Source organism: Paenarthrobacter sp. RAF54_2 (assembly GCF_052113945.1).
Lineage (GTDB): Bacteria > Actinomycetota > Actinomycetes > Actinomycetales > Micrococcaceae > Arthrobacter.
On the sequence record NZ_JBFRDV010000001.1, the window covers coordinates 115344 to 230686 of the forward strand.

At 61.5% G+C, this 115343-nt stretch carries 106 protein-coding genes and 1 riboswitch (2 of these 107 cut by a window edge); of the genes, 53 read left to right on the top strand and 53 right to left on the bottom strand.

Translation table 11 applies throughout. The annotated features are described in order from the left end of the window. From AB4Y87_RS00500 to AB4Y87_RS00510, 3 genes are all read right to left on the bottom strand, one after another. Window positions 1–855: the 5' portion of a DNA cytosine methyltransferase gene (locus AB4Y87_RS00500; RefSeq protein WP_442002538.1), read on the bottom strand. It extends 255 nt beyond the left edge of the window; only the first 855 of its 1110 coding nucleotides appear in the window; it begins with the start codon at window positions 853–855; the stop codon falls past the left edge of the window. Window positions 856–1286: 431 nt separating this feature from the next. Next, a complete protein-coding gene (locus AB4Y87_RS00505) occupies window positions 1287–2555 on the bottom strand; it encodes a hypothetical protein (RefSeq protein ID WP_442002539.1) in 1269 nt (422 codons plus the stop codon). Between the two features lie 356 nt (window positions 2556–2911). Continuing rightward, window positions 2912–3706 (bottom strand): hypothetical protein, encoded by a 795-nt coding sequence (locus AB4Y87_RS00510; protein ID WP_442002540.1) that lies wholly within the window; start codon window positions 3704–3706, stop codon window positions 2912–2914. A gap of 819 nt (window positions 3707–4525) precedes the next feature. On the opposite strand from AB4Y87_RS00510, the gene AB4Y87_RS00515 reads away from it, so the two are divergent. Continuing rightward, window positions 4526–5137, top strand: coding sequence for a dihydrofolate reductase family protein (locus AB4Y87_RS00515; protein ID WP_442002541.1), 612 nt, complete (start codon window positions 4526–4528; stop codon window positions 5135–5137). Between the two features lie 14 nt (window positions 5138–5151). On the opposite strand, the gene AB4Y87_RS00520 is transcribed toward AB4Y87_RS00515, so the two are convergent. Continuing rightward, window positions 5152–5925, bottom strand: a complete 774-nt coding sequence (locus tag AB4Y87_RS00520; RefSeq protein WP_442002542.1) for an alpha/beta fold hydrolase — start codon at window positions 5923–5925, stop codon at window positions 5152–5154. A 539-nt stretch (window positions 5926–6464) separates the two neighbouring features. Here AB4Y87_RS00520 and AB4Y87_RS00525 point away from each other — a divergent pair. The 3 genes from AB4Y87_RS00525 to AB4Y87_RS00535 all read left to right on the top strand — a co-directional run bounded on the left by AB4Y87_RS00525 (window position 6465) and on the right by AB4Y87_RS00535 (window position 8840). After that, entirely contained in the window at window positions 6465–7061 is a 597-nt protein-coding gene (locus AB4Y87_RS00525) for a hypothetical protein (RefSeq protein WP_442002543.1), read from the top strand. A gap of 97 nt (window positions 7062–7158) precedes the next feature. Further along, entirely contained in the window at window positions 7159–7956 is a 798-nt protein-coding gene (locus AB4Y87_RS00530; protein ID WP_442002544.1) for a hypothetical protein, read from the top strand. A 359-nt stretch (window positions 7957–8315) separates the two neighbouring features. After that, entirely contained in the window at window positions 8316–8840 is a 525-nt protein-coding gene (locus AB4Y87_RS00535) for a DUF4352 domain-containing protein (protein WP_442002545.1), read from the top strand. Window positions 8841–8923: 83 nt separating this feature from the next. Here AB4Y87_RS00535 and AB4Y87_RS00540 read toward each other — a convergent pair whose 3' ends face one another. After that, on the bottom strand, window positions 8924–10165 hold the full coding sequence (locus AB4Y87_RS00540) for a flavin-containing monooxygenase (protein WP_442002546.1): 1242 nt from the start codon (window positions 10163–10165) through the stop codon (window positions 8924–8926). A 182-nt stretch (window positions 10166–10347) separates the two neighbouring features. After that, window positions 10348–10947 carry a TetR/AcrR family transcriptional regulator gene (locus AB4Y87_RS00545; RefSeq protein WP_442002547.1) on the bottom strand — a complete coding sequence of 200 codons (600 nt, stop codon included), beginning with the start codon at window positions 10945–10947 and terminating at the stop codon, window positions 10348–10350. 174 nt (window positions 10948–11121) lie between these two features. Between AB4Y87_RS00545 and AB4Y87_RS00550 the strand changes: the two genes are divergently transcribed. Beyond that, entirely contained in the window at window positions 11122–11484 is a 363-nt protein-coding gene (locus AB4Y87_RS00550; protein ID WP_442002548.1) for a nuclear transport factor 2 family protein, read from the top strand. 117 nt (window positions 11485–11601) lie between these two features. Here the strand turns inward: AB4Y87_RS00550 and AB4Y87_RS00555 are convergent, their stop codons facing one another. The 6 genes from AB4Y87_RS00555 to AB4Y87_RS00580 are packed head-to-tail and all read right to left on the bottom strand — an operon-like array spanning window position 11602 to window position 19652. After that, window positions 11602–12474 (bottom strand): SDR family NAD(P)-dependent oxidoreductase, encoded by an 873-nt coding sequence (locus AB4Y87_RS00555; RefSeq protein ID WP_442002549.1) that lies wholly within the window; start codon window positions 12472–12474, stop codon window positions 11602–11604. Window positions 12475–12520: 46 nt separating this feature from the next. Beyond that, a complete protein-coding gene (locus AB4Y87_RS00560) occupies window positions 12521–12886 on the bottom strand; it encodes a TfoX/Sxy family protein (protein WP_442002550.1) in 366 nt (121 codons plus the stop codon). Window positions 12887–12942: 56 nt separating this feature from the next. Further along, a complete protein-coding gene (locus AB4Y87_RS00565) occupies window positions 12943–14217 on the bottom strand; it encodes a Wadjet anti-phage system protein JetD domain-containing protein (protein ID WP_442002551.1) in 1275 nt (424 codons plus the stop codon). Further along, a complete protein-coding gene (locus tag AB4Y87_RS00570) occupies window positions 14207–17623 on the bottom strand; it encodes an ATP-binding protein (RefSeq protein WP_442002552.1) in 3417 nt (1138 codons plus the stop codon). Before AB4Y87_RS00570 ends, AB4Y87_RS00565 begins: the two co-directional genes overlap by 11 nt. A gap of 2 nt (window positions 17624–17625) precedes the next feature. After that, window positions 17626–18213, bottom strand: a complete 588-nt coding sequence (locus tag AB4Y87_RS00575) for a DUF4194 domain-containing protein (protein ID WP_442002553.1) — start codon at window positions 18211–18213, stop codon at window positions 17626–17628. Beyond that, a complete protein-coding gene (locus AB4Y87_RS00580) occupies window positions 18210–19652 on the bottom strand; it encodes a DUF3375 domain-containing protein (protein ID WP_442002554.1) in 1443 nt (480 codons plus the stop codon). The genes AB4Y87_RS00575 and AB4Y87_RS00580 overlap by 4 nt, the downstream gene beginning before the upstream one ends. 301 nt (window positions 19653–19953) lie before the next feature. On the opposite strand from AB4Y87_RS00580, the gene cspE reads away from it, so the two are divergent. The 4 genes from cspE to AB4Y87_RS00600 all read left to right on the top strand — a co-directional run bounded on the left by cspE (window position 19954) and on the right by AB4Y87_RS00600 (window position 26414). After that, entirely contained in the window at window positions 19954–20157 is a 204-nt protein-coding gene (gene cspE, locus AB4Y87_RS00585; RefSeq protein WP_011773907.1) for a transcription antiterminator/RNA stability regulator CspE, read from the top strand. 774 nt (window positions 20158–20931) lie between these two features. Next, a complete protein-coding gene (locus AB4Y87_RS00590; protein ID WP_442002555.1) occupies window positions 20932–23490 on the top strand; it encodes a LuxR C-terminal-related transcriptional regulator in 2559 nt (852 codons plus the stop codon). Window positions 23491–23573: 83 nt separating this feature from the next. Continuing rightward, window positions 23574–24839 carry an APC family permease gene (locus AB4Y87_RS00595; protein ID WP_442002556.1) on the top strand — a complete coding sequence of 422 codons (1266 nt, stop codon included), beginning with the start codon at window positions 23574–23576 and terminating at the stop codon, window positions 24837–24839. A gap of 312 nt (window positions 24840–25151) precedes the next feature. Continuing rightward, window positions 25152–26414 carry a plasmid pRiA4b ORF-3 family protein gene (locus AB4Y87_RS00600; RefSeq protein ID WP_442002557.1) on the top strand — a complete coding sequence of 421 codons (1263 nt, stop codon included), beginning with the start codon at window positions 25152–25154 and terminating at the stop codon, window positions 26412–26414. A gap of 14 nt (window positions 26415–26428) precedes the next feature. On the opposite strand, the gene AB4Y87_RS00605 is transcribed toward AB4Y87_RS00600, so the two are convergent. The 3 genes from AB4Y87_RS00605 to AB4Y87_RS00615 form a co-directional block, all read right to left on the bottom strand. Next, window positions 26429–26857 carry a MarR family winged helix-turn-helix transcriptional regulator gene (locus tag AB4Y87_RS00605; protein ID WP_442002558.1) on the bottom strand — a complete coding sequence of 143 codons (429 nt, stop codon included), beginning with the start codon at window positions 26855–26857 and terminating at the stop codon, window positions 26429–26431. Further along, window positions 26857–27273 carry a polyketide cyclase gene (locus AB4Y87_RS00610; RefSeq protein ID WP_442002559.1) on the bottom strand — a complete coding sequence of 139 codons (417 nt, stop codon included), beginning with the start codon at window positions 27271–27273 and terminating at the stop codon, window positions 26857–26859. The genes AB4Y87_RS00605 and AB4Y87_RS00610 overlap by 1 nt, the downstream gene beginning before the upstream one ends. 80 nt (window positions 27274–27353) lie before the next feature. Next, window positions 27354–27983, bottom strand: coding sequence for a hypothetical protein (locus AB4Y87_RS00615; protein ID WP_442002560.1), 630 nt, complete (start codon window positions 27981–27983; stop codon window positions 27354–27356). 341 nt (window positions 27984–28324) lie between these two features. On the opposite strand from AB4Y87_RS00615, the gene AB4Y87_RS00620 reads away from it, so the two are divergent. After that, window positions 28325–29521 (top strand): low temperature requirement protein A, encoded by a 1197-nt coding sequence (locus AB4Y87_RS00620; protein WP_442002561.1) that lies wholly within the window; start codon window positions 28325–28327, stop codon window positions 29519–29521. Here AB4Y87_RS00620 and AB4Y87_RS00625 read toward each other — a convergent pair. From AB4Y87_RS00625 to AB4Y87_RS00645, 5 genes are all read right to left on the bottom strand, one after another. Continuing rightward, window positions 29513–29734 carry a hypothetical protein gene (locus AB4Y87_RS00625; protein ID WP_442002562.1) on the bottom strand — a complete coding sequence of 74 codons (222 nt, stop codon included), beginning with the start codon at window positions 29732–29734 and terminating at the stop codon, window positions 29513–29515. The two genes, AB4Y87_RS00620 and AB4Y87_RS00625, sit on opposite strands and share 9 nt — an antisense overlap. Window positions 29735–29799: 65 nt before the next feature. Continuing rightward, window positions 29800–30261 carry an Hsp20/alpha crystallin family protein gene (locus tag AB4Y87_RS00630; protein WP_442002563.1) on the bottom strand — a complete coding sequence of 154 codons (462 nt, stop codon included), beginning with the start codon at window positions 30259–30261 and terminating at the stop codon, window positions 29800–29802. 160 nt (window positions 30262–30421) lie between these two features. Then, on the bottom strand, window positions 30422–31309 hold the full coding sequence (locus tag AB4Y87_RS00635) for an SGNH/GDSL hydrolase family protein (RefSeq protein WP_442002564.1): 888 nt from the start codon (window positions 31307–31309) through the stop codon (window positions 30422–30424). 86 nt (window positions 31310–31395) lie between these two features. After that, complete coding sequence (locus AB4Y87_RS00640) at window positions 31396–32745, bottom strand: UDP-glucose dehydrogenase family protein (protein WP_442002565.1); 1350 nt, start codon at window positions 32743–32745, stop codon at window positions 31396–31398. Then, a complete protein-coding gene (locus AB4Y87_RS00645; protein ID WP_442002566.1) occupies window positions 32742–33908 on the bottom strand; it encodes a glycosyltransferase family 4 protein in 1167 nt (388 codons plus the stop codon). The genes AB4Y87_RS00640 and AB4Y87_RS00645 overlap by 4 nt, the downstream gene beginning before the upstream one ends. 237 nt (window positions 33909–34145) lie before the next feature. Here AB4Y87_RS00645 and AB4Y87_RS00650 point away from each other — a divergent pair, with 237 nt between their 5' ends. Next, window positions 34146–35960: an FG-GAP-like repeat-containing protein gene (locus tag AB4Y87_RS00650; protein ID WP_442002567.1), complete on the top strand. Its 1815-nt coding sequence runs from the start codon at window positions 34146–34148 to the stop codon at window positions 35958–35960. Between the two features lie 142 nt (window positions 35961–36102). On the opposite strand, the gene AB4Y87_RS00655 is transcribed toward AB4Y87_RS00650, so the two are convergent. The 4 genes from AB4Y87_RS00655 to AB4Y87_RS00670 all read right to left on the bottom strand — a co-directional run bounded on the left by AB4Y87_RS00655 (window position 36103) and on the right by AB4Y87_RS00670 (window position 39219). Beyond that, window positions 36103–36723, bottom strand: coding sequence for an HNH endonuclease (locus tag AB4Y87_RS00655; RefSeq protein WP_442002568.1), 621 nt, complete (start codon window positions 36721–36723; stop codon window positions 36103–36105). Beyond that, window positions 36720–38174 (bottom strand): AAA family ATPase, encoded by a 1455-nt coding sequence (locus AB4Y87_RS00660; protein ID WP_442002569.1) that lies wholly within the window; start codon window positions 38172–38174, stop codon window positions 36720–36722. The genes AB4Y87_RS00655 and AB4Y87_RS00660 overlap by 4 nt, the downstream gene beginning before the upstream one ends. A 79-nt stretch (window positions 38175–38253) precedes the next feature. After that, window positions 38254–38475, bottom strand: coding sequence for a hypothetical protein (locus AB4Y87_RS00665; protein WP_442002570.1), 222 nt, complete (start codon window positions 38473–38475; stop codon window positions 38254–38256). A 300-nt stretch (window positions 38476–38775) separates the two neighbouring features. After that, window positions 38776–39219: a MerR family transcriptional regulator gene (locus AB4Y87_RS00670; protein WP_442002571.1), complete on the bottom strand. Its 444-nt coding sequence runs from the start codon at window positions 39217–39219 to the stop codon at window positions 38776–38778. A gap of 142 nt (window positions 39220–39361) precedes the next feature. Between AB4Y87_RS00670 and AB4Y87_RS00675 the strand changes: the two genes are divergently transcribed. The 3 genes from AB4Y87_RS00675 to AB4Y87_RS00685 all read left to right on the top strand — a co-directional run bounded on the left by AB4Y87_RS00675 (window position 39362) and on the right by AB4Y87_RS00685 (window position 40846). Continuing rightward, window positions 39362–39784: an Hsp20/alpha crystallin family protein gene (locus tag AB4Y87_RS00675; RefSeq protein WP_442002572.1), complete on the top strand. Its 423-nt coding sequence runs from the start codon at window positions 39362–39364 to the stop codon at window positions 39782–39784. A 226-nt stretch (window positions 39785–40010) separates the two neighbouring features. Continuing rightward, a complete protein-coding gene (locus tag AB4Y87_RS00680; protein ID WP_442002573.1) occupies window positions 40011–40472 on the top strand; it encodes a DnaJ domain-containing protein in 462 nt (153 codons plus the stop codon). Continuing rightward, window positions 40469–40846, top strand: coding sequence for a hypothetical protein (locus AB4Y87_RS00685; protein ID WP_442002574.1), 378 nt, complete (start codon window positions 40469–40471; stop codon window positions 40844–40846). The genes AB4Y87_RS00680 and AB4Y87_RS00685 overlap by 4 nt, the downstream gene beginning before the upstream one ends. 30 nt (window positions 40847–40876) lie before the next feature. Here AB4Y87_RS00685 and AB4Y87_RS00690 read toward each other — a convergent pair whose 3' ends face one another. The 3 genes from AB4Y87_RS00690 to AB4Y87_RS00700 all read right to left on the bottom strand — a co-directional run bounded on the left by AB4Y87_RS00690 (window position 40877) and on the right by AB4Y87_RS00700 (window position 43379). Next, window positions 40877–41116 carry a hypothetical protein gene (locus AB4Y87_RS00690; protein ID WP_442002704.1) on the bottom strand — a complete coding sequence of 80 codons (240 nt, stop codon included), beginning with the start codon at window positions 41114–41116 and terminating at the stop codon, window positions 40877–40879. Then, window positions 41109–42593: a flotillin family protein gene (locus tag AB4Y87_RS00695; RefSeq protein WP_442002575.1), complete on the bottom strand. Its 1485-nt coding sequence runs from the start codon at window positions 42591–42593 to the stop codon at window positions 41109–41111. Before AB4Y87_RS00695 ends, AB4Y87_RS00690 begins: the two co-directional genes overlap by 8 nt. A 315-nt stretch (window positions 42594–42908) precedes the next feature. After that, on the bottom strand, window positions 42909–43379 hold the full coding sequence (locus AB4Y87_RS00700; RefSeq protein WP_442002576.1) for a DUF4383 domain-containing protein: 471 nt from the start codon (window positions 43377–43379) through the stop codon (window positions 42909–42911). A gap of 130 nt (window positions 43380–43509) precedes the next feature. Here AB4Y87_RS00700 and AB4Y87_RS00705 point away from each other — a divergent pair, with 130 nt between their 5' ends. Then, entirely contained in the window at window positions 43510–44841 is a 1332-nt protein-coding gene (locus tag AB4Y87_RS00705; protein ID WP_442002577.1) for a cell division protein PerM, read from the top strand. Between the two features lie 10 nt (window positions 44842–44851). Here AB4Y87_RS00705 and AB4Y87_RS00710 read toward each other — a convergent pair whose 3' ends face one another. Continuing rightward, window positions 44852–45301, bottom strand: coding sequence for a hypothetical protein (locus tag AB4Y87_RS00710; RefSeq protein ID WP_442002578.1), 450 nt, complete (start codon window positions 45299–45301; stop codon window positions 44852–44854). An 11-nt stretch (window positions 45302–45312) separates the two neighbouring features. Between AB4Y87_RS00710 and purN the strand changes: the two genes are divergently transcribed. Next, the gene (gene purN, locus AB4Y87_RS00715) at window positions 45313–45897 is read left to right on the top strand and encodes a phosphoribosylglycinamide formyltransferase (protein WP_442002579.1); all 585 of its coding nucleotides are present in this window, start codon (window positions 45313–45315) and stop codon (window positions 45895–45897) included. Between the two features lie 72 nt (window positions 45898–45969). On the opposite strand, the gene AB4Y87_RS00720 is transcribed toward purN, so the two are convergent. The 3 genes from AB4Y87_RS00720 to AB4Y87_RS00730 are packed head-to-tail and all read right to left on the bottom strand — an operon-like array spanning window position 45970 to window position 49255. Then, window positions 45970–47322 carry an MFS transporter gene (locus AB4Y87_RS00720; RefSeq protein WP_442002580.1) on the bottom strand — a complete coding sequence of 451 codons (1353 nt, stop codon included), beginning with the start codon at window positions 47320–47322 and terminating at the stop codon, window positions 45970–45972. A 51-nt stretch (window positions 47323–47373) separates the two neighbouring features. Further along, window positions 47374–48333: an N-acetylmuramic acid 6-phosphate etherase gene (gene murQ / locus AB4Y87_RS00725; protein WP_442002581.1), complete on the bottom strand. Its 960-nt coding sequence runs from the start codon at window positions 48331–48333 to the stop codon at window positions 47374–47376. Then, a complete protein-coding gene (locus AB4Y87_RS00730; protein ID WP_442002582.1) occupies window positions 48308–49255 on the bottom strand; it encodes an N-acetylglucosamine kinase in 948 nt (315 codons plus the stop codon). Before AB4Y87_RS00730 ends, murQ begins: the two co-directional genes overlap by 26 nt. 121 nt (window positions 49256–49376) lie before the next feature. Between AB4Y87_RS00730 and purH the strand changes: the two genes are divergently transcribed. Next, a complete protein-coding gene (purH, locus tag AB4Y87_RS00735; protein WP_442002583.1) occupies window positions 49377–51047 on the top strand; it encodes a bifunctional phosphoribosylaminoimidazolecarboxamide formyltransferase/IMP cyclohydrolase in 1671 nt (556 codons plus the stop codon). 161 nt (window positions 51048–51208) lie between these two features. Here the strand turns inward: purH and AB4Y87_RS00740 are convergent, their stop codons facing one another. Next, window positions 51209–52210, bottom strand: coding sequence for a trypsin-like serine peptidase (locus AB4Y87_RS00740; protein ID WP_442002584.1), 1002 nt, complete (start codon window positions 52208–52210; stop codon window positions 51209–51211). A 322-nt stretch (window positions 52211–52532) separates the two neighbouring features. Between AB4Y87_RS00740 and AB4Y87_RS00745 the strand changes: the two genes are divergently transcribed. Further along, window positions 52533–54752 carry an NADP-dependent isocitrate dehydrogenase gene (locus tag AB4Y87_RS00745; RefSeq protein ID WP_442002585.1) on the top strand — a complete coding sequence of 740 codons (2220 nt, stop codon included), beginning with the start codon at window positions 52533–52535 and terminating at the stop codon, window positions 54750–54752. 70 nt (window positions 54753–54822) lie between these two features. On the opposite strand, the gene AB4Y87_RS00750 is transcribed toward AB4Y87_RS00745, so the two are convergent. Beyond that, window positions 54823–55923: an FAD-dependent oxidoreductase gene (locus tag AB4Y87_RS00750; RefSeq protein WP_442002586.1), complete on the bottom strand. Its 1101-nt coding sequence runs from the start codon at window positions 55921–55923 to the stop codon at window positions 54823–54825. 92 nt (window positions 55924–56015) lie between these two features. Here AB4Y87_RS00750 and AB4Y87_RS00755 point away from each other — a divergent pair, with 92 nt between their 5' ends. Then, window positions 56016–56456, top strand: a complete 441-nt coding sequence (locus tag AB4Y87_RS00755) for a DoxX family protein (RefSeq protein WP_442002587.1) — start codon at window positions 56016–56018, stop codon at window positions 56454–56456. Window positions 56457–56571: 115 nt separating this feature from the next. Here the strand turns inward: AB4Y87_RS00755 and AB4Y87_RS00760 are convergent, their stop codons facing one another. Further along, window positions 56572–57642, bottom strand: a complete 1071-nt coding sequence (locus AB4Y87_RS00760) for a Gfo/Idh/MocA family protein (protein ID WP_442002588.1) — start codon at window positions 57640–57642, stop codon at window positions 56572–56574. 28 nt (window positions 57643–57670) lie between these two features. Next, on the bottom strand, window positions 57671–58600 hold the full coding sequence (locus AB4Y87_RS00765) for a hypothetical protein (RefSeq protein ID WP_442002589.1): 930 nt from the start codon (window positions 58598–58600) through the stop codon (window positions 57671–57673). Window positions 58601–58784: 184 nt separating this feature from the next. Here AB4Y87_RS00765 and AB4Y87_RS00770 point away from each other — a divergent pair, with 184 nt between their 5' ends. The 3 genes from AB4Y87_RS00770 to AB4Y87_RS00780 are packed head-to-tail and all read left to right on the top strand — an operon-like array spanning window position 58785 to window position 61812. Then, on the top strand, window positions 58785–59882 hold the full coding sequence (locus AB4Y87_RS00770) for a hypothetical protein (RefSeq protein ID WP_442002590.1): 1098 nt from the start codon (window positions 58785–58787) through the stop codon (window positions 59880–59882). A 5-nt stretch (window positions 59883–59887) separates the two neighbouring features. Beyond that, window positions 59888–60634, top strand: a complete 747-nt coding sequence (locus AB4Y87_RS00775; RefSeq protein ID WP_442002591.1) for an ABC transporter ATP-binding protein — start codon at window positions 59888–59890, stop codon at window positions 60632–60634. After that, a complete protein-coding gene (locus AB4Y87_RS00780) occupies window positions 60631–61812 on the top strand; it encodes an ABC transporter permease (RefSeq protein WP_442002592.1) in 1182 nt (393 codons plus the stop codon). The genes AB4Y87_RS00775 and AB4Y87_RS00780 overlap by 4 nt, the downstream gene beginning before the upstream one ends. Here the strand turns inward: AB4Y87_RS00780 and AB4Y87_RS00785 are convergent. From AB4Y87_RS00785 to AB4Y87_RS00815, 7 genes are all read right to left on the bottom strand, one after another. After that, window positions 61790–62482 (bottom strand): ABC transporter ATP-binding protein, encoded by a 693-nt coding sequence (locus AB4Y87_RS00785; RefSeq protein WP_442002593.1) that lies wholly within the window; start codon window positions 62480–62482, stop codon window positions 61790–61792. The genes AB4Y87_RS00780 and AB4Y87_RS00785 overlap by 23 nt on opposite strands. A gap of 2 nt (window positions 62483–62484) precedes the next feature. Next, the gene (locus AB4Y87_RS00790; protein ID WP_442002594.1) at window positions 62485–63909 is read right to left on the bottom strand and encodes an ABC transporter permease; all 1425 of its coding nucleotides are present in this window, start codon (window positions 63907–63909) and stop codon (window positions 62485–62487) included. A 200-nt stretch (window positions 63910–64109) separates the two neighbouring features. Beyond that, window positions 64110–65519, bottom strand: a complete 1410-nt coding sequence (locus AB4Y87_RS00795) for an MFS transporter (protein WP_442002595.1) — start codon at window positions 65517–65519, stop codon at window positions 64110–64112. Window positions 65520–65919: 400 nt separating this feature from the next. After that, the gene (locus AB4Y87_RS00800; RefSeq protein ID WP_442002705.1) at window positions 65920–67017 is read right to left on the bottom strand and encodes a substrate-binding domain-containing protein; all 1098 of its coding nucleotides are present in this window, start codon (window positions 67015–67017) and stop codon (window positions 65920–65922) included. A 52-nt stretch (window positions 67018–67069) separates the two neighbouring features. After that, window positions 67070–68338: a multiple monosaccharide ABC transporter permease gene (gene mmsB / locus AB4Y87_RS00805; RefSeq protein ID WP_442002596.1), complete on the bottom strand. Its 1269-nt coding sequence runs from the start codon at window positions 68336–68338 to the stop codon at window positions 67070–67072. A 45-nt stretch (window positions 68339–68383) separates the two neighbouring features. After that, window positions 68384–69943 carry a multiple monosaccharide ABC transporter ATP-binding protein gene (gene mmsA, locus AB4Y87_RS00810; RefSeq protein WP_442002597.1) on the bottom strand — a complete coding sequence of 520 codons (1560 nt, stop codon included), beginning with the start codon at window positions 69941–69943 and terminating at the stop codon, window positions 68384–68386. A 129-nt stretch (window positions 69944–70072) separates the two neighbouring features. Next, window positions 70073–71263, bottom strand: a complete 1191-nt coding sequence (locus tag AB4Y87_RS00815; RefSeq protein ID WP_442002598.1) for an ROK family transcriptional regulator — start codon at window positions 71261–71263, stop codon at window positions 70073–70075. Window positions 71264–71515: 252 nt separating this feature from the next. Here AB4Y87_RS00815 and AB4Y87_RS00820 point away from each other — a divergent pair, with 252 nt between their 5' ends. Then, complete coding sequence (locus tag AB4Y87_RS00820; protein WP_442002599.1) at window positions 71516–72322, top strand: carbon-nitrogen hydrolase family protein; 807 nt, start codon at window positions 71516–71518, stop codon at window positions 72320–72322. Here AB4Y87_RS00820 and AB4Y87_RS00825 read toward each other — a convergent pair. Then, the gene (locus AB4Y87_RS00825) at window positions 72319–73938 is read right to left on the bottom strand and encodes a PucR family transcriptional regulator (protein WP_442002600.1); all 1620 of its coding nucleotides are present in this window, start codon (window positions 73936–73938) and stop codon (window positions 72319–72321) included. The two genes, AB4Y87_RS00820 and AB4Y87_RS00825, sit on opposite strands and share 4 nt — an antisense overlap. Then, on the bottom strand, window positions 73928–75175 hold the full coding sequence (gene alr / locus AB4Y87_RS00830; RefSeq protein ID WP_442002601.1) for an alanine racemase: 1248 nt from the start codon (window positions 75173–75175) through the stop codon (window positions 73928–73930). The genes AB4Y87_RS00825 and alr overlap by 11 nt, the downstream gene beginning before the upstream one ends. Window positions 75176–75315: 140 nt before the next feature. Between alr and AB4Y87_RS00835 the strand changes: the two genes are divergently transcribed. Together AB4Y87_RS00835 and AB4Y87_RS00840 are read left to right on the top strand one after the other, a co-directional pair. Continuing rightward, window positions 75316–76797, top strand: a complete 1482-nt coding sequence (locus AB4Y87_RS00835) for an amino acid permease (protein WP_442002706.1) — start codon at window positions 75316–75318, stop codon at window positions 76795–76797. Further along, window positions 76797–78503 (top strand): flavin monoamine oxidase family protein, encoded by a 1707-nt coding sequence (locus tag AB4Y87_RS00840; protein ID WP_442002602.1) that lies wholly within the window; start codon window positions 76797–76799, stop codon window positions 78501–78503. Before AB4Y87_RS00835 ends, AB4Y87_RS00840 begins: the two co-directional genes overlap by 1 nt. Window positions 78504–78639: 136 nt before the next feature. Here AB4Y87_RS00840 and AB4Y87_RS00845 read toward each other — a convergent pair whose 3' ends face one another. From AB4Y87_RS00845 to purU, 3 genes are read right to left on the bottom strand one after another with little or no spacing between them, the layout of a single operon-like run. Continuing rightward, complete coding sequence (locus tag AB4Y87_RS00845; RefSeq protein WP_442002603.1) at window positions 78640–79161, bottom strand: gamma carbonic anhydrase family protein; 522 nt, start codon at window positions 79159–79161, stop codon at window positions 78640–78642. 9 nt (window positions 79162–79170) lie between these two features. Beyond that, window positions 79171–79836, bottom strand: a complete 666-nt coding sequence (locus AB4Y87_RS00850) for a class I SAM-dependent methyltransferase (RefSeq protein WP_442002604.1) — start codon at window positions 79834–79836, stop codon at window positions 79171–79173. A gap of 21 nt (window positions 79837–79857) precedes the next feature. Beyond that, a complete protein-coding gene (gene purU / locus AB4Y87_RS00855; RefSeq protein WP_442002605.1) occupies window positions 79858–80709 on the bottom strand; it encodes a formyltetrahydrofolate deformylase in 852 nt (283 codons plus the stop codon). A 35-nt stretch (window positions 80710–80744) separates the two neighbouring features. Then, window positions 80745–80830, top strand: a riboswitch (ZMP/ZTP riboswitch). Window positions 80831–80945: 115 nt separating this feature from the next. Here purU and glyA point away from each other — a divergent pair. The 13 genes from glyA to AB4Y87_RS00920 all read left to right on the top strand — a co-directional run bounded on the left by glyA (window position 80946) and on the right by AB4Y87_RS00920 (window position 92892). Beyond that, window positions 80946–82241: a serine hydroxymethyltransferase gene (gene glyA / locus AB4Y87_RS00860; RefSeq protein ID WP_442002606.1), complete on the top strand. Its 1296-nt coding sequence runs from the start codon at window positions 80946–80948 to the stop codon at window positions 82239–82241. 122 nt (window positions 82242–82363) lie between these two features. Further along, complete coding sequence (locus AB4Y87_RS00865) at window positions 82364–83257, top strand: bifunctional methylenetetrahydrofolate dehydrogenase/methenyltetrahydrofolate cyclohydrolase (RefSeq protein WP_442002607.1); 894 nt, start codon at window positions 82364–82366, stop codon at window positions 83255–83257. Between the two features lie 170 nt (window positions 83258–83427). Continuing rightward, on the top strand, window positions 83428–84681 hold the full coding sequence (locus AB4Y87_RS00870) for a sensor histidine kinase (RefSeq protein WP_442002608.1): 1254 nt from the start codon (window positions 83428–83430) through the stop codon (window positions 84679–84681). After that, window positions 84678–85343 (top strand): response regulator, encoded by a 666-nt coding sequence (locus tag AB4Y87_RS00875; RefSeq protein ID WP_442002609.1) that lies wholly within the window; start codon window positions 84678–84680, stop codon window positions 85341–85343. Before AB4Y87_RS00870 ends, AB4Y87_RS00875 begins: the two co-directional genes overlap by 4 nt. Window positions 85344–85493: 150 nt before the next feature. After that, a complete protein-coding gene (locus tag AB4Y87_RS00880; protein WP_223948337.1) occupies window positions 85494–85814 on the top strand; it encodes an SHOCT domain-containing protein in 321 nt (106 codons plus the stop codon). Window positions 85815–85963: 149 nt separating this feature from the next. Then, complete coding sequence (locus AB4Y87_RS00885; RefSeq protein ID WP_224093888.1) at window positions 85964–86893, top strand: ABC transporter ATP-binding protein; 930 nt, start codon at window positions 85964–85966, stop codon at window positions 86891–86893. Beyond that, entirely contained in the window at window positions 86853–87749 is an 897-nt protein-coding gene (locus tag AB4Y87_RS00890; RefSeq protein ID WP_442002610.1) for an ABC transporter permease, read from the top strand. Before AB4Y87_RS00885 ends, AB4Y87_RS00890 begins: the two co-directional genes overlap by 41 nt. Further along, entirely contained in the window at window positions 87746–88579 is an 834-nt protein-coding gene (locus tag AB4Y87_RS00895) for an ABC transporter permease (protein WP_442002611.1), read from the top strand. The genes AB4Y87_RS00890 and AB4Y87_RS00895 overlap by 4 nt, the downstream gene beginning before the upstream one ends. 62 nt (window positions 88580–88641) lie before the next feature. Continuing rightward, window positions 88642–89208 carry a hypothetical protein gene (locus AB4Y87_RS00900; protein ID WP_442002612.1) on the top strand — a complete coding sequence of 189 codons (567 nt, stop codon included), beginning with the start codon at window positions 88642–88644 and terminating at the stop codon, window positions 89206–89208. Between the two features lie 10 nt (window positions 89209–89218). Beyond that, window positions 89219–90052 (top strand): exodeoxyribonuclease III, encoded by an 834-nt coding sequence (locus AB4Y87_RS00905; protein ID WP_442002613.1) that lies wholly within the window; start codon window positions 89219–89221, stop codon window positions 90050–90052. 21 nt (window positions 90053–90073) lie between these two features. Continuing rightward, entirely contained in the window at window positions 90074–91198 is a 1125-nt protein-coding gene (gene trpS, locus AB4Y87_RS00910) for a tryptophan--tRNA ligase (RefSeq protein ID WP_442002614.1), read from the top strand. Between the two features lie 4 nt (window positions 91199–91202). Continuing rightward, window positions 91203–91880 carry a 2'-5' RNA ligase family protein gene (locus AB4Y87_RS00915; protein ID WP_442002615.1) on the top strand — a complete coding sequence of 226 codons (678 nt, stop codon included), beginning with the start codon at window positions 91203–91205 and terminating at the stop codon, window positions 91878–91880. After that, window positions 91807–92892, top strand: a complete 1086-nt coding sequence (locus AB4Y87_RS00920) for a YihY/virulence factor BrkB family protein (RefSeq protein WP_442002616.1) — start codon at window positions 91807–91809, stop codon at window positions 92890–92892. Before AB4Y87_RS00915 ends, AB4Y87_RS00920 begins: the two co-directional genes overlap by 74 nt. Window positions 92893–92986: 94 nt before the next feature. Here the strand turns inward: AB4Y87_RS00920 and AB4Y87_RS00925 are convergent, their stop codons facing one another. Continuing rightward, entirely contained in the window at window positions 92987–95209 is a 2223-nt protein-coding gene (locus AB4Y87_RS00925) for a hypothetical protein (RefSeq protein WP_442002617.1), read from the bottom strand. Between the two features lie 110 nt (window positions 95210–95319). Here AB4Y87_RS00925 and AB4Y87_RS00930 point away from each other — a divergent pair, with 110 nt between their 5' ends. Then, a complete protein-coding gene (locus AB4Y87_RS00930; RefSeq protein ID WP_442002618.1) occupies window positions 95320–96621 on the top strand; it encodes an ABC transporter substrate-binding protein in 1302 nt (433 codons plus the stop codon). Between the two features lie 68 nt (window positions 96622–96689). Here the strand turns inward: AB4Y87_RS00930 and AB4Y87_RS00935 are convergent, their stop codons facing one another. From AB4Y87_RS00935 to sdhC, 5 genes are all read right to left on the bottom strand, one after another. Then, on the bottom strand, window positions 96690–97463 hold the full coding sequence (locus AB4Y87_RS00935; protein WP_442002619.1) for an alpha/beta hydrolase: 774 nt from the start codon (window positions 97461–97463) through the stop codon (window positions 96690–96692). 128 nt (window positions 97464–97591) lie between these two features. Further along, window positions 97592–98374, bottom strand: a complete 783-nt coding sequence (locus AB4Y87_RS00940) for a succinate dehydrogenase iron-sulfur subunit (protein ID WP_011773975.1) — start codon at window positions 98372–98374, stop codon at window positions 97592–97594. Continuing rightward, the gene (sdhA, locus tag AB4Y87_RS00945; protein ID WP_442002620.1) at window positions 98374–100173 is read right to left on the bottom strand and encodes a succinate dehydrogenase flavoprotein subunit; all 1800 of its coding nucleotides are present in this window, start codon (window positions 100171–100173) and stop codon (window positions 98374–98376) included. Before sdhA ends, AB4Y87_RS00940 begins: the two co-directional genes overlap by 1 nt. A 98-nt stretch (window positions 100174–100271) precedes the next feature. Beyond that, a complete protein-coding gene (locus tag AB4Y87_RS00950; protein ID WP_442002621.1) occupies window positions 100272–100748 on the bottom strand; it encodes a succinate dehydrogenase hydrophobic membrane anchor subunit in 477 nt (158 codons plus the stop codon). A gap of 3 nt (window positions 100749–100751) precedes the next feature. Beyond that, entirely contained in the window at window positions 100752–101132 is a 381-nt protein-coding gene (sdhC, locus tag AB4Y87_RS00955; RefSeq protein WP_442002622.1) for a succinate dehydrogenase, cytochrome b556 subunit, read from the bottom strand. 264 nt (window positions 101133–101396) lie between these two features. Here sdhC and AB4Y87_RS00960 point away from each other — a divergent pair, with 264 nt between their 5' ends. The 14 genes from AB4Y87_RS00960 to AB4Y87_RS01025 all read left to right on the top strand — a co-directional run. Then, entirely contained in the window at window positions 101397–102530 is a 1134-nt protein-coding gene (locus AB4Y87_RS00960) for a mannose-1-phosphate guanylyltransferase (RefSeq protein WP_442002623.1), read from the top strand. 108 nt (window positions 102531–102638) lie between these two features. After that, window positions 102639–103844: an amidohydrolase gene (locus tag AB4Y87_RS00965; protein ID WP_442002624.1), complete on the top strand. Its 1206-nt coding sequence runs from the start codon at window positions 102639–102641 to the stop codon at window positions 103842–103844. Between the two features lie 121 nt (window positions 103845–103965). Beyond that, a complete protein-coding gene (locus AB4Y87_RS00970; protein WP_442002625.1) occupies window positions 103966–104400 on the top strand; it encodes a MarR family winged helix-turn-helix transcriptional regulator in 435 nt (144 codons plus the stop codon). Window positions 104401–104453: 53 nt separating this feature from the next. Further along, window positions 104454–104885 carry an organic hydroperoxide resistance protein gene (locus AB4Y87_RS00975; RefSeq protein ID WP_442002626.1) on the top strand — a complete coding sequence of 144 codons (432 nt, stop codon included), beginning with the start codon at window positions 104454–104456 and terminating at the stop codon, window positions 104883–104885. Beyond that, window positions 104882–105904, top strand: a complete 1023-nt coding sequence (locus AB4Y87_RS00980; protein WP_442002627.1) for an NADP-dependent oxidoreductase — start codon at window positions 104882–104884, stop codon at window positions 105902–105904. The genes AB4Y87_RS00975 and AB4Y87_RS00980 overlap by 4 nt, the downstream gene beginning before the upstream one ends. A gap of 249 nt (window positions 105905–106153) precedes the next feature. Then, the gene (locus AB4Y87_RS00985) at window positions 106154–107275 is read left to right on the top strand and encodes a BMP family lipoprotein (RefSeq protein ID WP_442002628.1); all 1122 of its coding nucleotides are present in this window, start codon (window positions 106154–106156) and stop codon (window positions 107273–107275) included. A gap of 183 nt (window positions 107276–107458) precedes the next feature. Continuing rightward, a complete protein-coding gene (locus tag AB4Y87_RS00990; RefSeq protein WP_442002629.1) occupies window positions 107459–108979 on the top strand; it encodes an ABC transporter ATP-binding protein in 1521 nt (506 codons plus the stop codon). Beyond that, the gene (locus AB4Y87_RS00995; RefSeq protein ID WP_442002630.1) at window positions 108969–110321 is read left to right on the top strand and encodes an ABC transporter permease; all 1353 of its coding nucleotides are present in this window, start codon (window positions 108969–108971) and stop codon (window positions 110319–110321) included. Before AB4Y87_RS00990 ends, AB4Y87_RS00995 begins: the two co-directional genes overlap by 11 nt. Continuing rightward, window positions 110318–111607 (top strand): ABC transporter permease, encoded by a 1290-nt coding sequence (locus AB4Y87_RS01000; RefSeq protein ID WP_442002631.1) that lies wholly within the window; start codon window positions 110318–110320, stop codon window positions 111605–111607. Before AB4Y87_RS00995 ends, AB4Y87_RS01000 begins: the two co-directional genes overlap by 4 nt. 3 nt (window positions 111608–111610) lie before the next feature. Then, complete coding sequence (locus AB4Y87_RS01005; RefSeq protein ID WP_442002632.1) at window positions 111611–112015, top strand: cytidine deaminase; 405 nt, start codon at window positions 111611–111613, stop codon at window positions 112013–112015. Next, window positions 112012–113322, top strand: coding sequence for a thymidine phosphorylase (locus tag AB4Y87_RS01010; RefSeq protein WP_442002633.1), 1311 nt, complete (start codon window positions 112012–112014; stop codon window positions 113320–113322). The genes AB4Y87_RS01005 and AB4Y87_RS01010 overlap by 4 nt, the downstream gene beginning before the upstream one ends. Window positions 113323–113333: 11 nt before the next feature. Further along, window positions 113334–114002, top strand: coding sequence for a DedA family protein (locus AB4Y87_RS01015; protein ID WP_442002634.1), 669 nt, complete (start codon window positions 113334–113336; stop codon window positions 114000–114002). A gap of 193 nt (window positions 114003–114195) precedes the next feature. After that, on the top strand, window positions 114196–114933 hold the full coding sequence (locus tag AB4Y87_RS01020; protein WP_442002707.1) for a DedA family protein: 738 nt from the start codon (window positions 114196–114198) through the stop codon (window positions 114931–114933). Between the two features lie 76 nt (window positions 114934–115009). Then, on the top strand, window positions 115010–115343 hold the start of the coding sequence (locus AB4Y87_RS01025) for an adenosine deaminase (RefSeq protein WP_442002635.1). Its footprint extends 809 nt past the window's final position; 334 of the gene's 1143 nt are visible here — the first part of the coding sequence; the start codon lies at window positions 115010–115012; the stop codon falls past the right edge of the window.

A 115343-nucleotide genomic window follows, 5' to 3' on the forward strand; every position in this document is an offset into this window, starting at 1 on the left:
AGCAGATCCGTTCTTATGCTTCACCCAGCACGGGGCCAGCAGCGCCTCAGGGAGATCAAATCTGTTCCCGCCAGCAGGAATATTTACGAAGCGATTCAAAGAAAGCTCCGCGTAGTCGCGCGCCAGGTGGAGCTCCGAAGTCTGGAAGGCGCCAGCGAACGCCCGACCCGCGAAAGTAGTCATCCGATCCGGAAGGAGAGTGTCGGTTACCTGCAGCTCAATCCCGTTCAACGCTTGGCGCACGCTTTGATGGCGGCCAATATGCGTCGGCATCGGAAAACCTGGAAAAGCAAGGTCCCGGTGGTGGCCTATTAGTATTGCTCTCTTACGAGCTTGAGGAGCACCGTAGTCGGCGGCGTTCAAAACATGCCATTGAAAGGTGTACTCCTGGATGATCCCGCCTCTAGCCGTTGCATCCTGAAAATCCTGAAGCTGCTGTGATTTGGCGAAGGCCGGAACATTCTCAACGATGAAGTACTTCGGCTTCGACCGTGCGAGTGCTTCAGCGTAGGGCTGCCACATTTGATTCCGTACGTCCTCAGGATCTTGCTTGCCTAGCTGGGAGAAGCCTTGGCACGGAGGGCCCCCAATGACGACGTCGACAGAAGGAACAGTTTCCTCTCGAAGCCAGTCTTGGATGGGTCCTGGGTAGACCTTATTTCCAAATGTGGCAGCAAAAGATGCCGCGGCAGCTGGCTCGAACTCGACTGCCCTCTCTGTTTTGAACCGTGGAGAGGCTGCGTAGAAACCTTGAGTTAGTCCGCCTGCACCCGCGAAGAGGTCAAGAATCTTGATCGGCTTGCGTGGTCTGGACCTCACGTAGGGGCTGTGGGTGACAGTGGTTTCTGCGTTCATGGTCAGCCCAGAATATCGGTCCACCAGCCGCGACCACGCCGGCTCGCGGGACAAGTTGACTATTCTTACGTGGCAGCCCGGCGTGGACCTGTCTCCACGCTCCGAGTCCCGACGTCAGTGTGTCACGAGGGGTAGCCACTCCAAAGCTCAACACTGCTGACCGCTTCCGCGGTGGGCTGTGTCGTGGTTTTTCGTTGCACGATGTGTAGGGTTGGTACCCGAAACGGCATAGTGTCACGCCTCGCATTTTCCAATCGCTCTCGCTCCAACCGTCCCCAGAATGTTCCAGCTACACCTTTTGAGTCCGGAAGCGGTGTGGTGCATTCGTCGATCGTCCTTTTTACGTCGCCCTTTACATACGGGGCAGATAACGTCGGTCCCTCGAGGCGGGATGCTGTTAAAGAGCAGATCGCAGGTCCTCGAAATACGCGCTATTCGGCTGTCCATCCAAGTAGATGTGCTTCATGAGTAGCGACGTGCCATCTTTCCGTGACGGGTGAACGTCGGAATTCACCGAGGAGACCGACTCCTGGCGAGACGACTTTTACCTTCAAGTCTTCGTCCGGTCGCTCTCGCTGCAGCCTATCTCCCTCGATTTGTAATATCGACCACCAGCCACTGTACTTGCCAAGAAGGATTACGGCGTGCCTCTCGTTCTTGAGAACAGTATAATTTTGATCTACATTGCCGTCCCCCAACAGTTGCCACTGAATGTGTGTCTGCATATGAAGTTGTCCAGCGAATTCCAATTGTCTGCGGCCATACTCGGAAGAAGACAAATATGCTCGGCCAGCTTTTACGGTTTCCTCCAGGTTTGTTTGGTTTTTCGTTAAACCGAGAGAGATCTCCCGACCTGCACCGTAAGTCCAGAACGAGCACGTGTCGTGTCCGATTGCCGGGGCGAGGGCCCACTTCCCCCAGTGTCGCTTTATGAGCCTGAGGGCGGGGTCTTCAGTTGGCATACCCGAGTTGATCCATCTAGCGATTCCCAATGCAGGATTCATCCAAGAGAGGCACCCGAACATCAGCAGGGCCAAAGGGGCGAAATAGGCGCACCTTGGCCCAACATCTGCAGTAAGGGGTGGCCGCGGTGGAAGGGTCCATGCTGCATCCCACCCGGCCAAGCAGCCGTGCAATTGTGCCAGGCCTGCCACCCAAGGCGCGTGGTCTTGAATACCCGCTTGCGGTGCGGGATGCCAGTTCAAACCGCCACTTAAACGGAGAGAGTAAGGAGAGATATCGTCACATTCGCGATCGAGCGCCGCTGCAGCGGCGACCGTTCGCTTGATGAGGAGTCCTGCCAACCCGGAATTAACGGTAAGAGTTGCGACCTCGACCGGAAGTGCTGCCGGGGTGGCCAGCAGCTCAAGGTATTCAACTACCTCGCAAATTGGAAGTGCCGACGTCTCGCGTAACATTTCGCCGTACGCTAATGAAGCGAGGCGAGTCAGAACGGGAACGTACTTCTCGGCATGCGCGGACCAGCCAGTTATTTGTAATTCTAGGGCGAGTCTTGGGTCCCAAAGGGATCCGATTTTGTTGGCAACGTTTCGCAAAATCGACTCTAAGTGGTCCTCCGGGGCCGCCCACTTAAAGTCAAAGCGAATCAGGTCGCCGTAAGTAGTGAGAGCTTTTCTGCGTTTGGCATCGAGACGGACTAATTTGGCCGCGATTTCAATCTCGCGTTCCTGCGAGCGCATGGGATAGAAACGCCTTCCATTTTTATTTTCCCAATCAAACTAACGTACACCGTTGCCAAGATCTCGGGACATCTTCGACGGCTTCGCATTGTTTTGGGCGAGTGTGGAATTCTTGCCCTACTGACCGACGGATCCCGAAGCCTGCGCCGCAGTTGGAGCTTGAGGAGTCTAAGGTTTGGTTCCCGACTCGGCCCTGCTCCAATGTTCACGAAGCAGGCCCCCGAGGCCATCGGGCTCGATCCAGTGCAGGGAGTTTCTGGGTAGTGGAACGCACGAGCGAGTCAGTGGTGTCGAACTAGCATTTTTCAATTAGGGCTCCCCAGGCGGTTGCGGTCAGCATTCAGCCACTGTGTCATTCAGTTGATAACCTCGGCGTCAATAATCTCGGTGCTTTCGGCCCTGTGTCCGGGCTTGGTCAATTCCAGGCTGGCGAGGTGCTTTTGCAGACGCTTGGACATCGGGAGGAATGTGCCCAGAGTGAGACCTCCAGAGAAGAGTGCGCCGACGACTGGGATGGCCTTCGCGACTCCGCTGGCGAAGAGCTTCTTCGTCATGGCCACACCCAGATAGCCGGCGACCTTTTTCACGATTGGGTAGATGACCCCTTGGGTGAGTGCCCGTTGGGGTAGTTTCCTAGCCACATTGGCGGCGATCATGTTTGCAACTTTTGCCACTCCACCCTGAGCGATCTGTACGCCGAACATCACACCCACGAAGAGCACCAGCATGCTCTCGGTTGCCTCATCGATTTCTTCGGCACCATCATCGAATAGATCCGGCCAACTGTAGATGTAGGCAAGCTTCTGGGCAATCCGAAGCAGGTGTCCCATGTACTGTGCGAGGTCGACTGGCACAGTACCGACCACTGCCAAACCGCCGGGGATACCAGCGAGGGCCGAGAGTCCGGTGACCTTGCTGGTCTCATAAGTGATGGAGGTGTTTGCGATCTCAGTAATAGCCTTGAGGGGGATACCGGCTGCCGCTGGACTATCGGCGATTGCCTTCTCGATCTGCTCTTCTGTGCAGTAACGTTTGAGCGCTGCCCGGAGGTAGGCGGTTCTGTCGATCCGCACACCCGGCAGCTTCGCAGCGGCATCCAGCACCTGGGAGAAATTCGATCCAGGGTTCGCAATCTCTTGTTCTTCGGTCATGGGTAGATCGTATCGACGGGCTCCGACCTGCACCCCCATCTGCGAATAATGTCCGAACGCGTGGCGGCTGGTATTTTCGAGAGCCTCGTTCCAAGGTAATGGGATGTCGTCGTAATTCCGGGCTGCACCGTCTCACCTGCTGGAGTGTACATCCTTGCTGGCATCGGGCCGCTAGGACTCGATTCCCCGACTCTGTCATGGAAGTTAAATCGGAACCAAGCCATGCGAAGACGCAGGTAGCAAGACCGCTGCAACTGCTGTTGCCTCTATCCAGGCGGACCAAGGACTGCCATGGCGTAGGAGGCATCAACTCAGATGTCCGACGCGAGTGATTCATGATTGCCGACCCGGCATCAGCCAGTAGATAAGGTATTGGCGTGGCGTCCCGGGGTTGCGGCTCTGACAGACATCCGGGCGGCTTGGTTGTGCCTGCCAAGAGCCATGCGACCTCCCGTGAATGTCGGCTCTAGCCGAGAACGACAGTCTCATGGGGCAGTAAATCGGGCACAGGTTTCGCCCTGTCGGCTTGGGGATGGAGGAGCCTGAGCGGGTTGTCGTTCACGTTCGGGCTCGCTTGGGCGGGTGGGGTTGGTCTATCTTGCCTTCTTGACCCGAGGGTTCCGGAAGCCGGCACCCCAGTTGGAGCTCAAGAAAGTTTAGGGGCCGGTGCGTCCTCTGAACGTTTGGCGGGTGACAGCGGCAGGTGGAGTCGCCGTCGTCGATGTTCTCCATTAGCCGTTGCTTCGCAAAGCATCCTGTGGAAGCCTCGGAGTGATCCCGTCGCCGGGGTGACGACGGGCAGACGAGAAGGAGCCCGGCATGGGACTCATCCACATTGACCTGTTCACCACGCTCGACGGCGTCGCGCAAGCGCCGGGCGGACCTGAAGAAGATCCGGAGGGTAGTTTCGCGTTTGGGGGCTGGCAGGCGCCGCTGTTCGACGACGTGGTGGGCGAACAGGTCGAATCCGGGATGGAGGGGATGGACGCACTGCTTCTTGGGCGCCGCACCTACGACGTCTTTGCCGGGTACTGGCCACACCAGGACGGAAGCATAGCGCAGCTGTTCAACCGCATCCCGAAGTACGTGGCCTCGCGCCAGGCGTTGAACCTTGAGTGGGATGGCTCGTCTCAGCTCGGTCCTGATGTGGTGGCTGCCTTGCGCGAACTGCGCGAAAAGCATGAGCACATCCACGTCATCGGCAGTCTCGACTTCGTGCAGACCCTGTTAGCCGAGCGGCTCTTCGATCGGCTCACGCTTTGGGTGTATCCGATCCTCCTCGGTGGAGGGAAGAAGGTCTTCGCCGATGGGGTGGTTCCGACGAACCTACGACTCATCGAGCCGGTGGTCGCCTCGCCGAAGGGGGCCGTGATGCAGCGCTACGCGTTGGTTGAGGGGACGCCTGGGGTGGGGGATATGTCGGCGCAATAAGATCTGCTCCCGGCTCAGTCGGTGTGTTTGCTCTCCTCGGCGCGCTTCCAATGCTCCGTCAGAACAGCCGCGAGCCGTTCGGGTTCGATCCGGTGCGGGGGATCGAAGTGGTGACGATCCTCAAACACCTCCACGCGATAGTCCGGAAAAACCTGGGACAGTCGATCTGCGATATCCCCGTACTGGTCAGGGTTGCTGAGTCCTCCGAGCACGAACAAGACTGGTTTTGCAAACGTGCTGAGTTGCTCGCGGTCCAGGCGGTACTTCTCGAAATCACGCAGGAACGCTCGAATTCCGGCAGGTCGCTTGGCCATCCATGGCGGCGGGTCGCCCGCAGGCGGAGGCGGAAGGACGACGTCGGGCCTTACCGCCAGCCTCGCGAAAGCCTCCATGAACTGCTTTGGCGGCAGCGATTCGAGGTCTTCAATCCGCTTCCAGAATCGGGAGTGTGCCTTGCTCCAATCCCAGTCTCCCGCCCAGGCAGGCTCCAAGAGGGTCAGGCTGAGCAGGCGCTCGGGGTGCTTGGCGGCGAAGGCGAGGGCTGCCGCTCCGCCACCCGAGTAGCCGACAAGGTGGAACGTGTCCCATTGTTTGGCGTCTGCTTCGCGTAGGACGCCATCGACCTCGGTATCAAGGGACCAATCGGGCGGCGGCTCGTCGGCCTCGTAGAGGTCCAGGTCCTTTGCAAACGCGTCCACGTCAGGGCCCAGCGCTTGTATGAGGTCGGTGTAGGCGGGCGCAGCAGGAAGGACGCTGCCTGGAAGGAAGAACGCGCGGATTGCTCCCATGGGTGAACCATACGCTTGGGGAGGGACGAGGGAGAGGGAGTTCGTCAGCTGCAGAATCGGATTGCGCCCACGCTAGTGAGTCGCGCCGTGCATTCTGAGTGTGTTGCAGCTGCCTTCATCGTCGAGCTTGCTGCTGCAGCCTGCGGTGGCGAAGCACGTCGAACCTAGACATTCGTCACAAATATGCGATTAGTGGCGCGCTCTTTCGTAAAACTAGCATTTCAGTTGCAGGCATATACACTCATTTCCATCGGTCCAGCAGAGTGGTCGTTCACTTCGATCGCGGATGCGACCGGTATCGGTTCTGATCTGGGGGATGATTTACATGCCTAATAATCGAAGGCCTCTTTGGCTTGCTGCATCGCCGGCATGGCATCCCTTTGCGTGCCGGAACGGGCCCAACTTCCCAAAAGCCTGACCTTCCCCTTACACGCCTGTCAAAGGCTCGTTCCCCATGCGGCCTATGCCTTACGTTCTTGAATTTCTCATCTTGCTTTGCCCTGCCCATAATCCTCCACATCGCATCCCTCTGGAGAACAATGACCATCCCAGAAGTACCTCAGCACGAGCCCGGAAGCGGAGTACCCCGCGATAGCAGTCCTGCCGACGGTGCCGCAATTCAGCAACGACAAAGCAGCGTTCTAATTCCCGCAGCAACCGATGGAGAGGCGCCATCGCCRCCACCAAAGCGCTATTCTAAGCCATACATCTTTGGAGCCATTGGCTTAGTCATTGGTCTCCTTTTGGGAGTCCTCGGGACTGTGACTGTTGGCGGAATGGTCGAAGCGGGCAAGGCCTCAGCGGCAGCTGAGGCGGAAGCGAAGAAGCCAAAGCCCCTGGCCGATGCCGTGAACAAGTGCCAGTTGTCTGGGAAGGCGATTTCAGCAAAATTGGGCGACGAAGGACGCAGCCTCTCACTTGATGGGAAAGGTGAAGATGACCTCAACGGCTTGGCCTGGAGCGACATCCAGTGCGCCCTCAAAGCTGTCAATGTTCCCGACTACGTTCAGGAACAGATGAAATCGACTCGTGCTCTGGACGGAACGCAACGTGAATCTTGGGACAACTTCTCTGTGTCTTGGAGCTACCACCCAAATACGGGCATGAACGTCGTGTTGCGCTTCACAGACGTGTAGGCGCGTAGATCCGAAGATTCTCCGACGCTATGAGCGTCACTTCGCCTAGCCCGCTCCTGCAGGCGAGCATTCATTTACCCCACCACGACGGAGATTCATGACCATCAACGAAACCGGGCAGAGCGTCCCCGAAATGCCTGCCCAACCTCCAAAACACGAGGAAGAGAAAGTCACCCCCAGCCCTGAACCGAACGAGAGTGCTTCGGATGAAATGGAGACGGCCTCCTTGTCAGTCAAAAAGTTGGGCTGGCGCAGACGGCAGAATCGGACGACGGAGTCAATGCCCTCATTGGAACAATCAAGAAATGTGATGGAGTCCGATGATGTGACTCCGTCGACACCGCGCCGCAATCGGCGATGGATTTGGGTGGCCGCTTTGTCAGCCGCTCTGCTAGGCGCGGCAGTGTTCTTGGGGTCGATTCTGCCGGACCCCAAAAGCAGCGGGGAATACAAGAGTCTGCAGGCCGACAATGTCCGCCTGACCACCGAACTTAACAAAGCCAAGACAGAGTACAAGACCCTTGAAGATGGCATGAAAGCACGCGAGGTCAGAGTGACGGCGTCCGGTCAGGAGCTCACAAAGCGCGAGGAAGCGGTCAAGGTCGCGGAAGCTGCAGTAAAGAAGCGCGAAGAGGCTGTGACGGCGGCTGAAAAGCAAAAGGCCGCGAACACCGTTCGGGAGGGAACTTGGACGGTGGGTGTGGATATTGAGCCAGGTACCTACCGAACGGACACCGAGGTCTCGTCCAGCTGCTATTGGGGTATTTATCGCACGGGGTCGAACGGATCGGACATCATCGACAACGACATCGTGAGCGGTGGGCGCCCTACTGTTACGCTCGTCGCCGGGCAGGACTTCAAGACTACGCGATGCGGTGCATGGACGAAGCAATAGAAACAGGGCTGATGCCTAGTATCTCCCGACCGAATTAGAGCCCAGCGTTTTAGCGATAGGAAGCAGCCATTTTTTCTCACAATCCCTAGAACAATCGGACACCATTCTATATTCGACTATCGGTAATTCATTACTAGCGAGTCAGGTGCGATCTGCTCATTGGTGTTTTGGCTGCTTGGGCTCTGGCTTCGTCGTTGACGCCAAGAAGGGTTAGCGGCATTCGCCTGACATAACAGCACTGTGTTTCTGAAATATCGCATGTCTTAATCAACAAACATGGCAGTCTGTATATATGCTTCCCCTATTGGGGACTCTTTTGATGATCTCAATACCATTCGCATAGCTAAAGGAAGGTTTCAATGAAGAAATTATTCGCACTTATGGCGCTCATAGCTATCCCGGTGCTCGCAGGATGTGGTGCCAGCGGATCGACAACAGGAAACGCTGGAGGTGGTTCATCCGCTGCGTCACAGCCTGCGGAAAGCAAGGCCGCCGAGCCCAAGGTTGGTGAGCCTTTTACTGCTGACATGGGCGGCGGCAACGTCGCTAAGATCACCATTGTGACGGCGCAGTTTGTAGATTCGGTGAGCACTAATCAGTTTGCTCCGAAGCCGAAGGCCGGAAAGTTCCTCCAGATGGATGTTCTATGGGAGACCGAAAAGGGGACAACTAAGGCCAACTCCTTGTACTTCACCGTGAAGGATGCCGATGGGCGCAAGGGTGACATGGAGCTTTTTGGTGACGGAACCCTCGGGTCTGGTGACGTCCCTGCTGGCGACAAGATGCGGGGCTTTGTGAATTTCGATGTGGCGCCGGGGCCCGTGACGGTGACAATAACGAACCCTATACTCCAGCCAGCGGCAACAATCAAGATCGCACCCTAACTTGAATTGGTGGCCTCGGACGTTCGCCGTCCGAGGCCACCGAGCCACAGCACTATGCCTGCAGCGAGGGGGGAGAGGCCTGCTCAGGCCCCAGCAATCCTGCCAGCCACGTACTCCGCATCCAGGCCTACCCCGCCGACGATCGAAGAGTAGTGCCGCGTGAGCCACGGCAGGCCCACCGTGTACAGGCCAGGGAGTTCCATGACACCGCGCGAGTGCCGCGGGTAGCCCCATTCATCCAGCACGGGCATGTCGATGAAGCTCAGGTCGAGCTTGTAGCCGGTCGCCCACAGGACGGATGTGATGTTCGCGGCGGCAAGGTTCAGCGTGGCTGGTTCGGCGGGCAGCCAATCGTCCTCGGGCTCCGGTGGTTGCTCGGGGGCTTCGATGCCTGCGGCCGCGATGTACGCCTCGATGGCGCGTCCAGAGCGCTGGGCGAAGGTTGACTCGACTGTTGCGAGGCGTTCGGGGAGGTCGTCGCTGAAGGTGATGACGCCGTCGTCGATGTTTTCCAGGTGGCCGTGGAGGTGCATGCCGCGGCGGCCGAGCTCACGGAGATGGATGTTGTGGCCGCCGTCTGTGCCGGAAAGCAAAGGGTTGCAGGCGAAACGGGCCGCGGGAGAGGGAAGTCCCTCGCGGGTGAGGGCGTTGATGCCGTAGTCCGGCCCGTGTTTGCCGACTTCCAGCAGCCAGTAGATGAGGTCGTGGCCGCGGTAACGGCGCGGCGCTTCAGGACACGTGGAGACGGCGAGATGTACTTCGCAACCGGCCGCGTGCAGCTCCTCAGCGATTTGCCCGCCCGACTGCCCGGTCCCGACAATCAGCACAGCGCCATCGGGCAGCTGCTGGGGGTTGCGGTACTCGTGCGTGTGGAGCTGGAAGACGTTCGGCGGGAGGTTGCCCGCAACGGCGGGAAACTTGGGTACCTGATAGGCGCCCGTCGCCAGGACGACGTTGCGTGCCTGCATGTGGCCGAGCGACGTCTCGATAGTGAACCCATCCGCCGCGGCTGCCAGCCGCGTAACCTCGACGCCGGTGCGAACCGGAGCATCAATCACTTCCGCGTACTTTCTGAAGAGATTCACAGCAGCGATCCGCGGTATGAACGCGTCCGGTTCCTCACCGGAATACGGCATCCCCGGCAGGCCCAGCGCCAGGTTCGGCGTGTTCATGTAGAACCCGTCCCACCGGTCCTGGAAAGCACCACCCAGCGAGTCTCGCCGCTCCAGGATTTGATGCTCGACGCCGGCCTGAGTCAGCCAGTAGCTCGTCGCGAGTCCTGCTTGGCCTGCGCCGATGATGACCGTTTCCGGGGTGCGTCCCATGGGGTGGATCTTACGCTTGGAGATGCGGGTGCGGGAGGTCAGTTGACGTGGGGTTTTGGCTGCAGCTCACAGGATTTTCGACAGTCGCGTGCACTCTTCCCACAGCCGCTTCCGGTCTCTACCCAGGGAAACCCAGGTTCGCTGTATCTGATTGAAGTCGCTGCTGGTTCTGGTATGGATTCTCATCGACTCTGCGACGGCGTCACGGCCTGCAAGGCAAGCCCGACCAGGCGTGGCATCTTCGTTGCTCCATCCACAGTTCTCGGCTCGCGGAGATGCCCAGCAAGGGTCAGATCAACTAAGCCATGTACCGTCGCCCACACGAGCGCTGTGATCTCGCGGACATCGCCCGAAACTACGTAACCGTCCAGCTGTCCCTTCGAGACCAGCGTGTACAAGTAATCCGTGCAAGTGGTCGCGGCGTTTTCAAGATCGCGACTCGGATTGCCAATTTGGAAGTCGCCGAATACAAGGCGGTAATGGGCAGGGCGCGCCATTGCGCCTTCGGTATAACCGAGAAGGGCGCCCAAAAGCGGCGTGCGATCACCCACACCAGACGCAGCTCCTAAACGCATCTGCTCGCCTAGATAATCAAGATTCTCTGCTGCAACGGCGCTTAGGAGATCGTCTTTATCTTTGAAATGTCGATATGCGGCCGTGCGGGACAAGCCCGCTTGTGAGCCCACGGCCCGCAAGGTCACCGCATCGGGGCCACCCTTGGTCAGCAGATCGCTCGCTGCCGCCAATAGTTTCGATCGAGTCTCGCTGGGCAAAGAGTCCATGGTCAACCATCCTACCTACGGCAATGCAGCTTGATTGTTGATGAGTTGACACTGTCAACAGCAATTGTTTACTCTGTTGACATTGTCAACAGAGAGTTGGCTCTCGTGGCTGATTCGCACTCAAGGACACATGTCCGTCCGCAAATGAGCCCGGGGAAGAAAGAAGGAACAAACATGAAATCCGAAGATCTAGCCGCAGCGTACTTCGAAGCCTGGATGACTACCGATGATGATCGTCGCCACGAGTTGGCCAGACAGGTCTTTACGGAGAGTGCCGTCCACTATGCGGTCCCCGCGAATGTGCAATTCCGTGGAGTCGAAGCGATTGAGAGCAACATCAAGCGCGTAAATACGGAGAACATCCAAGGGAACGGACTTTCTTTCACATCCGGTGACGTGACCGCTAACCACAACACATTGYAGCTCGAATGGTCAGTCGAAACCCCCTCTGGGCAGACGGTCGCCACTGGTCGTGACTTCCTTCTTATTAGCGACGACGGACGCGTCCAGGCTCTCTACATGTTCAACGGCGTCTGATTCGGCCGGACCAAGGAGCGATCTAATCCAGGCCTTCCGAAGCGGGCAGACCGTTTCGGAAGGTGTGGATCGGGCCCGAAGCCGGGAGATCAGTCGGGCTGGGTTTTGGCCGTCAGGTCACAGTATTTTGGACAGTCGTGTGCACTCTTCCCACAGCCGCATCCGGGCGTCGGGATCAGAGCCCATGCCCGGCGTCGGCAGTTCCTTGCGTTTGGCCCAGAGCTTGCCGGACACCGCCGCAGCCTCTGGCGACGTGGCCAGCCAAACAGCCGTATCGGCCGCCTTCTCTGCGGGCTTGCCGAAGGTATTTGTCATCCAGCGGAAAAGTCCGCCAACGTCCTGCAGGAGACCGGTGTGCTTGACGAGGCCGGGATGCACTGCGTTCACCACAACGTTGGATCCGCGAAGGCGTTCCGCGAACTCCTGCGTCAACAGAACACGGCCGAGCATTGTTGGTGGGGTAGAGCGGAGGTAGCTGTAGTTGCCTTTCTCGGTTTGAAGGTCGTCGAAATCGATCTTTGTCACCGAGGGGCCGCCCGAATATTTGGAAGCGATGTTGACGATCCGCGACGGCTGCCCCTCATCTCTGCTCGCGCCGCGCTTGAGCGCATCCAGGAGCAGATTCGTCAGAAGGAAGTAGCCCATCACGTTGGTGGCGAACGTGAGCTCGAGGCCATCCGCGGTCACGTGGCGTTCTTTGCGGAAAACGCCGGCCGCATTGACGAGCACGTGAAGCTCGTCGTGCCGGGAAAGGAACTCCTCAGCGGCCGAGCGAATTGACGCTTGGTTTGAGAGATCGCAGGCAAGAGGCTCCAAGGTTGCGCCCGGGACCGCCGCCTGGATCTCGCGCAAAGCTTCTTCGGCCCGAGCTTCTGTCCGTCCAACTACGACGACGGTCGCACCTTCTCGTGCTAGCGCAGTGGCGATGGCCTTAGCAAGACCACCCGTAGCGCCGGTTACCAGCGCTGTTCGTCCATTCATCGAGGGCATGGCTTGATCTCAGCACGAAAGGGACTGTTTGGCGAGGGTGCGGTGTCTAGTTCTTGGAAGGCCGTGCTTTGGGTTTCTTAGCCGGGAGCCCGGCCACGTAGTCAAAGGCTTTGGCCACCCACGGTTCCGCCTTCTCGGCGTCATTATTCCAAGCTTCTGGAAGACCGGTGTATCCGCCCATGGGACGTTCGTCAGGGCCGAAGGGCTGAGTTTCATGATCAGCCTCAAGCTCGGCCTTGTCGGCGTCGGAAAGACGGACGCCGATGGTGGGGCCGAACAGTCCCGCAAACATGTTGCCATTCACAAAGGCGCCAAGATTGCCGAACATCGGCTTGACGATGACATCCGGATGATCGGGCAGCACAGAACGAAAGCGTTCCTTGTCGGCGTCCGAGGGCTTGGGCATCTGCATTTGCTTGTTCTCCTAGGTTTGTACCTCCATGCCCAACTGTACGCAGAGCACGACGATCAGGCCGCAAGCCTCCGCAGCGCCCATTCCCAGCCAATCAGCTCCTGCTCCAGCCGAACTCTGTCCCCATAGCTGCCTCCCTGCAATCCCTCGTAGACGTGCGCTTCCTCAGCAGTAAGCCGGGTCAATAGAGCCCGTGAAGGAGTTGCCTCCACGCTCCACGCCTCCCGATGCGCCAGCAGAATTTCCTCGTCCATCAGTACGCTCGACACATGCGGGTGAACTGAGCGCAGTTGATCCAGGATGCGGAAACCGTGGGTGTCCAAGTCACCCCAGTACAGGACCTCACAGTCGTGCAGCCATGCCGCATCCCGGAGAGATGAGAAGCCGTAGCCGGCCCCGAAGATGGCCAGAGTGTCAGGCCGGTCAGGGAGGGCCAGGAAGTTCACGAGGTTCTCCGTGATGAACACTGTGCTCACCGGAAGTTTGAGGGACTCGAACGCTGTGGCCGTCACCGTGATGTCCCGGGCATCACCCAGCAAGGGGATCGCCGAATCCAGCACACGGAAGCGGACTTGCTCCGGCTGATGGAGGAAGCCGTGGCGCTCCGCGAACCGAGCAGCCGGAGTTCGGGCAGCCGATCGTCCCAGCAAGGGATCATCGGGAGCCGAAGACTCAGCCACGTCAAGCAGTGCGTCGTCAGGCGCTTCGACGGTGGGTGCACCCGAACCCTCCGCGGGCACCAGCGTCCCCACCATCTCATCAATTGTCCGACGGTGCGTCTCGATGAACTTCGTGTGAACACCAGGCAGGCTCAACTGCCGCACATAGACACCAGGGGAGGGGTGGTCGCGGAGCCACAGCGCCACTCGGGCAGCAGTCAATGCCGCGTCGCCCAGCTCCAACAGAGCAAGTGGTCGCTTCAAAGCCCATGCCTTAAGAGCAGGATCCAGAGCTACAAGCGAAGAAGCAAGAGAACGAAACCGTCCCAACTCCCGCGACTTACCAACAAACGCAACTTCGTCCTCCACCGAATCAAACACGGCCACAGCGGGAAGTTGGTTTGACCCGATAGTGGTGCGGCCGACGTCGACCGTCTCCAGACTGTAGGGCCCTGCGGAGGCGAACAGCTCAGCAGCCCATTCGCGGGCGGCAGCGTAATCGTCCCGCAGCTCTGTGGCGGTTGGGCGCTTCAACGCTCGACGCCGTGGGTACAGGTCAGTCGGCTCCAGAGCCTCCCGCAGGAGCTGGCCCCGGTCCCAAGCGGCAACAGACAGCGATCGCAGCCCCGCCAACGTCGTCCAACGACGAGCAAGAGCAGATTTAGCCGGCACGCTTCTCCCGTTCTTCGCGGTACTCGGTGATAGTCATGTTGCGAAGCTGAGAGTCGTTGCCGTTGGTGTTGGCGACGAAGCCCACGTGTGCCACAAACGGCTCGATGACGTTGATCTTCTGAAGTGGTGTGACGATCAGCAGCTGCAGTTTCATTCGCTGGAACAACTCCATCCCGTACCGTGCCGACTCGTCAGAGCCACGACCAAACGCCTCGTCGATCACCACAAACCGGAAGCTCCTCCCCTTGGCAGGGCCGCCTGCGCTGGAGCGTGAGGCGCCTTTAACAGAAGCCAACCCAAATTGGAACGCCAACGCCGCGGCCAGAATCGTGTACGCAAGTTTCTCTTTCTGTCCGCCGGACTTGCCGCCCGAATCCGTGAAGTGCTCAAACTCTTCGCCCGTCTCGGTCCACTTCTCCGATGCCGAGAACGTAAACCAGTTCCGCACGTCCGTCACCTTGGACGTCCAACGCTCGTCCAAGGTGGTGAACCCCTCACGGCCACGGAAACGCTCGATCAGCCGTTCCACCTGCAGATACTTCTGCTCCGAGTACTGATCATCATCGCCAATGGTGCCCTCGGAACAAGCCCTCAGGTCGATCCCGAACTGCCGCACATCCAGGTCCGTGGAGTTCTGATGCTCCAGTTGGATGTGCCTGCCCGGGTTGTACTCGATCTCCGCCAAGGACAGGTTGATCTCGCTGATCCGGTTCACGATGTCCTGCCGCCGGCTGTCCAGGAAGGCGTTGAATGCCACCACTTCATGGATGGTGTTCTGCGTCAGGGAATCCTTGAAACGCGCCTCGAACCTGGGAAGGTCATCGCGCTCCAGCTGTTCGAGCAGCCTGTTGAACTCCTCCGCAGCCTCCAGCGTCGCGTCAATATCCGTGGTCTCGTTCGGATACTTGTTGCGGAAGTCCGCCATGAGCCTGACCGTAGAAGCCGCAGCCGTGGCAATCTTTTTGGTCAACGCATCGATCGTTCCGGTCAGCCCCGAACGAACCGAGCTTTCCGTAGAAACGGTATTCCGGTACGTGAGCGACTTTTGACCGAGTGTCTCGGCGGTGAGCCGCGCCACGGCAGCCAGTACGTCGCCGTCGTCCGTTAGCGGTTGTTCCTTCAAGGTCAGGCGACATTCCTCGATCACCGTTGCGATGTCCCGGGCGTCCTTGTCGTTGGCCCCAATCCGCTCGCGAACCTTGTCAGAGCGCTCTTGAAGCTTCTCGATCCTGGCAGCGACCTCAGACTCCTTGATCGCCAGCTGCTGCAGCACGCTGCTCGCCTGCTGGAGTTGCAGCTTCTCATCCTTGAGCTCCTGGACCCGGCGAGCGGTCACCTGCCAGCTGATCTCCGAAAACTCGGTCACAGACCCTACATTGCCCAGCAAGCGGTTCAGTCGGGCGGCGTCACCCAGCGACGCGTCGACCTTCGCCAGCTGGGTCCCGACACTGCGGTGTTTGCCGTCAACGTCGTCCCGCTCAGCCCGAATCCGCACGATCTTCTCGTGGTTGTCCCAGCCCAGGACAAACGTCCGCCGGTCCGTCAGGCCAGTGCGGTCGTCCTTCTCATGCCTTCCCCGCGAGCCCTTCAACTGACCATTAACAGTCAGCGCCTTGGGATGCCTGCGGAAGTCCTCCATGGTGTCGCAGCAGACATAATCGAACCTGGTGCTGAGCTCATCCAGCAGGAAATCGCGGAACGGCGTGCCCTGCTTGATTGCAATCTTCGCGCCCAGCGTCCCGGGTGCGGGAGGCCGTTGCGGGTACGAGTCACCAATCCGCCGGTACACCAGCTTGCCCTTGAGATCATTCGCGTCCACCCATGAGCTCACCGCCGCATAGTGCTCAGCGGAGACCAGCAGCTGAAGCGCAAAGCTCCTCAGCGTACGTTCAGCCGCGCCTTCCCACTCGGACTCGCCGTCGCGGACGCGCAACAGTTCGGCAGCGTAGGGGAGTGCCGACTCGGCAATGCCGGTGCCGTCACAAATACGACGCCGCAGCTCCAATTGCGGACGAGCCAGCAGAGTCTGCCGGGAGCCAAGGCTGGCCAGTTCGGCGTCGAGGTCCTCCCTGCGCGCGGCCAGCTCCCTGAGCTCCGAATGCAAAGCCGTTCGCCGGTCCTGCAACTCCACGGCCTGGGCGGCAAGGTCCTGCTCAACCTGGCTTAAGCGTTGCCGGTTAGCGTCGAAGAGCACCCGGTCTTCGGGAGTGTTCAATCCAAGTTCGACGGCGGCACTTGTGTACTGCTCGAAGCGCTTGCGTTGCGTTTGAGACGCCTCTTCAAGCTGCGCCACTTCCGAGTCGATGGCTGCAAGCCTCCCGCCACCACTGGTCCGAATGTCCTCTTGCACGATCGCGAGTTCGTGTCGCAACCGGGCAATGTCCGAGCTCAGCTGGGTGCTGTCTTCGCGGAGCTTCTGTCCCGTCCGCTCCAGCTCGTCCTGATGTTCCAGACTCAGAGTCAACTGCTGATCCGTGAACCAAGGATGCAGCTGATCCCTTTGCTTGCGTGCCTGGTTTTCCTCCGCGCTAAGCTTCTGGTGCGTGGCGGCGCCCTCCCGGATCGGCTTCAGCAGCTCGATCTGGTCCTTGGCCCGGACTACGGCTTCGTGTGCTTTCTTGAGATCGTCAAAGTGGCCGATCAGCTTGCTGATCCTCGCTTCGACGTCATCGTCTTCCAGCATGTTGGTCCGGACGAAGTGGGTGATGTTCTCCACTTGCTTCATGGAAACTGTGCGGTGGAACAGCTCCATCGCCTGATTGCCGCTGATGCCAAAGTGGCGCTTGAATGCGGCCGCATACGGATCGAAGGTGTCGTGAACGGTGACGCCCTCAGCACGTAGCTTCTTCTTCAGCTTCGCCGGATCCTGGCCGAAGTTGGAGAAATCGTTGGCGATCGACTGCTCTTTCTCAGCCAAAGAGTAGAACCGTGTTGGCTGCCCGGCTTCCTGCATCGTCCAGAGGGTGATGGCCAGCGTCACGGTCTTGTTGAGCACAGCGTTGTGGAAGACGCCGAGGACCACTGACAACGTGCCGGGCGGCCGCAGCGCCACGGGCTTGGAGTACTCGCCGCCAGTGCTCCGGGTGCTCTTATGGAAGCCCCTCACATAGGACATCAGCGTTCGTTCCCGCTTTTGCGCGCCTGCGGCCTTGTTGTACTCGATGCGGTTGGCCGGCAGAAGGAGCGTCGTGATCGCGTCCACAACGGTCGACTTTCCGGAGCCGATATCGCCGGTCAACAGGCTGTTGGCGCCGTCCAAACGGAACGTCCGCACGCCGCCGTGGAACGTGCCCCAGTTGAGCAGTTCCAAACGCTGAAGTCGGAACCCGGGCGGCAGGCCGCCGTCGTGCGCTGTTTCTGCTGTTTCATCGATGCTGAACAGCGTGTCCTGAACGTCAGTGGTCATGGTCACTTGCTTCCGGTGAGAGAGTCACGGTAGTCAGCCAACCGCGCGTCGAACTCTTCCAGCCACTGCGCGTCAACGTAAGCCTTCAAAATGCGCATCACCTCATACGTTTCCGTTTCGCCCTTCAGTCTCCGCAGGAAACCGAGCTCCACGACCTTCTTGATGTTGGTCCCCAACCGGTCCAGGATCCGGGCCTCATTGCTGGACTCGGGGAGGAAAACTGAGACCATGTCCTTGATTTCGGCCTCGGACATGATCAGCCGGAGCTCGCTGCTGTTGGTATCAAACTCCAGCATCCGCTTCCGGAGGAGGGCGAGCAGCAGACTGACATCGAACGTGAGTTGCCTTCGGGGGATGAGCCGGGGGAGCGTGCCTTCAGGATCCTCGCGCGACTTCAGAAAGGCGTAGCCCTCCGACTCGTCCAGGATCAGGTTGAGGCCCAGCACGGCAACGTAGTCCCTGACCTGGGACGTAAGCGTGATCAGCGACTGCCAGATTTTCTGATCAGCCTCCGCATAGACCACGCCTTTGAAGAGCCTGGTCACGACGGCGGGCAGTTCCTCGGGGGTGCTTGCTGTTTCGGTTGTCATGCCGGCCTCACGAAGATGATCTGGTCTATGGTTGCCTCTTTTAGCGTGCCATCCGGGAGCTGCCACTGGAGGTTCTGGGTTGTTTCCGCATCGATAGTGGCCCAGTCCGATTCGACCGCCAGCTGGTAATACAGCACCAGCTCAGCGAGCCCCTGGGTCAAAGGGTGTGCTTCGGTGATGTCCGCGAGCGTTGCCTGGTCCGCGTGTTCAAGAACATCGTCGATGTTCGACTTCAGACGCTCCCTGTCCACGTGGAACTGGCTGAACAGCGCGCTCGCATCCAGGTCCTGATCATCCGCGGTGACCACCTCGTCCATCACCATCACGCGGCTGCCAGGCTCGTAGAGCGGCCGCTCGAACGGCAACGCGACGTCCACGGACGGTGCGTCGATCTCCATAAAAACGTTCGACGGCGGGCGGTCCCGTGTATCTAGCGCGCTCGCCTCAACGCTTCGGATTAGTTGCATAATTCGCTTGTTCTCCAGGAAGACTTTGTCGTCCAAGAGCCTGCGCATCTGCTGGGAGAGCTGCCTCACCGTGCTCTGTGTCTGTTCAACCGCCGGCAACCAATCCTGGTGGAGGTTGGTGATGGTGTGGAGGTTGTCTGCCTGTGCCAACGCCTCGATCTGGGTGGCTCGCTGGAGGAGATCGTTCAGCTCGTTCCGGAGTTGGGGTGACATGAGGTAGTCCCAGAAGCCTTGGAACGTGCGGCCTTGCAGGGAGCTGCCGATGTCCTGCTGGTTGGCGAAGATCGTGTCCAGCAGTTCGCCCTGGCTGCCGTCCCACGTAGCGATCTGTTCACGAACCTGGCGGTCCAGTTTCCGGAAGTTCTGCTCGACCTCCCTGAAATCGGAGAGCAAGTCCTTGGCCAACGCAGTGAGCTGCTGGAAGTGGTCCAGGGCCTCCGGCCCGCTCATCACCTTGACGTCGCCCGCCCGGATCCGCTGCATCTCCTTGTCTATCTGGTCCCTCTGCTGCTGCAGTTCGGCAAGCCGCACTTCCGGGTCGGTCTCCGATTGTTGGACCAAGGTTTTCAGGACCGCGAAGATGCTGGTGAGCCTGGATTGCGTGGCCACGAATTCGCGGCCTCTGAGGCTCTCCACCCATCTGACTACGTCCTCGGCTGCGGGCGTGAGGTCGTAGTGTGGCTCGTCTTCCCCTTGAACGTAGTATTTCCGTAGCCATGCCCGCTCCGGAGCTGCCCAGTCGTCAAGGTACTCTGCTGCGCTACGCGGGAATTTGTCCTCACCGAACGATTCCCGGACGCCGAACAAGACGTCGTCCAAAGTATCGATCAGTTGCTGGCGGCCAACGTTGCGCTGGTTAGGGTCTGTGAAAGCGGCCATGAAGAAGTGCAGGGCCAGCGGGGCGTTCTGGGCGCGGAGGAGGGCCCAGCCCGCGTGGTTTTCACGCAGAGAATTTATGGCGTAGAAGTCCACGTGCTCCCTTAAGTCTTCGGGTTTGTACTGGCTGCTGGCCCGGCTCTTGACTCACAGGCTAAGCCAAGACCACGACAATTTTCTTGGTCAGTCCGGCCATCGGATTGATTAATCTGACGTCGCACTGGCTATCTGCTCAGATCTATGTAAACTTGACGGTGTTGTTGTGTTTGGCATTTGGTAGTTCAGGCAGTCCCCGTGATCCATCTGGATCGCGACCTTCTGAAGTAACGGTGGAGAACACCCCACACCGGAGACCCGAAAGTCGGGAGAATCTCCACCTTCAGTAAGGACTGAAAAAATGGCTACAGGTACCGTGAAATGGTTCAACTCCGAAAAGGGCTTCGGCTTCATCTCTCCTGAAGATGGCAGCCAGGACGTTTTCGCTCACTACTCTGCGATCAACTCCTCGGGCTACCGCTCCCTCGAAGAGAACCAGAAGGTTTCCTTCGACGTCGAGCAGGGCCCCAAGGGTCCCCAGGCAGTAAACATCCAGGCTATCTAGTCTTCGGATAAACAAAAAGCAGGGCCGGTTCACAATGTGAACCGGCCCTGCTTTTTTTGTTTGTCAAAGGCGGGATTCTTGTCGATCTACCCGTAGACGTCAGAAACCTACTCTGGACTGTGAGGCTTTCCTCCTTAGGTGCTACCTTGTGAATGCGAGCGTCGGGCTTGGACCGGCGCGTAATATATCGGTGATCCCTGGTGCTTAGCGCCGGGGATCACTTGTTTTTGAGCAAGCGGCCCGCCATCAGTGTTGGGCCTAGTGGTTTGACCTCGAACTCATAAAGAGGCCTCCATTCAGGGCTAAGCCCTTCCCCAGCGAAGCGCACGAGGCACTTCTCCTTCAGCGAATCAGACTATTCATCATGCTGACGCGCCGTCGGATGGCAACCTCAGTAGTCTCGGATGCCGAGGGCAACCTCGCTTCTCGAATATATGTTCGAGTCAGTAAAGAGGTCTTAGAACACATATCCACATAGCGAATTACACCCCTGTAACTCGCCTTCGAACGTCCGTAGCGTGGTCGGTATCAACTACGAAACCGAGGGCCTCCCATGGACGAACAGACTGCAGACGACTCCTTCCCGCCAGCTCATTCGAAGCAGGCTCACCACCTAGGCGAGTCCCGCGAGCACTCATTTTTGCCGGAATTGCCACCTAGACGGGCGTTAAGCGGTCTGTGCAAGGCCGTTTTGCCACCTAGTCCCGTTYCCGAAATCTAACCTGCGAAGTGAGCCGCATGTCGGTCATCCACAGAAACAGAAGGTTGGATCGAGTGTTCGATTCTGAGGTTCAGCGCATCCTCGATTTCGTCGGCCGCGGCATAAGCGTGCGGATTATTGGAGCCTCCGGAAGCGGCAGGACCACGGTGTTGCAAAACGTGGTGGCCAACCTGGAAAAAACCGGCATCGCTATCCACGTCATCAGCGGCCTTAGAACACATCGCTCAATTCCCTACTCAGCCATCAAGAGCCTGGGCTTGGAGCTTCGGCCCGGCCGCAGCGGCGTTACGGATATGGCAGACGCGCTCTCAAGCCAGTTATCCAAGCCTGGAAAGCACGTCCTGATAGTGGACGACATCCATCTGCTGGACAACGAATCGCTGGCGGTGCTGGAATCCGTTCGCCGCAGGTCCGACTGTCCGTTGGTCGTCACGGCTCCGGACAGCGGCTCGATCTCAAGAGGTCAACTGGCCGTCATGAACAGTGGCCGCGAAGCTTTGCTGCAACTGGACCCCCTCCACTTTGAGCAGGTACACACCTTGGTGACGCAGGTGCTGGGAGCTGCCGCTGATGCAGACACAACAGCAAGAATTCTGACAAAGTCCGGAGGAAACCCTCGGCTCATTGTCCGGATTACGGAGACTGCGGCCTTAAGCGATCTTCTGGTTATGCGCGGCCGCCAGTGGCAGATGACCGGTGACACCCTCTGGAACGACCATCTGAGAGGCACCCTCGAAGCGCTGCTGGCGGACCTTGCTCCGGAAGAAGTCACTGCCCTGCACACCATGGCAATCCTTGGCACCGCCCGTGTGGACGTTCTGCAAAAGGTGGTACAGCCCGACGTGTTGGAAGGCCTTGAACGGCGGGGATTCCTGTCAGTCATGGACGATCACCACAACGGACCGATCGCGGCGATAAGCCCGCCCGTCATCGCAGACTATTTCAGGGGCCAAAAGACGCTCAGGGACCGGCACCTGTTACGGAACAAGATCGCTGGTGCCCTTGAGGGCGTGCCTCAAACGGCGCAGGGCAATTCAACAACTGCCGACTGCCTGTCCCGGGTGCTGGGATCCTTGCGGCTCGAGAAGGGAAACGATGATGCCGTAACGGCCCGGCATTTTCACGATCACAGTGCCGCCCGCGAACGCACGCGCTATGAACGATGGCAAGCGAACAAGTCAGCGACCAATGCTGCAGCACTGCTCAGGGTTTACTGGGGAGCGCCGGTGAACGTTATGCGGGCAACCCGCGTCTGTCGGGAGACGTCCACAATCAACGGCGACCCCAATGACATTCTCTTTCTCTCGATCACCAAGGCATTCCTTGCAATCTACTCAGGGCAAGGCGTGGGCACGGCTGTTGGCATTCTGAAAGGATTCGCTGAGCAGAACCCGGATCAGGCGTCTAGCGCCGAGGCCACCACCCTCTTCATCAACGCCTCCCATGGTCGGGTCACACCCCTGCCCGAGCCTTCTGCCGAAACCCCGCAGCCCACGTCGCTGGGGTTTGAAGGACTCGTCCAAAGCTTGCTCGAGCTGTATCGCTTTCGGCCGGCTGCGGTCCTCAGTGTGACAGAGAAGGCTGAGGACGACGACGCCTTCCCGCACCTACGTCCGTTCCTTCACGGCTTCGCGCTCTTTGCAGCAGGCAGGATCGAGGATTCCCTGGTCTTCGCGCTGGATTGGCGTGCCGAAGCCCGCCGGAATCTCGATCAATTCGGCGTTGTCGCAAGCAGCTATGTGGCAGCGCACGGTCTGCTGTACAGGGGCTACTTTGAAGAAGCCGAATACCTCATGAGCAGCGTCTTTGCCATGGGTCGTCCCGGCTTCGTGGTGGATGTCCTCTATGACGCCATGCTGCGGCTCGCCGGTCTACGGCATGCGACGACGGCCATCTCACCGGCGTTGTCCATCGCGTCGCAGGCAAGGACTGAAGTGCCCGATGTTGGCCCATTGCCCGGTATCGGCAAGGGAGTGCATGAGCTCATTGCCGCAGAGACTACTCAGCCGTCGGTTTTTGATCGGCGGGCCGTGAAGCTCATCAAACGTCAGATGAAGAGCGGCTACATTCTGGAAGCAGCAATGACGGCACTGCTCTGCACATGCCTCTCTCCAGGAGGGCCAGTCCTGGATCTCCTGCGCAGGATCCTCCGGGATAGCGGAGTGACGGCTCATGACCAGATGATGGCCGTTGCCACCGCCGTTGTGGAGGGCGATCACAAGTTGCTTGGCCTCCTCCTGAAGCACTACGAATTGGATGCCGACAACTATCAGATCGGCATGCTGCTCCGAGGCGCTCTCAAACGTCACGTTCTGGAGGGGAACACAGCAGCGGCGGAGGCTATGGCCGAAGCTTCCTCTTTGTTCGCAGCAAGGTTTCCGTCAACCAACGAGCAACTCTCCTTCAACACTTTCAGGACGACACCCCTGACCGAACGCGAAATCGAGGTTGCCGCGTTAGCAGGGCATCGCTCGAACGTTGAGATTGCAGAACATCTGGGAATCAGTGCGAGAACAGTGGAAAACCACATCTCCAACGCCCTCCGGAAAACGGGCGCAACCTCGCGCAATGGCCTCTTCATCCTCGTGGGGAATTCAATGGCAGCACGCTGACGCAAGTTAGGCTGAACGTATCTTCCAGTACGAGTCTCCGGTGACACCGGTAGAGCTCAGACCTTGATGCGTGAAGGGTTTTCGTGAGCAATTCCCCGGCCTTGGCCCGCCGCCTCGGCACCTTTGATGCTTCGCTCATTGGCTTAGGCTCCATGATCGGTGCCGGGGTCTTCGCGGCCTTCACACCAGCCGCAGCGGCAGCAGGATCCGGGCTCCTCATAGGCCTGGTTGTTGCGGCCTTCGTGGCCTTCTGCAATGCGACTTCCTCCGCGCAACTCGCTGCCAGATACCCCACCTCCGGCGGAACATACGTCTACGGACGTGAACGGCTTGGGCCGTGGCCAGGGTTCCTTGCCGGGTGGGGATTCGTGATCGGCAAAACTGCAAGCGCCGCAGCCATGGCCATGACCTTCGCAGCCTATGCAGCACCGGCAGGTTGGGAGCGTCCGGTGGCGATTGCCGCCGTCGTGATTTTGACGGCTGTGAACTATCACGGAGTGACTCGCACAGCGGGACTTACCCGGATTTTGGTGATCGCCGTCCTCACCTCTCTGGCGATAGCCGTGGCGGCTGTTTGGGGTGGTTCCGGACCTGACTTCAGCAACTTTGTGGGGGATGGGCTGCTGGCGCACGGCTGGTACGGCATCTTGCAGTCGGCCGGGCTGTTGTTCTTTGCCTTCGCTGGCTACGCGAGGATCGCCACGATGGGGGAGGAAGTTCGGGAGCCTCGCCGCACCATACCTCGTGCCATCGGCATCGCCCTGGGAATCACCATTGTCTTCTACGCCATAATCGCAGTCACGCTGTTGTCTGCCTTGGGACCCGACGGTGTTTCCGGAACGCCGACACCACTCGCCGATGCCGTCACTTCTGGTGCGATGTCTTGGGCTGCTCCCGTTGTTCGGATCGGAGCCGCAGTTGCGTCTTTGGGTGCTCTCCTGGCGCTGATCGCAGGGCTGGGCCGGACGAGCCTGGCGATGGCCCGCGAGCACGACCTCCCGCACTGGCTCGCGGCAGTTCATCAGCGGTATAAGGTTCCCCACCGGGCGGAAACAACGCTAGCCGTGGTGATTTGCCTGATCATTTCCGTGGCTGACCTCAGGGGCGCCATCGGTTTCTCGTCGTTCGGTGTGCTGCTTTATTACCTGATTGCGAACATTGCGGCCTTCACCCAGCCCGTCGAAGACCGCCGCTATCCGAAAGCACTTCAAGTGGCTGGAGCTGCTGCCTGCGTGGCGCTGGTTGCTACGCTGCCGCCACTGTCTGTGGGCCTGGGTGTACTCATGTTTGTGGTGGGCATCGTATTCCGGGTGATCCGTTTGCGCCGGAGTCACTCCCGCGTTCGATAAGCCATACTCCGGCAACCAGGCTGGGCACGACTCCACCTGGGGGTTAATAGGTGGAGCCGTGCCGTTGTGCCTTCTTCGCCTGGGACGAGTGGGGTACCCGCCGGACACCGGGTTTCCCGTCCCGAAGGCACAACAGGAGACTATGGCCGGGAATAGTGGTCTAGGTGCTTGTTCGTTCGCTCTAGGTACTGATAAACGAGCAAATTCGGGGTTTCCATGGTGCATCCATCCAAAAATGAGTGTTTGCCGGGACGGGCTAGGTGGTGGGACGCGATTGCGCCCTGCCCGGAGAGCACTGACACAATTAGGCGCATGGAGTCACCCACCCAAGTCCCCGCCGTCGAGCTGCGCATTTCCATCAGTGGAACGGACCCGCTGATTTGGCGGCAGCTCGTTCTCCCGGAGAACGCCACGGTTGCCGAGCTGCACAGTGTGATTCAATGCGCATTCGATTGGAAGAACGCACATCTTTATGCCTTGGCCGGCCACGACCAGGCCGGCAAGAAACGGATCATCACCAGAGTCGCCGAAGATGACGACCCACCCGAAGGTGCGGAGGAGGCCAGCGGCGTAGAACTGCGCGAGTTGTTCGATTCAACCCAGCCTGGAAAGTCGTCCCTTGAATACGACTACGACTTTGGTGACAACTGGACTCACGAAATTGAAGTCGTGGGGCCAGCATTGGTTCAGGAATCGACTATTACGTGCACAGGCGGCGCAATGCGTGGTCCCCTCGAGGATTCCGGGGGAGTGTATGGATACGCCAATATTGTGCGGGCGGTCGGAGACCCAAGTAACCCAGAGCATGCAGACATGGTGGGATGGCTGGAGTGGGTGACCAGCGAACGGGCTGATCGCTTCGACCCGACGGCCTTCGACATGGAGGCTGTCAATGCTGAGCTCCAGCGGCTGGCTCAGAGGTTGTGGCCAGAGGCGCCCACGCAGGAAGACATGGAAGTGGTGCTGGCTCCCATTAGTTGGCTCCTGAGGGAAGCCAATCCCGATGGGCTGGATCTAACCTCAGCGGGATGGCTCAAGCCGGCAATTGTTAAGCGAATGATGACCGAGCTCAATTGGGACGGCGACTGGTTCGGACCGGGCCGCAACGAGGTGAACATCCCCGAGGTGAGGAACCTCCGGGAGCAATTGCAGGATTGGAAACTGCTGCGTAAGTCGAAGAACAAGTTGCTGCTCACACCGCTGGGTCGGCGCGTTGTTCAAGACCCCGCCGCCCTGTGGGAGTTCCTGGCCAACCACTTCGCATCCCCGGACTCCCCGGTTGATAAGGTGGTCACTCAGCTCCTGGTCCTGTGGGAATTGTCCGGAGCAACGCCGGGCTATGCCACCATCGATGAAGCAGTTCGATCGGAACTTTCCATGCTCGGGTTCCGTGTATCCGAGGGCAATGGCCTGATTCCCCTCGAGCTGGCTCACGAGCTCTTTTACGACGTGAAACGGCCGTTGGAATTTCTATCCCTGTGGGGTCCCCGAATGTGGCGGCGACCTAACGCAAAGCTTTCCGACGTCGGCACCAAGTTCCTCCTCGACGTACAGCGCCGCCTGGGTGACGGATAGCCAGACACAAGCGCTCAATCGCTCGGATGCGCCAGCCTTTTCAGCAGCGGTACAAGCTCCCCGGCGGGCGCGGGCTCGAAGAACTGGGCGTCGGCGAGCTCCACTGCAGCGATTGCGCGTGGAGCCAGCTCAGCGCCTGCTTCTGTAACACGTAGCCGTTTAGCCCTCGTGTCCGAGGGGTCGACTTCGCGCTCGATCAGACCTTTCAGCTCCAGGGTTCGAAGGACCTGCGAGGCCATCTTCACGTCGGTACCGGCCTGGCGGGCAACGGCGAGCTGATTGGGGTGATAGCCCTCTTTGTTGAGCCACCAGGTGCAGGCAAGAAGCACGAACTGCACGTGGGTGAGGCCGATCGGAGCCAGGGCCGCAGCAATCTCGCGCTGCCAGCGAAGGGTGGTATGCCACAGCAGGAATCCGGGGCTCTCGCCCGGGCTGAGCGGCATCAGTGCTGCGCGAGTTCGACGAGCGAAGCCATGGTGTCCGGCCAATCGGCAGTAATGGCAGGCCCGATCTCGGGGCCAACTTGGTCTGCGCCAGCACCGGTGATCTCCATCCTGTAGAGCACCCGGACGCGACCGCCGTCGAGCCTGTCCAAGCGGTGGGCGGTTCGGATCAGCAGCTCGTCGAAGCGTGCTTCGTCGACGAACAGCTCGCCGTCCACTACCTCCGCGATTCGCAACTGGATGGGTTCATCCCCGGGCGGCGTCATGAGGATCTGCGAACCCTCCGCGAAGGGGCCATCGATTTCAATGCGTTCAATTTCGGCGTTCCAGGAACCCCAGTTCTCGACGTCGGACCAGAGTCGCCAGAGCGCCTCGGGTGCCGCGGTGGGCTCAATGCTGTGCTCGTAGTCCCACATGATTGCCTCCTGAAGTAGATGGTCTGCGCACAGACTATCTGTGCGCAGACCATCTTGTACAGTGGCAAAATCAGAGGCAACTACTCACAGCCGATGCCGTCGTGGTCGTTGTCCAGGCCATAAATGTCAGAACCAACCACGGTCACTGGGCCTCTCACATAAGCAGGGCCGTTGCCTTTGCCGCCGGCACAGTCGACGTCGGACGCAATGGGTACGCAGGCACCGGCATAGTTCGGGTCGCACCCACTTTGAACGCGTGGAGCTGGGGCAGGCTTGGCAGCGGCGGCAGCAGCCTGATCCGCCGCAGCTTGATCTGCCGCTGCTTTTGCTGCTGCCGCTTGGTCGGCAGCGAGTTTGTCCGCGGCAGCCTTGTCAGCCGCTGCCTTGTCCGCTGCAGCTTTCGCGGCTGCGTCCGCTGCCGCCTTGTCTGCCGCGGCCTTTGCCGCAGCGTCTGCAGCGCGTTGATCAGAAAGCTTTCCTGCTGTTGCTGAGTCCAGCCAGGCGAGTTTTCCCGATTGATCGACCGCGCAGATGTAAATTTCACCCGAGACGGATTGGGTGTTCTTCTCCGTCGTACAGGCCGTTCCGGCTATCTTGCTCGGCGTAGGTGTGGGCGTTGGCGACGGAGAGGCCGACGCTGATCCCGAGCTGCTGCTTACCGAACCAGCAGCTGCCATGGACCCCGAACCGCAACCAGCCAGCAAAATCATCAGTGATCCGATGGCCGTGATTCCGAGTGCCCTATCGCGAAAAGAACGTGACAGTTTGCCGCCGAAAAGCGAGTGTTTTACGGCGCGCGAAAGTTGTGTGTCCAATGTGGTGCCCCCTTAGAGTGCGCCCATGCGAAAGGCGCGTGGAGCGACAGTAACACCGGTCACACTGGCCCCAACAGGAGAAGTCTTCTATGACTTAGCGCACCTGCCGGTCAAGAAGCATGCCGGTTGCCGCGCGAGGCGTCATCGCTGAGCAGTTCGTCGGCTGCGGGGTCGCCAGTGATGTTCACAGGAGTCCATGGCTGCCTATCCGGGCGTCGCGTGCCTAGCATTGGTAAATGATGGCTAAATCGTCGGGCTCCGGCGCGTGGACTAAGGATGCAGCCCGCGATCCCCGCAGGGTGCACTGGATGGAACTGTTCTTCGACCTCGTCTTTGTGGCTTTCGTGGGGCAGCTTGCCCATGGAATCCACGGTGACCCCGGTTGGGTCGAATTCGGAACTTTCGTCCTGCTCTTCTTCCCGGCGTGGTGGGCTTGGGTGAACATGGTTTCGGTCGTCAACCTCTTGCCGGCCCTGTCCTCCCGGCGGCTGGGCATTGCGATGCTGGCGGCGATGGCAGCTGCGAGCGTGATGGCCGCCGCCGCGCCGGGCGTGTTTGGCGAACGGGCGTGGGCCTTCTCGCTTGCCAACGCTGCCATGCGGGTCGTCCTCCTGGTCTTGTGGCTGCATCTGCACCGGCAACGATCCGGCGGTACGCCGCGGCGCATCTGGACATATAACGGCGGGACGGCCCTTCTTTGGCTCGTCGCCGCATTCCTGCCGCTCTACGTCGCGTTGATCCTGTGGGCGGCATCGATCGCCATCGAGGTTGGCATGGTGGCGGTCGGTGGACGCCTCTGGCCTGAGCGCGGCGTTGGTGGCATCAACATCGAGCATGCTTCCGAACGGCTAGGTCTCTTTGTCATCATTGTCCTCGGCGAATCCGTTCTCACAATCGTCAGTGAAGTGTCGAATGATTGGAGTCCGGGCGCCGGCATCGCCGGTGCGCTGGGATTTCTCATCGTGGCACTCCTGGGCTGGGCGTTCTTCCAGTATGGAACCGGGGCCATCACTGCGGGGCTCGAACGTCTGCAGTCGCAGTCCGACTTCTCCGGGATACTTCAGACCACGCTGTTTTTGCCGTTTCTCCTGGTTGTGGGCGTGACAGCGATCGCCGCTGCGATCGCAACTGCCATTCCAGCACCGTTCGAGCATCTGCCGCTCGGTTCCGGGGTTTCGCTTGGTGGCGGAATCGCCCTGTTCTATGCGTGCAACGCGGTGGTGGCGCTTCGTTACGGCCAACCGCTTCGAATGGTAGTGCCGTGGGCGGTGCCCGCAGTGGTGGTCGCGTCCTTGCTCATACCGATCAACGCTGTGGTTTCGGCGGTTGTCATCCTGGTGAGTGCCGTGGTACTCCTGCTTCTGGTCACGGCTTATGTGGAGTTCCGCAGACGACGGCGGCTGGCTGATGGATCTTTACGGCTCCTAACCTGAGCCCAACAACCACGATTGGTCAGTTTGGGGTTCCTCCGGGTGCCGGCGCAGCTTCCGGATCAGCAGTTCCAGCGGCAACACCAACACCCGAAGTACCGCTGCCACCAGCAACAGAATGACAAATAGAACTATGGCTGGCAGGCAAAACACGAACACCGTGATTGCAGTAATGAGATAACCGACGATATAAGCCGTCATCACTCCGGTGTCCACCGTGAGCTCCCGAAGATTGAATTACCAATAGGGGGTCGAGCCCGATGTAGGCACCGGGCCAGGGTCTAACGGGTTTCGGTGGGACCCGAGCTGGTCCCAGTGCTGGTCGACGAAGATGCGCCACGGCTGACCGGTATCTTCCGCGACTGTTTCTCTGATTGTTCCGGCACCGGAATCCGCACCTCAAGAACGCCATCCGTATACGAGGCATTGATGTCTTGTTCGGAGACCGCCGTCGGGAGCTTTACTGTTCGGGAAAAGGTGCCGTACCGGAATTCTGAGCGGTACCCCCTCTTATCCTTGTGTTCGGATTTCTCTTCGTGGCGCACAAGGATCTGCAGCTCGTCACCGGACAGGGTGATATCGACGTCCTTTTCAGGATTGATGCCTGGAACTTCGGCTTTGACCACCATTGATCCGCCGTCCCGATATTCCTCAACGCGGAGCCAGGAGCCGGTGTCTCCTTCAAGGAACCGACGGACAGGATCGGCGATATCGCTGGCCGACCAACGAAGTAGATTGCTCATCGTGGTGCCTCCTGTTTGTTACCAGGCCCCGCGGACCGACCCCGCGCGGGGCCTTAATCGGATCTACACCAATAAAATACGCCGAACGCGCATCGTTGTTAAGACGACTTTTGGCCTTCATGGAGAGCCCCGGCATGGCCCTGTGGAGGGCCGCGAAAGGCTATCCCTCCACCAATGCCGCCGACGCTCCCGAAGCATTCTCGGCTTCGAAGACGGGGCCTGCCGACGGCCGCTTCGCCCGGCGTTCCTCTCCGGGACCGTGGGGCCGAAGCTGCTTGAACACCCAAGGGAGAAAGTATGCCTTTGCCCATGCGAGGTCACCGGCTCTGGCCTGACGCCAGCTGCTTTCGGGCAGCTCTTTGGGTTCCAGCGGCCGGAGGGTGTGCGGGACGTTGAGTGTGTCCAGCACAGCGATGGCCACTGTGTGATGACCCAGGGGGGAGAGATGGAGCCGATCAGGGTCCCACATCCTCGGGTCCTTGAGCTGCCTCATAGCCCACAGATCTGTGATGAGTGTGCCGTGGCGGGCAGCAATAGCGCGAACGTCCTCGTTAAAGATGGCCACTTTGCCACGGTTACGTCCCAGCACAGGGGTGGATCCCCAGTCGGGTCCCGTAAACAAGACAATCGTCGCGCCCGTCTCAGCCAAGACGCTCACGCCGGTCTCAAGTTTGCTGGCCAGCTTGTCCGGATCGCTGCCATGGAACACCATGTCGTTCCCGCCTGCAGATAACGTGATCAGGTCTGGCTTCAGGGTCAGTGCCTGACCGATCTGCTGGTCGAGGATCTGCTGCATGAGCAACCCGCGAACGGCCAGGTTCGCATAGGCAAAATCCGGGTGATCGGCTGCGAGCTCTTCGGCAACACGGTCAGCCCAGCCGCGCAGCCCTCCGACGCTTCCTGGTTCGGGATCCCCAATTCCTTCGGTAAAGGAATCCCCAAGCGCCACATACCTGCTCCAAGGGTGCGAGCGGTTCTTGGTATCCTGCCCAGCACCCGCATTGAGATCAACAAGGCCATCGGGGGTAACCCGGCCACGCCACCTCATTGCCCTACCTCCTTGTAAGGAAAAAGGTTTCTTACAATGTGGATAACGGCAGTGCTGGTCGTGATGTTCCCGCGAACTCGAGTCGGCTATAGGAACATTTCCTCCGCCACCACCGACGCTCCCGTCCCTAACCCGCGGACGGTCCACCCCGCACTTCGCCAAGCCTCAGCGTCCAGTACGTTCCGAGCGTCCAGCACCATCCGACGTCGTACCAGTGACCCTGCAAACGACGGCGAGAGGGACACATATTCGTCCCATTCGGTCAGCAGCAGCACGAGTTCGGCTCCCTCAAGGGCGCGCTTGGTGGAGGCCTCGAAACGGATTTGCGGGTAGCGGATCCAGGCGTTGTTGATGGCTTTGGGATCGGTGACGGTTACGTGCGCGCCAGCGGAGGCGAGTTGCTGTGCGACGTCCAGGGCAGGGGAGTCGCGGATGTCGTCGGTGTCCGGTTTGAACGCAGCGCCGAGGATGGTCACCGTTCTGCCGGACAGGAAGCCGCGGCACATTTCCCTTGCCACCTCCACGGCACGGGTGCGCTGGTCCAGGTTGATGGTGTCCACCAACGACATCCATCGGTCCACGGATGGGACGGAAAGCTCGCGCGATTGTGCGCGGAACGAGCGGATGTCCTTGGGCAGGCAACCCCCGCCGAATCCGAGCCCCGCATGCAGGTACCGGTTGCCGATGCGCGGATCCAGGCCCATCGCCTCGCTGAGCTCGCTGACGTCAGCACCCGACGCGTCGCATAGCTCGGCCATCGCGTTGATGAAGCTGACCTTGGTGGCCAGGAACGCGTTCGACGCCGACTTGATCAGCTCCGCCGTCGCGAAGTTGCAGACCAAACGAGGGATCCCCGCGCTGATCAATGGCTCGTACACGGCGTCCAGAACGGCCGTCACTGGAGCTCCAGCGGCGGCACCCTTGCCGCCCGGGACGCCGTAAACTAGGCGATCCGGAACCAGAGAGTCCTTGACCGCCGTGCCTTGGCGCAGGAACTCGGGGTTCCAGCCGAGCAGGACGTCCGAGCGTCGGGCCAGGATCGCGCGCAGCGTCTCCACAGTGCCTACCGGCACCGTTGATTTACCTACGACGCCGGCACTCTTGGCCAGGTGGGGGAGGAGGCTCTTCGTGGCGCTCATCAGGTAGGAAAGATCGGCTGTGTCAGAGGTCTTGGACTGCGGCGTGCCCACGCAGAGGAAATGGACTTTGGCGTCGGCTGCCGCTGAGAAGTCTGTGGTGAACTTCAGGCGGCCCGTGGTACGGCCGTCGCTGAGCAGTTCATCCAGACCGGGTTCGTGGAAGGGAGCCAGCGCTTTGTTGAGCTGCTCAACCTTGTGGGAATCGACGTCGATGCCCACCACGGTGTGGCCCATGGACGCGAGTGTTGCAGCGTGGACTGCGCCGAGGTAGCCGCAGCCGATCACGGAGATCTTCATGAGGAGGGTCCTTTGCTTGAGGTCAGTTCAGTGGGGCCCGCTTCGCTGGGAATGCCGGCGATGACTTCGTTGTAATGCCGCACCAGGTCGGCGCTGAGCACGGGCCACGTCCGTCCCTGGACCGACGCGGTTGCTGCCGCTGCGAACGCACGGCGCTTGGCGTCGTCGCCCATCAGGTCCTGAACGTAGCCGCGCAGTTGAGTGAGGTTCCCCGGTTCGTACAGCCAGCCGGTGCGGGAGTTTTCCACGAGGTCAAGGGGGCCGCCGCGGCCGGTCGCGACCACAGGAACGCCCGAGGCCATGGCTTCCTGGATGGTCTGGCAGAAGGTCTCGAACTCGCCGGGATGGACGAAAAGATCGAAGCCCGCCACGGCTTGCGCTAGTGCATTTCCGCCAAGGAAGCCTGTGAAGTGGGCGTTGGGCAGGGCAGTTTGGAGCGCTTCCYGTTGCGGACCATCACCAACAATTACGAGCTTCGTATCCGGCAGGTCCGCCAGTACGGCGAGGTCTTCCACCTGCTTCTCCACCGCGAGGCGGCCGACGTAGCCGATGATCCGTTGACCGTCCGGCGCTACCGAGCTCCGCCACGCCGTCGAACGTTTCGCCGGGTTGAAGCGCGCGGTATCCACGCCACGGCGCCACATATCCACGCGCAGGATGCCACGTCCGCGCAACTGGTTCAGCGCGAACGTGGACGGCACAAGGGTTCGCGTGGCAAGGAGATGGATGTTGTCCACGCGATTCCACGCCCAATTCTCCAGGAACGGCACTCCATAGCGGGCAGCGTAGCTGGGAACCTCGGTTTGGTAGATGGCGACCGTCGGGATCCCGAGTTGATCAGCAGCCTGCACGGCCCGCCAGCCGAGGACGAATGGGGAGGCGAGATGAACGACGTCGGGGGCGAAATCGGCAAGGATTCGCTTGACCCGATTCACACCACCCAACGCAACCCGCACATTCGTGTAACCGGCCAGAGGCACTGAGGGAAGCCTGTGCACATACGCACCCTTGACGACGCTCGAAACATCAGTGTCCGACGTCGACGGCGCGATCACCATCACCTCATCCCCGCGCTCCTGCAGATGCTCCAGCACCCGCAGTATCGAATGGGTTACCCCATTCATCAGTGGCAGGAATGATTCGGCGACGATTGCGATCCTCACGCCTTCAACGGTGGTCGGAGCGGTTGGCCTTGTGGGTTCCAACTGGTGGCCTGTGGAGGAAGAGTTGGTTAACAGGAGGGTGTCCTGTTTGTCGGAGCCGCCCGGTAGACTCCCGTTCTATGACGCGCTGCCGCGTCTCGACTTTTGGGGGGTCTTGCCATGTTTGCTGCTGGGGATGGTTCACGCGCGCTTGGGGGCGTAAGCGTACGACGACGGCGCCTGGGGACGGCGCGCACGGTGGCAGCCGGATTGGGCCTGGCGCTGCTGCTGGGAACCCTGGGTTCGCCGGCGTCACCGGCTATGGCTGACGCGGTGACGGATATCTTCTCGACAGGTGAGCAGCCGGCACGGATCGCGGTTAACCCGGTGACGAACACGGTGTTCGTGACGTCGATCGAAGGTGTGACCCGGATAGGGGGACCGGCCGGGTTGCCTGCCGTGGATGCAGGTGACAGGGCCTTCGATGTTGCCGTGAACACGGTGACCAACAAGATCTACATCAGCACAGCAGGCGGCTATGTTTCCGTGGTGGACGGGGCCACGTATGGTCCCGCCGTACGTGTGCCAATGACCGCTGAACCGTCCGTCCTGGCGGTGAATGAAATCAGCAACAAGATCTACGTCGGCATCAGCGGCGGCGTAACCATCATCGATGGCGCAACCAACGCCACCACTACCGTTCCGCTAACGGGTGGCGCCCAGAACATTCAGGTGAACCCTTCAACAGGCAAGGCATATGTCTTGTCCGGCGGGGCCATCAAGGTCCTTGATTCAAGCGCTCAGGTCACCGCCTCGATCAACATCGGTGCGGGCGGCATCCTGGACCTCGCGATCAACAAAGCAACCAACAAGATCTACTACACAACGCTCGGCCGATACGGGGCGGGCGTCAGTGTCATCGACGGAGCAACCGACTCTGTCACAGGAAAGTTCAGCACCACCAGCAAGCTTGGACAGTTGGCGGTGAACAAAGCCACCAACAGGATCTATGTCGCTGTTGACAGCTCTTCCCTTGATGGGGCGGTCAAAGTCCTCGACGCCGCCACCCTTTCTGAAGTAGCTCAGATCACCACTCCTACGTACGTCAGGGACATTGCGGTCAACGAGACCAGCAACAAGATTTACGTTCCCACCTCCGGCCGAGGCACCACGATCATTGACGGACAGGACAACAGCAGTTCCGCTGTGTATACGGGGCAGGAGCCGTTTGCCGCTGCGGTGAACGCCGCCACCAACAAGGCTTACGTGGTCAACATAGAAAGCGATTCCGTAGCCGTAATCGATGGGTCCGTATCGGTACCCGCCAAGAACGACTTCAACGGTGACGGCAACGCAGATGTTCTGGCCCGGGACGGCTCAGGTGTTCTGTGGTTGTATCCGGGCAACGGCTCGGGTGGCTGGCTGCCTCGTGCGCAGGTGGGCCAAGGCTGGAACGTCATGAACGCTTTGTTTGCTCCCGGGGACTTCAATGGAGACGGCAAGGCTGATGTTATGGCCCGCGATGGCGGCGGCGTGCTGTGGCTCTACCCGGGCAACGGCTCAGGTGGATGGCAGCCGCGTGTTCAAATCGGCAGTGGCTGGGAAGGCATGAGCGCCATCGAGGGAATCGACTTCCGCGGCGATGGGTTCCCAGACGTGGTGGCCCGCGACCGTGGTGGCGCATTGTGGGTCTATCACGGCGATGGCAACGGCGGCTGGCTGCCCCGTACCTGGGTGGGCTCCGGCTGGTTCGACATGTCCGAGATCACGGGCGTAGGCGATTTCAACGGTGACGGCCTGTCCGATATTGCTGCCCGCGACGGCGCCGGTGCGCTCTGGCTCTACCCGCCCAATGGATACGGCAGCTGGCTGCCGCGACAGACCATCGGGCAAGGCTGGAACGTCATGAACTCCCTGGTTGGACCCGGTGACTTCGACGGCGACGGGCGGGCGGATATCCTCGCCCGGAACGCGGCCGGCGAGCTGTGGCTTTACTCCGGCAATGGGGGAACGGCGTGGCCTTCGGCTTCCCGGGTTGGTACTGGGTGGAATGGGATGACGGCGATTCTTTAGGGCTAATGTGGGCCGTGGACTGGACATCCTTTGTTTGTAAAACAGCTTTTCCTTTCAGTATGAACCGCCGGCGCAAAAGGTCACGATACAAAGTGAAGATGATCAACAAACCACTAGCGTTCAGATAAGCTGTCAAAAAATATTATGGTTTAATCGAGGAACTAAGTTCTAGGGCAATTAGTGGCACGCCCGTTGCATCGCCTTCCACTACCGTGTCGACCGCTGACTCAAAGCGTTCATCGCCTACCGGATCTGGCCAGCCAAACTCTTTTCCAGCAAAACGTGCAAGATCGCAGTGCTTGATTGTCCACTTCCCCTTTTCTGAGAGTGGGACGTAATTAAAGTCCCCCTTTACAATGTGCTCTTTATAATCATCAAAGTGAGGGTGTATAACGTGATAGTCCTGGCCGGTAGTCGGGTAGGTTACTTGTGATGGGTTCACAAGTGTCTGGCTATCGGACTTCCTTCCGTTACAGGGCGGGCATGCCGCCGCCAAATTTAAGGGAGTAAACATGAAGTGAGCGTGGGTTGCGCGCGGTACGACGTGCTCGGTATCCCACACTCTCGCATGGTTGGTAGGAAAAACCTGCCGGCAGTAGCAACAGGTCGAACGCTGCACCGTCAGGTAATGCTTTTTAATCCTTAATTTAAGCTTTTCCAAAGTAGCCTGGTTCCAATAGTCGCCACGCTTGATAGCCATCGCTTCAAACGTATCGATAATCTGTTGCTCTTGGTCGCTGTATACGACAGGTGGGAGCATCATGAGCCACTCACTCGGGCTTTCGCAACGGTAGTCTCGAGGTCGCTTAGAACGCGGCGGACCCCTTCGTTGACACCGCTTGCTCTTGTAGCATCTTTCAGCTGTCCGAGAAGCTCTGCGAACTCGGGGGAGTCGAATTTCCTGTCCGCTGCCAAACGGAGAGCTCGTACTAGGGACTGCTTGAGGAAAAGATTGTTCTTGCCTGCGACATTGAACGCGCCGATCAGCACCTCGTCGGTCGACTTTCCCGAGAAATCCGAAGTTCGACGAAAGGGAAGGTCGCGCTCCAGCGATAGCACGTTGCCGTGTGTTGCATCGATACCGGAAACGATTAGAGGCGAGTGAGTGGCAACGATAAAATGGCATCCCTTGAAGCGCCCGAAAGTACGATTCAGCCGGTTCAGGTAGTCGCTTTGCCAGTGCGGATGTAGGCTTATTTCCGGTTCATCTATTAGGACAAGGCTTGTGTTGTCAATGGCTGACGCGATGCCTAGAATGGCGGTTACCAGGGACAGCTCTCCGGAACTGGTATCCAAAAGATCAATTCGATCTTTCACGCTAGAGCGAACCAGTGTAACGCTCTTCATTGCGATCATGCCTAAACGCTTCAATAACTGGGCAGCCCGAAAGTGCTCGGTATTCTCAAAACCTGCATATTCAAAATCGGCTATTAATATGAGCTCCCGACCCTGTCCGCGACTGGTGAATAACTCGAGGGCTTGGATGAGGTCATGATTCGCAGATTCGTCATTAAAATTGCTAGGGTTGACTCGATTGCTGTTCGTGCGGGCTCGCACTATCGATTCTTGAAACTGGTCATATTCGCGAAGGCCGAGAGTAAACGCCCTAAAAGCCTCTGTTCCTAGTTTTGTCCACCGGTATGCGACTTCAACGCGGGGTTCGTAATCAAGATCAAAGAACACGTCGGCAACCCGGCTGCGACGCGGCTCGTCCATGTTGGCAGCGGCAAACAGCCCGTCGAGCGCGCGATGAACGCCTGCCGTAGCTGAAATCCGTCCCTGCGCATCCTTCAGGCCCAGGTATCGATAAAGCGGAACTTGCTCCGTCGAGACGCTCGCGGAAGGAAGAATGAATTTATCAAATGCTGAGGTGGTAACTGCAGCAACCGAACCTGSCACGGGCATGCGAGCGGGTTCGACTCGTACTCCGCCGATTGTCGTTTCGACCCGACCTTTAGAGACGACTATTTTGCAATGTGACGACCCCATTGAATAGTCGACACTCGCATCGAATCCGCTTCGCGGCTTTCCTGAATCGAGAGCATCGAACACTCCCGCGATCTGTGACAGGAGTCGCGACTTGCCTACCCCATTCTTTCCGGTGACAACCGATGTCCAGGTTTCGTAGTGCGATGCTTCGCTGAGGTGGACGCGCACTTCGGCTCTCCCACGGCCGGCATACGTGACGCTTCTTAGTCGGAATGACTCTGCCATGCGCGTTTTCCCCCGGTATTGTTCGATGCTTGATGGCCGCACTGGCCACTTCTCGAATCAAAGCCTACGGCAAGGTGGGTTATTGATCTTGGGAAGCTTTACGGGTGTAGGCATCGATTCTCAAGATGGCCCCTTGATGTGCCGGTCCACGCAACTGGGAGTTCATGTCCGAGAGCGCCGCAACGATGACGAAGACGTTGATCAGGGAATCGGCGAAGCGAACGCCTACGTCCTGCATGACGGTCAGGAATGGGCTGTTGCAGGTGAGGATGAGGCTGTCGGGTGCAATAGCGAGGCTCAATGCCAGCTTTAGAATTTTGAGAGGATCAGCCGGAACACAGTGACCTCGAAGCCCTTTCAAGGATGTGGTGATGTCCCGCGCTTCACTAAGTTGGCTCTGGAGAAATCGCGCCCCTAATCGCCTCCTTGGCCTCGAACTATTCCTCCATCCTGCACGCATCTGTGGTTGAAGATTCAAAGGGTTTGGGGTTCGCCCGGGCATACTCTCGGAGGGAGGTTCTTCAAACGGGGCTGTTTCGCATGGAAACGACGAAGCCGTTCTGGCTGTAGCGTGCCCGCTGACCGCTCAGTGCGTACCCGGTCATGTTTCTGAGTCCCGTTCGATCCGCACCCGCTTTAGATCCTTCCGCAACCCACGGTTGTCTTCCTTCAGCCCACGGTTGTCCTCCGTCAGCTCCCGGTTGTCCTCGGTCAGCCCGCGGTTTGCGGCCTCCAACTCGAGCACCAGTTTCACGCCGGCCAGGTTCAGCCCCTCGTCCAGTAGCGCGCCAATCCTGCGCAGCGTCGCAAGGTCCGTTTCGCTGTAGCGGCGCGTGCCGCCGTCGGTCCTTTTCGGGGTGAGCAGCCCTTTGCGTTCGTACAGGCGCAGGTTTTGCTGCCCTGTACCCACCAGTTCAGCGGCCACGGAGATGGCATAGACGCCAAGACCGTCCCGGTCGGCAGCATCACGGGTGCCAGCGCCGTCCGCCTCAGCGGGCGCACCGCCGACGTGATCCAGCCGCTCGATGCCGCGATCGTCAGCCATGCAAACCTCTCAAAAAATCTTTGAAAAAACCTCTTGCACCACTCTGTCACCGGTGCTATAAAAAATCTATACCAGCCAACACAGATCTGGAAGGCTGGCACAACAACAAAACCGCATCAAGATCTAAAGGAGTGAGAACCAAATGCTGATGCGCACAGACCCGTTCCGCGAATTCGACAGGCTCGCCCAACAGGTTTTTGGCACAACAGCACGCCCTGCCGGCATGCCGATGGATGCTTGGCAGGAGGACGGGCAATTCATTGTTGCCCTCGATCTGCCAGGCGTCACGCCTGATTCGGTGGAGCTGGACGTCGAAAGCAACGTCTTGACGGTAAAGGCAGAACGTAAGTCGCCTGCAGGCGAGAACACCGAGATGCTTGCCGCCGAACGCCCGCAAGGCGTCTTCAGCCGGCAGCTCATTCTGGGTGACACCTTGGATACCGACGGCATCCAGGCAAGCTACGACGCAGGTGTGCTGACACTCCGCATCCCCGTCGCCGAGAAGGCCAAGCCGCGGCGCATCGAGATTTCTTCCAACGGCCAGCGGCAGGAGATCAACGCCTAATAACAGCTGCCCCGCTGGAGCTCCACCCGGGGGTGGCTAACCAGCGGGGCGTCAGGCCGGGAGCTTCAGACCGACCGCATCGGAATAGTTGGGCGCAGGCTTCGCGCCACGCCACAGCACTTGTTGTGCAGAAGAAACGCGGTCCCCGACGTTGTCTCCCGATTGATGGCCCCCGGCCCGTGCCGGGGGCCATCGCCAAATCCGCATCACCCATCCGGAACCAGCAGTGAGCATCAACCAACCTGACTACTACTCGATCCTGAACGTGGCTCCCAGCGCGACAGCCCGTGAAATCACCCACGCCTACCGCTCACTGCTGCGGACCCACCATCCGGACACACGCAAAAAGCCCGACGACGGCGAGCCCACCAAGGCGGCCGACCTCCAGAAACTGCACGCCATTATGCAGGCGTATGTTGTGCTCTCGGATCCGGCGAAGCGCAGTGCGTACGACCGAAGCCGGCGAACGGGGACCTCGTCTCGTAGTTCATCGGGCTCGAGTGGTTCCTCAGGATCGAGCGGCTCCTCTGGGAAGCCGGTAAAGGTCCGTATCCACAAGGCGCCCGCCCCGCCGGCTGGCAGTCACACGGATCAGCAGCCTCTCGTCCTCGGCCCGGTCCACTGGGAACCGCTGCCCAGGACAACCCCCGGATACCCCTCGCCCAAAGTCCGAAGGAGATACATATGAGTGCCTGGCGCTCGTACGACAGCCATCTGATGCCCGCGTTCTATGAGCGATTCGAGAGTCGCTGGGGAAAGGGCACGGCACCGTTCCTGGATCCGGAAGTTCACGAGCAACCCATGCCGCGCGCTCAATGGATCAATGTGGACACTGGCGCGGCCGTGGCTGTGGTTCCTATCTGGACGGACGATCCCGAACATCGCTCCTTTGGCGTTTTCTACCTCCCGCCGGCCGGCGACATTTGGATCCTCCGCCCAGGGCCGACCACTTTCATGGAACCTGGCAAGGGCGGGAGCAAAGAGCAGGTCTCGCTACGTAACGACGCCTTCAAGAAGGCAGTCCATCACGCGAAGGAATTCATCTACGGGCCGCAGCCTTAGGGGTCCTTACCGCTGCGGGCCAGCCCGAGGTCAGAATTCCCGCAGCACATCCGGGAGCTCGTCCACGTAGACGGTCTGCGGCGGTTCGAAATAGATCACCAGCACCCTTTCACCCACAGGGAAGGTGCTCGTCTTGTCGAACGGATAGGCAAAGAATGCGCTGGTACCGCCATGGAAGGGGAGCATGACTTCGCCGATGGTGCCTGGGGCGATGGTCCCGGTTACCCTTCCGATCTTGCCGGTGAGGCTCCGATTGACCTCTCTATGCATCTGAGGCCGCATCTGACGCCTTCGCCGGGGGCGACTTCACAGCAGTCGGCCGGGTTGGCTGTGCAGGCGGTCGGCTAACTCCGTTCCCCTTCAATGCGGAAGCCAGGGAGGGCAGGAAGCTGCCGACCTGGGACAGGATCCCGCCCACCATGCTGTTCAATCCGTCGCCGCCATTGAGGACTGTCAACTGGCCGATCCGTGAGAAAGGCTCTGCCGCGGCCGAAACGATGGCGGGCATGTTTTCCGCGATCTGCTGGTTGATGACGGCTTCCTGGTTTGTCTCCAACGCTTCACCACGGGCCTTGATACCTTCGGCCTCAGCCAACGCCTTGGCCTTCACTGCAGATGCTGCCGCATTACCGCGGGCAGTCGTTGCAGCTGCCTCGGCCTCACCGGTCACACGCGTTGCGCCGGCCATTGCCGCCGCTGCTCCCGCATTGGCTTGGGCCTCGAGTTCAACGCGCCGGGCGTTTGCCTGAGCGTCGAGTTCGATCCGCTTCGCGAGGGCCTCGGCGGCACTGATGTCAGCAGCCTTCTTCGCTTCGGCTTCGGTCCTCTGTGCATAGGCCTTGGCATCTGCAGGCTTGCGGATGGTGGTTTGCAGCTTCTGCTCTTCGCGGTCGGCCTCAAGCTTGGCTACCTCGGTCTCCTGGACCACCACTTGCTGCCGGGCTGTGGCATCGGCCAGCGGCCCAGCCTGGGCAGCGTTGGCACGGGCCTGTTCGGCGTTCGCCTGTGCGGCAGATTGCTTGATGGCGGACAGGCTTTGGGCATCAGCAATAAGCGCAGCAGCTTCTGCTTCTTTCTCGGCCGCTTCACGATTGCGGGTGGCCTCGGCGATCCGGGCCTCCATCTTGACCTGGGCGATGTGCGGCTTGGCGAGGTTCTGGATGTAGCCCGTCGGGTCCTGTAGGTCCTTGATCTGCAGGGAATCCACCACGAGGCCAAGCTTCTCCATCTCCACGCCACTTGCACTGCGGACCAGGGAGGCGAGCTTGTCGCGCTCGCGGATGATCTCCTCAACAGTCATGCTGCCGATGATCGAACGGAGATGCCCTTCAAAGACGTTGTAGACCTGGCTCTCCATCTTCGGCTGTTGTCCCAGGAACCTCCGCGCTGCGTTCGCGATGAACGGGGGAGCGTCGCCGATCTTGTAAATCACCACGCCGTCCACAATCACCTGGATGCCCTGCGATGTCACGCACGAAACCTTGAGTTCCGTTTCATTCAGTGTCAGCGCAAGCGTCCGAACGGTTTGCAGCCCCGGAACTACCAAGGCGCCCTTGCCCGTGACGATCTTGAAGTCCATGCCGTCGGTATTTTCGAGCGTGCCGCGGGTCAGCCCCGAGATGATCAGGGCCTCGTTCGGTTCCGCCACTTTCCACATCGCCTTGRTCGCCAGCCAAACGAAGCCGATGACAACGATCACGCCAAGAATGCCGGCGATCAAGGGGAAAAATGCCGAGAGGTCGTCCATTGACCTTGTCCCTTCAGACGATGTGAACCGGCTTCATCCGTTGACCCCCATAGGCCATGTGCCTGTTCGTGTACACAGTCTCGTTGGGCCGCAGCAGGTAAGTCCAGCACATTTGTGCGTCATTTGTGCCACGACGCCGAGCCAAGCCGCGGGAGCCGTCCCACCCAACCCAGCCACCCGCCGTCGAGCATTAACAAAAGAAGGCTGGTGCAACCTTTGGAGAGAATCCGTAGGTGGCTGCACCAGCTGCTAGTACGACTTTCTGTTATTAGTTGTGACACCTGTTCATTGGCCGCTCCTAGTTCCCGGCTTCTATTATTTCCGGGCCTTTTTATCGTCTGTGAAGTACTGGGCGAACATCCAACCGGCGGCGATCATCAGGATGCCCAGCACCATGTGAGACCAGTTGTCCATGGAGTTCAGGGACAGGAAGTTGGCCGCCGAATCGACTCCGACGCTCAGTCCGTAGATGCTCAGCACGATGTACAGGGCGCCGAAGCCCATCAGGAAGTTCCGTGCACCGTGTGCTGTGCGGGACATTGCCCAACCCGTAGCGCCGATGGCCAGTTGCACAAGGTTGAGCAGCATGGATACCTGGAACACGCCGAAGAGCATCGCATGCGAGTCGGGGCCGAAGAACTGCAGCTCCGAATACTGCATGGTGATGCCCGGAATGAATCCCAGGACGCCAACCAGCGCAAGCACGGCACCCACACCTATGTCAACAACCTGAATGTCTTGCCGTCCGAAGTGGACACCGCGTGCATGTGAAGCAGACGTACTCATGTGCTCCTCCAGTCACCCCTTTGCGAACATCTCCCATTTTACGGCCGGTTCACGCAAAAAGCGCTGGAATTGGCGGTATTACAGGGCGCCTGCCGAAGGAGCGCCGCCTACCGTGGCACGATAGGACACGATGAAACTGCGCGCTGATCAGACCGGAAACCGTGGCCTCCCGATGCCCCTTTGGCTACAGGGTGGTTTGGAAGCAGCGCAGGCAGCCTTCATTTCGGCCATCGTTGTGATACTTCCTTTGGTCGGGGTGTGGGCCACTGACGGGTTCCAGAACAGAAACGTGGACTTCCTGGCGCGCCTGGCTGGTCAGGCCTGGCTGCTGATCCACGGTGTTCCGCTGACCTTGGCGCAGGTCAACATAGGCACAGCCGGCCAGCCCGGAACGGGTCTACTTTCGCTGATTCCCCTGGGCCTCACGCTCATTCCGTTCCTGCTTGCATGGCGAGCGGGGCGACGACTTGCACGCGCTTCCTACACGGACCAGCTGTGGCAGGCCTTCATGGGCGCCTGCGTTGTATACGCCGCGTTCGGGACGGCCACAGGATTCGTGTGTCGCACACCCGAAGTGGTCATTAACCTGTGGTTCGCCATGACCATCCCGTTGATCTCGTTCGCGCTCGGCTTGGTGGTCGGCGCCCGACGCGAGGCAGGCTCCTGGAGCAGGCTCATTGGCGTGGACGCGGTCGCCTGGATCGCCAAGACAAGCCAGCATTCACGGTGGGCAGGCTCCTACGTCGGCTCGGGTTTGAAGGCCGGGTTCGTTGCGACCATGGCTGCAGTTTGTCTCGCTGCGGTGCTGTTGGCCGTGGACATTGTGTGGCACTGGACGGACATCATCGCGGTTTACGAAGGTCTCCAAGCCGGCGCGTTGGGCGGGGCTGTCCTCACGATCGCGCAGCTCGGTTTCCTTCCCAACCTTGTGGTCTTCGCTTTGGCATGGTCTTCCGGGGCTGGCTTCTCGCTGGGCGTCGGCTCGCACGCAGGGCCGCTGGGCACCGCCGTCGGGCCTTTGCCTGCCGTCCCGATTTTCGGTGGGCTTCCCTCCGGACAACTCGACGCAGGGCCCATGGCTCTTGCCCTCCCCGTGGTTGCGGGGATCATGGCCGGCTGGTGGTTCCTCCGCGAAGGCGAAAACCACTTCGATGAGTGGCTCTCCATCAAAATCAAGGCCCGCTGGTTCACAGCGGCGGCGTCCACGTTGTTCCTGGGGTTGTTTATCGGTTCAGTGGCGGGGCTGCTTAGCGGTGCACTCGCGTGGGTCGCACGCGGTTCAGCCGGTATCGGCCGGCTCACGGAAATCGGACCCCACCCGCTGTGGACAGCAGTCTGGCTGGCCGCCGAAGTGGGCATCGGCGTCGTGATCGGTTACGCAGTGGGGCCCTGGCTGGAACGCCGCCAAAAGCTGCGCGAAGCGAACCTGGACGAAGTAGCGTTCGACGACGAACACGCCTGAGCTTGTCCGTTTAGCGGACCGGGCCCGGCATCGAGTCCTCAAGCTGCGTGAGGCACTGCGTTTTGGCCGATTCCGTCAGGGCCGAGCGAGCGCAATCCTGATACGTGGTGACTTGTTTGAAGAAGAGCACAGACGTCAGAATCAGCAGGCACATGACCGCCGAAACCACGAGTCCTGAGATGGTGCCGAACAACACCAGCCGGGGATGCTTGTACTTCACCGACCGGACCAGGACGACAATCCCGAGCACCAAACCTGCAATTGTGAGGATGGCGCTTAACCACACGTAGTTCACGTTCAGGGAGAACACGAAAAACGATCCCAAAGCCGACAAAAGGAAAGCGCGGAACAGGATCTGTGTCACGCCGAAAGCGGACTTTTCCGCAGCGGTGCGGGGTTGCTGGCTCGGCCTGGGACGGACGTCGGGATTCATGTTTTCCAGCCTACGCGAGCCGCCCATAAGCTAGTGCAATGCGCATTGTTGTCCTCGTGTCCGGTACCGGTTCCAATCTTCAGGCTGTCATCGACGCCGTGAAGTCGGGTGAACTGGATATCGAGATCGCCGCTGTTGGCGCCGACCGCCCCGATACTTACGGTGTGGAGCGCTCCGACGAGGCCGGCATTGAGACCTTCGTGGTGAACTTCAACTCGTTCGAAACCCGCGCCGAATGGGATGCTGCCCTGCGCGACAAGGTCCTTTCCTATAACCCCGATGTGGTGGTGTCGTCCGGCTTCATGCGGATCGTGAGCGCCGACTTCATCGACGCCTTCAATGGCAAGTACGTCAACACACACCCGGCTCTGCTGCCATCCTTCCCGGGCGCCCACGGTGTCCGCGACGCCATGGCTTACGGCGTGAAGGTCACCGGCTGCACGGTTCATTGGGCCGACGCCGGAGTGGACACGGGCCCCATCATTGCCCAGGAAGCCGTGTCCGTTCTGCCGGACGACTCCGAGGAAACCCTCCACGAGCGCATCAAACTAGTGGAGCGCCGCCTGCTGGTCCAAACGCTGGCGGACCTCGCCGCTGAGCTCGCCGACAGCCGCAACAAGTAGCTGGCAGTAGTGGTTGTTGCCAGCGCTGAGAACAACCACTACTGCGACCTAGTTGGGGGAGAGCGGGGCACGCTACTGCAACACGCGCTGCTTCGTCTCCGGGGCGAAGAACGCCATCCACAAAACCGAGAGCAGGACCAGCCCGCCGGCCATCGCGAAGGACTGCGCCAAGCCGAATTCCGGCCAGAAGAACGAGGCGAACACCAAAGGTCCGAAGCCCGCGCCGATGCGGGAGAACGTCGAAGCCCAGCCGAAGCCCGAGCCGCGGAGCTCCGTGGGATACAGCTCGGACACGTAGGCGTAGAGGACGGGTATCGCCACCTGGACCACGAAGCCGAATACCAGCAGCCAGAAGACAGCCGCCGAAGGCACGTCCACTACAAACGCGACGATCACCAACGTCAGCGCGGAAAGCGGACCGGTGACGGCGAGGATCCACTTACGGCCCACCCGCTCCACCAGCAGCGCGGCGGCCACCACGCCCAAAAGCCCGACGGCGGCCATCCCGGCTGTGGTGACGAAGGCCTTGTATTCCTCGAAACCGGCACCAATGAGGATCCGGGGCATCCAGGTGAGGGACACGTAGTAGACCAGCAGGATGCTGAAGAACAGGGCCCAGGCGGCGGTCGTGATTTTCCAGTTGAAGGTCCAGATCCTGCGCAGCTGTTCCCACGCGCTGCCGGGGGAGAGCCTGGGGGCGGCTTGGGGTTCGGGCAGGCTGTACGCCCGGGGTGAAGCGCCGGTGGCCTCCACCAAAGAATCAATCACGGCTGCTGCCTCAGTCCGCCGGCCGGCCCGAATGAGGAACAACGGAGACTCGGGAACACTGCGGCGCACCCAGAAAACGAGGAGCGCAGGCAACACCATGATCAGCATGGTGAGCCGCCAGTCGCCGAAGGCAGCAACGAGGCCAGCCGAGATGAAGCCACAAAGCGCCGCACCCACAGGCCACCAGCCATCCATTGCAGTGAGGACCCGGCCCCGCTGCTTGCGCGGCGTGAACTCACCCACCAGCGCATAGTCCACCGGGATGCAGCCGCCCAGCCCGAACCCGGCCATGAAGCGGAAGATGCAGAACCACACGATGTCTGGTGCGAAGGCGCCGAGCACGGTAAAGATGCTGAAGATCAGGAGGGTTGCCGTGAACGCCTTCTTGCGCCCGATGGTGTCGGCGATGGTTCCCCACGCGAACGCGCCGACGGCCATGCCGATCAGGTTGGCGGTGCCGATCCACGCAGCGTCAGCCGGCTGCAGGGACCAATGCTTGGACAGCAGCGGAATGAGGATGCCGTTGAGCGTCACATCCCACGCATCGAACATGAATCCCAGGCCACCGATCACGAAGATCCTGCCTTGAACCTTCCACCGCCACGGCAGTTCCTGCACAACTTGCTCGCCGCTGGGCACGGCTGTGTATGTATTCATCTGCCCTCCTGCATGCAACTTTATGCGCTGGGGCCAACACGGCCGTTCGGGTTACTTCTGGTTTTCGATCGCCCTCCGCAGGAAACCGCCGGCTTCTTCCAGAGCACTCTTGGCCTGAGCTGGCTCGATGCCCGTCAGCAGCATCAGGATGGCTGCTTTGACAGAGCCGTTGACCGAGTCCAGTGCCGCCACGGCTTCATGCGTGTCGACGCCGGTCGCGTGCTGCACTGTCCTTTGGGAGCGTGCCAGGAGTTTCTCGTTGGTCGCGCGCAGGTCAACCATCAGGTTCCCGTACGTCTTGCCGAGCTTCACCATTACCAGCGTGCTGATCATGTTCAGGACAAGCTTCTGCGCCGTGCCCGAGTTCAGTCGCGTGGAGCCCGCAATGAACTCCGGCCCCACAACCACCTCAATCGCCACGTCCGCCAAATGGCTGACGGCCGAGCCCTTATTACACGCCAGCGATGCCGTGAACGCTCCCTTCTTCCGGGCCTCTTCCAGCGCGCCGATCACGTAAGGCGTTCGGCCGGACGCAGTAATACCCACGACGGCGTCCGCTTCCGTCACGTTAATATCGTGCAGGTCGCGCGCGCCTGCAGTCGCGTTATCCTCGGCATACTCCACCGGCTTCTGGATCGCCTGGACGCCCCCAGCGATAAGTCCGACGACGAGTCCCGGTGGGGTGCCGAACGTCGGCGGGCACTCGCTTGCGTCGAGCACACCCAGACGCCCGGCCGTTCCAGCACCCACATACAGAAGGCGACCCCCGCGCTGGAGTCGCTCCGCAACGGCGTCGACCGTTTGCACAATCGCAGGGCTCGCCGCCTCAACGGCAGCGTGTACTCCTGCACTGTGGGCAAGCATGGCCGCGACGAGTTCCTCCGTGCCCAGAATGTCCAGCTCGCTCAGGTTCTCGGCCGCGGCTTCCGTCTCCAACCCGGCGAGTTCAGTGCGCAGGCCCGCGAGCCTGTCCGCGTCAGTGGGGCTAATCGGGCCAGTTTGTTCCGTCACGGTGGATGTACCTTTCCTGGATGAGCCCGCGGCGCGTCGCAGCGAGGGCAGCACCGTCCAAGCCATCGCCGAGCGGGGCCACCACCTCAATCCCAGCCGAAGCAAGGGACTTCCGCAAGAGCTCCGCGAAGAACCCGGAGCTGACCACTCCGCCCAGCAAAGCAACACGTTGTGAGCCGGCCGCATCGTCACCCGCAGCCAGCTGCACTGTCTTAGTCAGGATGCGGCAGGCCTCGTCCACAATGACATTCGCGACGGCGTCACCCGCCTCCGCTGCGTGCAAAACCAGCGGCGCGAATCGGGCCATCGCCCGGTAGGGGTTTTCGACCGACGCGAGCCACCCCGGGAGCATTTCGGGGGAGTCGACCAGAGCCCCTGCCGCAGCCGAAAGCGACGTGGCCGGGCCGCCGTCGTGTGCTTCCAAAACGGCCTGGAGTCCCCGCTGGCCGATCCAACGGCCGCTGCCACGATCGCCGAGATAGGGTCCCCAGCCGTCGGCACGATGTAGGACTCCGGCTTCGTCGAAACGGAAGGCAACTGCACCCGTGCCCACGATCAGGGTTGTGCCCGGTGCCCCCTGGAGGGCTCCGAGTTGGGCTGCGGTGGCGTCCGAAAGTACTGCGGCGGGGACGCCGAAGCGCTGGGACAACATGGTGGCGAGCTCGCGTGACTTCTCCGCAGAAGCTTCGACGCCGGCCACCGCCGCACCGATCCCCGTCAACGTGCTCACAGGAAGGCCGGGCGGGAGCATCGAGACCGTCTCAAGGAGGAGGTCGAAAGCGATGGTGGGGCCGTTGTCCATGTGTACGCCGGGGAACCCGTGCTGGTCGGCTGCGCCCAGCAACTCCGTGCCCCTGCGTAGCTCCACTCGGCAACGGCTCTTCCCTACATCGGCGGCGATGACGACATCGGTGGCTTCCATGGATCAACCCTATGTTGTGAGGCCCGAAACGAGCGCGCCAAGGAAACACGATAAACTCTCCGTATCCCCACCACCCGCGACACCACCCGCGATATCTACGCGAACTAAGACGGAGACTTTTGTGAGCTTGACGCAGCTTGACCGTGTTCCCATCCGCCGTGCACTGATCTCGGTTTACGACAAGACGGGACTGGAGGAGCTCGCGAAGGGCCTGCACGCAGCCGGCGTCGCTATCGTTTCCACCGGCTCCACCGCCAAGAAGATCGCCGCCGCAGGCATCCCGGTCAAGGAAGTCGAAGAAGTCACCGGCTCCCCGGAAATGCTGGACGGCCGCGTCAAGACCCTGCACCCGCGCGTGCATGGCGGCATCCTGGCCGACCGCCGCGTCCCGGCCCACATGGACACCCTTGCCGGTATGGAGATCGAGACTTTCGACCTCGTGGTGGTGAACCTGTACCCGTTCGTCGAGACCGTGAAGTCCGGCGCAGCGCAGGACGACGTTGTTGAGCAGATCGACATCGGAGGCCCCGCCATGGTGCGTTCGGCCGCGAAGAACCACGCCGCCGTCGCCATTGTTACGGACCCCAACTTCTACGGCGCAGTAGTTGCCGCGGCACAAGAGGGCGGCTTCGACCTTAACACCCGTCGCCGCCTGGCCGCCAAGGCCTTCGCACACACGGCGAGCTACGACAATGCTGTGGCAACCTGGACTGCCAGCCAGTTCCTGGATGAAGACGGCGACGGCATCATCGACTGGCCTGCCTACGCCGGCCTGTCGCTGGAGCGTTCCGAGGTTCTCCGCTACGGCGAAAACCCGCACCAGCAGGCTGCCCTGTACGTGGACAAGGCTGCTCCGGCCGGCATCGCCCAGGCTGACCAGCTGCACGGCAAGGCCATGAGCTACAACAACTTCGTCGACGCCGACGCTGCCCTCCGCGCTGCGTTCGACTTCGCCGAGCCTGCCGTCGCGATCATCAAGCACGCCAACCCGTGTGGTGTCGCTGTTGGATCTGCCGAGTCCGCTGACCCGATCGCAGATGCCCACGCCAAGGCCCATGCTTGCGACCCCGTTTCCGCTTTCGGCGGCGTGATTGCAGCAAACCGCACCGTCACTGCCGGCATGGCCCGCACGGTTGCCGACATTTTCACCGAGGTTGTCATCGCTCCGGACTTCGAGCCGGAAGCCGTTGAGATCCTCTCCAAGAAGAAGAACATCCGCCTGCTCGCGCTCCCGGAAGGCTACGGCCGCTACCCGTCCGAGATGCGTCAGGTCTCCGGCGGCGTCCTGGTCCAGATGAGCGACAAGGTGGACGCCGACGGCGACAACCCCGCCAACTGGACCCTCGCCGCAGGTGAAGCTGCCGACGACAAGACCCTCGCGGACCTCGCCTTCGCCTGGACCGCTTGCCGTGCCGCCAAGTCCAACGCCATCCTGATCGCAGATCACGGTGCTGCAGTGGGCATCGGCATGGGCCAGGTCAACCGCCTGGACTCCTGCCGCCTTGCCGTCGAGCGCGCCAACACGTTGGGCGTGCAGGTGGAGTCCGACGTCGAAGGTGCTGGCGGTGCCTCCAACGCCACCGGCAGTGATGCACCTGAGCGTGCACGCGGTGCCGTTGCGGCATCGGACGCGTTCTTCCCGTTCRCTGATGGCCTGCAGATCCTGATCGACGCCGGCGTCCGCGCAGTGGTCCAGCCGGGCGGTTCCGTCCGTGACGAGGAAGTCATCGCCGCGGCCAACGCTGCCGGCATCACGATGTACTTCACGGGCGCACGCCACTTCTTCCACTAGTCCCCACCGCCGCCCTAACCTCGCTGCGCTTCGGCCAGGGAACCCGGGCGGCGTGGGCCCATCCCACAGGAGGAACACAACGGCGGCCGCCCCCGGTAGGGGACGGCCGCCGTCGTCGTTAGCACGCACTTAACAGGGACGTGCCAGAAAAATCAGGACCGTTACGAAGCCGCCGCGGTGGTGTAGGTCGACTGGATGACGGAGCCCCAGTACGGGCCGTACATCGTGCTGGAATTGCTGCCGTAGCCGTAGCTGTTGATCGAGTTCTGGTAGCCGGCGGAGCTGTTGCCGATGAACCACGGACCGCCTGAGGATCCACCGGTCATGTTGCAGGGGATGCCCTGGGTGGCGAACTGCGGGTTGTAGGGATCGTTGGTGGCGGTGCCGGAACAGCTCTTGAGCGATTCGCCGTTGAACGGAGGGGCTGCCGGGTAGCCGAAGGACTTGTAGCTCAGGCCGCGGGCGGCGTTGAACTGGACACCGGAGGAGCCTACGACATCCGCGAGTCGCTGGCCATTGAGGGTGTTGACCACGGCGAAGGCGGTGTCGTACTGCATGTTGCCGTTGGATGCCCACTGGGTGGGGGAGTACAGCGCCCTTGCTGTCCACTTGCCGTAGGGTGCGGACCCGTTGAGGTAGGCGGGTACGAAGACGAAGTTGGTGGCGTAGGCGCCTGGTCCTTCGTTGACGCAGTGGCCTGCGGTGGAGACGGTGCTCTTGTTGGCTGCCGTCACGGAGTTGCCGGAGCAGACGTAGTTTGCGCCGCCCAGGGTGAAGAAGATCTTGCCGATATGCTTGACGGGCGTTTCGCTCTGGTTGGCCTTGAGGTTGATGGCCTTGGAGTCGGTGGAGGCCCGCTGGCCTTCGACGCTCTTGAGGGCGCCCGGGGCTTCGGAGACTAGCGCTTTTCCGAGGTTGAGGAGCCGGCCGCGGTCCAGTGCCTTGGTGGCGAGGATGTCGCCGGACTTGGCGTTCTTCATGCGCTCCGGGGTCCAGTAGTCTGCAGCGCCGTTGTCCGACGCTACATGGCTGCTGACCGCACCGCCGCTGGAGTCTGTGGTGTTAACCGGAGCCGCATTGGCGCTGGTAGTTCCAACCAGCGCCAGGATTGCGGCAGCGGACAGACTCAGCAGGCTTGTGGCCAGGGTCTTGGTTTTTGTCACGTTGTTCCAACCTATCGAGGGAGTGGGGCGGCCAGTGATGGCGACCGCCGACTGACGGAATCGAAGCTACCCAACGTGTGACAAGTTTGTAAAGACTTGTTTCACATTTTGTGATATTTTGCTTTCACTTCTTGTCACACGCCAAGGAGCAATGCTCGACGCCGGTCGGCAGCTTCGGCGGTAAGGCCCACCGTCGGGCGTGAATCGCTTTCTTGAACAGGTAACGAACACGTGATCCCGGACACGAAGGGCGGCCAATCGAGCCTGCTCGGGTAAGTTTAGAGATGTTGAAATCTGCAGACTTTCAGGGAGAACCCCGCCAATGGCCAAGATTATCTATACCCACACAGACGAAGCGCCGATGCTGGCTACCTACTCATTCCTGCCGATTGTGGAAGCGTATGCCTCGACCGCAGGTGTGGAGGTCGAGACCCGCGATATTTCGCTGGCAGGCCGCATCATCGCCGTTTTCGGCGATTTCCTGACTGAAGAGCAGCGCACAGGCAACGCCCTGACTGAACTTGGCGAGCTGGCAAAGCAGCYGGAAGCCAACATCATCAAGCTGCCCAACATCAGCGCCTCCGTGCCGCAGCTCAAGGCTGCAATCGCCGAACTCCAGTCCCAGGGCTTCGCGCTCCCGGACTACCCGGACAACCCCTCCTCGGACACCGAGACGGATATCCGCTCGCGCTACGACAAGATCAAGGGTTCCGCTGTGAACCCGGTGCTGCGCGAAGGCAACTCTGACCGCCGCGCACCGCTGTCGGTAAAGAATTACGCCCGTCAGAACCCGCACTCCATGGGTGCCTGGTCTGCCGATTCCAAGACCAACGTTGCCACCATGGGCCAGAACGATTTCCGCTCCAATGAGAAGTCCGTTGTGCTCAAGGGTGACGATTCCCTCACCATCCAGCTGGTCCGCGAAGACGGCACCACCAAGGTCCTCAAGAAGGATTTCCCCGTCCTGGCCGGCGAAGTTGTGGACGCTACCGTCCTCCGCGCAGACGCCCTGGACGAGTTCCTCAAGGCGCAGGTTGCCCGGGCCAAGGAAGAGGGCATCCTCTTCTCCGCACACCTGAAGGCCACCATGATGAAGGTCTCGGACCCCATCATCTTCGGCCACGTGGTCAAGGCTTACTTCTCCGAGCTGTTCGATACTTATGGCAAGCAGCTCGCAGCCGCAGGCATCAGCCCGAACAATGGCCTCGCAGCCATCCTCAGCGGTCTTGAAGACCTGCCGGAAGACGTTCGCGAAGGCGTTAAGGCTGCCATCACCAAGGGCCTCGAAGACGGTCCTGCGTTGGCAATGGTGGACTCGGACAAGGGCATCACCAGCCTGCACGTTCCGTCGGACATCATCGTCGACGCCTCCATGCCGGCCATGATTCGTTCCTCCGGCCACATGTGGGGCCCGGACGGCAAGGAAGCTGACACCCTCGCCGTCATCCCGGACAGCTCCTACGCCGGTGTCTACCAGGTTGTCCTGGACGATTGCCGTGCCAATGGCGCGTTCGATCCCACCACGATGGGCACCGTTCCCAACGTGGGCCTCATGGCACAGGCGGCCGAGGAATACGGCAGCCACGACAAAACCTTCGAAATCCAGGCAGCCGGCACCATGCAGTTGGTGGACAGCAAGGGCAACGTCCTCACTGAGCACCAGGTTTCCCCGGGTGACATCTGGCGCGCTTGCCAGACCAAGGATGTCCCCCTCCGCGACTGGGTCAAGCTTGCGGTCAACCGCGCCCGCGCTTCCCAGACCCCGACCGTTTTCTGGCTGGACAAGGGCCGTGCGCACGACGCCAACCTCATTGCCAAGGTCACCGAGTACCTCAAGGACCACGACACCGAGGGCCTGCAGATCGAGATCATGTCCCCGGAGGAGGCCACAGCCTTCACGCTGGAGCGTATCCGCAAGGGCGAGGACACCATCTCCGTCACCGGTAACGTCCTCCGCGACTACCTCACGGACCTGTTCCCGATCCTTGAGCTCGGCACCAGCGCCAAGATGCTTTCCATCGTTCCGTTGATCAACGGTGGTGGCCTCTTCGAGACCGGTGCAGGCGGATCCGCTCCCAAGCACGTCCAGCAGCTGATCAAGGAAAACCACCTTCGCTGGGACAGCCTGGGTGAATTCCTTGCCCTGGCCGTCAGCTTCGAGCACCTTGCCACCACCACTGGCAACGCCCGCGCCCAGGTCCTTGCCGACACACTGGACCGCGCCACGGGTACGTTCCTGCTGGAAAACAAGTCCCCTCGCCGCAGCGTTGGCGAGCTGGACAACCGCGGAAGCCACTTCTACCTGGCCATGTACTGGGCACAGGAACTGGCCAAGCAGACCGAGGATGCAGAGCTCGCAAAGGACTTTGCCGCGATCGCTGACGCCCTGACCTCCAACGAGGAAGTCATCGTCGGCGAGCTGAACGCAGTCCAGGGTCCCGGCGTCGATCTGGGCGGCTACTACCGTCCGGATGCTGCCAAGGCCGCTGAAATCATGCGCCCGTCGGCTACGTTCAACAAGGTCGTCGCGACCCTGAGCTAGTTCCCAACTGACTCGCAGTTGTGGTTGTTTTGAGAGCTCACAACAACCACAACTGCGGGTCAGTTGCTGTTTAACGGTCGGCCAGGAACCGCTGAGGTGCCACGCCGCCGTCGACGATGTCTTTCAGCACCCGGCCAATTGCGGGTGTGAACTTGAAACCATGCCCCGAGAAGCCTGCGCCCACCACCAACGGTCCAAAGCGGTCCAGCACGAAGTCCTCCGTGGGCGTGGTGGTGTAGGTGCAGCTGATGGGAACCGCGGTTGAAGGGTCGACGCCGGGAAGCCACTCCTGCGCGTATCGCACCAAGGCATCGAGCTGCTCGGGTATGGGCTGGAAGGTGCGCTCGTCCGGATCCATGACGGGTCCGACACCATGCCAACCAGCTTTGATGCCTTCGCCAGGTGTGAGCATCCCGTAGACGGGGCTGTACCAGTATTCGTACGCGGGATCGTCCATATCCGGGCTGTGGTTGAAGCTTGGCCACACGAGCGTGTTGTCCACGGGGGTGAAGTGGGCGGGCTGCTCCTGGGTAACAACCAGCGGGGGTAGCTTCGCGTGTTCGCCGAGCAGCTTGTTCGTCCACGCACCGGCGGTAACGACCACGCGGTTGGCCCTGTACTCAGTCTCCTCTGTCACGACTACAACGCTTTCGGCGCCGTCGACGCGGATGTCGTGGACCGGCGTCGAGTATTTGAAGATGGCGCCATGGGACTCGGCGGCCTTTCGAAGTGCCACCAGCGCGTTGGCCGATCGGATGCGTCCGGATCCGGGAACGAAGAGGACATCGGTGGCGAAGTTCATGCCTTGCCAGCGGTCCATGGCCTCGTCTGCTGAGATGAAGTAGCTCTCGATACCGCGTTCCTGGTGGGCTGCGCGAATGGTCCGGAGTCGCTCGACGTTGCCGTGGTTCGCCAGCCCCACCAAGTCCAGCAGCGGCGCCCCGGTTTCCGCAGCAAGCTCATCCCAGAGTGTCTTGGCTTCAGCGAGAAGTTCCAGGTAGTCGGCCTCGGCGTAGGCGGTGTTGAAGTTGCGGGTGGCACCATGTGAGGCGCCTATGTGGTGACCGGCTTCGAACTGCTCCAACAGGACCACGGACTTACCGCTCCGGGCCAACTGCCAAGCGGCGGCCGATCCCATTGCTCCTCCGCCAACAACTACAACGTCCACCATGCCCGCTCCATCCACCTTGGCCCACTATCAGGTTCCATTCTGCCCCCTGGTTGGGTTGGCACTTGGTGGGAAGGCATGGAAGATTGGGACGGGTGAAATTCCTTCACCCGTCTCCCAAGTCCTCTGCCCGCGGCGTCACGATCCTGCGCGTGGTGTTTGGCGCACTGATCATGGTGCACGGCATCCAAAAGTTCATGGCCGGACACGCCGCCTTTGCTGCGTCGGTTGCTGCCATGGGCGTGCAGAAGCCCGAGATCGTGGCCTGGCTGGTGATCGCTGGGGAAATCGGACTCGGCCTGCTCCTGGTCCTGGGCGCTTTGACCAGGGTGGCCGGCTTCCTTGCGGCAATCATGTTCGCGGGCATTTGGTTTGTGACGGAAGCAGGTAAGCCACTGCTCACGGACAAATCCGGAGTCACAGCGGAGCTTCTGATCGTGTACGTTGCCATTTCCGTGGCGTTTGTGTTCCTGGGTCCCGGCGCGTGGTCCCTGGACCGGAAGCTGGCCAGGCAGCCGATGGGCCAGAGGCGTTAACGCGGTCGGGTTAACTCCCGACGGCGGCACTCACCGCCGGGCCAACCTCACCGCCGGGCCAACCTCACCGACCGGCCAACCTCACCGACCGGCCAACCTCACCGACCGGCCAACGTCACCGCGCGTCGTTCGGGTACCGGATGCCCAACTGGGACCGCACGCCGTCGAACAAGCGCATGACGTTCACGGAGTCCTCCAACGGCATCAGGGGGCTCTCCGTCAGGCCCTGCTGAATGCAGCGGGTCACTTCGCGGAGTTCGTAGGTGTAGCCCACGCCCACCACATCGAACCGTTCATGCCGCGGCTCGTCCCAACCGACACGAATCAGCAGTTCCCGCGGATTGTTCACGGAACCTACGGTCTGCAGATACCCGAGCCCGCCGGCTACCGTTGCAGTCCTGGGTCCATGGGCGGTCAGGGACGACGTCAGCTGCGCCTGGGCGCCGCTGGCGTAACCGAGTGTCAGCGCATTCTGGGTGTCAACGCCGTCCTCGTTCAACGCGCCGATCGCGGTAACAGACTGTGGGAAGCCCAATGTTCCCAGGGCCCAGAGCAGCGGGTAGACGGTGATGTCCAATAGCGCGCCGCCACCATCATTGAGTGCCCAGATCCGGGCCAAGGGGTCGTAAGGGGCAGGGAATCCGAGGTCCGCGCTGACCCACTGGGTGTGCCCGATTTCCCCTGATGCGGCGATGGAAAAGGCGCGCTGCATGCTGGGCAGGAACCGGCTCCAGACGGCCTCCATGAAGAACACCTTGTGCTCGCGGGCCAACTTAACCAGCTCGGTGGCTTCGCGGGCGTTGATGGTGAGGGCCTTCTCGCACAGGACGTGCTTGCCGGCCCGCAATGCCGCTGCCGCAATCTGGAAGTGCTGGGCATGGGGTGTTGCCACGTAAACCACGTCCACGGCCGGATCGTCGAACAACCGCTGGTAGCCGGGGACACCGGCGTCGTTCCCGTAGGCCTTGGCGAAACCAAGAGTGTGCGCAAAAGCGTCCGCGCCTGCCTGGGTCCTGGAGCTCACCGCGTAGAGCTCTGCGTCCTCCAGCAGGGAAAGGTCCTGGGAAACGCTGTTGGCGATGTTGCCCGTGGACACCACTCCCCAGCGCAAGCGGCGGCCGGTGGCAGCCCGGGGATCCTGGTTGGTCTGGCTGGACAGCCACGGTTTGGCGATAGGAAGCGTCATGACTGCCATCCTCTCATTCGCGGCCCAGCTAACTGGGGAGTTGCAGCTGCTCCAAGTCTGCGATGGTTCCGTTGGATTCGAAGGTGAGCTTCACGTTGACCACATAGGCGCCGGCTTTCTTGAGGTCGGGCACCCAGATTTCAGCAACCCCGGCGTCATGCTCTGTTGTCGCCTGGATTCTGTAGGCGAGGTTATCCGCCTTCCAACTATCGGAGACGTCAACGCCGTCCAAGGACCACGTCAGCAGCATGGGGACGCGGGCCAGCCCCACCAAGTCAACCCTGACGGCTATCGTCCAACCACGGGGATCCTTACCCTGGGTACTGTCGATGATGATTACTTCCTCCATTGCCTTCACGAGTTCCGCTGCCGCTTGGTCGGCTGGAAGCAGTTCCCCATTCTGGTTGACAGTCACTGGGGGAAGGAGTGCCGGGAGGATGATCAGGGCATCGGGGACATAGCCTTCGAGTACTTTCTGTTCCTTCACAGCGGCGCGGTACGCCTGCGACGGAGGGCGGGGGATATTCCTGTTCACCACGGTGGGGGAACCGGTAGAGGTGGCGGTGGTCGTGGCGGGCGTGGTGGAAGCAGTCGGGGTAACCGTCGGGGTTGTGGGCGGACTGGTGGTTGGATGGGCTGTGGTCGGAGTGGGCTTTGTAGTTCCCGAAGAGCCAGCCAAATTCGCGCTGTAGGCGGGTAGGTTCAGACCAACCGCGGCCGCAGGACTCAGGTTGAGGTCCTTGCCGAGGTCCGCCGGGGCAAAGGCGGCCAAAGACGTCTGCTTGACGATGGTAACGGACTCGATGTTTGCCACGTCTTCGATGTTGGGCGGGAACAGCCGGTCCCACAGGGCGAAGATACTGATGAGGGCCGCCGCCAATGCTCCCGCCGTAATGACGAGTGCCTTGCCGCTTCGGTACCAGGGAGTGACTCTGCCTGGTTCACGGTGTTGGGGCACGCACACCACCTCCTACGCCTGCTCACAGAATGCTCCGCGTCCAGAAGCGCGTCAACCCGCGCTGGCACTCAGTTCCCGAACGTGTCAAGTCATACGAATGGCAGGCGCACCAAAGATCCTCGCCTAGGCTGAGGTAATCATCCCTCGCAGAGGTTCTGTGGGGAGTTACCGAAATGGAGCAGGGATGGGTATTTTTCGGCGTGTCATTTTGCCGGTTTCCTGGCTGGTGGTTTTCGCAATTATTGCGGTGGCTTTGGTCAAGATCGCTTTCGTAGATGGCCTCAAGCCGTCTGATTCCGGGCCCGCGCCCTTGGCGCAAGTGGACATCCCGGTGGTCCCGGCCACGCGAGCTACGGTCACCAATACTGTGGAAATCAAGGGCACCGTCCAGAGCGATGCAGCCGATCCGGTCCGGAGCACGTCCGCGGGCAAGGTCATCAAGGTTTTCGTCGAAGAAGGCGCCACGGTGGCCAAGGGCGATGCCCTGTTCCAGGTCAAGGCCGAGCGCGCAGTGACAGCTACGCAGCCGTCCAAGGATGGAATGTCCTCGACGCCGAAGCCCGTCTTTGACTACTTCGACATCCTTGCCCCCAGCGGCGGTATGCTGCAGTCCTTGACCACGCTGATCGATCAGCAAGTAAGCGTCGGAGAAAGCGTCGGCAAGATCGACCCCGGCACCTACACGGTGGCTGGCTCGGTGACCGCGGCCCAGCAGTACCGCCTGCTCGGCAAGCCGGGCCCGGCGGAGATCGCTTTGGTGGGTGGACCGGCGCCGTTCCAGTGCACCGAAGTGACACTGAAGAACAACGCTTCCGACGACGGCGGAGGCGGCTCGGGTGGTTTGTCGTCCACAGGCGGAGGTGCTGGGATGGGCGTCGGCGGGGCAGTGGCAATCCCCGGCGGAGGCGGTGGCCAGTCGCAGGAAGGCGGCACGCCCACGGGAACGCTTAGTTGCGCAATCCCGGCTGGGCATGAGGTCTTCGCAGGCCTTGGAGCGACCATGACCGTGAGTGCCGGCGTCGCCGCCGATGTGGTGACGGTTCCTTTGACCTCGGTGAAGGGCAGCGTGAAGGACGGCATTGTCTGGATAGCGGGCGCAGCCGGGAGCGGCGCAGTGCCCGAGCAGCGCGCGGTCCAGCTGGGCCTGAATGATGGTGCGTTGGTTGAAGTGGTTTCAGGGCTGGCCGAGGGCGAGCAAGTGCTTGAGTTCGTGCCCGGGGCTCCGGCTGTCCCAGGTCCCATGATGGGGCCGGGACAAGCCGTCTACGGACCGGCAGGCTGAAGCGCATGACAGGAACAGCAGAGGTAGTAGAAAGCAACAAGGAAACCCTCGTCAGTCTCCGGTCAGTCACCCGTTCGGTGACGCTGCCGGATGAGCAGCAACTGCACATTCTCCGCGGCATCGATCTTGAGGTCCAGAGCGGTGATCACACCGCCATTGTTGGCCGTTCAGGATGCGGAAAATCGACGCTGCTCAACCTCTTGGGCCTCCTGGATGTCCCCACGTCCGGTGAGCTGGAGTTCCTCGGCAACCCTGCCGAGCGGCTGAGCAGCAACGCCCGTGCCCGCCTGCGTGGATCAACCGTGGGTTTCGTGTTCCAGCAATTCAACCTGTTGCCGGGCCGCAATGCCCTGGACAACGTCATCACGCCGCTCTTTTACGCCAAAGGCCGCGAGTTCTGGCGCCGGCGTGAACTGGCCATGGACATGCTGGACCGTGTTGGCCTGGCAGCGCGGGCCAACACCATGCCGAACATGCTTTCCGGTGGGGAGCAGCAGCGTGTGGCGATCGCCCGGGCGTTGGTCCGCAGGCCACGGCTAATTCTGGCGGATGAACCAACGGGCGCCTTGGACGTGGAAACCGGGCAGGCTGTCATGGCCTTGTTGGACACCGTGGCCACGGAAACCGCGGCCGCACTGGTGACCATCACGCACGATACCAATGTGGCCGCCCTGGCACGCGCCTGCTATCGATTGGACGCCGGAGTGCTCACGCCGCTGACAGTTGCCGAAACAGCAGGAGTCAGCGCATGACCGGCTTCATGTCCACGATGGTGGAAGCATGGCAGGAACTCCGGATCAACAAGGTGCGCATCCTCTTGGCCCTCCTTGGCGTGGCCCTTTCCGTGGCAGCGTTGACCTCGGTGGTAGGAATCGGCAGCCTGGTCCGTGAAGGGATCAAGGTGCAGTCCGAACGCAACGGTGGCCGCGTGGCCACCCTGGCACTGAGTGTGAACGGCCCATCTTCGCCTGATCCTGCGAAACTGGAGAAGGTCTATGAAGGCATTCAACAGCGCTTTGGCATCACCACGTCCACCCATGTGGGCAGGACCCAGGCGGGCTTCCAGTTTCCGCGTGGGGTGACCAACGTGGACGTGACCATCGTGGACATTGGATACGGCATCATCCACCGCGTTCCGCTCACCCAGGGAACCTGGTTCGCCGTCGACGACGACCAACGGCTAGCACCCGCCGTCGTCGTCTCCGAAGCGTTCTACAACCAGGCTGGAATGCCCAACCTGACCACCAGCCCAACGGTGACCATCCCGGGGGATCACCCTGCCACTGCGGTGATTATCGGCATCGTGCCTGATGCCTATCCGCAGCAACCTCCGGCTGCTTTCATCCTCACCGCCGGCGCCGCGATGACCGGAATGGAATCCCAAATGTCCGAGTTCAAGGTGTGGGTGGGGGAGGATCAGGCCGATTCCTTGGCCGCCGCTATCTCCGCGGACCTTCAAGGTCAATTTCCCGGGTACTACGCGCAAGCCAGCCGAATGGACTTCGCCGCCTACGGTGACCCGCTCGGACCGGCCCAATGGATCGTGGGCGGCGTAGCCGGACTGGTGCTCCTGCTCGGGGCAGTGGGAATGCTCAACATCTCCATGGTCACCGTGCGCTACAGGGTAAGGGAAATCGGCATCCGGCGAAGCTTCGGCGCAACCTCCGGCCGCATCTTCTTCGGCGTCATGATGGAATCCGTCGTAGCCACCGCAGTTGCCGGCCTGGTGGGCGTCATGCTGGCGGTAGCAGTGGTGAAGAATCCCTGGATCGAATCAAAGGTAGCGCCGGGATTGACCGAATACCCGTCCTTCCCCGTCGATGCCGCGCTCCTGGGCTTTGGCGCGGCTGTCCTTGTGGGCGCACTCGCCGGAGCCATTCCTGCGCTCGTGGCGGTGCGCGTCAAGGTCATCGATGCGATCCGCTTTTGACCTCCTCGGTGAGTCGGCCCTGCTGAAGACGGAAGCAGCGGTCCGCTTTCTGCGCCAGGCTGCGGTCGTGGGTGACTACCAGGATGGTGGTGTTGTGGTCGCGGCTCAGTGAGCTCAGCAGTTCGATGATGTGCTCGCCGGTCTGCTCATCCAGGTTTCCCGTGGGCTCATCGGCCAGGATCAGCTTCGGCTCGTTGGCCAGCGCCCTCGCGATCGCGACGCGCTGCTGCTCGCCACCGGACAAGCGATTGATCCGGCGGGACTGCTTCTCCGGATCCAACTGCACCTGCTCCAGCAGTTCCTTTGCCCGCTTCAACCGTGCTGCCTTGCGGACCCCGGCGAACTCCATCGGCAGCATGACGTTGTCCACGGCGCTGAGGTTCGGGATCAGGTTGAACTGTTGGAACACGAAGCCGATATCGCGGCGGCGGTACTCTGTCAGCTTGCTCTCCGGCAGTCCGGCCAAGCTCACGCCATCCACGACGACGTCTCCGCTGGTTGGTTTGTCCAGCGCACCCAGGAGGGACAACAGCGTGCTTTTGCCGCTTCCACTCTTGCCCACGATCGACGCCAGAGATCCCTTCTCCAGCTGGAAACTCACACCATTGACAGGCTTGATGGTCCTGTCGCCGGACTTGAACTGACGGACCAGGTCCTTGACTTCAATCACGGCTATTCTCCTCGGAGTACTTCGATGGGACGGATGCGGGCGGTCAGCAAGGCCGGGACCAACGCGCCGATGATGGCCACGGCGAAGACCGCGGCGATGCCTGCAGCAATGACGCCGGGGGAGGCGCTCGCCGTGACGGACGTGAGCAGTTGGGTGGCCCCGCCAAATGGACCGCCCTGCCCACCGGCGAAGCCGCCGCCGGCAAAACCACCCCCGCCAAAGCCGGCTCCGCGCTGGGTGGTTGGGGCCGCCGTCGTGGTGGTGTTTGAACTGATCAGCGCTGACGCGATACCGCCGCTGGCGAGTGATGCAATGGCGGCGCCCACCACGCTGCCCAAGGCCACGAGGACCAGCGATTCAAGGACAAACTGCAGGCCGATAGTGCGGTTCCGGGCACCGATGGCCTTCAACACGCCAATTTCGCGGCGGCGCTCTCGGACCAGCATCACCATGATCAGGAGGATGATCAGTCCGGCTGTAGCCAGTGCTGCAATGAACGCGACCAGGGAGATGTTCTTGACGCTGTCCAGAGAGCTGACCGCGGTTTCGAGGTTGCGCTGGCCTTGGGTGACGTCGGCCTTACCGGTTCCCAAGGCGGACTGGACTGCCGTCTTGGTGCTGTCGACGTTCTCCATGCTGTTGACCGTGACGATCATGGTGGAGAGTTCGTCGGGAGTTCCCGCCAGGGTTTGGGCTTCCGGAAGGGTGACGTAGACGGCGTTGTTTCCGAAGGCGGTTCCGGCGTCGAAGATGCCTGCAACGGTGAAGGTCTTGTCCTGGATGGTGAAGGTGGAACCCGCGCTGAGGTTGTTCTTTTGCGCCAGCGTCGTTCCCACCAGAGCCTTTGCCGTCGCCGTGGTGTAGTCGCCCAGGCCGGTGCCGCTGGTGATGTCCAGGGCCTTGCCAGCGCTGTCAACCTCGGCGCCGATACCCGTGGCCGTAATGGGAAGGGTGCGAACTCGTTGGGCGGTGCCTGTACTCCCAGTGTTACCCGTGGAGCCGTTGCGGTTGCCGAGGGTCCCGGCGTCGATGGCTGCCGTGAGGTTGGTGGTGACCGAAGGTTGCTGCCCACCGGGACCGAAACCGCCTTGAGCGGCCTGGGTGGTGCTTGTTTCTGCGGTGGCTGTCTGCAAACGCAGAGCCTTAGTGCCGACCACGGACGTTACGTTACTGACGGCGGCGGCCGTCTGAGCTTGAGCAGCGGTGAGCGGTTCGCCACCACCTTCGAACCCCTGCCCGCCAGCCGGATTCACCGTCAAAGTGGTGCCCACGGAAGCGTTCAGCTCCTGGACCTTGGCACCCACGGCCTGGTTGGCCACAAGCATGGCCAATGCCAGGCCGATCGCTACGGCAAGCACAGCGACTACCGCGGCCGTTCTGATTTTGTTGCGGAAGGCATTGCCTACGCTTCGGGCAAGGACGCTCACGTTTCTCCTTTGGACCTGCTGAGTTCCGCAGACCGCTGGCGCGCGGGCTGCAGGTCCAACACTGCTGAGCGCTGCTGTGCGGAAAGCCAGCCGAAGCTATGCGTGGGCYGTGAAAAGTGGCGGGCTCATCAAGGAGCCAAAAAACCCGTGCCGGGCTCAGAATCCTGAGCCCGGCACGGGTTCACCGTGCAGTCCCGGTGTCAGTGGGAGAAGTTTGCTGAGATTTCGGCGAGGGTGCGCCCCTTGGTCTCAGGCGCGAGCCATTGCGAGAGGACTGCGCCAAGCAATGCGACGGCGGCGGCTACGACCATGCTTGGGCCCAGGCCGATGTTGCTGATCGCCCATGGCAGGGCGAAGGTGCCCAGTGCGGCTCCGATGCGGCTGAAGGCCGCGGCAAAGCCCATGCCGATACCGCGCAGGTCGCCGGGGAATACCTCGGCCGGATAGACCTGGGTCATCGTGGTGTAGCCGGCGTTGAAGAAGGAGAAGGCGAGAAACAGTACGAGCACGATGATCGCTGGTGCGTCCGCCCAGACTCCGATGACCAGCAGGATGCCTGCGCAGAGCCACTGCCCGGGCACAGTGAGGATTCGGCGGCCGAGCTTATCAATCAGAAGTACGGTGATGACAACACCCGCGGCTGCAAGTGCGGACAGGCCGACTCCACCGGTCCAGCCGCCGAAGCCGAATTGGTCGAGCACGTCGTCGGCGAAGGTCGCGATCGCGAAGTACGGAGTGACCGCGCAGAACCAAAAACCTGAGGTGAAGAGGGTGGCACGCCAGTTCTGCTTCGAGAACAGCATTCCGAAGGAAGCGCCCTTGATTTTGGTCCTGCTCTTCGCGGCTTGGGCCTCCTGGATCATCCTCAGATCGATCTCACCGGTGATGCTGTCGTGCATTTGGGGCGATTCGACATATCTGTGTGCGATCGCGAGTGCTTCCTTGTGCCGTCCCTTCGTAATGAGCCAGCTCGGCGATTCGGGGAGGCCCATGCGGGCGAGGAACAGGACCAATGCGAGTATCGTGCTGGTGCCGATGACCAGGCGCCAGGGGATACCGGCGTCGTGCAGGAGCGTGCCGATGATGAATGCCATCATGAAGCCGACGTACCAAGCGATCAGAGTGAGCCCGAGCAATCGCCCGCGCAGCTTCGGAGGGGAGAACTCTGATAGCAATGGCCCACCGATGGAGTACTCGCCGCCGATCGCGACGCCCATGAGGAACCGGATGGCGGCCAGCTGTATCACGGCCCCGTCTCCGGAGGTTACGAAGCACTGGGCCGCCGAGGCGACCAGGAACAGGCCCATGTCCACGAGGAACATGGGCTTGCGTCCGAACTTGTCAGTAGCCCAGCCGGCCAGCGGGGAGCCGACGAAGATACCGACCAGCGGGCCCGCGGCGATCATGCCCAGAGATAGTGCGTCGAGCTGGAGCTCTGACCGCATGAGTCCGGTGACGGGGCCGATAATTCCGAGGATGTAACCGTCGAGGAACATCCCACCGATGAAGACAGCGACGAGCCGCACCATAAAGCGGCGTTTGAACTTGGAGCTGGTCTCTTTTGATGTGGAGGTGTCGACGGAGTCCGTCGTCCTGGTCGGATGGATCATTGAGATTTGTTCCCTTCTGGCTTCAGCGCGAACCGTTGACGGCACCAGAACGCCGTTTCATGGATGCACGGACAGCCGCAGCCCTTAGCGACCGGTGGGCGATGCCGACTGGCTCGATGCCAGCCGATATGCCCGCGCAGGACTTGCGAGATGATTTCGGGGTCGGCCACATGTGACATATGACTCATATATCAGAACTCTAAGGGTGCGATCCGCCCCGGTCAAGAGTTGACAAGTTAATTCGTTGTATCTAGCCCCTCGGTAAACTCCGGGGCCTGCAGACATGGAAGCTTCGTGGAAAACGGTTCAGGCAAGCGAAAGCCCCGGCCCGCCTGCTGAGTGCTGGCGGACCGGGGCTTGCTGTTGCTTGCTGCGAAGCGGTGTTACTCGATGATCGGTGTTACTTGGTGATCGGGCCGAGTACCGGATCGTCCACGTAAGCCGTCTTGACGTTGGCTGCCGTCACGATCTGCGGCGGGAGCAGGTAAGCCGGAACAGTCTTGACACCGTTCTTGTAGGAATCCTTGTCGTTGATTTCCAGCTGCTTGCCAGCCTGCAGGTCCTTCACCATGGTGATGGCGTGCTCAACCAGCTTGCGGGTGTCCTTGTTGATGGTGGAGTACTGCTCGCCAGCCATGATCGACTTGACGGACTCAACCTCGGAGTCCTGGCCTGTTACCACGGGGAGCGGCTTGCCGGCGGCCTTGACGGACGTCAGCACTGCACGGGCCAGGGTGTCGTTCGGGGAGAGAACGCCATCCAGGGATGCGGTTCCGTAGCTGCCGGTCAGCAGGGTGTCAGCACGACGCTGGGCGTTTTCAGCCTTCCAGCCCTGGGTAACAGCCTGCTCGAAAGCAGTCTGGCCGGAGAGGACCTTGAGCGTTCCGTCGTCGATCTTCGGCTTCAGCACGCTCATGGCACCGTCGAAGAACACCTTGGCGTTGGCATCATCCGGTGAACCGGCGAAGAGCTCGATGTTGTACGGGCCGGAGGGCTTCTTGGCCTTCAATCCGTCCAGCAGGGCCTGGCCCTGCAGCACGCCGACCTTGAAGTTGTCGTACGCCACGTAGTAGTCCACGTTCTCCGTGTTCAGGAGCAGACGGTCGTAAGCAATGACCGTTGCGCCGGAGTCCTTGGCCTGCTTGAGCTGCGTACCCAGCTGCGCGCCGTCGATTGCGCCAACGATGATGACCTTGGCACCCTTGGTGACCATGGCGCTGATCTGGTTCTGCTGCTCGGACACGCCGCCGTTGGCGAACTGGACGTCGGCCTTGAAGCCGGCACCCTTGAGGCCATCGTTGAACAGCTTCTCCGCGAGGACCCAGTTCTCACTGGTCTTCTGCGGAAGGGCGACGCCGATCAGCGAGTCCTTGGGGAACGCTTCCCCGCCAGCAGTGCTGCTGCTTGAGCCGCTGTCAGAGCGGCCGCAGGCTGTCAGCGCCAGTGCCGCGATGGCAGCTACTGCTGCTGCCTTTCCTGCTTTACCAAACATTCGCATATCTTGGTTCACTTTCTGTGTGGTGGGGTGGAGCGAGTCAGGCGGAAACCGGTCAGGCTTCCTTGGAGATGACCTCTTTGGTGGACGTGGTTTCGTCCGGCTTGAGTTCGTTGTTGCGCTGGAAATTCTTCAGCAGCAGGCCAGTGATGGAGCGCTTGCCCTGGGTCTTGTTGTAGACGTCGAAGGCAACAGCGATCAGCAGTACCAGGCCCTTGATGATCTGGGTGAGGTCGGCGCCTACGCCCAGGAGTTGGAGGCCGTTGTTCAGCACAGCCATCACCAGGCCACCGACGATCGAGCCGATCACGGTACCAACGCCGCCGGTAACTGCGGCGCCACCGATGAACACGGCTGCGATTGCGTCCAGTTCCCAACCGACACCGTCAAAGGGACCGGATGCGGTGGAGCGGCCAACGAAGATCATGCCGGCAAGGCCTGCAAGGACGGACATGTTGAGCATGACCATGAAGTTGACCTTCTTGGACTGCACGCCGGACAGTTCTGCTGCGTGCCGGTTACCACCCACGGCGTAGACGTGGCGGCCCAGTACCGTCTTGTCAGCGATGAAACCGTAGATCAGGACCAGCACGGCCAGGATCAAACCGGGGATAGGGAAGGACGTTCCGGGGCGGCCGGTAGCGAACAGGTACGTGGCGTAGAGGATGGCACCGCAGATCAGGACCAGCTTGGTGACCTCAACCCAGAGCTCGGGGACATCTGCGCCCAGGGCCTTGTTGGTGGCGCGAGCCCGCAGGGACATGAGGACAACGAATGCCGCAGCCAGGATGCCCAACAACAAGGTGAGATTGTTGAAGCCCGTGGTCGGGCCAATTTCAGGCAGGTAGCCCGAACCCAGGTACTGGAAGTCGCTGGGGACGGGGATGGTGTTGGATTTGCCCACGAACTGGTTGAAACCGCGGAACAGGAGCATGCCTGCCAGCGTCACGATGAAGGCAGGGATGCCCACATACGCTGTCCAGAATCCTTGCCAAGCCCCGATGATCGCACCGAGTACAAGCCCGAAGAGCACGCCCATGTACCAGGGAATACCCCAGTCCCGGATTGCGAGGGCCACGKAGACACCCACAAACGCGGCTACCGAGCCCACAGAGAGGTCGATGTGGCCGGCAATGATGACCAGGACCATGCCGATGGCCAGGATCAGGATGTAGGAGTTGCCGTTGAACAGGTTGATCACGTTGCCCGGGGTCAGCGTCCGGCCCTCGGTGAAGATCTGGAAGAAGACGATAAGTGCCACCAGGGCGAAGATCATGCCGAACTGGCGGGTATTGCCACCAAATAGCTTCTTGAGCGCGTTCATTGTTTTGGTCCTTGTGTCAGGAAGGGGTGAGTCTGGGCCAACAGGTCAGGCGGCCTTGCGGGAGGACGTCATGAGTTTCATGAGGCTTTCCTGGCTTGCTTCGTTTTTGTCCAGGACACCTGTGATGGCGCCCTCGAAGATGGTGTAGATGCGGTCGGACAGGCCCAGGAGTTCGGGGAGCTCCGAGGAAATGACAATCACTCCCTTGCCCTGGTTCGCCAGCCTCTGGATGATGCCGTAGATCTCGTACTTGGCGCCCACGTCGATCCCTCGGGTGGGTTCATCCAAAATCAGGAGATCCGGATCGGTGAACATCCATTTGGCCAGCACGACTTTCTGCTGGTTTCCGCCGGAGAGCTTGGCCACGCCTTCCTCCACCGACGGGGTCTTGGTGCGCAGGGATTTTCGGTACTCCTCGGCAACCGAGAACTCCTTGCGCTCGTCCACCACCGTGTACTTGCTGATCGCGCGGAGGTTTGCCGCAACCGTGGTGGCCTTGATGTCGTCCAGCAGGTTCAGGCCGAGGGATTTCCGGTCTTCAGTGACGTAGCCCAGTCCGGCGTCGATTGCCGCACGGACGCTGCGAAGGTTGACCGGCTTGCCGTCCTTGTAAACCTGTCCCTTGATGAAGCGGCCATAGGAGTGACCGAAGAGCGAGCGGGCAAGTTCCGTGCGGCCGGCTCCCATCAGTCCCGCGAATCCCACGATTTCACCGCGTCGTACATAGAAGTTGGAGCCCTTGCAGATCAGGCGATCCTGGATCTGCGGGTGCGCCACGGTCCAGTCTTTGACCTCGAAGAAGACCTCACCGATTTTCGGCTCATGATCCGGGAAGCGGGACTCGAGTGTCCGGCCCACCATGCCTTTGATGATGCGGTCTTCGTCAACGCCGTCCCGCTTGACGTTCAACGTTTCGATCGACTTGCCGTCGCGAATGATGGTGATCTCATCGGCAATCTGTTCGATCTCGTTGAGCTTGTGGGAAATGATGATCGAGGTGATGCCCTTACCCTTCAGGCCAAGGATCAGGTCCAGCAGGTGCTGGGAGTCGGATTCGTTCAGGGCTGCTGTGGGCTCGTCCAGGATCAGCAGGCGGACGGACTTGTTCAGCGCCTTGGCGATTTCCACCAACTGCTGCTTGCCGACGCCAATTTCCTTGATGGGGGTGTCCGGGTCCTCACGGAGTCCAACTCTGGCCAGCAGTTCGATGGAACGCTTCCGGGCCTCTGCCCAGTCGATGACACCCCATTTGGTTGGCTCGTTGCCCAGGAAGATGTTTTCCATGATGGAAAGTTCCGGGATCAACGCCAGCTCCTGGTGGATGATGACGATGCCCGCAGCTTCGCTTGCACGGATGTCCTTGAATTGCTGCGTCTCGGCCATGTACACGATGTCGCCGGTGTAGCTGCCGTGCGGGTACACGCCGGAAAGAACCTTCATCAGCGTGGATTTTCCGGCGCCGTTTTCTCCACAGATAGCGTGGATCTCGCCGGCCTTAACGCGCAGGCTCACATTCGACAAAGCCTTCACGCCGGGAAATTCCTTCGTGATCGAGCGCATCTCCAAGAGGATGGGTTCGTCCTGCGTGTCAGGGGTTGTTGTCATTAGCCCTTACGCCTCCAATGCATGACTTCGTTGTCGCTCCCCAAATGGCGGAGCTGTCTGATGAAAAAGTAAACTGGATCACCTATCTTGTCGTCAAGACTTGAACACAAGATCCAGCTAACGATTTCGTTACCTACCAGTAATTCCAGCGTGTTGGAACACTAAAGCAGCCGCTCCAAGTGCTTCCGCGCGCGCTCCCAGGGACGACATTGCGAGGTGCGTTGTTTCGCCTACAACGGGTACAGCGTGACGAACGAGCCCCCGTCGAATGGGGTCCAAGAGGAGGCTTCCGAGGCCCGCCAGGGGACCACCCACGACGATCACTTCAGGGTTGATTAAGTTGGCGACGTTGCCCAGTGCGCGGCCCACGGCAAGGCCGGCGTCATCCACGACCCGCTGCGTTGCGGAGTCACCTGCGAGGCAATTCCGGACGATGTCCTGGGGCGTTAGCGATGTCTCCTTGCCGCGGCCCAGCAACTCAATCATGGTGGTGGTGGAGGCGATGGTTTCGAGGCAGCCGCGGTTCCCACATCGGCATACCAGCCCGTGCTCATGGATGGTCGCGTGGCCGATTTCGCCCGTGATACCCACATTCCCGTAGTAGGGCACGCCGTTGAGAATCAGGCCGGAACCGATACCGGATCCGATCTTCAGGAACATGAGGTTGGATACGCCGCTGTGGGGTCCCCACGTCACCTCTGACAAGGCTCCGAGATTGGCGTCGTTGTCAACAAATACGGGGCAATTCAGGGCTTCTTCGAGCCTGTGGAGGATGTCGATTCCCACCCATTCGGGCAGGATGGCGCCTTGGGCAACAGTCCCTGTTCGGCGGTCAATCGGGCCGGGGATGCCCGCCCCTGCGCCCACCACCGCGCTCGGATCGATGCCATTTTCCGCCAGCAATCGCCCCAGCAAACGGACTGCAGCCGCAATGCCTTCCTCCGCATGGTGGCCCAAGGGAAGTTCAATGAAATCCTCGGCGATGACGTGATAGCCGAGCGATGCCAGGACCACCCTGAGGTGGCGTCGGCCAAAGTCGATTCCGACGGCGACCGCACCGTTGCTGTTCAACCTCACGTTGGTTGCCCGGCGTCCGGAGCTGGTGGTTGGCTCGGTGGAAACGAGGCCTGCGTCCTGCATGATTTTCACGATGTTGGACACCGTGGCGGTGGAGAGTCCGGTCTGCCTGGAAAGCTCGGCTTGCGTTGACGGCCCGCTCAGCAAGCACTCGATAATCCGTTGCTGGTTCAGGTGCCGGAGCGCGGATTGCGAGCCGGGTTTTCGTGGTTGGCTCTTCGTTGAGCGCTGCATAGCGGACATGACAAGAAGATTGCCCCAAAAGCAACCTTGTAGTCAAGAAGTGAACACAACGCGACTAGCTTTCCCGACATACTCCAACGCAAGATGCCCTCAGTCCTCCGGTTATGGGTCCTGTTTTGCGTGCAATGCGTCCCGGTTCGCACGCCGCCGGGTCCAAATGCCCCGGTCCACTTGTCAGACCACAGGCCTACTCTGGAAACAAGAAGACTTCCGGCCCTCTGCGGTCCGGTACCCGGTGCAACCAAGGTGGTAATGATGCTGCTATCCGTCCTGCAGGCCAACGCTTCCGTCCTGGACGTTGAGGCGAACCTGCGCACAATCGACGACGCCGCCCGGCGCGCCACCCAGGTAGGGGCCGGGTTACTCCTCACCCCGGAGCTCTTTCCGGTGGGCTACGCACCGCTGCGGCTTCACGCCGAATTGGATCCGGCAACGCTTCCGGGCCTCCGCGAACGCCTTTCCGGCATCGCCCGCCAGCACAACATCGGACTCGTGTATAGCCTCCCGGCGCCAGCTCCCGAGGACAACGGATGGCACATCACCGCCACACTCGTGGACGCCAACGGCACGGAACTCCTCAACTATGCCAAGGTCCACCTCTTCGGTGCGGAGGAGCGCAAAGCGTTCGTGGGCGCCCAAGAACCTCCCGCCGTCGTCGATTTCAACGGGATCCGCACGTCCATGCTGATTTGCTATGACGTTGAGTTCCCGGAGGCAGTCCGGGCAGCGGCGACCCGTGGGGCTGAACTCCTTCTGGTCCCCACGGCGTTGTCAATGGGGTTCGACAACGTGCCCCAGGTCCTTATCCGTGCCCGCGCGGTGGAGAGCCAACTCAATGTGGCGTACGCCAACCACAGTGGGCATGAGGACATCTACAACTTCCTGGGCGGCAGCGTTGTGGCGGGACCGGATGGTTCGTTGCTGGCTGCGGCGGGGGAGTCGGCGTCGCTGCTGTTCGCGGAAGTGGGCACGGAGACGGTGAAAGCCGCGCGCGATGAAGTCCCGTACCTGCGGGAACGCCGCCCTGAGCTCTACCGAAAATGGGAAGAGAGCGTTTAGACCCCCTCGGACCCGGATAACCCGGCAACAAGCTCGTCCGCATATTGCAGCGCGATCCACAATTCTGCACGGATCTGTGCTTGGTTGAGGTCCATGTCGAGCAGCTCGCCGAGGACGCCGATTTGCCGGCGGACGCTGTTGCGGTGCAAACCCAGGAGCTTGGCGGAGCCGTCCCAGCTGCCGTTTTCGCTAAGCCAGCCGCGCAGTACCGACAGCAGCGGGTCGCGGCGATCAGGTTCCAAGGACAACACTGGGGCCAGGAGTCGCTCGGCCAGCATGGTCCCTGCCTCACGTCCCAGAAGACCAGTGACCGACCACTGCACTTCCTCCACTCGCACACTCTTTCCGCTGGACAACACCCGGCTCCGCAGCGAACTCACCCGCTGATAGGCCGCCGCAAGCCCGGTGAGTTCAGTCGGCTCGCCGATCGCCAGCCTCCACCCAAGCTTCTCGACGTCGGCAAGCAGCGCGTCATCCACCTTCAATCGGGTGATGGCAGCGAAACCGTAGTCGGTAATTTCCACGAGCTTCGTATCGAACAGCCTCCGCCACTGCAGCAGCTCACGGACGGGGCCGTCACCGGCAGGCCAGTCAGGCGAGTCCGCCTTGATGCCCTGCACTACCCGCATTTGACCGGAGCGCGTCGAGGAAAGGCTCTGCGCCAGCAGGTCTTTGAGTCCGTTGACGTGCTTGGTGGCGCCAGTGGACAAGCTATCCGGATGCAAGAGCAGTGCCGTGGCAAGCTGGCTCGGAGCAAGTGACCCGCTTGTTCGTTGACGGACCAGCAGCTCCAGCAAACCCACCGCCGACTGCACCACATTGTTCTGCGCGGGCGTCAGGGGAGCGTCCGAGCCAAGAATCAGCGCCCCGAGGTTCGCGTCCTTGGTACTGCGCAGCGGATGACCGAACACCAGGGCAGATCCAGGCTGCTCGAAACCGTCCATCTCCACGCGCGGTCCGCTGCCGGTCAGCAACCGTTCCAGCAGTGGCGCCAACAAGGAATGCTCGACGCCGGTGCTTCCGCCGGCATTGTGGCCGCGCGCCCGCACCCGTCCGTCGGCCCCAACCAGCAGCGCCCACACGGGCACCCGCTGGACGAGGGCTGCCAGCAGTTCGTGCTCCGGCCTGGGGGAAAGGACTGCCCGCATGAGTTGGCGGTTGGTTTCGGCCAATTGCCGGAATACGCGGGCGTTGTCCGATTCCAGGAGCTGGGAGAACTCCAAGCCAATCGCGGCGAACGGCACGGACTCCGGGACCTCAAACAGGGTGAGGTTGTGCCTGCGGCAGGCGTCGAGGAGGACGTCCGGGACGGCGTCGAAATAGGGCCTGATGCCGAATCCGAGCGCCGCCACCTTCGCACCCACCAGCCGCCGCACATAGGCGTCCACGCTGGCCGCCGAGCCGCCCTTCCCAAGGAAAGGCAACCCGGCGGTCAGCAGGAACTCGCCCTCCGGAAGATATGGGGTCGGGTCCTCCAGCTCGCTGGGTTCCACCCAGCGCAGCAGCGAGGCGCCGCTGCCGCCGTCGTGAAGCATTTTCAACTCGGGCGGCAGCTGCTCCAGGAACTGCTCAAGCGTGACGAAACTCAGCCGGGCGGTGGCGGGCTCAGGCAACATTGTCCTGCCCGGCGGCTGCCGGCTCCTGGTAGTCGGGGCACTCGTAGGCGGCGTCTTCTTCTGTCGCGGAGGTGTATACGCGCGGCAATCGCGGCGCAATCCTGTTGATGATTTCATCCCCGTGGCTGCCGATTGCAGCGCCCCAATCGTMGGCGCTCGCCGCACCGGTGGCCGGATCGCCAAACAACACCGCAGTATCGCCGACGTCGATCCCGGTCGCGTCAGGTCCGAGGTCCACCATGAACTGGTCCATGCAGACCTTGCCGATAACCGGGACGCTGCGGCCTCCGATGTTCACCACTGAGCGGCCGCTGATGCCTTTCGGGATGCCGTCCGCATAGCCAAGGGGAATGAGGCCCAGATAGCGGGGTTCGTAGGTGATGGCCTGGTGCTCGTAGCTGACGCCCGTGCCGGCGGGGACCTTTTTGACCATCACCAAGGGGGCGGTGACGCTGAGGGCGGGCCGCAATCCGAAGTCAGTCGGGTTGAGGTGGTCTGCGGGAGCGAGGCCGTAGATTGCGAGTCCGGCCCGGACCATGTCGAAGTGGAATTCCGGGCGGTCCAGGATGTTTGCTGAGCTGGAAACGTGCCTCAGTTCGGGTTTGAGTCCGGCGGCGCGTGCCTCGCGGACGGCGTCCTCGAACTCCGCAACAGCGCTGGCGTTCCCAGGATGCGCGGGCACATCGGCCCACGCCAAGTGGGTCCAGATGCCGCGGACCAGCACGGTGCCGTCCACTTCCGCTTGCCGGGCATGGGCCACAAGTTCGGCCCAATCCTCCTTGCGCGCCCCGCCGCGGCTGAGCCCGCTGTCCAGTTCAAGATGTACGACGGCGGGGCGGCCTAGGCGTTCGGCGATGCCTGCCAGCACCTGAAGTTGGTGGACGCTTCCGAGGGACACATCGATGTCGTTTTCCAGTGCTTCCAGGATGGTGTCGCTGGTCTGGGATGCCAGATACAGCCACGAAAGGACCGGTTCAGTAATGCCGGCTTTGCGCAGGGCGATGGCCTCGGTGAGCTGTGCAGTTCCGAGCCAGTCGGCGCCGGAATCAACGGCCGTGCGGGCTACTTCCACGAGCCCGTGACCGTAGGCGTTGCCCTTCACCACGGCCATGAAGAAGGGTGCGTCGGTGCGGCGCTTCAGGGCCTTGATGTTGTCTGAAATGGCGGACAGGTCCACTCTGACCTGACCGGAGAGCGCCAGCGAGCCGCCCTCTTGGTACTGTGCAATACGTCTCATGGTTGAACACTATAGGTCATTTTGCACCGTGGTGAGAGGTGGCTCACATGCCAGTCTTGTGGAGGGGAAATCGAAACTACTTTGAAGGGACGTCAAGGGTGACTGTGCCTGTGAACACTCAAACATCAACGGCAGCGAGCATGGCCAGGCCAAGCCTCGGTGCCCAACTCCTGCGCCGCAAGCCGATCGGGCAGATGGCTGACGAGGCCGGAACCGGCGAAGGCGGCACGCCGCTGGTACGCAGCTTCGGGGTACTCCAGCTGACCATGATCAGCGTCGGTGCAACGCTGGGTACCGGGATCCTGGTGATCCTTGGCGAGTCTGTGCCGCTGGCCGGCCCGGCCATCTGGATCTCCTTCGTGATCGCTGGTTTGGCTGCTCTCTTCTCGGCAGTGTCCTACGCGGAAATGGCCGGGCTCGTCCCGGTGGCAGGTTCCAGCTACTCCTACTCCTACGCCACTATGGGCGAGGGCATGGCCTGGATCTGCGGTTGGTGCCTGGTGCTGGAGTATGCGGTCTCCGTGGCAGCTGTTGCAGTGGGCGCGGGCCAGTACGTGAACGAGACCCTGGCTGCGTTTGGACAGGTCCTGCCCGACGCCATGAGCCAGCCGCCGGGCGACGGTGGGGTAGTAAATGTTCCCGCCGTGATGATCGTGGTCCTTGCCATGGCCCTCCTGGTTCGGGGCGCCCGTGAAAGCGCATGGATCAACACCGCGATCGTCATCATCAAAGTAGCCATCCTGATCTTCTTTTGCGCGGTAGCTTTCACCGCTTTCAACGCCGGCAACTTCGAGCCCCTCATGCCGATGGGCGCAGCCGGTGTCTCAGCGGCAGCGTCAAGCGTGTTCTTCTCCTACATTGGATTCGATGCCGCCTCCACCGCCGGCGAAGAAGCCAGGAACCCCAAGCGGGACCTGCCACGCGCCATCTTGCTATCCATGGTGATTGTCACCAGCATCTACGTCCTGGTGTCCGTTGCCGCAATCGGTGCCCGTCCGTGGGGCTGGTTCGATGGCACGGAAGCTGCCCTGGTCCAGATCCTGCATGAGATCACCGGACAGCCGTGGATCGCCCTGGTCTTCTCGGCCGGTGCAGTGCTTGCCATCGCCAGCATCGTGCTGACCGTCCTTTACGGCCAGACCCGCATTCTGCTCTCGATGTCCCGCGATGGCATGGTGCCCAAAGTTTTCGGCCGCGTTTCGCCCCGCACCGGAACGCCAGTCGCCGGGACCCTGATAGTCGGAACCGCCGTCGCCCTCACCGCAGGCTTGGTCCCGTTGGGAGCCCTGGCCGACGCAACCAGCATCGGTACGCTCTTTGCCTTCGCATTGGTCAACGTCGCCGTGATCTATCTCCGGCGCAACCGCCCCGACCTTGACCGCAGTTTCCGGGTTCCGCTGTACCCGATCACCCCGATCCTGGGCACGCTGATGTGTGCCTTCCTGATGCTCAACCTCGGCGCTGACACCTGGATCACCTTCGGGGTTTGGATGCTGGTGGGCATCGCCATCTACTTCGGCTATGGACGCCGGAATTCCAAGGTAGCCGCGCTTAGCGATGAGGACTACCGTGAACTGACAACCAGGGCCGTGAGCCCGGAAACTGTGAAAGCCGCACACTGATGACAATCGCTACCGAACTTCCCACAGCCGACGTCGCCGCTTCCCCTGCGGAGGCAGGCGAAGCCCCCATCACTATGCTGAACCCTGACTTTCCCTTCAGCTATGACCATTACCTCGCCCACCCGGACGGACTCGGAAGCATTCCGGAAGAGCTGTACGGCACGGAAGTAGCCGTCATCGGCGCTGGCCTGTCAGGGCTGGTCACCGCCTATGAGCTCATGAAGCTCGGCCTCAAGCCCGTGATGCACGAGGCCGACCAGATCGGCGGCCGTCTTCGCACGGCGAGCTTCCCCTCGGCGCCCGGCGTCGTAGCCGATCTTGGCGGCATGCGTTTCCCGGTCTCCGGCAAAGCCTTCTACCACTACGTGGACCTTCTTGGCTTGGAAACGCAGGCCTTCCCCAACCCGATGGCCCCGGCGACGTCCAGCACTGTGATCGAACTTGCGGGCAAGAAGCACTACGCCACCACAGCAGATGAGCTACCGGAGTTCTTCCGTGAAGTGGCCGATGCCTGGAAGGCTGCCGTCAACGATGGTGCTGCGTTCGCCGAAATGCAGGAAGCGATCAAGTCCCGCGATACCAAGCGGATCAAGGAACTCTGGAACGCGCTCCTGCCCGAAATGGACGAGCAGACGTTCTACGGATTCATCGCAGCCAGCAAGTCCTTCAAAGAAGCCGGCTTCGCCCACCGAGAAGCATTCGGCCAAGTGGGCTTCGGCACCGGCGGTTGGGACACCGATTTCCCCAACTCCATCCTGGAGATCCTCCGGGTTGTCTACACGGACGCGGACGATCAGCACCGGCTCATTTCGGGAGGAGCGCAAAGGCTCCCCGAGGCACTGTGGAACCACGCGCCGTCGGACCTTAAATACTGGCCGCAAGGCACGTCACTGTCGTCGCTGCACTCCGGCTCGCCGCGCGGAGCCGTGGACAACATCCGCCGGGCGGACAACGGGGACCTGGTAGTCCGCGAAAACTGGGGACGCGAAGCCACGTACCAAGCGGTGGTGACCACCTGCCAGTCGTGGCTGCTGTCCACGCGCATACACACCGAGGAGGCGCTGTTCCCGGCCGAGTTGTGGACGGCGATCGAGCGCTCGCACTACATGCAGTCGTCCAAGACGTTCGTGATGGTGGACAGGCCCTTCTGGAAGGACATCGATCCGGAAACCGGACGCGAAGTCTTGTCCATGACACTCACCGACCGCCTCAACCGGGCCACATACTTGCTCGACGACGGCCCTGACAAGCCCGCTGTCATCCTCTTGTCCTACACATGGAACGATGACGCCCTTAAGTGGCTTGCCCTCACTGCCGAAGAACGTGTCAAGCTGATGTTGCACTCGTTGGAGCAGATCTACCCGGGCGTGGACATCGCCAGCCACATCGTCGGGCAGCCGATCACCGTGTCCTGGGAAGCGGACCCCAACTTCATGGGTGCCTTCAAAGCCAACCTGCCGGGCCATTACAGGTACCAGCAACGGCTCTTCACCCACTTCAAGCAGGATCAACTGCCAGAAAGCCAGCGCGGCATCTTCCTCGCCGGTGACGACGTGTCCTTCACCGCAGGCTGGGCCGAGGGCGCCGTGACCACAGGCCTGAACGCAGTGTGGGGCGTCGTGAACCACTTGGGCGGATCCTCCGTTGCCGGCAACCCCGGTCCGGGCGATCTGCTGGACGAGTTCGGGCCAATTTCCCTGGACTAAATTTCCTTGGACTAACTGCTGTTGCGGGGCCTGCTCTGCGTCCTAAACCAATCGCAGGGCCCACACCGCCCGGGTTCTCTGGCTGAGCTTGCGAAGTCAGGGAGGCGGTGGGGATGCAGAGCGGGCCCCACATTGCTTAAGACGCGTGCATTTCCCGGTGCGCCGCGGCGAGGTCCTTGTAGTGGGCGGCGTTGTGCTTGACGCCCTCGAACTCCTCGTCGGTTAGTTCGCGGCGCACCTTAGCAGGCACGCCCGCTACGAGCGAGCGGGGCGGAATGACCGTGCCTTCAAGGACCACGGCGCCGGCTGCAATGAGCGAGCCCGTCCCAATGACTGCACCATTGAGGATGGTGGCGCYCATACCGATGAGGCAGTCGTCCTCCACAGTGCAGCCGTGGACCACTGCGCTGTGCCCAATGGAGACGCGCTCGCCAACGGTGCAGGGGAATCCGGGGTCGGCGTGCAGGACCACGTTGTCCTGCAGGTTGGAGCCGGCGCCGACGCTGATGGCAGCCGTATCGGCACGGACCGAAACCCCGTAAAAGGCGCTGGAGTCCTCGGACAAGGTCGCCTTGCCGATGATGGACGCGGTGGGCGCGACGAACGCAGATTCATGGATGGCCGGGGTGTCCCCGGCGAAAGTGTAAGAGGGAGCCATGAGCCCAGCCTAGTTGGGTGCAGGGGTGCGCAGGACCAGGAACTGGTAGTGCTGCGTCCAGTTGCCCGCTCCCGGCCCGGACTCCACGCCGATACCCTCCGGCCAGGTCCGGAAATGCTCAATCGAGCCATGCTCTCCGAAGATCCGCCGCACTGTGTCGTCGCTGCGGCGGCTGAAGAAACGTTGCGGTTCCTCGAGGTCCTCCGGGTTGAGGACCTCTTCATCCTCACCTGACCAAAGCCCGACGGCGATTGGCGCACCAGCCGCGCTGACCCGCACAAGTTCGCTGACGACGTCGTGAATCCTGTTGTTGGGGACGTGTAGAAGGGTGCTCATGGTCCACACGGCGGAGAAGACTGAATCGGGAAACGGCAGCTCACGACCACTCGCAACCGAGCAGTCCAACCCGGCCGAGCGCGCCACGTGAACGCTCTCCGAGGACAGGTCCACGCCGGTGTAATGCAGCCCTGCACGGACAAACTCCAAGCCTTCCACCCCGGTCCCGCTGCCCAGTTCGAACACGGAGTGCCGGTGTTCATCCTTCAGGAGCCGGATGAACCATTCCCGGCACTCGACCCGGTGCGGGGTGAGGGACCGCGTGTTCCGAACGGGTGCTTGGCGGTCGTAGAAAACTGCGAGGTCAGCTTCATGGTCAGCTTCGGGGATGCCCTGCATACCCCCAGCTTAGGAGTGGCGCTAGTTGAATACCACGGTGCGGGTGCYGTCCAAAAGCACGCGGTGTTCAGCGTGCCACTGGACTGCCTGGGCCAGGGTGCGCCCCTCCACGTCGCGGCCCATCTGGACGAACTGGGCGGCAGTGCGGGCGTGGTCCACGCGGATGACTTCCTGTTCGATGATCGGCCCCTCATCGAGGTCGGCCGTCACATAGTGCGCCGTGGCGCCGATGATCTTCACGCCACGGGCGTGGGCCTGGTGGTACGGCTTGGCGCCCTTGAAAGAGGGGAGGAATGAGTGGTGGATGTTGATGGCCTTGCCGTTCAACTCCGTGCAGAGCTCGTTGGACAGGACTTGCATGTAGCGGGCCAGGACAGTGAGCTCGACGTCGTGCTCGGCAATCAGCTTCAGCAGCTGCGCCTCGGCCTGCGGCTTGGTTTCCGGTGTCACGGGAATGTGGTGGAACGGGATCCCGTAGAAATTGGCCAGTTCTTCAAGGTCGCGGTGGTTCGAAACAATCGCCGGAACCTCGATGGGCAAGGTGCCGGTCCGCTGCTGAAACAGGAGGTCGTTCAGGCAATGCGCATCCTTGGAACACAGGATGATGGTGCGGACTTTCTGGCCCACCGGGTTGATCTGCCAGGTCATGCCAAAGGTCTCTGCAACCGGACGCAGTGCGGCGGTCAACTGGTCCTGCGAGGACGCTGTGGTTGCCTCCACGCGCATGAAAAAGTTGCCGGTGCTGGGGCTTCCGTACTGCTGGGAGTCGGCGATATTGCAGCCGGCCTCAAGGAGGGCGCCGGCTACCGCATGGACGATGCCGGGGCGGTCCGGGCAGGAGAGTGTTACAACGAAAGCGGTGGAGTCAGTCACACGATCAAGCCTACCTGTGCTGCCTTGTTGTACTGTTAACGGGTCGCAACTGGCGTTGGGTGGACTACCACCAGGGAGCGGCAATCACGAAGACCACGGATCGTACGCCTGGGCCGAGGGTCATGTCTTACCGCTGCACGCACGTGACCGATCCCTCCGTAATCAAGGGGACGCGGGAATGCTGCTGCCGGTAGCCTGACCTGTAGCACCACCCGTTGCCTAGCCAGGAGATCTCCGTGCCTACCACCACCACTTCCGCGTCTGTCAGCAACCAGTCGCTCGCTGAGCTCGATCCCGAGATCGCAGCAGTCCTCGACCAGGAACTCGGCCGCCAGCGCGGCACCCTTGAAATGATCGCCTCCGAAAACTTCGCCCCCCGCGCAGTCATGGAAGCACAGGGCTCCGTCCTGACCAACAAGTACGCCGAGGGTTACCCGGGCCGCCGCTACTACGGCGGTTGTGAATACGTCGACGTCGCGGAGCAGCTTGCGATCGACCGCGTCAAGGAACTCTTCGGCGCCGAGTACGCCAACGTCCAGCCGCACTCCGGTGCCCAGGCAAACGCCGCAGCACTGTCTGCCATGATCACCCCGGGCGACAAGATCCTCGGCCTTTCCCTGGCGCACGGTGGCCACCTGACCCACGGCATGAAGCTGAACTTCTCCGGCAAGCTCTACAACGTAGCTGCTTACCAGGTTGAAGAAGACACCTTCCGCGTGGACATGGACAAGCTCCGCGAGCAGGCCATCGCCGAGAAGCCGCAGGTCATCATCGCCGGCTGGTCCGCTTACCCGCGCCACCTCGACTTCGCTGCCTTCCGCTCCATCGCCGACGAGGTCGGGGCACTCCTCTGGACCGACATGGCACACTTCGCCGGACTGGTTGCAGCAGGCCTGCACCCGAGCCCGGTCCCGTACTCCGACGTCGTCACCTCCACCGTGCACAAGACCCTCGCAGGTCCGCGTTCCGGTGTGATCCTGGCGAAGCAGGAGTGGGCCAAGAAGCTGAACTCCAACGTCTTCCCGGGCCAGCAGGGCGGCCCGCTGATGCACGTTATCGCCGCCAAGGCTGTTGCCTTCAAGATCGCCGGCAGCGAAGAATTCAAGGAGCGCCAGGAGCGTGTCCTCGAGGGTGCCAAGATCATCGCTGACCGCCTGAACCAGTCCGACGTCGCCGAAGCCGGCGTCTCGGTCCTCACCGGCGGCACCGACGTCCACCTGGTCCTGGTTGACCTGCGTAACTCGCAGCTGGACGGCCAGCAGGCTGAAGACCTCCTGCACTCGGTGGGCATCACCGTGAACCGCAACGCCGTTCCGTTCGACCCCCGCCCGCCGATGGTCACCTCCGGCCTCCGCATCGGTACGCCTGCACTGGCTACCCGCGGATTCGGTGCCACCGAGTTCACCGAGGTTGCCGAGATCATCGCCACCGCTCTGAAGGCTGGCTCCGCTACAGACGTGGAAGCCCTCCAGGCCCGCGTGGACAAGCTCGCCGCCGACTTCCCGCTGTACCCGCAGCACGAGCAGTGGTAACCCGCCGCAAATAAGCATCACCCGGGCGCTGGCCCGGAGCTAACGGGATCCGCCGCCACACCTTCGGCGGCGGGTCCCGTTGGCATGAGCCAACAGGTCACCCTCCAGAAAGAGCAGATGGAATGACACAGTCCACCGCACAGATCCTTGACGGCAAGGCCACCGCCGCAGCCATCAAGGCAGAACTGACCGAACGCGTTTCCGTCCTCGCAGCAAAGGGCATCGTCCCCGGCCTGGGCACCATCCTGGTGGGTTCGGACCCCGGCAGCACCTGGTACGTCGGCGGCAAGCACAAGGACTGCGCCGAGGTGGGCATCCAGTCCATCCGCCGGGACCTGCCCGAGGACATCACCCAGGAAGACCTCCTGAAGGTTGTCCGCGAGCTCAACGAGAACCCGGAATGCACGGGTTACATCGTTCAGTTGCCGCTGCCCAAGCACATTGACCAGGACGTCATCCTCGAAGCCATGGATCCGAACAAGGACGCCGATGGCCTGCACCCCATGAACCTCGGCCGCCTGGTGGCCAACGTCAGTGGCGAAATGAAGTCCCCGCTTCCCTGCACGCCCAAGGGCTGTGTGGAATTGATGCGCCGCCACGGCATCCAGCTCAACGGCAAGCGCGTCCTCGTAGTAGGCCGCGGCGTCACCATCGGCCGCCCCATCGGCCTCCTTCTCACCCGCAGGGAAGTCAACGCCACGGTCATCCTGGCCCACACGGGAACCGTTGACCTGCCCGCGGAACTCAAGCAGGCCGACGTCGTGATTGCCGCTGCAGGCGTGCCGCACATGATCAAGGCTGAAGACCTCAAGCCGGGCGCAATAGTGCTCGACGTCGGTGTCAGCCGCGTGGAGGACGCTAACGGCAAGGCTGTGGTCACCGGAGACGTGGACCCGGCAGCTGCCGACGTCGCCGCCTGGCTGTCCCCGAACCCGGGCGGCGTGGGTCCGATGACCCGCGCCATGCTGCTCGCCAACGTCGTGGAGAGTGCTGAGCGCGCAGCTGGCATCGCCTAGGTTCCTGCGACCACAGCAAGGCCCATTACGGGGCTAAGCTGCCGAAGATGCCGTGCGCACGGCATCTTCGGCAGGGAACCCTCGAAATGGCCTCGCGTACTCCTCCCGGAGTAGGCGCCCTGCTCCGTTAACCCGACGACGAACGCCCGGAGCAAAGCTAGGCTCGGAGTATGCAGCCCCGATTCCCTGGACCCGAGAGCTCTCCTGGACCCCGGGGACTTCCAGATCCAGGCCGTTTCGCTGGTCCAGGCCGTTTCGCAGGCCAAGGCCATTTCGCTGGACCTCAGAGATACGCAGGTCCGCGCCGTTTCGCGGGCCCACCCACGAGTTTCATCGTCATCACGGTGGCCCTCATCCAGGTGGCGGGGACGCTTTTTTCTGCGGGCCATCAGGACGCTTCAYGGCCCTTGGACGGGCTTGCGATCCTGTTGCTGTTGGCCGGACCTGCAGGACTGGCGTTCCGCAGGCGGGCACCTGCAGGCATGCTTCCCGTCGCCCTCGTGGCCACGGGCGCCTACCTTGGCCTTGGCTACGCTTGGGGTCCCATTGCACTCTCACTGGCGTTGGCAATCGTGTTGACGTCGTCTGCGGGTTTGCGGTGGCAGGCGTGGCTGGGGGCAGGCATCGCCGCTGCCGCAGTGGTGTTCGCGGCCGCATTCAGCGGCGATTCCAACTGGCCGCTTCGCGCCTCCGCGGGGGTGGGGTGGGCCGCCATTTTGGTGCTGATAGGACAGGGGTTTCGACGCCGGAGCGAGCGCTTCGCGGAATACCGGCGTCGCCGTGAGGCCGCCCAGAAGGCCGAGCGCGATGAGTACCGGCTCACGCTGGCCCGCGACATCCACGATGTCGTGGCTCACTCCTTGTCCATGATCAATGTTCAGGCATCCGTGGCGTTACACGTGGGCTCGGATGATCCCCAGAAGCTCAGGCCCGCACTGGAGGCTATCAAGGCGGCCAGCAAGGAATCCCTCACGGAAGTCCGGCAACTCCTGGGCGTGTTGCGGGAGGACGTCCCGCTCGCCCCGGCCGCCCGGCCTACGCTGGCCAGGATTCCCGAACTCGTGAAGAACGCAGAGCTGGGCGGCTTGCAGGTGCGCTTCGAGGACCACTCGAACCATGAGCTCGTTGGCCCGGCCCAGCAGGAGGCGGCGTACCGGATCATCCAGGAAGCGTTGACCAACGTCGGCAGGCACTCAGGTGCCCAATCCGCCGTCATGCATCTTGCCCAGACCGAGGACGCGCTTACTGTACGGATAGACGACGACGGCGCGGGCATGGGCGGGGCGCTCCCGGGCAACGGCCTCACGGGGATGCGCGAGAGGGCGGTCGCCTTGGGCGGGACGCTCACGCTGCATGAACTCCAGCCAGGGCTCCGGGTCGAAGCGGTCCTGCCCAGCCAACCATCAGAAGGAGCCCTTCAGTGATCCGCATCCTCCTCGCCGATGACCAGACCCTCATCCGGGCAGGGTTCCGCGCGCTCCTGGATGCTGAACCGGACATGGAAGTGGTGGCCGAGGCCGGCACTGGCAGGGACGCCGTGAGGCTGGCGGCGCGCGACAAACCGGACGTCATCCTCATGGACATCCGGATGCCGGACGACGACGGCCTCACCGCCACCCGCAGGATTCTTGCGGACCCGGCCCTCGCCGGCACGCGCATCATCATCCTGACTACCTTCGAGCTCGACGAGTACATTGCCGAGGCCGTCCGTGCGGGGGCAGCTGGTTTCCTGGTCAAGGACACTGAACCTGCAGAGCTCATCCGCGCCGTCCGGGTAGTCCACGACGGCGACGCCTTGCTCTCGCCCTCAGTCACTCGGCGCATCATGGCACAGCTGGCGTCCCAGAGCCGGGCGGCAGGAAAGGCAATTCCCCTGGAGCAGGTGACGGAACGCGAACGCGAGGTCCTGGCCTTGGTGGGGGAGGGCCTGAACAATGCCGAGATCGCCGAACGCCTGTTCATCACGCCGCTGACCGCGAAGACCCATGTGTCGCGCATCATGACCAAACTGATGGTCCGCGACCGCTCCCAACTGGTGGTCCTTGCGTACGAATCAGGGCTCGTAAGGCCAGGCTGGAGCAGCTGACAGGCTGCCGCCGACTCCCAAGGGAGTATGGCGGTACCTGCAGGTGACTCCCGACGGCGGACGCCCAGGCTGCCGTCCGCGGGCAGACTCGAACCAGAGCCGAAAGACGGTTCGCGCCGGGAATCGGCGGAGAGAGTTTGGATCACTGACATGTTCACCGCATTGACTTCAATCGTCGGGGAGACCACCACGCTCGGGGGAGCGCTGGCACAGCTGCCGGCCACCGTCGTCGCGCACGGTCCCTGGGGTGACGGCACGTTCTGGCCGTTCTTCCTCCTGTTCCCGCTGTTCTGGATCCTCGTGATCTTCCTGTTCATTTTCGTGGGCCGGCGGGCGTGGCGCCGCAACCATCACTGGGCGGCAACCCAAGGTGCTGAGGGCGTGCTGCGCGAGCGCTATGCCCGGGGCGAGATTGATGAGACCGAGTTCCGGCAGCGGCTGGAGGTACTGCGCTCGCAGCCGCCGTCCTGACCGGGACGAGGGAAAAACCGAGAGGGCTCTTGCAAAAATATCTGCAAGAGCCCTTTCACATATTCGTTGGCGCTACTAGTCTGCTGAGGGTGCACAATGAAGCAACCGGCTCTGCAACACACTCCGAATCGTGGCAAACCAGCTTCGACATGAACCCACCCACCGTCATCAGCGCGCGGAATCTCACCAAAACCTATGGCGAGCTCACAGCCGTGGACAACATCTCCTTCGATGTTCCGGCGGGGGAGTCCTTCGGGCTGCTCGGCCCCAACGGCGCGGGCAAATCCACCACCATGAAAATGATCGGCGGGGTCTCGCAGCGCACTTCAGGAACGCTGAACATCATGGGCCTGGATCCAGAATCCCATGGTCCCGAAGTCCGGGCACATCTGGGAGTCGTTCCGCAGCAGGACAACCTTGACGAAGAACTGAAGGTCCGCGAGAACCTGATCGTTTACGGCCGCTACTTCGGCCTGCCGCTGAGCTACCTGCGGCCCAAAGCGGACGAGCTTCTGGAATTCGCTCAACTCACGGACAAGGCCAACTCCAAAGTGGATGCGCTGTCCGGTGGCATGAAGCGGCGGCTCACCATTGCGCGCTCGCTCATCAACGAACCCCGGATCCTCCTGCTCGATGAGCCCACCACGGGCCTTGACCCACAAGCCCGGCACATCCTCTGGGACCGCCTGTTCAGGCTCAAGGAGAATGGCGTCACACTGATCCTGACTACCCACTACATGGACGAGGCAGAGCAGCTCTGCGACCGCCTGATCGTGGTGGACAAGGGCAAGATCATGGCCGAGGGGTCGCCGGCCAGCTTGATCCGCGAGCACTCGTCCCGCGAAGTACTTGAACTCAGGTTCGGGTCCGAGCGGAACTCGCGTATCGGCGTCGAACTTCAGGGCATCGGCGAGCGGCTTGAGACACTTCCTGACCGGGTGCTCATCTACGCGCACGACGGCGAGGCCGCGCTGGAGCAGGTTTCGGCGCGCGGGCTGCGCCCTATGACGTCACTGGTGCGCCGTTCCTCGCTGGAGGATGTCTTCTTGCGGCTCACCGGTAGGAGCCTCGTTGACTAGAGGAGCTGAGAAGCCAACCACGACGGCGGAGCAGCCGTTGCGGGCACACCCGCCTGCCGTCTCGGCGGCCAGGGCGCGGCGTTGGGGTTCCTTTTTCTATGCGGAACAAGTGCTACGCGTCATGCGAAATTACGGCTGGTCCGTGGTTCTCTACAGCGTGGGGCAACCCGTGGCCTACTTGTTCGCCATGGGAGTTGGGCTGGCAAGCCTTGTTGATGCGAATAGCGAATCCATATTCGGCGGCGTCAGCTACTTGGAGTTTGTTGCACCTGCGCTGCTGGTGTCGGCGGCGGTCATGACTGCTTCCGGAGAATTTTCCTACCCCATCATGGATGGCTTCAAATGGCGGCGGGTGTTCTACGGGCCGCACGCTTCGCCTTTGGTACCGCAACAAATAGCGAGCGGCCACATCATGGCAAGCACGCTCAGGTTCCTGCTGCAGTCGGTGGTCTACTTTGCGGTGGTGGCCATGTTTGGGGCTTCGCCAAGTCCGTGGGGATGGGTGTCCGCATTGGTTGCTACGGTCGCGGCCCTGTCCTTCGGCCTGCCACTCATGGCCTATGCCGCCAGCATTAGCCAGGACAAGGGACAGTTCGCTTTGGTGCAGCGGTTCATTGTCATGCCACTGTTTCTGTTCTCCGGGACGTTCTTTCCCCTGGACACGCTGCCGTGGGCTGTCCGTTGGATCGGCTGGATATCGCCTGTGTGGCACGGAACGGAGCTGGGGCGGGTCTTCACTTATGGCATGGACGAGAACCCTGTCTTGACCCTTACGCATGTGGTGTTCCTCCTGGGAACGGCCACGGCCGGCTGGCTGTTGGTCCGGCGCCAGTTCGTGAAGAGGATGGGCTCATGAGCATCCTGACCGGAGGCCACAGTGCCACGGATATCGCCCGGGAACGGAAGTTCGGCCCCCTCTACTCACGAAATGCCAAGGCCGTGGTTGCCCGTGGCCTCATGGCGGCCAAGTCCAGTACCTGGCTGGTGTTGTTGTCCGGGTTCTTCGAGCCGGTTCTCTTCCTGTTGGCCATGGGCGTAGGGATGGGCTCGATCGTGGGGACAGTCCAGGGGCCTGGCGGCGAGGACATCAGCTACGCGGCCTATATAGCGCCCGCACTCCTGGCAGTCTCGGCCATGAACGGCGCCATCTACGATTCCACCTGGAACGTCTTCTTCAAGATGAACTTCGCCAAGCTGTACCAGGGGATGCTCTACACATCCCTCGGGCCGCTGGACGTTGCCATGGGTGAGATCTTCCTGGCACTCCTGAGGGGCCTTCTCTATGCCACCGGGTTCACCGCGGTGATGGGGGTCATGGGCTTGCTGACGACATGGTGGGCCATCCTGGTCATCCCTGCGTCGGTGCTGATTGCCTTTGGCTTCGCGAGCTTCGGCATGGGCATCACCAGCTTCATGAAGACGTTCCAGCAGATGGACTGGATTAACTTCTTCCTGTTGCCGATGTTCCTGTTCAGCGCCACGTTCTATCCGCTCAGCGTCTACCCGCAGGTCATCCAGTGGTTCATCCAAGCCATGCCCCTTTGGCACGGGGTTGAACTGCTGCGGCAGATCAGCGTGGGCTCGTTCAGTCCTGCGACAGCCATCCACGTTGCTTACTACCTGGTGATGATCGCGCTCGGGATCATGCTCACCACCGGACGGCTGCGCCAGTTGTTCCTGAAGTGACTCCATGTTCGCCGTCCGTGGAAGCGGCGCAGGCACCTTCGGGGGTTTGCGACAATTGACTCATGCAATCTCTCGGCGACCCGCACCCGTCCACGTCCTCGTCCGGTAGAGGCCTTTTCAAGGGCTTCCGCATCGGCGGCCTGGGGATAACCGTAGTCATCATCGCTTTCGTGGTGGCCGTCATTTTCGCGGCCAACCAGAACGATTTTGTGGGTTGGGTAGTTGCGGTGGTCGCCTTCGGCTGGCTCGCGCTCGCCACCTTCGTGGTATTCAGCATTCGAAGGGCCGCGCGGCGCGCCGGAGCAAAGTTCAGCGAAGCGCAGGCCGCTTTCAACTCGGCAACCGGCCGCGCGCCGTCGTCGTCCTCGGCTGACAGCGGCGGCACCCGCGTGGTCGCCGAACGCAGCCAGGCCGATGAGGTCCGAGACCTCAAGCTGGACCATTCCTTCAAGATTGTCCAGGTGCAGGTCCGCGTCGTGGACGAAGAACGTGCCAAAGGCGCAGCAGCAAACCAGGACACCATCAACCGCGCGTTGGAAACCATCGCGATCACGGCTACCAATGCCCGGGACATGATCAAGTCCTCAGGTGGCTCGGACGAGCCCGTGGCCGGCACCATCATCGACTAGAGTAGACCGGGTGAGTACGGCATTGAAGAAGGACTTCCTTCGCATCGCATCGGTCAACGTCAATGGCCTTCGGGCTGCCTACAAGAACGGCATGGCGGAATGGCTGGAGCCACGCGAGGTAGACATCCTCTGCCTGCAGGAAGTCCGCGCTCCTGATGCCATCGTCAACACACTGATCGGCGAAGGCTGGTACATCCTCCACGCTGAGGCTGAGGCAAAGGGCCGCGCAGGAGTTGCCATTGCATCACGCGAGGAACCCACCGGAACCAGGATCGGGATCGGCGATGACTACTTCGCCACCGCGGGCCGCTGGGTTGAAGCGGATTTCACCGTCAGGAACACAGCCGGTGAATCCTCCACGTTGTCCGTGGTCAGCGCCTACGTTCACTCCGGTGAGGCAGGCACGCCCAAGCAGGATGACAAGTACCGCTTCCTGGACGCCATGACCACGCGCCTCCCCGAGCTCGCCAAGCACAGCGATCACGCGCTGGTAGTTGGCGACCTCAATGTCGGACACACCGAACTGGACATCAAGAACTGGAAGGGCAACGTTAAGCGTGCCGGTTTCCTGCCAGAGGAGCGCGCGTATTTTGACCGCTTCCTGGGTGAAGAAATCGGATGGAGGGATGTCCACAGGGGCCTGGCAGGAAATGTCGCCGGCCCCTACACCTGGTGGTCCCAGCGCGGAAAGGCCTTTGACACTGACACAGGCTGGCGCATCGACTACCACCTGGCGACTCCCGGACTTGCAGCGACCGCGTTCTCGGCTGTCGTGGATCGGGCGCCTTCGTGGGACACCCGCTTCTCTGACCACGCACCGCTGGTAGTGGACTACCAGCTCTAAGCTTCACGAAAGTATTGCTCAATGACTAGCTCCATCACGACTGAAACCGGCACCCCAGCCGCCACACTGCCCAGCGGGAGTACCGTGACCTCCACCAAGCTTGCCGTTGGCGCCAAGCAGCGCGTCCTTTCAGGCATGCAGCCCTCCGCCGACTCCCTGCATCTTGGCAACTACCTTGGCGCTTTGGTCAACTGGGTTCGCATGCAGGACGAGTACGACGCCGTCTTCTTCATTCCGGATCTGCACGCCATCACCGTTCCGCAGGATCCCGCCGAGCTCGCCCGCCGCACCAGGGTCACGGCGGCCCAGTACATCGCTGGCGGAGTAGACGTGGAGAAGTGCACACTGTTCGTGCAATCGCAGGTCCCCGAGCACGCCCAGCTTGCGTGGGTACTGAACTGCATCACGGGCATGGGTGAAGCCGGCCGCATGACCCAGTTCAAGGACAAGGCACAGAAGCAGGGCTCGGACCACGCCAGCGTCGGCCTGTTCACTTATCCCATCCTGCAGGCTGCAGACATCCTGCTTTATCAGCCGCACGGCGTACCCGTCGGCGAAGACCAGCGCCAGCACGTTGAGCTCAGCCGCGACCTCGCCAACCGCTTCAACAGCCGTTTCGGCGAGACGTTCCAAGTGCCCGAGCCCTTCATTCAGAAGGAATCGGCAAAGATTTACGATCTCCAGAACCCCACGGCCAAGATGTCCAAGTCTGCCGAATCACCCGCGGGCCTTATCAACCTGTTGGATGACCCCAAGACCGTGGCCAAGCGCATCAAATCCGCCGTCACTGACACTGAGACTGAGATCCGCTACGACCGCGAAAACAAGCCGGGAGTCTCTAACTTGCTCACCATCTACTCGGCTATCAGTGGTACCCCAGTTGAGAAGATCGTGGCTGATTACCAGGGCAAGATGTACGGCCACCTCAAGGTAGATCTCGCCGAACTCGTCTCCGGACGTCTTGCTCCCATTCGTGAGCGGGCCAACGAACTTCTGGCGGACCCGGCAGAGCTGGACCGTCTCCTGGCTCACGGTGCAGACAAAGCCCGCGAGATCGCCTCCGCGACGCTCGCCGACGTCTACTCCAAGGTGGGCTTCCTGCCTTACCGCGGGGATGCCTACCGCACCGAGCAAGGAGTCCGCTAAGTTCATGTGCGCAGCTGGCCAGCTCAACGTCAAGACCGATACCCCTCAAGGCGTCGGTCCGGACGAATCGCGCCGGCCTGCTGTCACCGGCACCGATTGCGGTGCCGGTGACACCATGTGCGTTGGCGTGATCCTCGGCTTCCCGCCGGAGATCGCCCAGGAATTGCAGGCTTGGCGCGCATCCTTTGGCGATCCCATGGCCGAAGTCATCCCCGCCCACATCACACTCATCACCACCACGCCCACTCAGGACTGGGCAGCCACCCGGGACCACGTGCGCGAGGTGGCCCGCTCGCAGGAACCGTTCACCATCACCATTTCCGGCACTGGTTCCTTCCGGCCCGTTTCGCCCGTGGTTTTCGTCAACGTCGAAGAGGGCTTCGAAGAGTGCGTGCAGCTGCACGAAAAGCTCCAGACGGGTCCGCTTGAGCGTTTGCTTCCCTTCCCATACCACCCGCATGTCACCGTGGCCCATGATGTCGCCGAGGAAAATCTGGACGAGGCCGAAACGGTTCTGAGAGATTACCGGGCAACCTTCCCAGTGGTTAGCATGGGACTTTACGAGCACGACACCAATGGAATTTGGCAGCTACGGGAAGAGCTCGACTTTGGCGGCGACACTGACGAAACGCAGCAGGCGGAATCAACATCCACCGGCGGGAAGTCCTCCGCTGCCAACTGAGCTGGCAAAGCTAAAACTTCAACTTCTTCACAAGCGGCAGGACTGGGGCCACGCCAAGCGTGCCGGAGAAGGCCTGCCCAAGAGGGCCAGCGCCCTTCTCGCGCTCCTGCTCGCAAGGCTGAACACCAACCGGGCCATGCGGTCCTTCCAGAACTACACCCGGCAGCATGGGCCGCTTCTGAGTGCCGGCATCGGCTTCAACATGTTCTTCTCCGTCACGGGCCTCCTCACTACGGGTTTCGCCATTGCGGGAATCGTCCTGGGCGGCAACCCGGTACTCGAAAACGCCGTGATTCGCAGCGTGGCCTCTGCAGCTCCCGGACTCCTCCAGGTCAATGGCGGTGAGGGACTGGTTGATCCGCAAACGCTGCTCAATCCCTCAGGTCTTGGATGGACCGCCGTCATCGCAGCAGCGGTAACCATCTTCACGTCCCTTGGTTGGATAGCCAGTGTCAGGGAAGGCCTGCGGGGTGTGACGGCTGCTGATCCGCTCCAGCGCAGCCCCATTCTGCAGAAACTGGTGGACGCCGGTACCCTCCTGCTCCTTGGTGTGATCCTCGTGGTCAGTGCCGGTGCATCCCTCATCTTTGGCACGGCTGCCGCCTGGATCTTCGACCTCCTCCGTTTGGACGAAGCAGTCGCGGCGCCCGTGGCCGCCGTCGTCAAGGTCGTCGTCCCCCTCCTGCTGAACTGCGCGACGGCGGCCGTGTTGTTCCGTGTCGCAGGTGGCCTCAAGCTGGGGCGCCGGGCCTTCCTGGAAGGGGTGGCGCTGGCCGGAATCGGCACAACATTGCTTCAGATATTCAGCACCGAACTCCTGGCCCGGGCAGGTCAGAACCCTGTCCTCGCCTCGTTTGCCATCATCATCGGCCTTCTGATCTGGTTCAACCTCGTGAGCCAGGTGTACCTCGTGTCCGCTTCGTGGGCGGCTATCCGCGAGGCTGACCTGCAGGCGGGGGAGACCCCGCGCAAGAAGGTCCTCGGTTCACGTCGCACCACTCCCCAGACGTAACCATTCCCCTCGAATAGTGCAACGCGGGGTCACTTATGGCCCATTCCKAATGGAAACATGGGCCATAAGCGACCCCGGGTTGGTTCCAGCCCGGCTACGGCGACCGGACCAGCCCCTCCCACGTAACGGTCCAGTCAGCCGGGAAACCTGGTGCGTGTCGATCCGGTCCGTTGTCCCAGCCCGCTGCCATGAGCGCGACGGCGGCGAGGAGCCCACCGTTCCCGGGCAAATAGAGCGGCAGGGAATCGGTTTGGCGGTTGTGCCCATTGGGAAGGAACGTGTTTTTGCCCGCACTGAGCAGTAAGGCGTCAACGGCGGCCTCAGGATCCTCGAGCCGGGCAGCCGTCATTGCCATCACGGGGTAGTCCCAACCCCAGGTGCTGCCCCAATCCCAATCCGCGAGGACACTAGACAGGGTGGCGCGCATGATGGTCGAGTCAATCAAATCCGTCTGAGGCAGGACGCCAAGCGCGCACAGCATCGAAGGGTGGTCCGTACGGATGGTGAAGGGCTCCACGTCGATGGCGGCGTAAACGCCATCGATCACGCGTGGCGACACCATGCCATCTGCCACGTCCGCCCATTCCTGCACAGGTTCCAGACCCAGCCGATCGCGCCAGGCAACTGCTGTCCGCAGGCCCCACTGCCAGTAGGCCAACTCAAAGGTGGGATTGGTGACCTTGGCCCGGATCGAGCCGTAGCTTTCCTGTGCCGGAATCAAGGGCGGCCCCAACTCGAACCCACGCGACGTGGGATGTGCAAAGTCGGCCATGAAGGCCGCTGACTCAAACACGATCTCCGAGAATTCTTCCAACACCTCACGCCGGGGATTTGCCCGGTACACAAGCTCGGCCAAGTGAATGGGGTGTGGCTGCTGCCAGATCAGGAATGTCCCGATGGGACTTGGGCTTTCCCTGCCGTCCGGTCCGATCTGCTTGGGCCAGCGGACGCCGTCGAATCCCTGGGCCTTTGCAGTTTGGCGGGATACTTCCAGGACACTTGAGTACCACCGTAGCGATGGCAAGAGCAGCTCCACACGGTTCCAAAGCGCAAAGTGCGCGGCATGCCACCAGTGCATCTCCAAGTGGAAGCGGCCACGCCAAGAGTTGCATACGAGCCCGGTTTCCTGCGGAGGCAGCGAGCCTGAGCAATTGATGGCCGTCAGATACTGGGAAAGGACAATCCTTCGCTCCAGCTCCTTGGCTCTGGGGTCCTCGGTCGCATCAAGCTCGATCGCGCCGCCCGAGTACCAGAAACCAGGCCAATAGGCCTCGGAAGCTGCGATCACGTTACAGGCAGGAGAAAGCTCGACGCCGGTCCGATCAGTGGCGGCATGGCTTACCGCAGGTGTCGTGACTGTTCGCCTGTTGTTGCCTCGAGGGATGCAGTCGCCATCTCCGGCGGAAAGGAAGGCGACGGAGAAGTCCAGCACGTCGTTGGTGTCTGGACTTTCGGACTTAGCAGGAGCTACGTGGAGTTGATGCTGTTCGGGCTGTTCCACTGTAAGGTTTTGGCCGGTGATCACCACCTGATAGCGGGCCTCGTCCAACTCGCGGTGGGCTGTCCATATTGCGCAGCCAGGGTGCTCATCGGACTTGACGGGGCCATCGAGCGAGGTGGTGTGGGCGTTCGGACTGTTCCAGTCAGCCGCGTCGTGCCACGCCTCAGAGCCATAGGGGAACCTGACACCGACGACCAAACCGGCACCAAGCGCCCTCGATTCCACGCTGACGCCGAGCTCATCACGGTCGGGGTGGCACGCCGTCGTGACCTTGACGGGGTGTCCTGCCAACGTGAAGCGGCTCGTCACCACTCCCGACCATAAATCGAGTGTTTGTTCGGCGTCGGTGATCTCCGCTTCAAGGATGGAGCGGACGGTGGCATTCTCAAGCCAGTGGAAGCCGATGCGACCCAGGTCCAGCCGATGCTGGTTCGCCCGGAGCCAGGTCTCAGCTGGGGAGGTGTCAGTCTCGCGATCGTTGACGATGCCACCCACCATGTCCACGTACGGCACTGGGCCGCGGGGGGAATCGTAGAGGACGGTCGAGCCAGCCAGGTCGTAGGGCTGTGCCGCCGGCACGGAGTGCCAACCCCATTGCGACTGGGTTCCCAGAAGCGTGCCCGCAGGGAGGTCATCGCGGGCGCCCACAGGGTAGGCCGCGGGAAAAGTCTGCAAGCCGGTGAGATCCAACGTGAAGGCGAACTCGCCATTGCCGACCGAAACAGGACTCCGTGGGTCAAGGCGTTCCTGGCGGACATTGTGGCGCTGGACGAGTGCCTTGCGGTCGATGGCTGGGGACTCGGACCTCGTGGGCACGGCGGGCTCCTTAGTAGCTCAAATAGTTCATATCCAAAACTATTGACGAATATACACGCCCTTGATACGTTTCAGGAACCGTTTTCTTGAGCCTGAAAGAAGCTTACCCAATGACGCGTAGATCTCTCCGTAGTATCCGGAAGTCAATAGCTTTCGTAGCAGCCGTCGGCATGCTGGGGCTCACCGCAGCCTGCTCCAGCCCCTCATCCAACCAGCCCGAAGACGGCCCCGTGGAAATCCGGTTCTCATGGTGGGGCAACGCCACCCGTGCCGAACTGACCAACAAGGCCATCAAGGAGTTCGAGGCTGCCAACCCCAACATCAAGGTCAAGCCGGAGTATGGCGACATAGGCGGCTACTTCGACAAGCTCGCTACCCAGGTGGCAGCTAACGACGCCCCCGATGTCATCACCATGGGCGGTGCCTACCCGGCCGAGTACGCCAACCGCGGGGCCCTGCTGGATCTGTCCAAGGTGGACGGCTCACTCGACATCTCCAAAATGGATCAGGGAGCCTTGGAAAACGGGCAGGTCCAGGGCAAGCAGTACGGCGTCTCCACTGGTGCCAACGCCTTGGCCATCGTAGTGAACCCCGCTGTTTTCCAGGCTGCAGGCGTTGCTCTGCCGGATGACAGCAAGTGGTCCTGGGATGACTTCGCAAAGACCGCCGAAGACATCACAGCCAAGAGCCCCAAGGGAACATACGGCACAGCCACCGTCCTTACGCATGACTCGCTGGATGCCTTCGCCCGCCAACGTGGCAAGTCCCTCTACACTCAGGACGGCCAGCTGGGACTGGACAAGGAAACCGTGCAGGACTACTTCGATTTCTCCCTCAAGCTCAGCGAGTCAGGCGCTGCCCCCAGCGCTTCGGAAACCGTGGAGAAACTCAACGTCAGCACTGAACAGACACTTATGGGCATGGGGCAGGCCGGCATGATGCTCACTTGGTCCAACTCCCTGACCGCACTCAGCAAAGCCTCCGGCGCTGAGCTGAAGCTGCTGAAGTTGCCTGGGGAGACGCCCACGCCTGGCATCTGGCTGCAGTCATCGCAGTTCTACACCATCTCCGCGCGCAGCAAGCACACGGATGCCGCTGCCAAGCTGGTCAGCTTCCTTGTGAACAATGAGGCCGCAGCAAAGATCATCCAGAGCGACCGTGGCGTGCCCAGCAACTCCGGCATGCGTACGGCCATCCAGGATCTGCTCACGCCGCAGGGCAAGGCGGAGGCCGCCTACATCGACCAGATCGGGAAGATGGACTTTGCCCCGACGTTCATCGGTCCTACAGGTTCAACAGCGGTCTCTGAGATTACGGCCCGCATCAACACCGAAGTCCTGTTCAAGCGGCTGACCCCGGAGAAGGCCGCCGAGCAGTGGCTTAGTGAAAGCAAGGCCGCCATCGGCAAGTAGGACAACGCGGGGTCACTTCTGGCCCCTTCCAGAGGGAAACATGGGCCATAAGTGACCCCGCGTTGGTTTTAGGCGTCGCGGACTTCCAGATAAGGATCGGCCCAAGCGCTGATAATGCGTGCCACCCGGGCGGCCTGTCCCTTGCCCGTCAGAAGGTGCTCACTGCCTTCCAGAGAAATGAAGCTCCGCGGATGCCGCGCCGTACGGAAGATCTCGCTGGCGTTGTCGATGCCCACGGTGTTGTCAGTGGGGGAGTGCATCACCATCAACGGCTTGTGGAGGGTGCGGATGCAATCGCGCAGGTCAGCGCGTTCTACATCCTCCACAAAATGCCTGCGGACCTCCATGGGACGGCCGCCGAGGTCAACCACGGCGCTGCCGTCACGCAGGATCGAGTCAATCTCGGCGTCGAACATGTGCTCAACGTGCTTTGGCTCGTAAGGTGCGCCCACGGTCACCACGGCGTTGAGGTCAGGGATATCGCGCGCAGCGGCCAGCACAGCGGCGCCGCCAAAGGAGTGGCCCACCAGCAAGGAGACCGGCCTGTCCTGCGACCGCATGAAGGCGGCGGCGAGGATGGTGTCGGCCACCTTGACGCTGAACGAGCCCGCGGACCATTCCCCGGCGGAGCCACCCAGGCCAAGGTTGTCGAACCGGAGCATGCCAACACCTTGCTCCGCGAGCCCTTTGCAGATCCGGGAAGCAGCGGGGCTGTCCTTGCCCAGGGTCAGGCCGTGCGAGTACACGCCCCAGCCGCGGACAGGCCCCTCAGGCACGTCCACGATGCCGGCGAGGGCATCACCGGTGCTTCCGGTGAAAGTGATCTTCTCAGAGCGTGGCACGCTGGTCTCCTTGCTTTTGCGGCTACCGGCCGGGGCCAGGTAGGCCAAATGATTAACGACGACGGCGCCACGCACCAAAAGTGGTGGGCGGCGCCGTCGTCGTGTGGTTCCTTAGCGGGACCGGCGAACTAGATCTTGCGGGCCAGGATGGCCTGCTTGACCTCGGCGATTGCCTGGGTCACCTGGATGCCGCGGGGGCATGCTTCCGAGCAGTTGAAGGTGGTGCGGCAACGCCACACGCCTTCTTTGTCGTTCAGGATCTCCAGGCGCATGTCGCCTGCGTCATCGCGGGAATCGAAGATGAAGCGGTGTGCGTTGACGATTGCGGCCGGACCAAAGTACTGGCCATCGGTCCAGAAGACCGGGCAGGACGAGGTGCAGGCAGCACACAGGATGCACTTGGTGGTGTCGTCAAAGCGCTCGCGGTCCTCAACGGACTGCAGTCGCTCCTTGGTGGGCTCGTGGCCCTTGTTGATCAGGAACGGCATGACTTCGCGGAAGGACTGGAAGAAGGGTTCCATGTCCACAATCAGGTCCTTCTCCACAGGGAGGCCCTTGATCGGCTCGACGGTGATGGGCTTCGTGGTGTCCAGGTCCTTCAGCAGCGTCTTGCAGGCGAGGCGGTTGCGACCGTTGATGCGCATGGCATCCGAACCACAGACACCGTGGGCGCAGGAGCGGCGGAAGGAAACGCTGCCGTCGATCTCCCACTTGACCTTGTGCAGGGCATCCAGAACGCGGTCCGTGCCGTACATGGTCAGTTTGTAGTCATCCCAGCGTGCTTCGTCCGAGATCTCCGGATCGTAGCGGCGTACGCGGAGCGTGATGTGGAAGGTGGGAATTTCACCGTCGCCCGCAACGCTTGCCGGGAGCTCGATCTTGGAAGCGGGCTCTGCCATTTCGGTCGTCATTAGTACTTACGCTCCATCGGCTCGTAACGGGTGAAGATGACGGGCTTCGTCTCAAGACGGATGCCCGCAACAGATTCCGCCGAGGAGTCGACGGTGACGGAAGAGTCCAGGTAGGCCATGGAGTGCTTCATGAACTTTTCGTCATTGCGGTCCGGGAAGTCTTCGCGGTAGTGGCCACCGCGGGACTCTTCACGGTGCAGCGCACCGACTGTCATGACCTTGGCCATGTCCAGCAGGAAGCCCAGCTCCACTGCTTCCAGGAGATCCAGGTTGAAGCGCTTGCCCTTGTCCTGGACGGTGACGTTCTTGTACCGCTGTTCGAAGGAAGCGATGTCGCTAAGGACCTGCTCCAGGGATTCCTTGGTGCGGAACACCTGCATGTTCGCATCCATGGTGTCCTGCAGTTCCTTGCGGATCTGGGCAACACGTTCGGTGCCGTTGCCGGTCAGCAGGCCGTTGAGGATGCCACGGGTCATTGCCTCGGGGTCCTCGGGCAGCTCGACGTAGTCGGCTGTCTTGGAGTACTCCGCAGCGGCGATACCGGCGCGCTTGCCGAAGACGTTGATGTCCAGGAGCGAGTTGGTGCCGAGTCGGTTCGAGCCGTGCACGGAAACACAGGCAACTTCACCGGCTGCGTAGAGGCCCGGCACAATCGTGTCGTTGTCCTGGAGCACTTCGGTGGTGATGTTGGTGGGAATGCCGCCCATGGCGTAGTGCGCGGTGGGGAACACGGGGACAGGATCGGTGAACGGCTCCACACCCAGGTAGGTGCGCGCGAACTCCGTGATGTCCGGAAGCTTGGCCTCGATGTGGGCAGGCTCAAGGTGGGTCAGGTCCAGGAGGACGTAATCCTTGTTTGGACCACAACCACGGCCTTCACGCACTTCGTTGGCCATGGCGCGGGCCACGATGTCACGGGGTGCAAGGTCCTTGATGGTGGGGGCGTAACGCTCCATGAAGCGCTCACCCTCGGAGTTACGCAGGATGGCACCTTCACCACGTGCGCCCTCGGTGAGGAGGATGCCCAAGCCAGCGAGGCCGGTCGGGTGGAACTGGAAGAACTCCATGTCTTCCAGGGGGATGCCACGGCGGAAGGCGATGCCCATTCCGTCGCCGGTGAGGGTGTGGGCGTTGGAGGTCGTCTTGAAGACCTTGCCGGCACCACCGGAGGCGAACACTACGGACTTGGCCTGGAAAACGTGCAGTTCACCGGAAGCAAGATCGTAGGAAACTACGCCGGCGACACGCTTCTGCTTGTACGGGGTACCGTCTTCGCGCACTGCGTCTTCTTCGACGATCAGCAGGTCAAGGACGTAGTACTCGTTGTAGAACTCAACGTTGTGCTTGACGCAGTTTTGGTACAACGTCTGCAGGATCATGTGGCCCGTACGGTCGGCTGCATAGCAAGCACGGCGGACGGGAGCCTTGCCGTGGTCACGGGTGTGGCCACCGAAGCGTCGCTGGTCAATCCGGCCCTCGGGCGTGCGGTTGAACGGCAGACCCATCTTTTCCAGGTCCAGCACGGCGTCGATGGCTTCCTTCGCCATGACCTCGGCTGCGTCCTGGTCAACCAGGTAGTCGCCACCCTTGATCGTGTCAAAGGTGTGCCACTCCCAGTTGTCTTCTTCGACGTTGGCCAGTGCTGCACACATGCCGCCCTGTGCTGCACCGGTGTGCGAGCGGGTGGGGTAGAGCTTGGTCAGTACCGCTGTGCGTGCGCGCTGACCGGATTCGATCGCGGCGCGCATGCCGGCGCCACCTGCACCGACAATGACGACGTCGTACTTATGGACCTGCATACCAGATGCTCTCTCTTTCAAAAATTCAGATGGTCGGCGGAGGCTGCTCCGCTACGTCAGGCGAACCGGTGGACTCAAAGGAGTCACCGGAAGCGCCGTTACGGGGCCGGGCAGAAGCCGCCAGGCAGCTGAACGCCGTCGACGACGGGGCACGGGTTGAACGTGAAGATCACCAGGGTGCCGAGAATGATGATGACAGCCGTGGCTGCATAGAGGACTACCTTGAGCCAGAAGCGCGTGGCGTCCTTTTCAGCGTAGTCGTTGATGATGGTGCGGACGCCGTTGGTTCCGTGCAGCATGGCAAGCCAGAGCATGGCGAGGTCCCAGAACTGCCAGAAGGGGTCCGCCCACTTACCGGCGACGAAACCGAAGTCGATGGCGTGGATACCCTCACCCACCAGCAGGTTCACGAAGAGGTGGCCGAAGATCAGCACCACCAGGACGATGCCGGAGAGGCGCATGAAGAGCCAGGCGATCATCTCGAAGTTGCCACGGCTGGGGCCGGTGCGGTTGTATTTCGGAGCAATCTTGCCTGCACCGATTTTTCCGCTGCGGGGGGATTCGATCGTGGTCATGGTCTAGTGGCCTCCCAGCGCGAGGGAAAGGTGGCGGATAGCGAAGCCGGCGAACGTGACCAGCCACAGCGCAAGCACGATCCACAGCATTTGGCGCTGGTACTTCGCGCCCTTCTTCCAGAAGTCGATGGCGATCACACGCAGGCCGTTGAAGGCGTGGAAGATGATCGCGGCGACCAGGCCCGTTTCACCCAGGGCCATGACGGGGTTCTTGTAAGCACCAATGACGGCCGTGTAGGCCTCAGGGGACACGCGCACCAATGAGGTGTCCAACACATGGACCAACAAGAAGAAAAAGATCACTACACCGGTAATACGGTGTCCAACCCAGGACCACATGCCTTCACGGCCGCGGTACAAGGTGCCAGCTGGTTTTGTCGGCACTGATTAAACCTTCCTGCAACACAGCGGCGCTGGCATGGGATCCATGCGGGGGGAACGCCTGCTGCGAGAGCACTCGTAGCTCACGCCTAAATCTAGGCTTCGCTACCAGCTTATTCAATTTAGGACGCGCTTCTCTGGTTGTTAATTCCATGTTTCCTGCCCGTATTTACGCGATATTTGGGCAATTTCCCCTGCTTCATGAGACGAAGGCCACATGTGTGGCGGACTGCGGGGCTTTGCAGCCGCGTCCGATAAAGTGTTGCGGTGAGTACAGAAGACGCGACATTCCCGGAATCTCCATTGAACCGCTTCCACGCGGTTATTCCGGCGGGCGGTGTGGGGACCCGGCTGTGGCCACTCTCGCGTGCCGCTGCGCCCAAGTTCCTCCATGACCTGACCGGCTCCGGCAGCACGTTGTTGAGGGCCACCTATGACCGCCTTGAGCCGCTGGCCGGTGAGCGGGTGCTCGTTGTGACCGGCGAGGCACACCGTGCCGCTGTATGCCGGCAGCTCCCCGAAGTGGGCGATGACGAGCTGGTGCTCGAAAGCGAGCCCAAGGACTCCGGTGCTGCCATCGGCTTGGCCGCCGCAATTCTCCACCGCCGCGACCCGGAGACCATCATGGGTTCGTTCGCCGCAGACCAAGTGATCAGCCCCGACGATCTGTTCCAGGACACTGTGCGTGAGGCAATTTACACCGCTGCCACGGGCAAGATCGTCACCATCGGCATCAAGCCCACGCACCCCTCCACCGGCTTCGGCTACATCCGCTCCGGTGCAGCACTGAACGTGGAAGGTGCTCCGAACGCCCTTGCTGTGGCTGAGTTTGTTGAGAAGCCGAGCCAGGAAGTTGCCAACAAATATGTGGAGGCAGGGGACTACGTCTGGAACGCAGGCATGTTCGTTGCTCCCGTAGCGCTCATGCTCCAGCACCTCGAAGCGAACCAGCCGGAGCTGTTCAAGGGCCTTCAGGAAATCGCCGAAGCCTGGGACACGCCCCAGCGCGCCGAAGTTACCGCGCGTGTCTGGCCCACACTGCCCAAGATTGCGATCGACTACGCCGTTGCCGAGCCGGCAGCGGCAGCCGGCGATGTCGCCGTCGTGCCTGGTACTTTCCGCTGGGACGACGTTGGCGACTTTGCCGCAATCGGCCGCCTGAACAACGCAGGCGACGTCGATGAAGTTACCGTTCTTGGCGAAGGTGCCCGCGTGTTTGCCGAGAATGCGAGTGGTGTGGTGGTTTCCGATACCAAGCGCGTGATCGCCCTCATCGGCATCAAGGACGTGGTCATCGTGGACACCCCCGACGCACTCCTGGTCACTACAAAGGAACATGCCCAGTTGGTCAAGGGCACTGTTGATGCCCTCAAAGCCAGTGGCGATACGGACGTCCTGTAGCAATCCCTTATACCGTGAGCCACCTCTTTGGTTGTCCTGCGCCTGAACGCAGCGTAACCAAGAGGTGGCTTTCGTTCTTCGGAGGCCGTGGATGGCTAGAGTTGTGACGTGCGCAATTACACCACTGAAACCGAGCCCACCCCCGTTGTAAGTCCGTGGGTGGATGAGCTGCTGCCTGGACTCATCGATTTCAGGCGGGACCTCCACGCGCACCCTGAACTCTCCTTCAAGGAATTCCGCACCACGGACAAACTCGTGGAGCGGCTCGAAGCTGCCGGATTGCAGCCGCGTCGCCTTGAAGGCACCGGGCTCACGGTGGACATCGGAGAAGGTCCCATTGCCACTGCACTGCGTGGTGACATCGACGCCTTGCCCATCATCGAGGAAACGGGTCTGCCGTTCGCTTCGAAGAACCACGGCGTCACCCATGCTTGTGGACATGACGTTCATACCACCACCATGCTCGGCATTGCCTTGGTGCTGCAGCGGATGCATAAGAACACCCCGCTGGGCGGCACTGTCCGCATTATCTTCCAGCCGGCCGAGGAGACCATGCCCGGCGGTGCTTTGTCCTGCATCGAGCAGGGCGTGCTGGAAGGCGTTCCCCGTATCCTTGCGTTGCACTGTGATCCCAGGATCAACGTCGGCAAGATCGGCACCCGGATCGGGGCCATCACCTCGGCATCGGACACCATTAAGATCGAGCTCACAGGCCGCGGTGGCCACACATCCAGGCCGCACCTGACGGAAGACCTGGTCTTTGCCCTGGCGCAAATTGCGGTCAACGTGCCCGCCGTGCTCTCACGCCGCGTGGACGTCCGCAGCGGAGTGTCCGTGGTGTGGGGCCAGATCTCGGCAGGTTCCGCACCCAACGCCATTCCCGGCACTGGCTACATGGCGGGCACCATGCGCTGCCTTGACCGGGATGCCTGGCACAGCGCGGGCGAGTTGCTGGACGACGTCGTAAAGCAGGTTGCCGCTCCTTACGGCGTGGATGTGCACCTGGAGCACACCCGTGGCGTTCCTCCCGTGGTGAACTCCGAACATGAGACGGCCCTGATTGAAGCTGCGGCCCGTGCCGAACTTGGCGAGCACGCCGTTGTCCTGACGCCCCAGTCGATGGGTGGCGAAGACTTTGCCTGGTTCCTGGCCGACCTTCCGGGAGCCATGATGCGGCTCGGCACGCACACGCCTGGCGGCGAAGAATATGACCTTCACCGTGGCGACTTCATCGTGGATGAACGCGCCCTCGGCTACGCCATCCGCGTCCTCACTGCTGCCGCGCTCCGAACGATCCGCGACCTCCAGGACTAAACCCAACTGAGTCGCATTTAAGCGCGTTTTGAGCTGTCAGAACGCGCTTAAATGCGACTCAGTGGGTGCTTTTTTCGCAGGTAAGTTGTGCACAATTGAATTGTGCACTATCGTTTTATCCATGAGTGATGCCCCCCGCCTCCGCCACCAGGTCTGCTTTGCGCTGTATTCGGCGTCCAAAGCCGCGACGGCGGTCTACCGCCCCGTGCTGGACGAGCTGGGTCTTACGTACCCGCAGTACCTGGTGATGTTGGTCCTGTGGGAGCAGGAACCGCGCAGCGTGCGGGAACTTGGCGCCGAACTCGGCCTCGACTCCGGCACGTTGTCGCCCCTCCTGAAGCGCCTTGAGGCGCTTGGACTGGTTGAGCGCCACCGTTCCGTCGAGGATGAACGCCGGGTGGATGTGGTCCTGACCGACGCCGGCAGGGAGCTGAGCACCCGCGCCCAGGCCGTCCCCAAGCGACTCGCTGATGCCGCCGGCCTCTCCACGGATGAGATTGAGCAGTTGCACGCGACGCTCGGCAAACTCACGGCCGCACTGCAGAAGTCACTCTGACACTTTTCAAGCCACACACAAACCCCCTGATGTCCAAGAGAAAAGGAAGATTCGTGAAGACTCTCTACATTGCCGAGGCTTTGGCCTCCGGCGAAGGCCGCGATGGCAACGCCCGCACCAACGACGGCAAGCTCGACGTCGCCCTCGCCAGCCCGGTTGAGCTGGGAGGCAACGGCCAGGGCACCAACCCCGAGCAGTTGTTTGCCGCCGGCTATGCGGCCTGCTTCCACTCGGCCCTGCGCCTGGTGGGCCGCAAGGAACGCGTTGACCTCAGCGATTCTGCCGTTGCCGCCAAGGTCCACTTCGGCGCGCTGACTGACCGCGAAGGCTACGGCTTGGCCGCCGAGCTGGAGATCGCCCTGCCCGCCTTGGATCGCGATACGGCCGAAGAGCTGATGGCCAAGGCCCACCAGATCTGCCCCTACTCCAACGCCACCCGCGGCAACATGGCCGTGGACCTCAAGCTCGTGGAGTTTGCAGCATGAGCGCCGCTACCAACACGCCAGTGGAAACCCGCGAAATCCAGCTCGCATCCCGCCCGGTCGGCCGCCCGTCACCGGAGAACTTTCGGCTGGCGGCCTCCGGCCTGCCAGACCTTCAGGACGGCCAGATCCTGGTCCGGAACCAGTTCATGTCCGTGGACCCCTACATGCGGGGACGCATGAATGACGTCAAGTCCTACTCGGCGCCTTTCCGCCTGGATACAGCGCTCGACGGCGGTGCGGTAGGTGAGGTGATCGCGTCCAGGTCCGACGCGCACAAGGTGGGTGACGTCGTCGTGCATCAACTCGGCTGGCGCGAGCATGCGGTGGTGGACGCGGCTGCGACAACCACGGTTCCAAGCGGCCTTGCTCCAACATCGGCGTTCCTTGGTGCCTTGGGCATGACGGGCCTGACCGCTTATGCGGGCCTGCTCAAGGTGGCCGAGTTCAAAGAAGGCGATGTCGTCTTCGTATCCGGTGCGGCTGGCGCTGTGGGATCCATGGTGGGCCAGATTGCCAAGGCATCCGGAGCCAGCAAGGTGATCGGCAGTGCCGGTTCGACCGAAAAGGTCGTCAGGTTGCTGGAGCTCGGTTTCGACGCCGCCTTCAATTACAACGATGGCCCGGTTCTTGATCAGTTGCGTGAGGCGGCGGGGGAGCGCGGCATCGATGTGTACTTCGACAACGTGGGCGGCAAGCACCTCGAAGCCGCTCTGGCCACGCTCACTGTGGGCGGGCGCGTTGCCATGTGCGGTGCCATTGCGCAGTACAACTCCACCGAGCCGCCGGCCGCACCAAGGAACCTGGCCCTGGCGATTGGCAAGCAGCTGACCCTGCGCGGATTCCTGGTGGGCGGCCAGCGTCAGCACGCGGCCGAATTTGCCGAAAAGATGGCCGGTTGGCTGGCCGACGGGACCGTCCGCTACGACGAAACGATCGTGGACGGCCTGGAGAACGCACCGCAGGCATTCATTGATCTGCTGGACGGCGCCAACACCGGAAAGATGCTCGTCAGGCTCTGACGTTGGGGGTGGGGCCGGGTGTGACTTGCGCACCCGGCTACTGCTTGGTAACAAAAGGTCAACAATCTGCCCTTGGGGCCTGGATTGTGCTACCTGCGTGTGGTCCACGCCACTAGTGTTGAGGGTATCAAGGCGCTTCGGCGCAGTGCTGCGAACTTCAGTGAAAACAGAATTTCTGCCTCGGGTATTCGAAACGGACACTCATTGACCATCCGTCGTAGCGCGACTCACTTTCTTCCTGGAGGAAAATTGAAGAACCCACTGCGTGCCACCCTTAAGCGCGGTTCTATTAAGCGCGGTTCAATGGCCGGTATTGCAACTGCGGGAGCGGCAGCGCTCCTGCTCAGCGGTTGCGGACAAGCTCCCGACGCCGGTTCGGGCGCCGCCACCAAGAGCGACTACATCGGCTGCATTGTGTCCGACTCCGGCGGATTCGATGACCAGTCCTTTAACCAGTCCTCCTTCGAGGGTTTGCAGAAGGCCGAAAAGGACCTTGGCATCACCATGAAGTCGGCTGAGTCCAAGGCCAACAGCGACTACGAGGCCAACCTCAACGGTATGGTTTCCGCTGGGTGCAACCTGACCGTCACGGTGGGCTTCCTCCTGGACGGCGCCACCAAGGCAGCAGCGCAGAAGAACCCCGACAAGCACTTCGCGATCATCGACTTCTCGTATCCGGCCCCCATCCCCAACGTGAAGTCGGTGGTTTATGACACTGCCCAGGCTGCCTACCTCGCAGGCTACGCCGCAGCCTCAGCAAGCAAGACCGGCAAGGTGGGAACCTTCGGCGGCATCAAGCTCCCTACAGTCACCATTTTCATGGACGGTTTCTATGACGGCGTCCAGGCCTACAACAAGGCCAAGGGCAAGTCTGTACAGGTTGTCGGCTGGGACAAGGCCAGCCAGGATGGCTCGTTCACGGGTGACTTCGAGAAGCAGGACACCGGCAAGCAAATCACCAAGAACCTGCTGGACCAGGGCGCGGACATCATCATGCCCGTAGCAGGCCCGGTGGGCAAGGGTGCAGGTGCAGCCCTCAAGGAAGCCAAGGCTGCCGGCAAGGACGTCAAGCTCATCTGGGTTGACTCCGACGGCTACCTCACTGCTCCTGAGTACAAGGACCTTATGCTGACCTCCGTGGTTAAGCAGATGGGTGAGGCCGTGGAAACCGTGGTGAAGGACGACAAGGAAGGCAAGTTCAGCAACGAAGCCTATGTTGGCACGCTTGCCAATGAAGGCGTTGCCATCGCACCGTTCCACGACCTCGATTCCGCAGTCTCCGCAGATACCAAGTCCGAGCTCAACGCCTTGAAGGCGGACATCGTGTCCGGCAAGCTGGTTGTCGAATCAGCGGCAAGCCCCAAGAAGTAACAATTCCTGGACGCGCCGCCAGTACCGAGTGCCGGTACTGGCGGCGCGTTTTTGCCCTGACCAGCGCCTATCTTGCGGACCCCAGCGCCTATCTTGCTGGCCCTCGCAAGAATAGGCTTCTGCTCAAAGCCAATGGCTTTGAGCAGTACAGCCGTCCCTCGGACTCAAAGAACGGTGGGAGTTGTGAAACTCGAATTGAAGGGGATCTCGAAAGCTTTCGGGACCTTCTACGCCAACCAAGACATCGACCTCGTGGTCGAATCCGGCCAGATCCATTGCCTCCTCGGCGAAAATGGCGCCGGAAAATCAACCCTCATGAACGTACTGTACGGGCTCTATGAACCTACGGCCGGACAAATCCTCGTTGACGACAAGACGGTCAACTTCCGGGGCCCGGGCGACGCCATGGCCGCCGGTATTGGCATGGTCCACCAGCATTTCATGCTGGTTCCCGTGTTCACAGTCGCCGAAAACGTGGCCCTCGGCGCAGAGCCGACGTCCTTTGGCGGCGTCCTCAGCATTGATGAAACCCGGAAGAAAATCCGGGACATTTCAAAGAAGTACGGCTTCGACGTCGATCCTGACGCCCTCGTGGAGGACCTGCCCGTGGGCGTCCAGCAGCGCGTCGAGATCATCAAGGCGTTGGTCCGGGACGCCAAGGTGCTCATCCTCGATGAACCCACGGCAGTCCTGACACCGCAGGAAACGGATGAGCTACTGGACATCATGCGCCAGCTCAAAGCATCCGGCACATCCATCGTGTTCATTTCGCACAAGCTTCGAGAAGTGAAGGCTGTCGCCGACGTCATCACGGTCATCCGCCGCGGCAAGGTAGTAGGCGATGCTCCACCCACGGCCTCGGCCACGGAACTTGCCTCCATGATGGTGGGCCGCCCCGTTAGCCTGACCTTGGACAAAGCCGCCGCCCAGCCAAAGGAAACAACCTTCGTGGTGAAGGACCTGACAGTCCGCGCCCCCAATGGAACCAACGTGGTGGACGGCATCAGCTTCGACATCGCCCAAGGCGAGATCCTCGCCGTCGCCGGTGTCCAAGGCAACGGCCAGACGGAACTTACGGAAGCCATCCTCGGTATCCAGCCGCACGTCACGGGATCCGTGACACTGGACGGCAAGCAGCTCCTGGGCCTTCCGGTCAAGGACGTGCTGCGCTCCGGCGTCGGCTTTGTCCCGGAAGACCGCACAGTGGACGGGCTGGTAGGCCCCTTTTCTGTCGCCGAGAACCTGGTGCTGGACCTTTACGACCAAGCACCGTTTGCCACCGGCATCAGCATGAAGCCCGCCAAAATGGCAGAAAATGCCGAAGCCAAGATTCAGGAGTTCGATATCAGGACGCCGTCGGCGGGAGCCGCGGCCGGAACGCTCTCCGGTGGCAACCAGCAAAAGGTAGTCATGGCGCGCGAGTTGTCCAGGCCGTTGCGGCTTTTCATCGCAAGCCAGCCCACGCGCGGCGTGGATGTTGGCTCCATCGAATTCCTGCATAAACGCATAGTTGCCGAGCGGGATGTGGGAACACCGGTGATGATCATTTCCACGGAACTCGATGAAGTGATGGAACTCGCAGACAGGATCGCCGTGCTTTACAAGGGGAAGCTCGTGGGCATTGTCCCAGCTGGAACTCCCCGTGACACCCTCGGCCTGATGATGGCCGGCGTCGGCCCGGAAGGAGGCTCCCATGACGAGTAAGGACCAAACCCCGAGTAAGGACCGTAAGGACCAGACTCCCGAGGAATCTTCCTCGGAGGCACGCGCGGCGGACGTCGCACTCGATACCGCTGGTGGCACGCTGGAACCGTCCATCGTTCCCGTGTCCTCGCAGAGCGGGGGCACCAGTCACCAGCAAGGCAGCACGATGCGCAGGATCGTCACGGGCAGCGGCTTTGTCTCCGTCCTGGCGGTTATCGTGGCGCTGTTCCTGGGCGGTTTGCTCATTGCCAGCACGGACAAGAAGGTTGCCGAGAGCGCAGGCTACTTCTTCGCGCGGCCAACGGACTTCCTGCTGGCGCTGTGGAATGCCATGACAAAGAGCTACGTCGCGTTGTTCCAGGGCTCGGTCTTCAACCCCCGCCAAGGTTTCATGCCCCTGCTGGAAACGATGACGGTGGCCACGCCCCTGATCTGTGCGGGCCTTGGCGTTGCCCTGGCCTTCCGGGCCGGCCTCTTCAACATCGGTGCCCAGGGCCAGATCATCATCAGCGCCACGTTGGCCGCCTATGTTGGTTTCACCTGGCACTTGCCCTTCGGGATCCACCTGCTGCTGGTCATCATCATGGGCGTCCTCGGAGGCGCTGCCTGGGGTGCGATAGTTGGCATCCTCAAAGCCAGGACCGGGGCGCACGAGGTCATCGTGACCATCATGCTGAACTACGTCGCGCTGTTCCTCTTGGACTTCCTCCTGAACACCGCGGCTTTCCGGCGACCGGGGGACAACAGCCCCATCTCACCCCGGCTGGATGACACTGCCACCTACCCTGTGCTCATTCCAGATTCCCGGCTCCACCTGGGCTTCCTGGTAGCGGTGCTGCTGACGTACGGTGTGTGGTGGATGCTGAACCGCTCCACCATTGGCTTTGAGTTCCGCGCAGTCGGCGCCAACCCCGTGGCCGCGCGGACGGCCGGGGTCAAGGTACCCCGTGCCACCATCCTGGTGATGGCCTTTGCTGGCGCGCTCGCAGCCTTCGGCGGAGTTGCCCAGGTGGCCGGTACGGAAAAGGTGCTGACTGGCGGCGTAGCGGGCCAGATCGGCTTCGACTCCATCACCGTTGCGCTGCTGGGCCGGAGCACTCCCTGGGGAACGTTCTTCGCGGGCCTGCTCTTCGGTGCTTTCCGGGCCGGTGCGGTTCAGATGCAGATCCAAACGGGCACACCTATCGACATCGTGCTGGTGGTCCAGTCCCTGATCGTCCTGTTCATCGCAGCACCCCCCTTGATCAGGTCGATCTTCAGGCTTGAGCCCAAAAAGAAGACCAAGACGCCAAGGGCTGCCCGGAAAGCTGCCCTTGCCAACGCCACCGGAGGTGCCAAGTGAGCGCAACATCGACCGCCCCACTACCGGGCGCAACAGCAGCGCCTGGGCTCCGCCCGTCTTTGAAGGTCCCCGTTTCGCTCGGCGTCCTGGCACTCATTGCGCTCGTGTTCTTCGGCCTCATGGGTCCGGACCAGACAGCAGAGATGAAGATCAGCGATCCCGGCGATGCCATTGCCGTCCCGGCGCTGGCGATTCCAGGCCAGGTAGGTGGCATCGTCCTGGCCATCGTGCTCCTGGCCATGGCCGCTTACTCGATCTACCTGTGGACGCGGGGGGAGCGGTCTCCCAAGTGGTTGCCGATCGCCTTCGCCGTGGTCTTCGTCTTCGCCTTGCTGGTATGGATTGTTGCCGGTGCACGCCAGCCGTCCATCTCTCTTGCCGGCCTGGTTGCGGGTTCGGTGACTTTGGCTGTTCCCTTGGTGTTTGGCTCCCTCTCCGGTGTCCTGTGCGAGCGGGTGGGCGTGGTGAACATTGCCATTGAAGGCCAGCTGCTGGGCGGAGCTTTCACCGCCGCTTTGGTGGCAACGGTGACCGGCAGCCCCTACGTCGGCTTGATTGCTGCCGCAGCCGCTGGCGCCGTCGTGTCCATGGTCCTCGCGGTGTTCAGCATCAAGTACCTCGTCAACCAGATCATTGTGGGCGTTGTCCTGAATGTGCTGGTCTCCGGCCTTACCGGCTTCCTGTTCGGCACAGTCATGGTGACCAACAAGGAGCGGTTCAACACTCCTGGCCGCCTGGATATCCTGCCGATTCCGTTCCTTTCGGACATTCCCATCATCGGGCCCATCCTGTTCAAGCAATCCATCGCCGGCTACCTCATGTATGTGGCTGTAGCCGTAGTCTGGTTCGGCTTGTTCAAGACCCGTTGGGGCCTGCGCGTCCGCGCTGTCGGCGAGCACCCGCAGGCTGCGGACACCCTCGGCATCAACGTAAACGCCACCCGCTTCTGGAACGTGACGCTTGGCGGTGCGATCGCCGGCATCGGTGGTGCCGTGTTCACGCTGGTGACTATCGACTCCTTCACCAAGGAAATTTCCGGTGGCCGTGGCTTCATTGCCCTGGCGGCCCTGATCTTTGGACGGTGGAATCCGATCGGTGCCTTCCTCGCCTCGCTGCTGTTCGGCTTTGCGTACAACTTGCAATCGATTCTGGGCATCATTGGTACCCCGGTGCCGAGCCAGTTCATGGCCATGCTGCCGTATCTGGTGACCATCTTCGCCGTCGCCGGTTTGGTGGGTAGGTCACGGCCACCTGCCGCGAGCGGCATACCGTACGTGAAGGGTTGACGCATGCCTTCGGATGACGTCGATTGGCAGGCACTGGAAGAAGCTGCGGTACAGGCCATGGAACGGGCCTATGCCCCGTACTCCAAGTTCCCGGTGGGGGCTGCGGCCCTCACCGAGGACGGCAGAATCATTAGTGGCTGCAACGTGGAGAACGCCAGCTATGGCCTGACCCTCTGCGCTGAATGCGCCTTGGTGGGGCAGCTCCACATGACCGGTGGGGGCCGGATCGCGGCTTTCTACTGCGTCGATAGCCTGGGAAACGTCCTCATGCCCTGCGGGCGCTGCCGTCAGCTGCTCTACGAGTTCCGGGCGCCCGGAATGCAGCTCATGACAACGCAGGGAATCAAATCCATGGACCAAGTGCTGCCTGACGCCTTTGGTCCCGAAAACCTGGAGGAAACCACGTGAGAAGCCCTGAAGCTTTCGACGCCGTTCAGATCATCTCCATCAAACGCGACAACGGCACGCTCACTCCGGAACAGATCGATTGGACCATTGACGCCTATACGCGGGGTGTGATCGCCGAGGAGCAGATGGCGGCGCTGAACATGGCCATCCTGCTCAACGGCATGAACCGCGAGGAAATCTCACGCTGGACTTCGGCGATGATCGCCTCCGGGGAGCGGATGGACTTTTCCTCGCTGACAACGCCCGACGGCGGCCGGAAGCCTACCAGCGACAAACACTCCACCGGCGGGGTGGGGGATAAGATCACCCTCCCGTTGGCCCCACTGGTGGCGGTCTTTGGCGTGGCCGTGCCGCAGCTGTCCGGCCGCGGGCTCGGCCACACCGGCGGCACTTTGGACAAGCTCGAAGCAATCCCCGGATGGCGCGCGAACCTGAGTAATGAGGAAATCATGGCCCAGCTCCAGGACGTCGGAGCGGTCATTTGCGCTGCCGGATCCGGTCTGGCACCGGCTGACAAGAAGCTCTATGCATTGCGTGACGTCACGGGAACGGTTGAAGCGATCCCGTTGATTGCTTCCTCGATCATGAGTAAGAAGATCGCAGAAGGCACCGGCTCGTTGGTACTGGACGTAAAGGTGGGTTCCGGCGCTTTCATGAAGGATGAGGCGCGGGCTCGTGAGTTGGCGGAGACCATGGTGGCCTTGGGCAAGGACGCGGGCGTTCACACGGTGGCTTTGATGACAGATATGTCCACGCCCCTGGGCCTCACAGCAGGGAACGCTATCGAGGTGGAGGAGTCTGTGGAGGTCCTTGCGGGCGGTGGTCCGGAAGACGTCGTCGAACTGACTGTCCGCTTGGCCGAGGAGATGCTGGCCGGTGCCGGCATCCACGATGCCGATCCCGCGGCTGCCCTCAAGGATGGGCGCGCCATGGACGTCTGGAACCGGATGATCGAAGCTCAAGGCGGCGATCCGCGAGGGGCGTTGCCCGTGGCCAAGGAATCCGAGGTGGTTTACGCCCCGGCTGATGGCGTCCTGGTGGAGCTGGATGCCCTTTCGGTGGGCGTTGCGGCATGGCGCCTCGGAGCTGGCCGCGCCCGCAAGGAGGACAAAGTCCAGGCGGGAGCCGGTGTGCGGCTTCATGCCAAACCGGGCGCGCTGGTCAGGGCCGGCGAACCATTGATGACGCTCCTGACCGATACTCCTGAGAAGTTTGAGCGGGCCAAGGAAGCGTTGCAGGACGCCGTGGTGATTGCACCTGAGGGCTCACGACCGGCCCATCAGCTGATCATCGACAGGATCGCCTAGGCTTAGATCCCGTGCAGGCCATCAACGATTTCATCCTGGCCGCGGCCGAGCAGCCGTGGGTGTTGTTCCTTGTGTTGGCCTGCTGCCTGATCGACGGTTTCTTCCCACCCATTCCCAGCGAATCCGTGGTGGTCGGCTTGAGTGCTGTCTCCGGCGGCGCAGGCTCACCCAACGTGTGGCTGCTCGGGGTCATGGCAGCAATCGGCGCCTTCTCAGGCGACAACATTGCCTACCTGATAGGGCACCGTATCGGGGTCCAGCGTTGGCGTTGGATGCGTACGCAGCGCATGCAAGGAGCCTTCCGCTGGGCCGGTAAGGAACTCCGACGGCGGTCGGCCTCACTCATCATGGTGGCGCGCTTCATTCCCATCGGCCGGGTGGCAGTAAACCTCACAGCCGGTGCCACGCACTTCCATCACCGCCGCTTTGTAGCGCTGACTGCGATGTCCGCCATCCTGTGGGCAAGCTATTCGGTGGTCCTGGGGTACTTCTTTGGGGTCTGGTTCGAGCACAACCACCTGTTGGGCGCAGTGATTGCCATTGTGGTGGCTGTGATTCTGGGCATCATCATTGACCGCATCATCAGCAAGGTCAGGGGATCGGCGCCGCTGGACCGCAGCAACGTCGAAGACGCCACGAGTATTGCTGAGGAAGAAGCGCCGCCTCCACCCACGGTATGACATGAACGACGCCGGGAGATCAGCCCGGCGGTTGACGACGGAACGAGTACTCCACGCGTAGCGTTAAGTGGGTGATCCCGAGGCTGGGGCGTAGCGAACGACGTCCCGGCCGTGGGACACTAAGAGCGACTTCTGTCACAGTGTCAAGTCATATTCGCCTAGGAGCTACCGCCGCGTGGAGTTTTTGAACCAAATGCTCGAGCATGCAGCCGGGCAGCCTTGGATTTACCCGGTACTCCTCGTCTTTTTCTTCATTGACGGATTTGCCACCATTCTTCCCAGTGAAACAGCCATTGTGGGGCTCTCGGCGCTGTCCCTTCACAACGGTCAGCCGAACCTTTGGATTCTGGGAGCCACGGCCTTGGTTGGTGCAATGGCCGGTGACAATATGGCGTACATGCTGGGCCGCAAGATCGGTTTGACGCGCTGGAAGTGGATGCGCCGCCCCAAGGTCCAGAAGATGTTCGCGTGGGCTCAGTATGAACTCGACAAACGTGGGGCAGTCCTGATCTTTACTGCCCGCTACATTCCCTGGGGACGTGTGGCTGTTAACTACGTTGCCGGCCAGACGGGTTTCCGCCACAGGACATTCTTCTTCTTGGATGCCTTCGCCTGCGTCACGTGGGTTTGCTACTCCATCGGCATCGGCCTTCTCGCTGGCCAATGGGTGCACAACAACCCGCTGCTTGGCGTGGGCATTGCCGTGGCGTTCGCGGTGATCCTGGGCATTGTTGTGGACCACGTCCTTCGCTGGTGGCACAAGCACCTGGAAAAGAAGGATCTGGCTAAGAAGGATCTGGCTAAGAAGGATCTGGCTAAGAAGGATCAGGCCGCCGCTGCCCATACAACAGCGAAGGCGCCAACGCCGGACCCCCAGGAGTTGACCCAAAAGGCCGTTGCCGGCGTCGACCTCTCCAAGCCTGCTGGCTAGGCTCCTGCCTTCCGCCGGCGAGCACAGAGGGCGCCTGAAACGAGTCCATGGCGGCGGTGGGGATTACTCTTAGTACGTGACTGAGCCCATTGTTGACGCTGCCCCTGCCCTCGACTTCGATTTGAAGAGCCTTCCCAAGGTTTCCCTCCACGACCATTTGGACGGAGGACTGCGGCCTGCAACCATCATCGAACTGGCGCATGCCGTCGGCCACACGCTGCCTTCCACTGATCCGGTTGCCCTGGGCGAATGGTTCCGCGAATCCGCCGACTCCGGTTCCCTGGTCCGGTACCTGGAAACGTTCGACCACACGGTTGCCGTGATGCAGACCAAGGAGGGCCTGTTCCGGGTCGCCAAGGAATTCGTGGAGGATCTCGCCGAGGACGGCGTCGTTTACGGTGAAGTCCGCT

Bases quoted from the DNA above. Each gene is read 5' to 3' on its own strand.
- AB4Y87_RS00760 (WP_442002588.1), bottom strand. From the start codon at position 57,642: ATGACGCTTCCTATCGCCAAACCGTGGCTGTCCAGCCAGACCAACCAG.
- cspE (WP_011773907.1), top strand. From the start codon at position 19,954: ATGGCTACAGGTACCGTGAAATGGTTCAACTCCGAAAAGGGCTTCGGC.
- AB4Y87_RS00640 (WP_442002565.1), bottom strand. From the start codon at position 32,745: ATGAAGATCTCCGTGATCGGCTGCGGCTACCTCGGCGCAGTCCACGCT.
- AB4Y87_RS00915 (WP_442002615.1), top strand. From the start codon at position 91,203: ATGTGCGCAGCTGGCCAGCTCAACGTCAAGACCGATACCCCTCAAGGC.
- AB4Y87_RS00940 (WP_011773975.1), bottom strand. From the start codon at position 98,374: ATGACGACCGAAATGGCAGAGCCCGCTTCCAAGATCGAGCTCCCGGCA.
- AB4Y87_RS00710 (WP_442002578.1), bottom strand. From the start codon at position 45,301: ATGGGCGGCTCGCGTAGGCTGGAAAACATGAATCCCGACGTCCGTCCC.
- AB4Y87_RS00610 (WP_442002559.1), bottom strand. From the start codon at position 27,273: ATGTGGGACTACGAGCACAGCATTGAGCCCACCGCGGCACCCGAGGCG.
- AB4Y87_RS00505 (WP_442002539.1), bottom strand. From the start codon at position 2,555: ATGCGCTCGCAGGAACGCGAGATTGAAATCGCGGCCAAATTAGTCCGT.
- AB4Y87_RS00730 (WP_442002582.1), bottom strand. From the start codon at position 49,255: ATGGAAGCCACCGATGTCGTCATCGCCGCCGATGTAGGGAAGAGCCGT.
- AB4Y87_RS00655 (WP_442002568.1), bottom strand. From the start codon at position 36,723: ATGATGCTCCCACCTGTCGTATACAGCGACCAAGAGCAACAGATTATC.
- AB4Y87_RS00900 (WP_442002612.1), top strand. From the start codon at position 88,642: ATGCAATCTCTCGGCGACCCGCACCCGTCCACGTCCTCGTCCGGTAGA.
- mmsA (WP_442002597.1), bottom strand. From the start codon at position 69,943: ATGACAACAACCCCTGACACGCAGGACGAACCCATCCTCTTGGAGATG.
- AB4Y87_RS00750 (WP_442002586.1), bottom strand. From the start codon at position 55,923: ATGGTGGACGTTGTAGTTGTTGGCGGAGGAGCAATGGGATCGGCCGCC.
- AB4Y87_RS00675 (WP_442002572.1), top strand. From the start codon at position 39,362: ATGCTGATGCGCACAGACCCGTTCCGCGAATTCGACAGGCTCGCCCAA.
- AB4Y87_RS00520 (WP_442002542.1), bottom strand. From the start codon at position 5,925: ATGGGAGCAATCCGCGCGTTCTTCCTTCCAGGCAGCGTCCTTCCTGCT.
- AB4Y87_RS00635 (WP_442002564.1), bottom strand. From the start codon at position 31,309: ATGAGGTGGCGTGGCCGGGTTACCCCCGATGGCCTTGTTGATCTCAAT.
- trpS (WP_442002614.1), top strand. From the start codon at position 90,074: ATGACTAGCTCCATCACGACTGAAACCGGCACCCCAGCCGCCACACTG.
- AB4Y87_RS00560 (WP_442002550.1), bottom strand. From the start codon at position 12,886: ATGCAGATGCCCAAGCCCTCGGACGCCGACAAGGAACGCTTTCGTTCT.
- AB4Y87_RS00630 (WP_442002563.1), bottom strand. From the start codon at position 30,261: ATGAGCAATCTACTTCGTTGGTCGGCCAGCGATATCGCCGATCCTGTC.
- AB4Y87_RS00600 (WP_442002557.1), top strand. From the start codon at position 25,152: ATGGAGTCACCCACCCAAGTCCCCGCCGTCGAGCTGCGCATTTCCATC.
- AB4Y87_RS00795 (WP_442002595.1), bottom strand. From the start codon at position 65,519: ATGATCCATCCGACCAGGACGACGGACTCCGTCGACACCTCCACATCA.
- AB4Y87_RS00705 (WP_442002577.1), top strand. From the start codon at position 43,510: ATGAAACTGCGCGCTGATCAGACCGGAAACCGTGGCCTCCCGATGCCC.
- AB4Y87_RS00970 (WP_442002625.1), top strand. From the start codon at position 103,966: ATGAGTGATGCCCCCCGCCTCCGCCACCAGGTCTGCTTTGCGCTGTAT.
- AB4Y87_RS00800 (WP_442002705.1), bottom strand. From the start codon at position 67,017: ATGCGAATGTTTGGTAAAGCAGGAAAGGCAGCAGCAGTAGCTGCCATC.
- AB4Y87_RS00555 (WP_442002549.1), bottom strand. From the start codon at position 12,474: ATGCCCTCGATGAATGGACGAACAGCGCTGGTAACCGGCGCTACGGGT.
- AB4Y87_RS00575 (WP_442002553.1), bottom strand. From the start codon at position 18,213: ATGACAACCGAAACAGCAAGCACCCCCGAGGAACTGCCCGCCGTCGTG.
- AB4Y87_RS00770 (WP_442002590.1), top strand. From the start codon at position 58,785: ATGGGTATTTTTCGGCGTGTCATTTTGCCGGTTTCCTGGCTGGTGGTT.
- AB4Y87_RS00885 (WP_224093888.1), top strand. From the start codon at position 85,964: ATGAACCCACCCACCGTCATCAGCGCGCGGAATCTCACCAAAACCTAT.
- AB4Y87_RS00780 (WP_442002592.1), top strand. From the start codon at position 60,631: ATGACCGGCTTCATGTCCACGATGGTGGAAGCATGGCAGGAACTCCGG.
- AB4Y87_RS00995 (WP_442002630.1), top strand. From the start codon at position 108,969: ATGACGAGTAAGGACCAAACCCCGAGTAAGGACCGTAAGGACCAGACT.
- purN (WP_442002579.1), top strand. From the start codon at position 45,313: ATGCGCATTGTTGTCCTCGTGTCCGGTACCGGTTCCAATCTTCAGGCT.
- AB4Y87_RS00895 (WP_442002611.1), top strand. From the start codon at position 87,746: ATGAGCATCCTGACCGGAGGCCACAGTGCCACGGATATCGCCCGGGAA.
- AB4Y87_RS00510 (WP_442002540.1), bottom strand. From the start codon at position 3,706: ATGACCGAAGAACAAGAGATTGCGAACCCTGGATCGAATTTCTCCCAG.
- AB4Y87_RS01020 (WP_442002707.1), top strand. From the start codon at position 114,196: ATGCTCGAGCATGCAGCCGGGCAGCCTTGGATTTACCCGGTACTCCTC.
- AB4Y87_RS01005 (WP_442002632.1), top strand. From the start codon at position 111,611: ATGCCTTCGGATGACGTCGATTGGCAGGCACTGGAAGAAGCTGCGGTA.
- AB4Y87_RS00540 (WP_442002546.1), bottom strand. From the start codon at position 10,165: ATGGGACGCACCCCGGAAACGGTCATCATCGGCGCAGGCCAAGCAGGA.
- AB4Y87_RS00535 (WP_442002545.1), top strand. From the start codon at position 8,316: ATGAAGAAATTATTCGCACTTATGGCGCTCATAGCTATCCCGGTGCTC.
- AB4Y87_RS00820 (WP_442002599.1), top strand. From the start codon at position 71,516: ATGATGCTGCTATCCGTCCTGCAGGCCAACGCTTCCGTCCTGGACGTT.
- AB4Y87_RS00840 (WP_442002602.1), top strand. From the start codon at position 76,797: ATGACAATCGCTACCGAACTTCCCACAGCCGACGTCGCCGCTTCCCCT.
- AB4Y87_RS00570 (WP_442002552.1), bottom strand. From the start codon at position 17,623: ATGACCACTGACGTTCAGGACACGCTGTTCAGCATCGATGAAACAGCA.
- AB4Y87_RS00690 (WP_442002704.1), bottom strand. From the start codon at position 41,116: ATGCATAGAGAGGTCAATCGGAGCCTCACCGGCAAGATCGGAAGGGTA.
- AB4Y87_RS00615 (WP_442002560.1), bottom strand. From the start codon at position 27,983: ATGATTTTGCTGGCTGGTTGCGGTTCGGGGTCCATGGCAGCTGCTGGT.
- AB4Y87_RS00950 (WP_442002621.1), bottom strand. From the start codon at position 100,748: ATGACCACGATCGAATCCCCCCGCAGCGGAAAAATCGGTGCAGGCAAG.
- AB4Y87_RS00825 (WP_442002600.1), bottom strand. From the start codon at position 73,938: ATGTTGCCTGAGCCCGCCACCGCCCGGCTGAGTTTCGTCACGCTTGAG.
- AB4Y87_RS00515 (WP_442002541.1), top strand. From the start codon at position 4,526: ATGGGACTCATCCACATTGACCTGTTCACCACGCTCGACGGCGTCGCG.
- AB4Y87_RS00545 (WP_442002547.1), bottom strand. From the start codon at position 10,947: ATGGACTCTTTGCCCAGCGAGACTCGATCGAAACTATTGGCGGCAGCG.
- AB4Y87_RS00685 (WP_442002574.1), top strand. From the start codon at position 40,469: ATGAGTGCCTGGCGCTCGTACGACAGCCATCTGATGCCCGCGTTCTAT.
- AB4Y87_RS00530 (WP_442002544.1), top strand. From the start codon at position 7,159: ATGACCATCAACGAAACCGGGCAGAGCGTCCCCGAAATGCCTGCCCAA.
- AB4Y87_RS00835 (WP_442002706.1), top strand. From the start codon at position 75,316: ATGGCCAGGCCAAGCCTCGGTGCCCAACTCCTGCGCCGCAAGCCGATC.
- AB4Y87_RS00700 (WP_442002576.1), bottom strand. From the start codon at position 43,379: ATGAGTACGTCTGCTTCACATGCACGCGGTGTCCACTTCGGACGGCAA.
- AB4Y87_RS00670 (WP_442002571.1), bottom strand. From the start codon at position 39,219: ATGGCTGACGATCGCGGCATCGAGCGGCTGGATCACGTCGGCGGTGCG.
- AB4Y87_RS00890 (WP_442002610.1), top strand. From the start codon at position 86,853: ATGTCTTCTTGCGGCTCACCGGTAGGAGCCTCGTTGACTAGAGGAGCT.
- AB4Y87_RS00605 (WP_442002558.1), bottom strand. From the start codon at position 26,857: ATGCCGCTCAGCCCGGGCGAGAGCCCCGGATTCCTGCTGTGGCATACC.
- sdhA (WP_442002620.1), bottom strand. From the start codon at position 100,173: ATGCAGGTCCATAAGTACGACGTCGTCATTGTCGGTGCAGGTGGCGCC.
- AB4Y87_RS00850 (WP_442002604.1), bottom strand. From the start codon at position 79,836: ATGCAGGGCATCCCCGAAGCTGACCATGAAGCTGACCTCGCAGTTTTC.
- AB4Y87_RS00620 (WP_442002561.1), top strand. From the start codon at position 28,325: ATGATGGCTAAATCGTCGGGCTCCGGCGCGTGGACTAAGGATGCAGCC.
- AB4Y87_RS00775 (WP_442002591.1), top strand. From the start codon at position 59,888: ATGACAGGAACAGCAGAGGTAGTAGAAAGCAACAAGGAAACCCTCGTC.
- AB4Y87_RS00930 (WP_442002618.1), top strand. From the start codon at position 95,320: ATGACGCGTAGATCTCTCCGTAGTATCCGGAAGTCAATAGCTTTCGTA.
- AB4Y87_RS00980 (WP_442002627.1), top strand. From the start codon at position 104,882: ATGAGCGCCGCTACCAACACGCCAGTGGAAACCCGCGAAATCCAGCTC.
- AB4Y87_RS00720 (WP_442002580.1), bottom strand. From the start codon at position 47,322: ATGAATACATACACAGCCGTGCCCAGCGGCGAGCAAGTTGTGCAGGAA.
- AB4Y87_RS00815 (WP_442002598.1), bottom strand. From the start codon at position 71,263: ATGTCCGCTATGCAGCGCTCAACGAAGAGCCAACCACGAAAACCCGGC.
- AB4Y87_RS00865 (WP_442002607.1), top strand. From the start codon at position 82,364: ATGACACAGTCCACCGCACAGATCCTTGACGGCAAGGCCACCGCCGCA.
- AB4Y87_RS00880 (WP_223948337.1), top strand. From the start codon at position 85,494: ATGTTCACCGCATTGACTTCAATCGTCGGGGAGACCACCACGCTCGGG.